Annotated in this window: 95 protein-coding genes and 6 tRNA genes (2 of these 101 running past the window's edge); 9 read left to right on the top strand and 92 right to left on the bottom strand. The window is 59.9% G+C overall.

The window, feature by feature from the left end; all coding sequences use genetic code 11:
• Positions 1–713 carry the 3' portion of a hypothetical protein gene (locus DSM100238_RS03590; RefSeq protein ID WP_152355340.1) on the top strand. It extends 103 nt beyond the left edge of the window, so the window shows 713 of its 816 coding nt (coding positions 104–816); the start codon falls outside the window, past its left edge; its stop codon occupies positions 711–713.
• A 256-nt stretch (positions 714–969) separates the two neighbouring features.
• Here the strand turns inward: DSM100238_RS03590 and DSM100238_RS03585 are convergent.
• The 31 genes from DSM100238_RS03585 to rpsJ form a co-directional block, all read right to left on the bottom strand.
• Positions 970–1055, bottom strand: a tRNA-Ser gene (locus DSM100238_RS03585).
• Between the two features lie 163 nt (positions 1056–1218).
• Entirely contained in the window at positions 1219–2121 is a 903-nt protein-coding gene (gene truA, locus DSM100238_RS03580) for a tRNA pseudouridine(38-40) synthase TruA (protein WP_152355339.1), read from the bottom strand.
• A 177-nt stretch (positions 2122–2298) separates the two neighbouring features.
• Positions 2299–2946, bottom strand: a complete 648-nt coding sequence (rplQ, locus tag DSM100238_RS03575) for a 50S ribosomal protein L17 (protein ID WP_152355338.1) — start codon at positions 2944–2946, stop codon at positions 2299–2301.
• 76 nt (positions 2947–3022) lie between these two features.
• A complete protein-coding gene (locus DSM100238_RS03570) occupies positions 3023–4021 on the bottom strand; it encodes a DNA-directed RNA polymerase subunit alpha (RefSeq protein ID WP_152355337.1) in 999 nt (332 codons plus the stop codon).
• 79 nt (positions 4022–4100) lie between these two features.
• A complete protein-coding gene (rpsK, locus tag DSM100238_RS03565) occupies positions 4101–4499 on the bottom strand; it encodes a 30S ribosomal protein S11 (protein WP_015450949.1) in 399 nt (132 codons plus the stop codon).
• A gap of 77 nt (positions 4500–4576) precedes the next feature.
• The gene (rpsM, locus tag DSM100238_RS03560) at positions 4577–4954 is read right to left on the bottom strand and encodes a 30S ribosomal protein S13 (RefSeq protein WP_015450950.1); all 378 of its coding nucleotides are present in this window, start codon (positions 4952–4954) and stop codon (positions 4577–4579) included.
• Between the two features lie 124 nt (positions 4955–5078).
• Entirely contained in the window at positions 5079–5192 is a 114-nt protein-coding gene (gene rpmJ, locus DSM100238_RS03555; protein WP_003814578.1) for a 50S ribosomal protein L36, read from the bottom strand.
• Positions 5193–5212: 20 nt separating this feature from the next.
• The gene (infA, locus tag DSM100238_RS03550; RefSeq protein WP_015450951.1) at positions 5213–5431 is read right to left on the bottom strand and encodes a translation initiation factor IF-1; all 219 of its coding nucleotides are present in this window, start codon (positions 5429–5431) and stop codon (positions 5213–5215) included.
• Between the two features lie 136 nt (positions 5432–5567).
• On the bottom strand, positions 5568–6128 hold the full coding sequence (locus tag DSM100238_RS03545) for an adenylate kinase (protein ID WP_152355336.1): 561 nt from the start codon (positions 6126–6128) through the stop codon (positions 5568–5570).
• A 184-nt stretch (positions 6129–6312) separates the two neighbouring features.
• A complete protein-coding gene (secY, locus tag DSM100238_RS03540) occupies positions 6313–7650 on the bottom strand; it encodes a preprotein translocase subunit SecY (protein WP_152355335.1) in 1338 nt (445 codons plus the stop codon).
• 234 nt (positions 7651–7884) lie between these two features.
• On the bottom strand, positions 7885–8343 hold the full coding sequence (gene rplO / locus DSM100238_RS03535) for a 50S ribosomal protein L15 (protein ID WP_152355334.1): 459 nt from the start codon (positions 8341–8343) through the stop codon (positions 7885–7887).
• Between the two features lie 2 nt (positions 8344–8345).
• Complete coding sequence (rpmD, locus tag DSM100238_RS03530) at positions 8346–8528, bottom strand: 50S ribosomal protein L30 (RefSeq protein WP_015450955.1); 183 nt, start codon at positions 8526–8528, stop codon at positions 8346–8348.
• A complete protein-coding gene (gene rpsE / locus DSM100238_RS03525; RefSeq protein WP_015450956.1) occupies positions 8528–9256 on the bottom strand; it encodes a 30S ribosomal protein S5 in 729 nt (242 codons plus the stop codon). Before rpsE ends, rpmD begins: the two co-directional genes overlap by 1 nt.
• The gene (gene rplR, locus DSM100238_RS03520) at positions 9253–9624 is read right to left on the bottom strand and encodes a 50S ribosomal protein L18 (protein WP_152355333.1); all 372 of its coding nucleotides are present in this window, start codon (positions 9622–9624) and stop codon (positions 9253–9255) included. Before rplR ends, rpsE begins: the two co-directional genes overlap by 4 nt.
• A 1-nt stretch (position 9625) precedes the next feature.
• Positions 9626–10165 carry a 50S ribosomal protein L6 gene (rplF, locus tag DSM100238_RS03515; RefSeq protein ID WP_152355332.1) on the bottom strand — a complete coding sequence of 180 codons (540 nt, stop codon included), beginning with the start codon at positions 10163–10165 and terminating at the stop codon, positions 9626–9628.
• Positions 10166–10182: 17 nt separating this feature from the next.
• Entirely contained in the window at positions 10183–10581 is a 399-nt protein-coding gene (gene rpsH, locus DSM100238_RS03510; RefSeq protein WP_015450959.1) for a 30S ribosomal protein S8, read from the bottom strand.
• A gap of 88 nt (positions 10582–10669) precedes the next feature.
• On the bottom strand, positions 10670–10855 hold the full coding sequence (locus DSM100238_RS03505) for a type Z 30S ribosomal protein S14 (RefSeq protein ID WP_003808046.1): 186 nt from the start codon (positions 10853–10855) through the stop codon (positions 10670–10672).
• Between the two features lies 1 nt (position 10856).
• Positions 10857–11429 (bottom strand): 50S ribosomal protein L5, encoded by a 573-nt coding sequence (rplE, locus tag DSM100238_RS03500; protein ID WP_015450960.1) that lies wholly within the window; start codon positions 11427–11429, stop codon positions 10857–10859.
• Complete coding sequence (rplX, locus tag DSM100238_RS03495; protein ID WP_152355331.1) at positions 11426–11761, bottom strand: 50S ribosomal protein L24; 336 nt, start codon at positions 11759–11761, stop codon at positions 11426–11428. The genes rplE and rplX overlap by 4 nt, the downstream gene beginning before the upstream one ends.
• Complete coding sequence (rplN, locus tag DSM100238_RS03490; RefSeq protein ID WP_015450962.1) at positions 11762–12130, bottom strand: 50S ribosomal protein L14; 369 nt, start codon at positions 12128–12130, stop codon at positions 11762–11764.
• Between the two features lie 70 nt (positions 12131–12200).
• A complete protein-coding gene (gene rpsQ, locus DSM100238_RS03485) occupies positions 12201–12467 on the bottom strand; it encodes a 30S ribosomal protein S17 (RefSeq protein WP_152355330.1) in 267 nt (88 codons plus the stop codon).
• A 2-nt stretch (positions 12468–12469) separates the two neighbouring features.
• On the bottom strand, positions 12470–12727 hold the full coding sequence (gene rpmC / locus DSM100238_RS03480) for a 50S ribosomal protein L29 (RefSeq protein ID WP_152355329.1): 258 nt from the start codon (positions 12725–12727) through the stop codon (positions 12470–12472).
• Positions 12727–13146 carry a 50S ribosomal protein L16 gene (rplP, locus tag DSM100238_RS03475; protein ID WP_015450965.1) on the bottom strand — a complete coding sequence of 140 codons (420 nt, stop codon included), beginning with the start codon at positions 13144–13146 and terminating at the stop codon, positions 12727–12729. Before rplP ends, rpmC begins: the two co-directional genes overlap by 1 nt.
• Positions 13147–13152: 6 nt before the next feature.
• Complete coding sequence (rpsC, locus tag DSM100238_RS03470; protein WP_152355328.1) at positions 13153–13971, bottom strand: 30S ribosomal protein S3; 819 nt, start codon at positions 13969–13971, stop codon at positions 13153–13155.
• A 2-nt stretch (positions 13972–13973) separates the two neighbouring features.
• Positions 13974–14333 carry a 50S ribosomal protein L22 gene (rplV, locus tag DSM100238_RS03465; RefSeq protein WP_152355327.1) on the bottom strand — a complete coding sequence of 120 codons (360 nt, stop codon included), beginning with the start codon at positions 14331–14333 and terminating at the stop codon, positions 13974–13976.
• A gap of 16 nt (positions 14334–14349) precedes the next feature.
• Complete coding sequence (rpsS, locus tag DSM100238_RS03460) at positions 14350–14628, bottom strand: 30S ribosomal protein S19 (protein WP_015450968.1); 279 nt, start codon at positions 14626–14628, stop codon at positions 14350–14352.
• 15 nt (positions 14629–14643) lie between these two features.
• On the bottom strand, positions 14644–15474 hold the full coding sequence (gene rplB / locus DSM100238_RS03455; protein ID WP_152355326.1) for a 50S ribosomal protein L2: 831 nt from the start codon (positions 15472–15474) through the stop codon (positions 14644–14646).
• 35 nt (positions 15475–15509) lie between these two features.
• Positions 15510–15806, bottom strand: coding sequence for a 50S ribosomal protein L23 (gene rplW, locus DSM100238_RS03450; RefSeq protein WP_026502402.1), 297 nt, complete (start codon positions 15804–15806; stop codon positions 15510–15512).
• 5 nt (positions 15807–15811) lie between these two features.
• A complete protein-coding gene (rplD, locus tag DSM100238_RS03445) occupies positions 15812–16477 on the bottom strand; it encodes a 50S ribosomal protein L4 (protein ID WP_026502403.1) in 666 nt (221 codons plus the stop codon).
• Between the two features lie 4 nt (positions 16478–16481).
• Complete coding sequence (gene rplC, locus DSM100238_RS03440) at positions 16482–17132, bottom strand: 50S ribosomal protein L3 (RefSeq protein ID WP_026502404.1); 651 nt, start codon at positions 17130–17132, stop codon at positions 16482–16484.
• Between the two features lie 17 nt (positions 17133–17149).
• Positions 17150–17458: a 30S ribosomal protein S10 gene (rpsJ, locus tag DSM100238_RS03435; protein WP_003827292.1), complete on the bottom strand. Its 309-nt coding sequence runs from the start codon at positions 17456–17458 to the stop codon at positions 17150–17152.
• A 430-nt stretch (positions 17459–17888) separates the two neighbouring features.
• On the opposite strand from rpsJ, the gene DSM100238_RS03430 reads away from it, so the two are divergent.
• Positions 17889–18947: an alpha/beta hydrolase gene (locus tag DSM100238_RS03430; protein WP_152355325.1), complete on the top strand. Its 1059-nt coding sequence runs from the start codon at positions 17889–17891 to the stop codon at positions 18945–18947.
• A gap of 85 nt (positions 18948–19032) precedes the next feature.
• Here DSM100238_RS03430 and DSM100238_RS03425 read toward each other — a convergent pair whose 3' ends face one another.
• Positions 19033–19698, bottom strand: a complete 666-nt coding sequence (locus DSM100238_RS03425) for a TetR/AcrR family transcriptional regulator (protein ID WP_167511013.1) — start codon at positions 19696–19698, stop codon at positions 19033–19035.
• 174 nt (positions 19699–19872) lie between these two features.
• Between DSM100238_RS03425 and DSM100238_RS03420 the strand changes: the two genes are divergently transcribed.
• Positions 19873–20760 carry a YwiC-like family protein gene (locus tag DSM100238_RS03420; RefSeq protein WP_152355323.1) on the top strand — a complete coding sequence of 296 codons (888 nt, stop codon included), beginning with the start codon at positions 19873–19875 and terminating at the stop codon, positions 20758–20760.
• 171 nt (positions 20761–20931) lie between these two features.
• Here DSM100238_RS03420 and adhE read toward each other — a convergent pair whose 3' ends face one another.
• A complete protein-coding gene (gene adhE, locus DSM100238_RS03415) occupies positions 20932–23664 on the bottom strand; it encodes a bifunctional acetaldehyde-CoA/alcohol dehydrogenase (RefSeq protein WP_152355322.1) in 2733 nt (910 codons plus the stop codon).
• Positions 23665–23947: 283 nt separating this feature from the next.
• Here adhE and glgX point away from each other — a divergent pair, with 283 nt between their 5' ends.
• Complete coding sequence (gene glgX / locus DSM100238_RS03410) at positions 23948–26536, top strand: glycogen debranching protein GlgX (protein ID WP_152355321.1); 2589 nt, start codon at positions 23948–23950, stop codon at positions 26534–26536.
• A 191-nt stretch (positions 26537–26727) separates the two neighbouring features.
• On the opposite strand, the gene rpsI is transcribed toward glgX, so the two are convergent.
• The 6 genes from rpsI to DSM100238_RS03380 form a co-directional block, all read right to left on the bottom strand.
• Positions 26728–27219: a 30S ribosomal protein S9 gene (gene rpsI / locus DSM100238_RS03405; RefSeq protein WP_152355320.1), complete on the bottom strand. Its 492-nt coding sequence runs from the start codon at positions 27217–27219 to the stop codon at positions 26728–26730.
• A gap of 21 nt (positions 27220–27240) precedes the next feature.
• Positions 27241–27690, bottom strand: a complete 450-nt coding sequence (gene rplM / locus DSM100238_RS03400) for a 50S ribosomal protein L13 (protein ID WP_152355319.1) — start codon at positions 27688–27690, stop codon at positions 27241–27243.
• A 254-nt stretch (positions 27691–27944) separates the two neighbouring features.
• Positions 27945–30110 carry a 4-alpha-glucanotransferase gene (malQ, locus tag DSM100238_RS03395; protein WP_152355318.1) on the bottom strand — a complete coding sequence of 722 codons (2166 nt, stop codon included), beginning with the start codon at positions 30108–30110 and terminating at the stop codon, positions 27945–27947.
• Between the two features lie 73 nt (positions 30111–30183).
• A complete protein-coding gene (locus DSM100238_RS03390; RefSeq protein ID WP_205730675.1) occupies positions 30184–30954 on the bottom strand; it encodes an AbrB family transcriptional regulator in 771 nt (256 codons plus the stop codon).
• A 4-nt stretch (positions 30955–30958) separates the two neighbouring features.
• On the bottom strand, positions 30959–31600 hold the full coding sequence (locus DSM100238_RS03385) for an IMPACT family protein (protein ID WP_152355316.1): 642 nt from the start codon (positions 31598–31600) through the stop codon (positions 30959–30961).
• A 626-nt stretch (positions 31601–32226) separates the two neighbouring features.
• Positions 32227–32314 (bottom strand) — tRNA-Ser (locus tag DSM100238_RS03380).
• A 119-nt stretch (positions 32315–32433) separates the two neighbouring features.
• On the opposite strand from DSM100238_RS03380, the gene dinB reads away from it, so the two are divergent.
• Positions 32434–33786 (top strand): DNA polymerase IV, encoded by a 1353-nt coding sequence (gene dinB, locus DSM100238_RS03375; RefSeq protein ID WP_152355315.1) that lies wholly within the window; start codon positions 32434–32436, stop codon positions 33784–33786.
• A 35-nt stretch (positions 33787–33821) separates the two neighbouring features.
• Here dinB and dapC read toward each other — a convergent pair whose 3' ends face one another.
• The 14 genes from dapC to DSM100238_RS03305 form a co-directional block, all read right to left on the bottom strand.
• A complete protein-coding gene (dapC, locus tag DSM100238_RS03370; protein ID WP_152355314.1) occupies positions 33822–35000 on the bottom strand; it encodes a succinyldiaminopimelate transaminase in 1179 nt (392 codons plus the stop codon).
• 156 nt (positions 35001–35156) lie between these two features.
• The gene (gene fdxA, locus DSM100238_RS03365; RefSeq protein WP_015450985.1) at positions 35157–35483 is read right to left on the bottom strand and encodes a ferredoxin; all 327 of its coding nucleotides are present in this window, start codon (positions 35481–35483) and stop codon (positions 35157–35159) included.
• A gap of 10 nt (positions 35484–35493) precedes the next feature.
• A complete protein-coding gene (locus DSM100238_RS03360) occupies positions 35494–37065 on the bottom strand; it encodes an amino acid permease (protein WP_167511024.1) in 1572 nt (523 codons plus the stop codon).
• Between the two features lie 178 nt (positions 37066–37243).
• Positions 37244–38443, bottom strand: coding sequence for a UDP-N-acetylmuramate dehydrogenase (locus tag DSM100238_RS03355; protein ID WP_152355313.1), 1200 nt, complete (start codon positions 38441–38443; stop codon positions 37244–37246).
• Positions 38444–38867: 424 nt separating this feature from the next.
• The gene (rpmG, locus tag DSM100238_RS03350) at positions 38868–39038 is read right to left on the bottom strand and encodes a 50S ribosomal protein L33 (protein ID WP_003814458.1); all 171 of its coding nucleotides are present in this window, start codon (positions 39036–39038) and stop codon (positions 38868–38870) included.
• A gap of 51 nt (positions 39039–39089) precedes the next feature.
• Positions 39090–39163, bottom strand: a tRNA-Met gene (locus DSM100238_RS03345).
• Positions 39164–39168: 5 nt separating this feature from the next.
• A tRNA-Thr gene (locus DSM100238_RS03340) sits at positions 39169–39240 on the bottom strand.
• A gap of 1 nt (position 39241) precedes the next feature.
• Positions 39242–39323, bottom strand: a tRNA-Tyr gene (locus tag DSM100238_RS03335).
• Between the two features lie 171 nt (positions 39324–39494).
• Complete coding sequence (gene hisC / locus DSM100238_RS03330) at positions 39495–40574, bottom strand: histidinol-phosphate transaminase (RefSeq protein WP_152355312.1); 1080 nt, start codon at positions 40572–40574, stop codon at positions 39495–39497.
• A gap of 110 nt (positions 40575–40684) precedes the next feature.
• Complete coding sequence (locus DSM100238_RS03325; protein ID WP_167511012.1) at positions 40685–44839, bottom strand: transglutaminaseTgpA domain-containing protein; 4155 nt, start codon at positions 44837–44839, stop codon at positions 40685–40687.
• A gap of 122 nt (positions 44840–44961) precedes the next feature.
• On the bottom strand, positions 44962–45933 hold the full coding sequence (locus DSM100238_RS03320; RefSeq protein WP_152355310.1) for an AAA family ATPase: 972 nt from the start codon (positions 45931–45933) through the stop codon (positions 44962–44964).
• A 162-nt stretch (positions 45934–46095) separates the two neighbouring features.
• Positions 46096–46389, bottom strand: coding sequence for a co-chaperone GroES (gene groES / locus DSM100238_RS03315; protein WP_015450992.1), 294 nt, complete (start codon positions 46387–46389; stop codon positions 46096–46098).
• Positions 46390–46575: 186 nt separating this feature from the next.
• Positions 46576–47913: a 6TM ABC transporter family protein gene (locus DSM100238_RS03310; RefSeq protein ID WP_152355309.1), complete on the bottom strand. Its 1338-nt coding sequence runs from the start codon at positions 47911–47913 to the stop codon at positions 46576–46578.
• Positions 47914–48079: 166 nt separating this feature from the next.
• Positions 48080–48769 carry a GNAT family N-acetyltransferase gene (locus DSM100238_RS03305; protein WP_152355308.1) on the bottom strand — a complete coding sequence of 230 codons (690 nt, stop codon included), beginning with the start codon at positions 48767–48769 and terminating at the stop codon, positions 48080–48082.
• Between the two features lie 67 nt (positions 48770–48836).
• On the opposite strand from DSM100238_RS03305, the gene DSM100238_RS03300 reads away from it, so the two are divergent.
• From DSM100238_RS03300 to DSM100238_RS03290, 3 genes are all read left to right on the top strand, one after another.
• Positions 48837–49493 (top strand): 5-formyltetrahydrofolate cyclo-ligase, encoded by a 657-nt coding sequence (locus DSM100238_RS03300; protein ID WP_152355307.1) that lies wholly within the window; start codon positions 48837–48839, stop codon positions 49491–49493.
• A 116-nt stretch (positions 49494–49609) separates the two neighbouring features.
• Positions 49610–49801 (top strand): FmdB family zinc ribbon protein, encoded by a 192-nt coding sequence (locus DSM100238_RS03295; protein WP_152355306.1) that lies wholly within the window; start codon positions 49610–49612, stop codon positions 49799–49801.
• A 434-nt stretch (positions 49802–50235) separates the two neighbouring features.
• A complete protein-coding gene (locus DSM100238_RS03290) occupies positions 50236–51102 on the top strand; it encodes an SAF domain-containing protein (protein WP_167511010.1) in 867 nt (288 codons plus the stop codon).
• 45 nt (positions 51103–51147) lie between these two features.
• Here the strand turns inward: DSM100238_RS03290 and DSM100238_RS03285 are convergent, their stop codons facing one another.
• From DSM100238_RS03285 to DSM100238_RS03235, 11 genes are all read right to left on the bottom strand, one after another.
• Positions 51148–51351, bottom strand: a complete 204-nt coding sequence (locus DSM100238_RS03285; RefSeq protein ID WP_152355304.1) for a hypothetical protein — start codon at positions 51349–51351, stop codon at positions 51148–51150.
• A gap of 2 nt (positions 51352–51353) precedes the next feature.
• On the bottom strand, positions 51354–54968 hold the full coding sequence (locus DSM100238_RS03280; protein WP_167511009.1) for a helicase: 3615 nt from the start codon (positions 54966–54968) through the stop codon (positions 51354–51356).
• Positions 54969–54975: 7 nt separating this feature from the next.
• Positions 54976–56880 (bottom strand): variant leucine-rich repeat-containing protein, encoded by a 1905-nt coding sequence (locus tag DSM100238_RS03275; RefSeq protein ID WP_152355303.1) that lies wholly within the window; start codon positions 56878–56880, stop codon positions 54976–54978.
• 489 nt (positions 56881–57369) lie between these two features.
• Complete coding sequence (gene rplL, locus DSM100238_RS03270; RefSeq protein ID WP_152355302.1) at positions 57370–57753, bottom strand: 50S ribosomal protein L7/L12; 384 nt, start codon at positions 57751–57753, stop codon at positions 57370–57372.
• Positions 57754–57865: 112 nt separating this feature from the next.
• Positions 57866–58387, bottom strand: a complete 522-nt coding sequence (gene rplJ, locus DSM100238_RS03265; protein ID WP_152355301.1) for a 50S ribosomal protein L10 — start codon at positions 58385–58387, stop codon at positions 57866–57868.
• A 298-nt stretch (positions 58388–58685) separates the two neighbouring features.
• Positions 58686–59339: a retron system putative HNH endonuclease gene (locus DSM100238_RS03260; RefSeq protein ID WP_167511008.1), complete on the bottom strand. Its 654-nt coding sequence runs from the start codon at positions 59337–59339 to the stop codon at positions 58686–58688.
• A 62-nt stretch (positions 59340–59401) separates the two neighbouring features.
• Positions 59402–60739: an AAA family ATPase gene (locus DSM100238_RS03255; protein WP_152355299.1), complete on the bottom strand. Its 1338-nt coding sequence runs from the start codon at positions 60737–60739 to the stop codon at positions 59402–59404.
• 188 nt (positions 60740–60927) lie between these two features.
• Positions 60928–62001, bottom strand: a complete 1074-nt coding sequence (locus DSM100238_RS03250) for a class C sortase (RefSeq protein ID WP_240812314.1) — start codon at positions 61999–62001, stop codon at positions 60928–60930.
• Between the two features lie 176 nt (positions 62002–62177).
• Positions 62178–64061 carry a SpaA isopeptide-forming pilin-related protein gene (locus DSM100238_RS03245; protein WP_152355297.1) on the bottom strand — a complete coding sequence of 628 codons (1884 nt, stop codon included), beginning with the start codon at positions 64059–64061 and terminating at the stop codon, positions 62178–62180.
• A gap of 213 nt (positions 64062–64274) precedes the next feature.
• A complete protein-coding gene (locus DSM100238_RS03240) occupies positions 64275–68738 on the bottom strand; it encodes a prealbumin-like fold domain-containing protein (RefSeq protein WP_167511007.1) in 4464 nt (1487 codons plus the stop codon).
• Positions 68739–69386: 648 nt separating this feature from the next.
• Complete coding sequence (locus DSM100238_RS03235) at positions 69387–70781, bottom strand: NCS2 family permease (protein ID WP_152355295.1); 1395 nt, start codon at positions 70779–70781, stop codon at positions 69387–69389.
• A gap of 312 nt (positions 70782–71093) precedes the next feature.
• Between DSM100238_RS03235 and DSM100238_RS03230 the strand changes: the two genes are divergently transcribed.
• A complete protein-coding gene (locus DSM100238_RS03230) occupies positions 71094–72077 on the top strand; it encodes a hypothetical protein (RefSeq protein WP_152355294.1) in 984 nt (327 codons plus the stop codon).
• A gap of 1440 nt (positions 72078–73517) precedes the next feature.
• Here DSM100238_RS03230 and pstB read toward each other — a convergent pair.
• The 28 genes from pstB to DSM100238_RS03090 all read right to left on the bottom strand — a co-directional run.
• Positions 73518–74297 carry a phosphate ABC transporter ATP-binding protein PstB gene (pstB, locus tag DSM100238_RS03225; RefSeq protein ID WP_033506015.1) on the bottom strand — a complete coding sequence of 260 codons (780 nt, stop codon included), beginning with the start codon at positions 74295–74297 and terminating at the stop codon, positions 73518–73520.
• 51 nt (positions 74298–74348) lie between these two features.
• The gene (gene pstA, locus DSM100238_RS03220; protein ID WP_376831054.1) at positions 74349–75359 is read right to left on the bottom strand and encodes a phosphate ABC transporter permease PstA; all 1011 of its coding nucleotides are present in this window, start codon (positions 75357–75359) and stop codon (positions 74349–74351) included.
• Entirely contained in the window at positions 75359–76312 is a 954-nt protein-coding gene (gene pstC, locus DSM100238_RS03215; protein WP_152355293.1) for a phosphate ABC transporter permease subunit PstC, read from the bottom strand. The genes pstA and pstC overlap by 1 nt, the downstream gene beginning before the upstream one ends.
• Before the next feature lie 197 nt (positions 76313–76509).
• Positions 76510–77643 carry a phosphate ABC transporter substrate-binding protein PstS gene (gene pstS / locus DSM100238_RS03210; RefSeq protein WP_152355292.1) on the bottom strand — a complete coding sequence of 378 codons (1134 nt, stop codon included), beginning with the start codon at positions 77641–77643 and terminating at the stop codon, positions 76510–76512.
• 447 nt (positions 77644–78090) lie between these two features.
• Positions 78091–78795, bottom strand: coding sequence for a response regulator transcription factor (locus tag DSM100238_RS03205; protein WP_152355291.1), 705 nt, complete (start codon positions 78793–78795; stop codon positions 78091–78093).
• Positions 78796–78849: 54 nt separating this feature from the next.
• Positions 78850–80304, bottom strand: coding sequence for a sensor histidine kinase (locus tag DSM100238_RS03200; RefSeq protein ID WP_152355290.1), 1455 nt, complete (start codon positions 80302–80304; stop codon positions 78850–78852).
• 214 nt (positions 80305–80518) lie between these two features.
• A complete protein-coding gene (gene mtnN / locus DSM100238_RS03195; RefSeq protein WP_152355289.1) occupies positions 80519–81214 on the bottom strand; it encodes a 5'-methylthioadenosine/S-adenosylhomocysteine nucleosidase in 696 nt (231 codons plus the stop codon).
• Between the two features lie 144 nt (positions 81215–81358).
• Positions 81359–82666, bottom strand: a complete 1308-nt coding sequence (locus tag DSM100238_RS03190) for a 3-deoxy-7-phosphoheptulonate synthase (protein ID WP_240812313.1) — start codon at positions 82664–82666, stop codon at positions 81359–81361.
• A 195-nt stretch (positions 82667–82861) separates the two neighbouring features.
• On the bottom strand, positions 82862–84016 hold the full coding sequence (locus DSM100238_RS03185; protein WP_152355288.1) for a 3-deoxy-7-phosphoheptulonate synthase: 1155 nt from the start codon (positions 84014–84016) through the stop codon (positions 82862–82864).
• Between the two features lie 517 nt (positions 84017–84533).
• On the bottom strand, positions 84534–85871 hold the full coding sequence (locus DSM100238_RS03180) for a C1 family peptidase (protein WP_152355287.1): 1338 nt from the start codon (positions 85869–85871) through the stop codon (positions 84534–84536).
• Positions 85872–86073: 202 nt separating this feature from the next.
• A complete protein-coding gene (locus DSM100238_RS03175) occupies positions 86074–87486 on the bottom strand; it encodes a cell division protein (RefSeq protein ID WP_152355286.1) in 1413 nt (470 codons plus the stop codon).
• A 144-nt stretch (positions 87487–87630) separates the two neighbouring features.
• On the bottom strand, positions 87631–88308 hold the full coding sequence (locus tag DSM100238_RS03170; RefSeq protein ID WP_152355285.1) for a pyroglutamyl-peptidase I: 678 nt from the start codon (positions 88306–88308) through the stop codon (positions 87631–87633).
• A gap of 111 nt (positions 88309–88419) precedes the next feature.
• Positions 88420–89379 carry an IspD/TarI family cytidylyltransferase gene (locus DSM100238_RS03165; RefSeq protein ID WP_376831052.1) on the bottom strand — a complete coding sequence of 320 codons (960 nt, stop codon included), beginning with the start codon at positions 89377–89379 and terminating at the stop codon, positions 88420–88422.
• A gap of 187 nt (positions 89380–89566) precedes the next feature.
• A complete protein-coding gene (locus tag DSM100238_RS03160) occupies positions 89567–90604 on the bottom strand; it encodes a purine nucleoside phosphorylase YfiH/LACC1 family protein (RefSeq protein ID WP_152355284.1) in 1038 nt (345 codons plus the stop codon).
• A gap of 564 nt (positions 90605–91168) precedes the next feature.
• A complete protein-coding gene (locus DSM100238_RS03155) occupies positions 91169–92563 on the bottom strand; it encodes a peptidase U32 family protein (protein WP_152355392.1) in 1395 nt (464 codons plus the stop codon).
• A 302-nt stretch (positions 92564–92865) separates the two neighbouring features.
• Positions 92866–93729: an aldo/keto reductase gene (locus DSM100238_RS03150; protein ID WP_152355283.1), complete on the bottom strand. Its 864-nt coding sequence runs from the start codon at positions 93727–93729 to the stop codon at positions 92866–92868.
• 175 nt (positions 93730–93904) lie between these two features.
• Positions 93905–94609 carry a VanZ family protein gene (locus tag DSM100238_RS03145; protein ID WP_152355282.1) on the bottom strand — a complete coding sequence of 235 codons (705 nt, stop codon included), beginning with the start codon at positions 94607–94609 and terminating at the stop codon, positions 93905–93907.
• Positions 94610–95189: 580 nt separating this feature from the next.
• A complete protein-coding gene (locus tag DSM100238_RS03140; RefSeq protein ID WP_152355281.1) occupies positions 95190–96704 on the bottom strand; it encodes a DUF2207 family protein in 1515 nt (504 codons plus the stop codon).
• Between the two features lie 30 nt (positions 96705–96734).
• Positions 96735–98918 (bottom strand): DUF2207 domain-containing protein, encoded by a 2184-nt coding sequence (locus tag DSM100238_RS03135; RefSeq protein WP_152355280.1) that lies wholly within the window; start codon positions 98916–98918, stop codon positions 96735–96737.
• A gap of 53 nt (positions 98919–98971) precedes the next feature.
• Positions 98972–99535: a LemA family protein gene (locus DSM100238_RS03130; RefSeq protein WP_152355279.1), complete on the bottom strand. Its 564-nt coding sequence runs from the start codon at positions 99533–99535 to the stop codon at positions 98972–98974.
• A gap of 349 nt (positions 99536–99884) precedes the next feature.
• On the bottom strand, positions 99885–102605 hold the full coding sequence (locus DSM100238_RS03125; RefSeq protein WP_152355278.1) for a polyribonucleotide nucleotidyltransferase: 2721 nt from the start codon (positions 102603–102605) through the stop codon (positions 99885–99887).
• A gap of 320 nt (positions 102606–102925) precedes the next feature.
• Positions 102926–103195, bottom strand: a complete 270-nt coding sequence (gene rpsO / locus DSM100238_RS03120) for a 30S ribosomal protein S15 (protein ID WP_152355277.1) — start codon at positions 103193–103195, stop codon at positions 102926–102928.
• 153 nt (positions 103196–103348) lie between these two features.
• Complete coding sequence (locus DSM100238_RS03115) at positions 103349–104053, bottom strand: hypothetical protein (RefSeq protein ID WP_167511021.1); 705 nt, start codon at positions 104051–104053, stop codon at positions 103349–103351.
• Between the two features lie 1108 nt (positions 104054–105161).
• A tRNA-Gly gene (locus DSM100238_RS03110) sits at positions 105162–105235 on the bottom strand.
• Positions 105236–105470: 235 nt separating this feature from the next.
• Positions 105471–107282, bottom strand: a complete 1812-nt coding sequence (locus DSM100238_RS03105; RefSeq protein ID WP_152355275.1) for an amylosucrase — start codon at positions 107280–107282, stop codon at positions 105471–105473.
• A 142-nt stretch (positions 107283–107424) separates the two neighbouring features.
• The gene (locus tag DSM100238_RS03100) at positions 107425–107976 is read right to left on the bottom strand and encodes a holo-ACP synthase (protein ID WP_240812323.1); all 552 of its coding nucleotides are present in this window, start codon (positions 107974–107976) and stop codon (positions 107425–107427) included.
• 41 nt (positions 107977–108017) lie between these two features.
• Positions 108018–109559 (bottom strand): CPBP family intramembrane glutamic endopeptidase, encoded by a 1542-nt coding sequence (locus tag DSM100238_RS03095; RefSeq protein ID WP_152355274.1) that lies wholly within the window; start codon positions 109557–109559, stop codon positions 108018–108020.
• 215 nt (positions 109560–109774) lie between these two features.
• Positions 109775–115343: the 3' portion of a type I polyketide synthase gene (locus DSM100238_RS03090; protein WP_152355273.1), read on the bottom strand. It continues 3863 nt past the right edge of the window; 5569 of the gene's 9432 nt are visible here — the last part of the coding sequence; its start codon lies beyond the right edge, outside the window — the gene reads right to left on this strand; it ends in the stop codon at positions 109775–109777.

The following is a 115343-nucleotide window of genomic DNA, read 5'->3' as shown; positions in this document are numbered from 1 at the left end:
ACAATTCGCGCGCGCAGTCCGGACCAATCATCGTCAGATATCTGTCAGCATCACAATCTGCTCAAGATTGGCAGACCGTCGCGGCGGCATGCCCCCAACGCGTGTCCGAAGGGGTCATCCGCAGCGCACAAGCCCAGTGGCTCGCCAAGAACCTCGCTGACAACATCTCGCAAACATACACGGCAAGCGCTACCGACGGCAATGCCCTGCGCAGACAGCGTCTCGACGGATTGACGGCGCTGCCGCTAAGCAAGGCGACCATCCGCAAACTCGCCCTTGCAGAAGACCGGGCAGGCTCCGCTCTTCAACTGCTTGCCGCCAAAGGCGCAGCCGGCGCAACCCTCACGGCAAGCGACAACCATCACGCAGCCGGGTCGCAGTTGATGTCCTTCGCCGGCAATACCGGAGATTTGCGTCAAAAGGAATATGACATCAGCAATCTGCTCGCCAATACGAACACCGCAACCGATCAATCGACCGGATTGCAATCCTCAACGGTATCCATCGTAGAGATTGATTGCGCGTTGGAGGAGCTGGCGGCGCTGGCATCTCCTGACAATACCGTGTCAGCCACAGACGATGCCGCCACCAGCACCCGTACCGAGCAGATGCTCGTGCTGGTGCGGCTGATCACAGGACATTGTTACGAGGCGTTCGCACAAGGCTATCCGAGCGCGGATTTCGCGGTTTTCGCCGACAGCAGCCAACAATGACGATGGCGTCGGCGTGCCGCCTGCATCGTCCCTGTATTACTCCTTGACTGCCTTTACCGGTGCTAAGCATGTTCGCCTGCAACCCGCAACCTGCCTTCCTGTCTCCCGTTATGTCCCCTGTTACGGTCGATTTTCACCATCAACACCGTTGATGAACCGGTTTGAGACCTCATCTTGACACACCATGAAACCGTTAAATATCACGGTTTTCGGCTTGATAACAAGAAACCCCGCGGAATGCTCCACGGGGTGGTTGCGGATGAGGCGAGATTCGAACTCGCGGAGGGTTTCGCCCTCACACGCTTTCGAGGCGTGCTCCTTCGACCGCTCGGACACTCATCCATGTCACTGTCACTATGAACGCCACAGAAACAGCAACCTCATCATTATAGGACAGTTTCACGTGGAAGGATTCCGCGTGTCGTGATTCAGCACCATCAGTTCACACCATACACAATGTCGTTCGCGCCCCAACCCGTACCCGGGCAAAGACACATGTCCGACATCATGATTCCAAAGTGCGCTTCGCCCTGATTGCCTGTGCCCGCGCAGCCAGCTCACCATCTGGCGGATACGCGACATGTTCAAGGGTCAACCCCCGCGCATCGATTGGACCGGTCGAGCCTTCACGCACGGGTTCAGCCATCTTTCGCGCGAACCAATCAAGGTTTTTCTTGCCGTTGCCCACTTGCACACACGCATTGACCAAGGAGCGCACCATATTGTGCGCGAATGCGTCAGCGACGATGGTGAAACAGACAAGTCCCGACTCCAAGGCCGGTACCCGGTACCCAGCAGGGTCACCGGTCTCCTGCACAAGCGAGGAGTCCGGGATTCTGGTCCAACGGGCGCGCTTGACTTCCCTGATGGTCGTGCCGCCCGGATTCGGGGTCGCGAACGAACCGAAATCGTGCAAGCCCACGGTCAATGCGGCCGCCTCATTCATCGCATCCACATCAAGCAACTGCGGGATGGCAAGAACGAATCCGCGCATTCTGGGGTCGACCGCCTTGCCGGCATCACAGATGCGGTAAACGTATGTCCGCTCAAGCGCAGAGAATCGGGCGTCAAAACCTTCCGGCGCCGAGCTGATGGATCGTATCACAATGTCAGCCGGCAGCACATGCTTGAGCCGTCGTTCCAATGCCTCGATGCCGTTCGTGGGCATATGCCCAATGCACGAGTCGAGAATCTCCGGCAGGACATCGACATGGCAAACCTGTCCCAGCGCATGCACGCCGGTATCGGTTCTGCCGGCGACCGTGACATGCAGTGCCTGATCGTCGGGAAGCCTGAGGATGGTTGCCAAAGCGTGTTCGAGTTCACCTTGTACCGTCCGCAGCCCAGGTTGCCGTGCCCAGCCGTGGAACTGGCCGCCATCGTAGGAACAATCAATTCTCAGTCTCATCGGCTTTAGTATACGACCCATGCGTTGAAATCGCGTGCGAGACCATGACGGCCAGCGTGCGCAGAATGCCACTCATGCGGATGAAACCGCCCCAACATACAGTGATGGGGGCTGGATCCATAGGACCCAACCCCCATCATTAGCAGTTGCGAAAAGTCACTGGACGTGACTCCTCACTCACTTCTCGTCGGCAGCCTTCTCGGCTTCGTCGGCCACATCGGCTTCCTCTGCCTGCTCGGCAGCTTCAGCGTCGGCAGCATCCGCGGTCTTGTCGAGATCGACGGCAGCAGCGTCAGCAGCAGCAACATCGTCGCCGGACTCGTTCGCAGCTACGGCCTGATCGACGGCGTCCTTAGCGGCGCCATCAGCGATTGCGGCATCTGCGGCGGCGGCGACAGCTTCACTGTCTTCCTTCGCAGCGGTCTTCGCAGCGGCTTCAGCTTCCTTCACCACAGCCTTCTTGGCGACCGGCTCGGTAACGAGCTCGATAATGGCCTGAGGAGCGGAATCACCACGGCGCGGAGCGATCTTGACGATACGGGTGTAGCCGCCCTCGCGCTGTTCCATCTGCTCAGCGATCTCGGTGAAGAGCTTGTGCACGATGGACTTGTCGCGGATGACACGCATCACACGACGACGGGAGTGCAGATCACCACGCTTGGCGAAGGTAATCAGACGCTCTGCCAGCGGACGCAGACGCTTTGCCTTCGGCAGGGTGGTCTTGATGCGGCCGTTGCGGAACAGGCTAGTCGCCATATTCGCGAGCATCAGACGCTCATGTGCCGGGCTCGACGCCAGACGTGGGCCTTTCTTCGGTTTTGGCATGTTTACTCCTTATTGTTCCCGATCAGGTGGGCAGATGCCCGAACATCCGGTCAGGAACGGTTGGTCAAAAGCGGGTTCACTCATCTTCCGGTGAGAAGAACGTGCCGCCTTCGAGGTTGTTGGCATCAAATCCGCCGAGTGGCGAAGGCTTGAGCGACAGGCCGAAACCTTTCAGCTTCTCCTTGACTTCGTCGATGGACTTCATGCCGAAATTGCGGATATCGAGCAAATCCTGCTCGGTGTGGGACACCAGCTCGCCGATGGTGTGGATCCCCTCGCGCTTGAGGCAGTTATAGCTGCGCTGCGTGAGGTTGAGATCCTCGATCGGGATGGACATCTCAGGATTGGTCTCTTCGGCAACCGGTGCCGGACCAACCTCGACGCCCTCGGCCTGGGCATTGAGCTCACGGCACAAGCCGAAAAGCTCAACCAAGGTCGAGCCAGCCGAAGCCACCGCATCACGCGGCGAAATGGCGGGCTTGGTCTCCACGTCCAGAATGAGCTTGTCGAAGTCCGTGCGCTGTTCCACACGGGTCGCCTCGACCTTGTAGCTCACCTTGAGAACCGGGGAGTAGATCGAATCAACCGGGATACGGCCGATTTCGTCATTATCCTGCTTGTTCATCTGAGCAGGCACATAACCGCGACCGCGTTCGACGGTGAACTCGATTTCGAGTTCGCCATCGTCCTCGAGCGTGGCGATGTGCAGATCCGGATTAGCGATGGTGACGCCGGCCGGCGGCGTGATGTCTCCCGCCGTCGCCTCGCCCTTACCGCTTTTGCGCAGATACATGACCACTGGCTCGTCGTATTCGCTGGTCAGCACGATGCCCTTGATATTGAGCAGGATCTCGGTGACATCCTCAACCACGCCGGGCAGAGTAGTGAACTCATGCAGGGCGCCGGAGATGCGGACCGAAGTCACCGCCGCCCCAGGAATGGAGCTGAGCAGCGTGCGGCGCAGAGAGTTGCCGAGCGTATAGCCGAAGCCAGGCTCGAGCGGCTCGATCACGAAACGTGAGCGCTGTGGATTGAGAGATTCCTCGGTAAGTGTCGGACGCTGTGCGATAAGCACTGTGGTTATCCTTTCAGCTTCTGATCGGTGGTGCACTCACCGGCCATAAGCGGGTTGGATGGGTGGATTGTATAAGTGCTCAGACGCGACGACGCTTCGGAGGACGAACGCCGTTATGCGCTTGTGGGGTGACGTCGGTGATGGAACCGACTTCGAGTCCGGCGGACTGCAGGGAACGGATGGCGGTTTCACGACCGGAACCCGGGCCCTTCACGAATACGTCGACCTTCTTGACGCCGTGTTCCATTGCCTTGCGGGCAGCGGATTCAGCGGCCATGCCAGCGGCGTACGGCGTGGACTTACGGGAGCCCTTGAAACCGACATCGCCACCGGACGCCCAAGAGACAACTGCTCCGGACGGGTCCGTAATCGAGATGATGGTGTTGTTGAAAGTGGACTTGATGTGCGCCTGCCCGACCGGCACCGACTTGCGGTCCCGGCGACGCGGCTTGCGCGCGGCTTGCTTATTAGCTGCCATTGACCCTCGTTTCCTAGTAACGAACTTGAATGCCCGGGCGATGAGTTAGTCCGACTCGTGACCCGGGGCACGCCACCTTACTTGGTGGCCTTCTTCTTTCCGGCGACCGTACGCTTCGGGCCCTTGCGGGTGCGGGCGTTGGTCTTGGTGCGCTGACCGCGCACAGGAAGTCCCCTACGGTGACGCTGGCCTTGGTAGCAGTTGATCTGGATCTTACGACGGATGTCCGCGTCGATCTCACGACGCAAATCGCCTTCGATCTTGTAGTTGGCTTCAAGATAGTCGCGCAGCGTAATAAGCTGCTCATCCGTAAGATCCTTGACGCGGGTATCCGGATTGATTCCGGTCGCGGCAAGCGTTTCCTTCGCACGAGTACGACCAACACCAAAGATATAGGTGAGGGCGATCTCGATACGCTTCTCATTTGGGATGTCGACTCCGGCAAGACGTGCCATTGCGATTCCTTTGTTTTGCGCAGGTCTCACACCGAATCGTCCGGTTTCCCGGCCCGGGCCTGCGTACCCGGGGTTCAGCTTACGCTGTGATTCAGTGTCTGTTCATATGCCGCTGGAAATCTGCTCAGCCCTGACGCTGCTTGTGGCGCGGGTTCGTGCAGATCACCATGACGCGGCCGTGACGACGGATCACGCGGCAGTTTTCGCAGATCCTCTTCACACTAGGGCTGACCTTCATGGTTTTCCTTTGCTTGTACCTTACTTGTAACGGTACGTAATACGTCCGCGGTTGAGATCGTAGGGGCTCATCTCCAGCACGACCCGGTCCTGCGGAAGAATACGAATGTAGTTCTTGCGCATCTTTCCGGAAATCGTAGCCAGCACGATGTGCTTGTTCTCAAGTTCAACGCGAAACATCGCGTTCGGCAGTGCTTCCACCACCTTGCCTTCGACTTCAATCACACCGTCTTTTGCCATAAGCCTCGTTCCGTTCCTCAGACGAATTACACTGGGTGCCCGAAGACACACCAAATTGCAATAATACACGAAAAGCTGATGGCACAACACTCGGCGTGTTGCACCATCAGCTGCATGAACGTTCGGTTGATCAGATTCAGCCGAGCTTGGCGATGATCTCCTTGTTGATGGTCTCGATCTCGCCGACACCATTGACGCTGACCAGCTTGCCGCGATTGCGGTAGATGTCAAGCAACGGCGCCGTTTCCTTCGCGTAGGTCTCAAGTCGCTTCGCGATGGCTTCCGGCGTATCATCAGAACGGCCTTCTTCAGCTGCGCGCTTCTTCATGCGCTCCAGCAGGACATCCTGCGCCGCGTCGAGCGCAACCGCATAATCCAAAGGAGTTCCGAGTTCCTCAAGCATCTTGTCAAGCGCTTCGACCTGGGCGGCGTTACGCGGATATCCATCAAGAATCCATCCGTTACGGGTGTCGTCCTTCGCAAGACGATCCTTGACGATGGAGTTCGTCAGTTCGTCAGGCACCAGTTCGCCCTTGTCGATATAGGCTTGGGCCTGTTTGCCGAGCTCGGTCTGGTTCTTCAGGTTGTAGCGGAAGATATCCCCCGTGGAGATCGCCGGGATGTTGTAATGCTTGCTCAGCAGAGCGGCCTGTGTTCCCTTGCCGACGCCCTGGGGTCCCATGATCAGCAGACGCATGTTGTTCCTTTCCTGTGGTAGCTGGCTGAATGAGCCATTAAATTCGCGGTCGCGCGCTGAAGAGCCTACTCACTCGAGCGAAACCGCGACATGTGCGCAATTGGTTTGGCATCTGAAACCCGTATTGCCCGAGCTTGGATACCAGTTCGGGTACAGCCCCGCAGAGCTGTAACCCGATGGTTCATCACTTGCCTTCGACGTGCTCGGTGTTCTCGAACAGGAATCCAGTGTACTGGAACTGCTCGGTCTGAGCCTTCGCCTGACGCAGCGTATCAAGGCCGACTCCAGCAATGATCAGGATTGTGGTGCCGCCGAACGGAAGGCGGTTGTTCAGCTGCATCGACATGATGAGCACAGTCGGGATGAGTGCGACGAACAGCAGGTAAATCGCGCCGACGGTGTCAAGGCGATTCATGACATAGCCGAGATAACGGCTGGTCGCGCTGCCTGCTCGGATGCCGGGGATGAATCCGCCGTAATCCTTCATGTTGTCGGCGACTTCGTCCGGATCGAAGGTGATGGACGTGTAGAAGAACGTGAAGAACACAATCTGGATGGCGTACAGCACGATGTACCACACGGTGGTGGTGCTCGCCAAATTGGTGTTGATCCACTTGACCCAGCTCTGCTCGCTGTTGCCGAACTGCGCGATCAGCGTCGGGATGGACAGAATCGAGGATGCAAAGATCGGCGGGATGACACCGCTCATGTTGATCTTCAGCGGCAGGTACGTGGACGAGCCGCCATACATCTTGCGGCCGATCATGCGGCGCGTGTACTGCACAGGAATCCGGCGCTGTGCCAACTCCACGTATACGACGAAGATCATGATGACGAGCAGGACGCCGACTACAATGCCGAACTTCGTCCAGTTGCCGTCCTTGCCGTTGGTGCCCCAGCCGATCTCCCACAGCTGCGGCAGGAAGCCGGAGCAGATGGACATGAAGATAAGGATGGACATGCCTTGGCCGATACCCTTATCGGTGATGAGCTCAGCCATCCACATGATGAAGCCGGTGCCGCCGGTCATGATCAGCACCATGACGACCAGATTCCACACGGAATCGTTGGGAATCACCTGGGAGCACTGGTAATTGAACAAGGCGCCGGAACGGGCCGTCACGAGAATGGTGGTGGACTGCAGCACCGCCAAGCCGATGGTCAGATAACGCGTGTACTGGGTGAGCTTGGCTTCACCTGATTGGCCTTCCTTATGCAGCATCTCGAAGCGAGGAATGACCACACGCAGCAGCTGGATGACGATGGACGCCGTGATATAGGGCATGACGCCCAGCGCGAAGATCGACAGCTGAAGCATGGCGCCGCCGGAGAAGAGATTGACCAGACCGATAAAGTTCTCGGATACCGTGTTCATCTTGCCGACGCATTGCTGGACGACCTTCACGTCGACACCCGGTGTCGGGATGAATGAGCCGATACGGTAGATGATGATCATACCAAGGACAAAGAGGATCTTATTCCTCAATTCCTTGGTCTTGAAGGCCTGGATTAACGTCCTCACCTGGGGTTCCTTCCCTTGTGTCATGCGCGAGGAAACCACGCGAACGTGCAATTACACACTCTAAGTTCCACAGTCTACCCTACGCCGTCTACCTGACGTGCCCCCATGCGCGACAGGCGTGTGCGATGCGGAAGGCTGAGTCTATACTGATTGATGATTCTGAATACGATGTGACCCTCCCCTGGTACAGGAGAGGGTCACATCCGCTTGTCAACTAGGCAAGCGTCACCGAGTTCAGTCCTCGGAGATGGAGCCGCCTGCGGCTTCGATCTTGGCCTTGGCGGAGGCGGAAGCCTTCACGCCCTTGATGGTGAACGCCAGCTTGGTGTCGCCATCACCCAGGATCTTGACCGGGCTGCCAGCACGCACGGCGTGCTTCTTGACCAGATCGGCCACGGTGACTTCGCCGCCCTCAGGGAACAGCTCATTCAGCGTAGCGATGTTGACGACCTGGTTGACCTGCTTGAACGGGCTCTTGAAACCACGAAGCTTCGGAAGACGCATGTACAGCGGCAGCTGTCCGCCTTCAAAACCAGGACGAACCTGATAACGCTTCTTGGTGCCCTTGGCTCCACGGCCCGAGGTCTTGCCCTTCGAACCTTCACCGCGGCCTACGCGGATACGGTCCTTCTTGGCTCCCGGAGCCGGGTGCAGATCATGCATTTGCAGGATGTCTGCTTCTTCGTTTGCCATAATCAGTCAGCCTCCTCGACGGTGACCAGGTGGCGCACAGCGTTGACCAGGCCACGGTTTGCGGCGGTGTCCTCACGGACGACGCTCTGGCCGATCTTGTGCAGGCCCAGGGTCTGCACCGTAGCACGCTGGCGTGGAGTGGTGTTTACCACACCGTGGATCAGGGTGATCTTCAGATTGGCCATCACTCACCATCCTTCGTTTCAGCGGCTGCCTTGGCCTGAGCTTCCTCACGGGCCTTGCGGGCCTCGGCGATACCCTCTGCACGGGCGCGCAGCAGCGCGTCAGGAGCAACCTCTTCGAGCGAGAGACCACGGCGTGCCGCGATCTCTTCCGGCTCTTCAAGCTGCTTGAGGGCAGCCACGGTCGCACGAACCACGTTCACCGCAGTCGCGGAGCCCATGGACTTGGTGAGGATGTCGGAGATGCCGGCGCACTCCATGACGGCGCGCACTGCACCGCCGGCGATAACACCGGTTCCAGGGGCTGCCGGGCGAAGCATCACGGTGCCTGCAGCGTCATGGCCAATCACCGGATGGGTGATGGTGCCCTTGACACGCGGAACAGTGAACATGTGCTTCTTGGCGTCCAGCTGACCCTTGGCGATAGCCGCCGGGACCTCACGGGACTTGCCGTAGCCGACGCCCACAGTGCCCTTGCCGTCGCCGACAACCACGAGGGCGGCGAAGCTGAAGGTACGACCACCCTTGTGGGTCTTGGACACGCGGTTGATGGTCACCACGCGATCGAGCAGTTCATCACCGTGATTCTCTTCACGACGGTTGCGACGCTCACCACGACGGCCTTCACCGCGCTGGCCACGACGGGATTTGCGCTCGTCATTGTTCTCTGCAGCAGCCTGAGTGTTCTGAGTTTCTTCAGCCACTTGGGTTTCCTTCTCGTTGTCGCTCACAGTGCCAGACCTCCCTCGCGGGCGCCATCAGCAACAGCTGCGACGCGACCATGGTACTTGTAGCCGCCGCGGTCAAACACGACCTGAGTGATGCCGGCATCCTTGGCGCGCTGGGCGACAAGTTCGCCGACCTTCTTGGCCGCTTCTACCTTGGTGCCTTCGAACCCATCGAAATCGTGGGAGATGGTGGAAGCGCTCACCAGGGTGATGCCCTTGGTGTCGTCCACAATCTGGGCGACCATATGGCGGTTGGAACGGGTGACCACCAGGCGCGGACGCTCCGGAGTGCCGGAAATGCGCTTGCGCAGGCGGGCGTGACGACGAAGACGGGAGACCTTCTTGCCCTTGCCGAAAATCTTGACGCTCATATCACTTACCAGCCTTTCCAGCCTTGCGCAGGATGTGCTCGTCGCTGTACTTGATGCCCTTGCCCTTGTAGGGTTCCGGAGCACGAAGCTTGCGGATGTTCGCGGCAGCCTGCCCAACGGCCTGCTTGTCGGTACCCTTGACGATCACCTGGTTGGCGTTCGGCAGTTCGAACTCGATGCCTTCCGGCGGGTTGACGGTGATGGTGTGCGAGTAGCCGAGGGAGAACTCAATGCTCTTGCCCTTGAGCTGCGCACGGTAACCGGTGCCAACGATATCGAGGGTCTTGGTGTAGCCCTCGTGCACACCCTTGACCATGGAAGCGATGATCGAGCGGGCCAGACCGTGCTTGGCACGGGTCGGACGCAGATCGTCAGCCGGGGTCAGGATGATCTCGTTGTCTTCGACCTTCGCGGTGATGCCCTCAGGAATCACGAAGGAATCAGAGCCCTTCGGGCCCTTGGTGGAGAAGGTCTGACCTTCAATCTTGACCTCCACGCCAGCCGGGATGGTGACGGGGAGCTTACCAATATGCGATGCCATGTTTCAGCTCTCCTTTCTCACCAAACGTAAGCGACGATTTCGCCGCCGATGCCCCGGTCGAGGCATTCCTTCTGGGTCAGCAATCCCGAGCTCGTCGAGATGATGGCGACACCGAGGCCACCGAGCGGCATCGGCAGGGAGTCGGACTTCGCATAGCGACGCATGCCCGGCTTCGAAATACGCTTGATGCCCTGGATGGAACGCTCACCGTGAGGACCATACTTCAGCGTGATTTCGAGGGTCTGGCCGACCTTGGCTTCCTTCGCCGTGAAATCGGCGATGTAGCCTTCGCGCTTGAGGATCTCAGCGATGTTCGCCTTGAACTTGGAGTACGGCATATCCACGGTCTGGTGCTTTGCCGCGCTCGCATTACGCAGACGCGTGAGCATGTCTGCGATCGGATCTGTCATTGTCATGTGGGCTAACGCCCTTTCTCGCCGTGGTTTCCGCCGCCCTCACGGGTGCTGAGCACCCGATTGGGCCGCGGACCTTCAGCGTCGATGTTTACCAACTGGACTTCGTAACTCCGGGCAGCTCGCCACGGTGAGCCTTCTCGCGAAGGCAGATGCGGCACAGGCCGAACTTGCGGTACACGGAGTGGGGACGACCACAAACCTGGCAACGCGTGTAGGCGCGCACCTTGAACTTCGGCTTAGCGGCCGCCTTGTTCTTCAGAGCGGTTTTTGCCATTTCAGTTCTCCTTGAAGGGGAAACCGAGGTGCTTGAGCAGCACGCGGGCTTCCTTGTCGTCCTTGGTGTTCGTCACCACGGTGATGTCCATACCACGGACGTGGTCAATGGAATCAGGATCGATCTCATGGAACATGGACTGCTCGGTGAGACCGAAGTTGTAGTTGCCCTGGCCGTCGAACTGGTTGCCGTCGATACCGCGGAAATCGCGGATACGCGGCAGGGCCAGCGTCAGAAGACGGTCGAGGAACTCCCACATGCGATCGCCGCGGAGCGTGACGTACGCGCCGATGGCCTGGCCTTCACGCAGATGGAACTGCGCGACGGACTTCTTCGCATGGGTGATCTTCGGCTTCTGACCGGTGATGGCCGTCAGGTCCTTCACAGCACCTTCGATGAGCTTGGAGTCGCGGGCAGCGGCGCCGACGCCCATGGAGACGACGACCTTCTGGAGACGAGCCACCTGCATCGGGTTGGAATACTTGAATTCCTTCTCGAGCTCAGGCACGATCTGGTCGAAGTACTTCTGCTTCAAGCGCGGAGTTGCCGGCGCTTCGACTGTGGTATCGGTCATGCCAGCTCCTTTCCGGACTTCTTGGCGACGCGCACGCGCACGGTCTTCACCTTGCCGTCACGAGCCTCCTGCTTAACGATCACGCCAACGCGGGTCGGCTGCTTGGTCTCCGGGTCAATCAGCATCACGTTGGAGCGATGGATCGGCGCTTCGACCGGGACGATGCCGGACTGCTGGCCCTGCTGGGTGGCGCGGACATGCTTCTTGACGATCTGCACGCCTTCGACGATCAGTCGATCGTTCGGCAGCACGCGCAAGACTTTGCCTTCCTTGCCGCGATCCTTGCCACGGATGACCTTGACCTGGTCGCCGCTCTTGATCTTGGCTACCATTCAGATCACCTCCGGAGCGAGGGACACGATCTTCATGAAGCGCTTGTCGCGCAGTTCACGACCGACCGGTCCGAAGATACGAGTGCCCTTGGGTTCCTGGCCAGAGCCGAGGAGCACAGCGGCGTTCTCGTCGAACTTGATGTAGGAACCATCCGCACGGCGGTGTTCCTTGACGGTGCGGACGACAACGGCCTTGACCACGTCGCCCTTCTTGACCGACCCGCCAGGAATGGCGTCCTTGACGGTGGCGACGATCACGTCGCCGATGCCGGCATAGCGTCGCTTCGATCCGCCGAGCACTCGGATGGCCAAGATCTCCTTGGCACCCGTGTTGTCGGCGACATGAAGCCGCGTTTCCTGCTGAATCATTGATTCTCCTTAGCCGAGCTGGTTCTCCCCGAGCACCCTTGCGGGTGATCGCGGAGCCTTGCCGAACTTGTTACTTGGCGCGCTCGATAATGGTATCGAGACGCCAACGCTTGGTCTTGCTCAGAGGCCGAGTCTCCATAATACTCACGAGGTCGCCAACGTGGGCTTCGTTGTGTTCATCATGGGCCTTGACCTTACGGGTGGAGCGAACAACCTTGCCATACAGGGGGTGGGTCGAACGCTGCTCGAGCTCGACGGTAATCGTCTTGTCCATAGCTTCGGACACGACATAACCGCGACGAACCTTGCGGAAGTTACGCTCTTGCTTTTCAGCCATGCTTACTTCTCCTCAGCTTTCGTATCCGCAGCCTCAGGCTCCTCGGTGATACCGAGTTCGCGTTCACGCAGGACGGTGTACATCCGGGCGATGTCGCGCTTGACAGCCTTGAGACGGGCGGTGTTTTCGAGCTGGCCGGTTGCGTGCTGGAAGCGCAGGTTGAACAGCTCTTCCTTGGACTTCTTCAGGAAGCCTTCGATTTCCGCATTGGTCTTCTCGTTGAGATTCTTGATGGAATAGTCTGCAGTTCCGACTGACATCAGATGTCACCGCCTTCACGCGCGATAATACGGCACTTCATGGGGAGCTTGTCGATTGCGCGGCGCAGAGCCTCGTGAGCGACATCCTCCGAGACACCACCGATCTCGAACATAACGCGACCGGGGTGGATATCGGCGATCCAGAACTCAGGCGCGCCCTTACCGGAACCCATTCGGGCGCCGAGCGGGTGCTTGGTCAGCGGGCGATCCGGGAAGATCGTGATCCACACACGACCACCACGCTTGATGTAGCGGGTCATCGCGATACGTGCGGCTTCGATCTGACGGTTCGTCACGTATGCCGGTGCAAGCGCCTGGATGCCGTAATCGCCGAAAGCGATCTCGTTGCCGCCCTTGGACATGCCATGGCGGTCCGGGCGATGCTGCTTGCGGTATTTAACTCTCTTTGGGATAAGCATTCCAGCTCACTCCTTCGTTTCCGTTGCGGCAGGAGCCTCAGCTTCGGCTGCAGCCGGTGCCGCCTGGGCGGCTTCGGTCGCGGGCTTCTGCTGGGCGGAACGCTGACCGCCACGACGCGGGCGGCGATCGCCGCGACGACCCGGACGGCTGTTGTTCTGCTGAGCCTGCTGCTCTTCGAACTGAGTCTCAGTCATATCGCCCTTGTAGATCCACACCTTCACGCCGATACGGCCGTAGGTGGTGCGAGCTTCGAAGAAGCCGTAATCAATGAGGGCACGGAGAGTCTGCAGCGGAACGCGACCCTCGCGATAGAACTCGGAACGGCTCATTTCCGCACCGCCAAGACGGCCGGAGAGCTTGATACGGATACCCTTGGCGCCAGCACGCATCGCGTCCTGCTCCGCCTTGCGCATGGCACGACGGAAGGTCACGCGGTTGGTCAGCTGCTCAGCGATGCTCTGGGCAACCAGCTGGGCGTCGAGCGCTGCGTTCTTCACTTCGAAGATGTTGAGCTGAACCTGCTTGCCGGTGAGCTTCTCGAGCTTCGCGCGAACGCGCTCAGCTTCAGCACCACGGCGGCCGATCACGATACCCGGGCGTGCAGTGTGGATATCCACGCGCACACGGTCACGGGTACGCTCGATAACGATGCGGGACACGCCCGCACGCTCGAGATCCTTGCTCAGCGTCTTGCGGATCTTGTCATCCTCAAGCACGAAATCACGGTAACGCTCGCCAACCTTGTTGGAATCGGAGAACCACTTGGAACGATGGTTCTCAGTGATACCCAGGCGATAGCCAAAGGGATTGATCTTCTGACCCATCTTTAGCGGGCTCCTTCCTTGCTAGCGACAACGACCGTGATGTGGCTGGTGCGCTTGTTGATACGAGCGGCACGGCCCTGGGCACGGGCGCGGAAACGCTTGAGCGTCACGCCTTCGTCCACATAGGTCTCCTTGATGAACAGATCGTTCTCGCGGAACGGCTCGCCGGCCTTGTCGGCCTTCACGCGAGCGTTGGCGATAGCGCTCTCCAGAGTCTTGCGCACCGGAAGTGCTGCGGACTGAGGAGCGAACTTGAGAACGGTGATGGCATCGGTCGCACGCTTGCCTCGGATGAGGTCGACCATGCGGCGAGCCTTGCGCGGCGTCACGCGGACGTGACGAGCGATTGCTTTAGCTTCCATGTGTCTTGTCTCCTCTTTAGCGGCGTGCCTTCTTGTCGTCCTTCACATGACCCTTGAAGGTCTTGGTCGGGGCGAACTCGCCGAGCTTGTGGCCAACCATTGCCTCGGTGACGAACACCGGCACATGCTTGCGGCCGTCATGGACGGCGAAGGTGTGGCCGATGAAGTCCGGGGTGATCATCGAACGGCGCGACCACGTCTTGATGACGTTGTGCGTGCCCTTCTCGTTCTGCTCGTCGACTTTCTTCTGCAAGTGGGCGTCGACGAATGGGCCCTTCTTGATGCTACGAGTCATCTACTCGACACTCCCTTACTTGCGGTTCTTACCATTCGGACGACGACGAACAATCATCTTGTTCGAAGCCTTCTTCGGACGGCGAGTACGAACTTCGCCCTTGCCCCACGGAGACACTGGCGGCTTGCCACCACGAGTACGACCGCCGTGCGGGTGGTCGACCGGGTTCATGGACTCACCACGGGTGATCGGGCGCTTGCCCATCCAACGTGCACGACCTGCCTTGCCGAGCTGGACGTTGGCGTGATCGGCGTTGCCGACCTCACCGACGGTCGCGCGGCAGCGAGCGTCGACGTTGCGGATTTCGCCGGACGGCATACGCAGCTGGGCGTAGGCGCCATCCTTGGCGACGAGCTGGACGGCGGCACCAGCGGAACGCGCGATCTTCGCACCGCCCAGCGGGCGAAGTTCGATGGCGTGGACGATGGTACCAGTCGGGATGTTGCGCAGCGGCAGGTTGTTGCCGGGCTTGATATCGGCCTGCTCGCCGGTCTCAATGATGTCGCCCTGCTTGATGCCTTCCGGAGCGATGATGTAGCGCTTCTCACCATCTGCATAGTGCAGCAGCGCAATACGTGCGGAACGGTTCGGGTCGTACTCGATATGAGCGACCTTTGCCGGCACGCCGTCCTTGTCCCAACGCTTGAAGTCGATGAGACGGTACTGGCGCTTGTGACCGCCGCCGCGATGGCGGGAGGTCATGCGGCCATAAGAGTTACGACCGCCGGTCTTGGTGAGCTTGCGAACCAGCGACTTTTCAGGCGTGTTGCGCGTGAGATCGGAGAAATCCGACACGGACGCGTTGCGACGGCCTGCAGTCGTCGGCTTATAAACGCGGATAGCCATAATGTAGTTCTTCCTTTGACTTTCTCGGCTAGCCTTCAGTTACCGAAGATGTCGATCGTCTGGCCCTCGGCCACGGTCACGATCGCACGCTTCTGATTGACGCGCTGACCGAAACCGGTGCGGGTGCGCTTACGCTTGCCCGCGCGGTTGAGGGTGTTGACATTCGTCACCTTGACATTGAAGATCTCTTCGATGGCCTGCTTGATCTGCACCTTGTTCGCGCTCGGCGCCACAACGAAGGTGTAGCGGCCGCGATCGGACTCGGCGTAGCTCTTCTCAGAGACAACAGGCTTGAGGATGATGTCGTGTGCTGGCTTGTGAATTGCGACCATGTGGATCAGGCCTCCTTCGTGGCCGACTTCGTCTTCGCTGCAACGAAGGCGTCGAAGCCTTCCTTCGAGAAGACGACATACTGAGCGGTGACCACATCGTACGTGTTGAGCTGATCCGCGAAGATCGGGTGCACGGTCGGGATGTTACGCACCGACAGCCACTCATTGATGTTGTCGCGAGAGAACACCACGGTGGTGAACTGGTTGGAGCTCACGGCGTTCAGCGCGGTAACAGCGGTCTTCGTGGACGGGGTCTCGATACCACCGAAATCGATGACACCGATGTGACCGGCGTTGGCGCGATCGGAGAGGATGTAACGCAGAGCTGCGGCCTTCATCTTCTTCGGGGTGCGCTGGCTGTAGTCACGCGGAACCGGTCCGTGGACAACGCCGCCGTGGTACCACTGCGGAGCGCGGATGGAGCCCTGGCGTGCACGGCCGGTGCCCTTCTGCTTCCACGGCTTCTTGCCGCCGCCGGAGACCTTCGCACGGTTCTTCACCGCGTGGGTGCCCTGACGGGCCGCGGCGAGCTGTGCGATGACCACCTGGTGGATCAGCGGGATGTGGGCATGGACGTCTTCAGCGGAAATGCCGAAGATCTCAGCCGGCGCCTCAACGGTGCCAGCGGCCTGTCCCTTGACGTCAGTGACGTTCAGAGTAACGTTTGCCATGGTTTCAGGCTCCCTTCACTGCCGAACGGACGAGAACGATACCGCCCTTAGGCCCCGGAATGGCGCCCTTGATGGCGAGGATGCCGTTCTCGACATCCGAGGAGACGACGGTAAGGCTCAGCACGGTGTTGGTCTCATGACCCATACGACCGGCCATGCGCTTGCCCTTGAGAATACGGCTCGGAGTTGCGCATGCACCGACTGAACCGGGGCGACGCTCGTTCTTGTGAGAGCCGTGGGTACGGCGATAGGACTTGAAGCCCCAACGCTTGATGGTGCCGGCGAAGCCCTTGCCCTTGGTGGTGCCGGTGACGTCCACCAGCGTGCCTTCGGAGAAGACCTCAGCGGTCAGTTCCTGACCGGGCTTGTACTCCTCGGCGTTGTCCGTGCGCACCTCTGCGAGGTGGCGGCGCGGGGTGACACCAGCCTTGGCGAAATGACCAGCGAGCGGCTTGGTCACCTTCGTCGGGTCGATCTGGCCGTAGCCGAGCTGGACAGCCTTGTAGCCGTCGGTTTCCTCGGTCTTGACTGCGGTGACCACGTTGGTGGACACGTCAACCAAAGTGACGGGAACGAAGAAGCCGTTCTCATCCCAGACCTGCGACATGCCGAGCTTACGGCCGAGCAGTGCAGTGCGATTCTTGTTCTGTGACATAGCGGTTCCCTCCTCCCTTACAGCTTGATCTCGATGTTGACATCCGCAGGCAGATCAATATGCATCAGGGAGTCCACGGCCTTCGGGGTCGGGTCCACGATGTCGATGAGACGCTTATGTGTGCGCATCTCGAAATGCTCGCGAGAATCCTTGTACTTATGAGGAGAACGGATAACACAGAATACGTTCTTCTCGGTCGGCAGAGGAACCGGGCCCACCACAGTGGCACCCGCGTTCGTCACCGTCTCGACGATTTTCTTCGCCGATTGGTCGATGACCTCATGGTCATAGGACTTAAGCCTGATGCGGATTTTCTGTCCCGCCATTGCCGTCCGCCCTTTCTAGCGATTCGTTTACTGTTTACCAACCTGTCGCAGGGCACCGGCGAGCCCGACCCAAGGCATAACACCCCGGTCATAACCACATCAGTGCGCAGCCAGACAACGACCCACTCGGGACCGTCGACGCCACGCTCGCTTTTTTGATTCCAATATGCGAGCCTTAAACAGGCAACTTGATTATTAAACCACGTGCCATGTATAAGATTTCCGCGGCGTGTCGAACCTTGGACCACCAAAGCACGGCACATCACGCCCCCATCCATGGCATGAGGCCCAACTGAGTATAGGGCATCCTCCCCTTCATCGCCACACCGGTGTGGCGGAACACCGCATATCACTCATTCCCCAGTTCGCACAGCTAAACTGGGGCTATCCTCTTGGTGATGACACTGGCGTTGAAGAATGGAGGCACATCATGGTACAGCTTCGCTATGAACCGGTGTTGGGCGATACACCCCAGTTCGATTTTGGCAATCCGCGTTCCGCCACCTGGACGGAATTCGACGCCGACCTCACCAATTGCGCCTATCCCGCGCATGCCGTCCAGATCATCCGCGATACGCGTCTGGCATTCGCGAACAGCGATATGCCCCGCTCCCGCTATTGGTCCGTCCCCGACGACATCGATATGGTCACCGATATCCCCTATCTCGACGACGACGTGCGCGGGCACCGGCTCGATCTGTATCTGCCGCATGATGCCGTAGTCAGAGGCGGCCATGCACTCCCCGTCTATGTGGATATCCACGGCGGCGGATTCGTCTACGGATATAAGGAACTCAACCGCAATTTCAATGTCACGCTCGCCCAGCACGGGTTCGCGGTCTTCTCCCTCAACTACCGGCCTGCGCCGCAGACTGATTTCATCGGGCAATTGCAAGACATCGCAGCCGGCCTGACATGGATCGCGCAACACGGCGACGCGTACCCCATCGACCTGAGGCATTGCTTCATCACCGGCGACTCCGCCGGCGGCACGCTCGCATTCTACCAAGCCGTACTGCAGAACAATCCGTGGGCGGCGCGCGCATACGACATCACGCCATCGGGACTGTCCATCAACGGCATCGCCACAATCTCAGGTCTTTTCGACATTTCCCCATTCACCCCTGGAGTACCGCACCCGCACTACGGCGATGAGCGGCCGGACGATGTGGTATCGGTGATCGGCCCGCAATTCTTCAAGCGTCTGGCCGGCATCGACCCGGATGTCAGATTCAGCACCGACCTCATCCGCAATTGCGCCATCCCGCCTGCATATCTGGTGACCAGCAGCGACGATTTCATCGAAGCCGAAACCCTGGCGTTGGCTACATCACTGTCCCATGCGCACAAGGATTTCGAGCTTCATGATGTCAAGGCGCAGCCGGGCGCCAGCCTGGGACACGTGTACAGCGTGTGCATGTCATGGCTTGACGAAAGCAAAGAAGTCTTCCGCCAAATACATGATTTCTCCTACCGTCTGATCCGGTAGCAAACCGCATGTCGGAGCCGACCGTTCACACCTGCGGACCCACCGGCAGACCACCGGCTGGCATCATGTATCCGTCAGCTTCGCGCTATATACCAAGCTTTGTATCGGCGAACTGTTTGATGAAATCCTGCCAGTTCTTGCACATCAGATGGCGCACTCCATTGAGAAACACATCACGGATGGCGTCAGGCTCGACTTGCGAGGAATCGTCAAGCAGGTACCACTGGACCAAACCGTGCCACAACGCGAGAATCTGCAAGGCGGTCTGTCGCGAATCGAGAGCTGGATGCATCTCCCCCTGCCGTTGCAAGCGGGAGCACAACCGGGTCCAATGCTCGACGGTCTCGCGGTCTTTGCGCATCAGATAGGCGTTCGCAGGATTCTGCGGTTGCATAGCCAAACCACGCAGATAGGTCAGCAAACGCAAACGGTTGCATCGCCGGAGTCTGGCATCGATGAGATCGGTCAGTGCGCTGGCGTTGAATTCAGGCCACGCGGTCTCCAGATCGTACTGTTCGCGTTCCCTTGCATCAGCGAGTTCCATCGCCCCCACCAAAAGATGATCTTTCGTCGGGAAATGGTACAGCACACTGGACTGCGGTATGCCCGTCGCCTCGGAGATCCGCACGACAGTCACATCGTCGTACCCGGATTGATCGACGAGGTCCAACACCGTCGAACAGATCAGTTCACGCCGCACCCTGCTGGGGGCGTACTTGCCCCGTGGCGCGCGATGCTGCGGTCTAGTCAATTCCTCTGTTTCATGCACAACGGGAATGATAGCATCTCGGCTTTTACCCGTCCTAACCTCTGCGACGAACGCATGGTGCCGCCGCATTCGGAACCCGTGCCGCCCCGTGGCGGCCCCGCCCTGGCATACCCGTCCCTTTTGGCGCGTCACCAAAATCTCCCGTAGGATGCACATATGGCATCACGAGCGTTCCCGCATCACATCCCCCGGCAGGCGTCACTGGCACGATGGGTACCCCGGCAACCCGGCAGCTGGGCGATGGTGCTGGCTCCGGCGATGGTCGGAACCGTGTCGGCCGGACTGTCCGGCCGCCCATTCGCCCATACCATCGCGATGGCATTGCTGATCAGCTGGGATTGGGCGTTGTGCTACTGCACCCAATATGCCCTCAGCCGGTGGATGTTCTCCCCCGCCGGACGCCGATCCGCCGCCGCATGGCTCGGCTGGACGCTTGCAACGGCCATATGCGGGTGCGCAACGCTTGCCGCCGCCCCCGGACTCCTTCGTTGGGCTCCGATATTCGCCGTCCTGTGCGCCGCCAGCCTGTTGGATATCGCGGTTCGTCACAGCGCCAGCGGCATGGTATCGCAGACGGCGGGCATCATCGCCTCATGCCTGGTCCCCGCAGTGTTGCCATCAGCCGTGGATTCCGCCGCGGCGGTATTGCCCGATGATTTGGCATGGTGGAACGCCTTCGGATGGTGGCCGCCACAGGCCTTCGACGCACGCCTGCTCTCCGTCGCCGCCATGATGTTCGCCTATGAATTCGGTTCGCTGTTGTTTGTACGCAGCATGATCCGCCGGTTCGGCGACCACCGGTATCGGCAGGCTGCGATCCTGTGGCATGTCGGCATACTGCTTGCAGCCATGATGGCGGCGTATCTGGGGGTGTTCACCCGGCCATGGGCCGCGATTCTTGCCGCACTGGTGTTGACCGCGCGTGTCGGGGTATGGGACGCGGCGAATACACGGCAGCGGCCGCCGATATCCCGTCTCGCCTTGACTGAGTGTGTGTCGGTGGCGCTGACAAGCATCTGCACGGTCATCGCGTGCATGCCTTGACCGAACCGCGGAGCATCAGGCGTCGGCCCCTGCGCGTGACGCCATCCGCAGGCGGGAGAGGCAGAGCACCGACTCTTGACAGTCCGACTGATAGAACGACGTTGCGCCGCCATACCCGAAGGCATGGCGGCGCAACGTCGTTCACCGCTTACGAGACTGGGCTCGTATGCGTCACTTCACGCGCTGGGAGGCTTCCTCAGTGGCGGCGACGCCGAGACGATCGACGCGCAGCTTGTGCCCTTCAGCCTGGGAGACACCGTAATATGCCGCGATGGCGATGTCCTCCATGTCTTCGATGAGCGGGATGCGCGGGTTCGCCGGCGTGCACTGATCCTCGTAGGCGCGCATGCCGATACGATCGATCAGCGACCAGTACGTATCTTCATCGACACCGCAAGCCTTGAAGCTGGCGTCCATACCGAGCTTGTTGTCGCGGTAGTCCTCGATGGCACGGGCGAGATTCTCCACACCTTCCTCAGGGGTCTTGCCCGGGTCGATGCCGATCAGGCGAGCGATGTCCTGATACCGCTGCGGAGCCACATACTTGTTGTACTTCGGCCAGCTGGTCGGTTCGGACGGGACCTGGCCGTTGTATCGAATGACGTACGGCAGCAGAATGGCGTTCGTGTGCCCGTGGACCACGTGGCACAGCGCGCCGATGGTGTGCGCCATGCTGTGGCACATGCCCAGGAAGCCGGAGCCGAATGCCATGCCGGCCATGGTGGCTGCATTATGCATATGCTCCTGCGCGGCGGTCTTCTCGAGGCCGGCCTCACCGTTGACGGACTCGGACAGGTTGTCCCAGATGATCTTGATGGCGTGCAATGCCATCGCGTCGGTGAAATCGTTCGAGTAGACGGACACGTATGCCTCGATCGCGTGGGTCAGGGCGTCCATGCCGGAATCGCAAGCCAAGCGGCGCGGCTGGGTGCGGGCGAGCACCGGATCGACGATGGCCACCGACGGGGTCAGCGCGTAATCGGTGATCGGGTACTTGTAGCCGGTCTTGTGGTCGGTGATCACGGCGTACGGGGTGACTTCCGAGCCAGTGCCGGAAGACGTCGGGATGCACACGAGCTTGGCCTTCTCGCCCAGCGGCGGGATCTTGAACGCGCGCTTGCGGATATCGAAGAACTTCTCGCGCACATCGGAGAAGGCGATTTCCGGGTGCTCGTACATGAGCCACATGACCTTCGCGGCGTCCATCGCAGAGCCACCGCCGACGGCGATGATGGTGTCGGGCTTGAACTCGTCGCGCATCATGGACGCGCCACGCTCGACGGTCTCAACCGACGGCTCCGGCTCAACATAGTCGATGATACGGAAGGTGACGCGGTTCTGACGGGCACGCAGCTGGTCGATGATCTTGTCGACCACGCCAAGTTGTTCCATGACCTTGTCGCATACGATAACCGCACGGTTAAGGTTGTACATGTCGCGCAGATACCGGATGGCGTTCGGCTCGAAATAGGTCTTCGACGGCACCTTGAACCACTGCATGTTGTTGTTCCTCCGTGCGATGCGCTTGATGTTGATGAGATTGACGGCCTGGACGTTGCCGGACACCGAGTTGCCGCCGTAGGAGCCGCAGCCGAGCGTCAGGGACGGGGCGATGGAATTGTAGATATCGCCGATGCCGCCGAGCGAGCTCGGGGAGTTCCAGATGATACGGCAGGCGTGCATACGCAGGCCGAACTCACGGGCCAGGTCCTGATTGTTGGTATGGATGGCGGCGGTGTGGCCGGCGCCATGCTTGAGCATCTCTTCACACATCTCGAAGGCCTGCTCCTTGCTGTCGGCCTTGAGCACGGCGTGAACGGGGCAAAGCTTCTCAAGGGTGAGCGGTTCCATCTCACCAACTTCCTTGCATTCAGCAGCGAGGATGGTCACGTCGGCGGGGACTTCGAAGCCCGCCTCATGCGCGATGTATTGCGGGGATTTGCCCGGCACGATGGAGTTGAGCTTGGGAGAGCCGCCGGAATACGCGGTGCAACCGAACATGTACTGTTCGAGCTTGGCCTTTTCGTCGGCGTTCACGAAGTATGCCTTGCGACGCTTGAGTTCCTTGACCAGCGGGTCGTAGATGTCCTTGTGGGCGATGATCGCCTGTTCGGTGGCGCAGATCATGCCATAGTCGAAGTGCTTGGACAGAATGAGGTCGTTGGCTGCACGTTCGATATCGACATCGGAATCCACGTATGCGGGGGCATTGCCTGGGCCCACGCCAAGAGCCGGCTTGCCGGAGGTGTAGGCGGCTTTGACCATGCCCGGCCCACCGGTCGCAAGAATCGTGGCGACACCGTCGTGCCGCATGAGCGCGCCGGTCGCCTCGATGGACGGGTGCTCAATCCACTGGATACAGTTCTCAGGTGCGCCCGCGGCAATGGCGGCGTCACGCACGATCTTGGCGGCGGCGACGGAGCACTTCTGCGCGAACGGATGGAAGCCGAAGACGATCGGGCAACGGGTCTTCAGTGCGATCAGGGACTTGAAGATGGCGGTGGAGGTCGGGTTGGTGACCGGGGTGACACCAGCGACGACACCGACCGGTTCAGCGATTTCATCGATGCCGAGGACGTCGTCGGAGCGGATGATGCCGACGGTCTTCTGCCCTGCCAGATAATGGGTGACATGCTCGCAAGCGAAGATGTTCTTGGTCGCCTTGTCTTCGACGAGGCCACGACCGGTTTCGTCCACGGCCATCTTCGCCAGCTGCAGATGCTTGTTCAGCGCCGCGACAGACGCCTTCGCGACGATGTGGTCAACCTGCTTTTGATCCAGCTTCTCGAATTCCTTCAGGGCAACCTGGGCCTTCTTGACCAGCTCGTCAACCTCGGCCTGAGCCGCGATCAGCTTTTCTTCGGGGCTTGGCTTGGTAGCCTCTGTTTTCTTTGCTTCTGCCAATTGGTCCTCCTCGAGCCTGTAGTGCATAAGAGGTCACCGCCGGTCGGCGGCTCGTCACCGAAATGTGTGACCTTCATCACAATGTAGCGGATAACCGGTACGTTCTCGTACTTGCGTGGTGTTGAGCGTTTCATGGAACTCGCCGAGCATCTCATGCGCGATATTGAACGTATTTTGTTTGCTTCTGTTACCTTCGTTGCACAACTAGGCAAATACCCTAACAACTGACCATATTGTGTGCGATGTTTACGCAAACAGCAATCGCAGACCTTACAATGGCACCATGAAAAATCCGCCATTGCACCGCTACGCTACACGGCCGGGCTTCTACTTCACCGAAGACGGCGGGGCGGATGCCGTTGTCAGGTCAGAAACAGCAGACCACATCTGGCTGTGCGTCTACGAGCCACTCGACCGGCCATCCGCGTTCTACAACGAAGCAGTACGCCTGTTCAAGGGGTCGCCGATCCCATGGACGCAAGAAGTGCGATCGTTCCCGATCTGCTCAAGAATCATCGAATCCATGTACGTGCGAGAGACCCTGTTCGCCATGAGCGGCCCAAACTACGGTCTGTGGTACGTCCATCTGCCAAAAGCGTGGGATGGCATGCGCTACGCCTATCGGGTGGACGGACAGTGGAATCCGAAGCACGACGTACGCTTCAACCCATACAAAATCCTGCTCGACCCCTACGGCAAAGGCATCGACGGGACAATGAAACTCGACCCCTCCGCATTCTCCTATGAGTGCGGCATCGACAACGGCGTCGTCCACGGCTCCCCCGACGGCAAGATGAGCACCCTCGACTCTTTGGGCAGCATGCCAGTATCGGTGGCCATCGACGACAGGGACACCACCAAGCACGAAGGCGAACCTTCCCACCCCCACGTGCCATGGAGCAAAACCGTCATCTACGAACTCCATGTCAAAGGCTTCACCGCGAACGCGCCATGGCTGCCACAGGAACTGCGCGGCACCTACGCGGGACTCGCCCACCCCACCACCCTGTCCTACCTGCAAACCCTTGGGGTCACCTCCATCGAATTGCTGCCGATCCAAGCCAAACAGGACGAACTGTTCCTCCAGCAACGAGGCCGACACAACTACTGGGGATACTCGACACTCGGATACTTTGCCCCGGAACCGTCTTACGCCACCCAGGCCGCACAACGTTCAGGCCCCCGCGCCGTCAGGCAGGAGGTCATCGATATGGTCCGCGCACTGCATGAGGCCGGATTCGAAGTCATCATGGACGTGGTGTACAACCACACGTGCGAAGGCGGAACAGACGGCCCGACCGTATGCTGGCGTGGATTGGACGAACTGTCCTACTACCGTCACCAGCGCAACAACCCCGGCCGTCTCGAAGACACCACCGGCTGCGGCAACACGCTTGACTTCACCAACACCCATGTCGTCACCTTCGCCATCGACAGTCTGCGATATTGGGCGAAACGCATCGGCGTTGACGGCTTCCGCTTCGACCTTGCCGCCTCGCTGGCGCGTCTCGACGGCAACTTCACCAAACACCACCCATTCCTGTACGCCCTGCGCAGCGACATGCTGCTCGGCAATCTCAAGCTCATCATGGAACCATGGGATGTCGGCTACCAAGGATGGCGCACCGGACAGTTCGGCATGCCCTTCGGCGAATGGAACGACGCCTTCCGCAACGCGGTCAGGCAATTCTGGCTGACCGATCCGGTCGAACGGCCCGGCAACAGTGAAACCGGCATGCAGGAGATGGCCACCCGCTTGTGCGGTTCCGCAGACCTCTTCGCCACCGAGCCCGGGCGCGGCGCACCGTCATCCATCAACTTCATCTCTTGCCACGACGGCTTCACCACCGCCGACCTCACCACATACGCGCGCAAGCACAACGAAGACAACGGCGAGGACAACAACGACGGATCGAATGTCAACTATTCGGTCAATTTCGGCCACGAAGGGCCGTCCGACGATCCCGCAATCAACAAACGCCGCGAACGGGCAGCCCTCAATATGCTCGGCACACTGCTGCTGTCGTTGGGAACGCCGATGCTTCAGGCAGGCGACGAATTCGGCAATAGCCAGCAGGGCAACAACAACGCTTACTGCCAAGACAATGACATCACATGGCTGCAATGGGATTGGATGAACTCGACCGGCAAAAACCGGCAATTGAAGATCTTCGAATCCGTGTCAAGACTGATTTCGGCACGCAAATCCCTGTCACTGTTCCATACGGAGGATTTCTATACCCGTCTTACGCAAATCGGATTGTTCAAACAGTCCAACCGCGTACAGTGGTTCCTGCCCGACGGCAATGCCCCGGTCAACACTGACTGGTCGAACAAGATGACCCGCCGCTTCACCATGCGCCTCATCGCCCGCAATGCCGCCGACCTGCTCATCGTCATCAATGGCGATGCCGGCGATTGCAGCTTCCGGCTGCCCGCCGACAGTTCATGGCAGACCGTGTGGAGCTCGGCGCAAGCAGAGGGCATCGAGCCCGCGCCCGGCGCGAAAGTCACCGTTGCCCAGCATTCGCCTGACACCAACTGGATGGCAATGCATCTGGCACAATACGCCCTCAGCGACGTGATCGCCCATGCCCAAAACACGGCACATGACTCCACCTCGGCGATGACCCCCCAAGTCCCAAGCATCATCAATCAGGCAGACGCGTTCGAACCGTTGCATCATGCAGATCGCGCAATCGCAGACGAGGATGTGCCGGCAGCCACGACGCCGATGGAAGATGCCGCGGGCAACCCTGCCATGCGCGCGGCGCAACATCGCACCGCCACCCCGCCACAAGACACCTGGATGGTCCCCGAATACAGCATCACGCTGATGCAACAGATCAAGCCGACTGACCAATCCGACTGATATCGACGGTGATCGTTACACGATCATCCCCGTCCCCGGCAAGGCCTACAGCGAGAACACCGGAAGGCCTTGCCCCAGCCGTTGCTGCTCGTCGAGCATGCTGATGGCCTAGGCAAACGACAAATGCCGGCACCCTTTCGGGATACCGGCATTGTGCATTGCGGTGCGTGAAAGCACACGCACAAGCGAACTTAACGCTTCGAGAACTGCGGAGCGCGACGTGCCTTGTGCAGACCAGCCTTCTTGCGCTCGACGACACGGGAGTCGCGAGTCAGGAAGCCAGCCTTCTTCAGCGTGATGCGGTTCGCTTCACGGTCGACCGCGTTCAGCGCGCGAGCGACACCAAGACGGATGGCACCAGCCTGACCGGTGGTGCCGCCGCCGTCCACGAGGACGATGGCGTCGAACTTGCCCTCGAGCTTAAGCAGCACGATCGGGGAATTCACCTCACGCTGCAGCAGCTTGGACGGGAAATACTCCTCAAGCGTGTGGCCGTTGATCGTCCACTTGCCGGTGCCCGGAACCAGACGAACACGGGCGACAGCTTCCTTGCGGCGGCCGGTGCCGTAGCAAGGGGCAATCTGGGACGTACCGGTGCCAGCGCCAGCGTTGGTTTCGGTGGTGTACGAGGTGAGCTCCTCTTCGGTCTCGAGAACCGCGGAGTCGTTGGTGTTTTCAGCCATGTTTCTTTATCTCCCTTCGGTTCACTTGGCCTGCTGAGAAACCTGCGTGATCTCGAAGACCTGCGGCTTCTGCGGGGTGTGCGGATGCTCTTCGCCGGCGAAAACGTGCAGACGGTTGAGCTGCACCTTCGCAAGACGGTTCTTCGGCAGCATGCCACGGACAGCGGCGGTGATGATACGCTCCGGCTTACGCTCGAGCAGGTCGGCGTACTTGTCGCGACGCAGGCCGCCAGGACGGCCGGAGTGCGAGTACAGCTCCTTGTCGAGCTTGTTGCCGGTCAGCGCCACCTTCGCGGCGTTGATGACGATGACATGATTGCCGGAATCGGCGTGCGGCGCGTACGTCGGCTTGTTCTTGCCGCGCAGCAGGATGGCGACCTGCGTCGCGAGACGGCCGAGCACCACGTCAGTGGCGTCGACGACGTACCACTCATGAGTCAGATCATCTGGCTTCGGTGTGAAAGTCTTCACGGTTGTACCTTTTCTCATATTGTGTTCCAAACCAAGCTGTCCGTAACCACGAAACCGCCCGGTTTTCTTATCGTGGGCTCCCTGAAAGTCCTCGATGGCGAGTGGGAAAGCGCTTTGAAGGACCCCTTGGGAACACAACAGTCGATAAGTATATCGTTCCCCCTACCCAAACGCAACACGCCACCGCGCCGTATACAACAACGGTGGCCTGCCGGCACAAAACCGACAGGCCACCGATATCAGCCCGACGACAATCAGGAATTCATGATCTTCGTCAGTGATTGGAGCCGCTCGTTGTCGAAGAGCTTCTCCAGCGGGACGGCATTGCCGTCATAATCCGCAAGCGGAATACGCCAGTTCGGGTATTCGTTGTTCGTGCCCGGCTGGTTCTGCGCGCGCTTCTCGCCCACGGCATCGGTGATGGACGCCGCGATGAGTTTGCTCGGCGCGTCCTTGAGCCCGCGGTACAGCGCTTCGACGATCTGCTGCTCATTGGCCTTCTCGTCCTTAAGCAGTTCCGCATCAAGATAGCCATTGTCAACCAGCATCTTGAGCATCGCGTTGTGCTCCTTGGTGGCAGAAGCCTGGAACTCCTCGACCGGGCTGTCAAGCAGGTTGAGCTTCTCGCGGATCTTCACCTGCTCATACTCAAGATAGCCGTAGGACGGCGGCATATCGTGGGTGTTGACCGAGGCGAGCGCGTACTCGCGCCACGTCTTCGGAGCCTTGAACTTGCCATCCATCTGTTCGAACCATTCGACGGCGCAACCAAGCACGCCATGGCGTCCGAGCGACTTCGTCACGAAATCGGGGACCACGCCGAGATCCTCGCCGACGACCACGCCGTTGGCGCGCGCCGCCTCGATGGCGAGAATGCCGAGCATGACCTCGGAATCGTAGTACACGTAAGCGCCATGCTTCGCGCCCTTGCCCTGCGGAATCCACCACAGGCGGAACAGGCCGAGGATATGGTCGATACGGACGGCACCGGCACGAGCGAACATGCCGTGCACCATCTCGCGATACACCTGATATCCGGTGCGCTCAAGCTGAATCGGGTTGAGCGGAGGCTGGCTCCAATCCTGCCCCTGCTGGTTGAAGTAATCCGGCGGCGCGCCGACCGTGGCTCCCTTGGCGAAGCGCTCGGGGTTCCACCACACATCAGACCCGGCAGGATGGACGCCCACGGCCATATCAGCCATCAAGCCGATCTTCATGCCGGCATCCTTCGCAGCACGCTGCGCGGATTCCAGCTGCTCGCCGGCAATCCATTCAAGCCAGCGGTAGAACTCCAAGGTGTCGGGGAACTGCTTGCGCAGCGCGGCGACCTGTGCAGAATCCTTCGCGTACTTACGCTCCCAGTTATCCGGAGTGTCCTCGGGCTTGCCCCACTTGTCGTAGCACAGGCACCACGTGGCATAGGACTCGAGCTCAGCGCCCTGTTCCTTCTTGTACACGTCGAATTCAGCCTGGCGACCGGCAGGACGACCCGCCTTGAACACCAGCCACAATGCGCGCATCTTCATACGCCACATGGTGTCGCGGTCAATGAGCTGGGCGTCGCCGTTGAGCGGCTCGACCTGGGAGTGAAGCTCCTCGATCTGCTTGCGGGCGGCGTCGTCAAGCTGACGATACTCCGGGATCGATTCCGGACGGATATACGTGAAGTTCACAAAGCGGCGGCTGATCGGCAAGTACGGAGACGGGGTCAGCGGAGCAACCGGTTCGCTGCCATGCACCGGGTTGATCAGCATGAAATCGGCGCCGGTCTTGCGCTTGGCTTCCACCAGCAGGGTCTTGAGATCCTCGAAATCACCCACACCCCAGGAACCGTTGGAACGAATGGAATACAGCTGCGCCATCCAGCCCCATAGCTGGTTGTTCTTCATCGGGTCGATCAGCTCGATTTTTTCAGGCGCGCTGATCAGCGTGGCATCCTGCTTGCGGTCGCCCACACGCACATGCAGCGTGTGATAGCCAATCGGAAGATCCTTCGGGAGGGTCAGCGAGGCGGTCGCGATGAACGTGCCGTTCAGCGAATACGCTTGGGAACCGTCGCCTGCTCCGGCGACGATCTCGCCGTCATACTGCTGGCCGTTCTCAAGGGTGATGGTCGCCGACGGAATCTCCAGAATGCCGGTATTCACCAGCACGGAGTCCTCTTTGCCGACCGTATGCAGGACGGTCGGGGCGACCAGACGCGCGTGGCGCTCGTCGAGAATGGTATGGATGGAACGTTCGATGGCCTCATCGTTCGACGCATCCACGCCAAGCGCAGCCAACACCGCCACGAGGACGTCATCCTCGATTTCGTGGTAGTCGTTGCTTTGTCCGACATAGCTGGTGCCGATGCCGACGAGCTTGGCAAGACGAATCAGAGGACGAGCGAGGCGCTCATCGTTTTCGGTCTTCTCTGTCATACGTTCAAGTGTAAGCCCAAAAAGCGACCGGAAGAATACGAAATCTCGGATTCACCGATAGTTTTTCGGCATTTCAGTTCGATTCGACCGTCGAATCGGTCTCAAGCCTGTGTTTCGCGCATTGCGCCACAGACGCAGAGGCATCGGAACTTAAGCGTTGCAAGGTCTCTCGCGAGGCTCGCGGATTGAGCGCGACCGCACGGCGCACCATACCTGCAAGCACGACCGGAGCGCCGGGTTCGCACGACACGCCAAGCGTGGAGAGAAAATCCAGCGTGTCCGCATCGACTTCGGGGTTCTGCGCCCCCTCAAGACGCATCTTCCACGATGTACGGGGATTGCGTAAGGCGGCATCGCGCACGGACGGGTCGGGATCCTTGGTCAGGCGCCCCACCAGCCAATTCTTGTCATCCTGATTCGCGGCGACCGCACGACGCACCTGAGGCTCAGAATCTTCCGACAGTTTGACCAGAATATTCGGGAACGGCATCTCGGTGGCGAGAAACACACGATCCTCAAGCGGCGTGTGCTGGTTGCCGGCAACCGCCTCAAGCAATGCGGTCGCCCGGGAGAACGCCGCCTGCAGCGAACGGTCCGGCAACGGACGGCGCGCGAATCCGTGCAGTTCTTCGACATCATCGGTATGGCGCAGACGCTCATACGTGACCGTCAACGGCTCGAACGCCGGCGCCGCGCTGGCTGAGGTCTGGCTGTCCGCCTGGGCATCCTGACTGTCGACGGGCTGCCCGCCCTGAGGCTGCTGGTCTCGAGTCTGCACGTCCTGCGAAGCCGCCGACGCCTCTTCGTGTTGTGATGCTGTCATCTCACTCATGCCGTCACTCATACCCTCACTGTATCGCCCGGTGTTCGACACCGACCTGTTCGGCATGCACCGACCCGCGAAAAGCCTCAATGACACGAGTGTGGAATGCCGACGCCTTCGATTGCTCGATCAGGGCGTCAAGGGTAACGACATCGGTGTACTGTTCGTTGTCCTGCACGCCGCCGGATTGCGCAATCACATGCGTGAGCGTGTCGAGCTGCGGATAGGTGACAGTCATCCGCAATCGTACACAGGTGACGATTCTCGCGGTATTCGCCGCCTTGACCGCCAGGGCTGCAGCAGAAGAGTACGCGCGCGTCAATCCGCCTGACCCCAGAAGGATGCCGCCGAAATATCGGGTGACCGTCACCGCGCAATCGGTCAGATGATTGGCGCGCAGCACATCGAGAATCGGCTTGCCGGCGGTGCCTGAAGGTTCGCCGTCATCGCTCATGCGCTCGGCGAGACGCCCCTCGTCGCCGCATATCGCGGCATAGGCGACATGACGGGCTTTCGGATGATGCTGACGGATCGACTCCACGAAAGACATCGCTTGTGCCAGTTCGTCGACATGGCAGATGTCGGCGATGAACTCGGACTTCTTTTCCGTCAGCGACCCTTGTGCGGGAGCGGATGCGGGATCAAGCACTGTGAATGATTCAGCCATAGCAGATTCCACGATAGCGCATGGATAGCGATCGGCAGCATATCGATGGCACACGTGCGGACCTGCGCGGCACGGCGCACGGTGACACGCCGAGACACGCCGAGATACGAATGTGGGGCACACAATGTGAACATATGCATCAACGCAAAAAATGTTAACGCAAAACCGAAATAGTTATGCGGAAAATCAGGATGACAACGAATGCAGATTTCCATTGCTACCGACCATCGACGATTAGAAAATGCTGAAATTCCGCCATTGTGAAGATACAATGAAATTACGGAGACGGCGGACAAAGGCGTACCTCCGGCTCCGCACTACGTTTCGGCGGACGGCGCGGTCCACCACATTGCGGTATCGGCACGCGCAGCATCTCAACATCTCACCGGATCAACGATTACATACGAGAGATCGAGACGTACACCCGCCTGGAAGAGCCGCCGATGCAGACGGATCGGGACGTCGTGCACTCGGAAACGCAACAGCGAGTCCAGTGTCACCGGATTGAGGACATGCACAAACCAGCTACGCACAAGCCCCCTCCAACGTCAACAGTTTGAGAGTGCCAAATTCCGCAGTCTTGCACGTATGAAAAGGGCTTCCGGGATTGTCCGGAAGCCCATGGGCGGAGTCAGAGGGATTCGAACCCTCGAGCCGCTAAATGCGACTAACACCTTAGCAGGGTGCCCCTATCGGCCACTCAGGCATGACTCCATGTTGCACTGCTGAGCACAACATCACATTACCATACCACCTTTCGCCGACGAACGCACATCACGCCACGCCCATCGCCTTCCGCAGCCGAATGCGCGCACACGGCTTAGGATGGATGCATGAGCACCGCACCACGACTTCAAGCCGCCAAACGAGACTGGGGGCATGACGAAACCGGTTGCACGGTGCTGCATATCGACATGGACGCCTTCTACGCATCATTGGAAATCGCGCGCAACCCACAGCTCAAAGGCAAACCGGTGATCATCGGCACCGGTACGCGATCGGTCGTATCGGCAGCCAGTTACGAAGCCCGCGCATACGGCGTGAACTCGGCAATGGCGACCGCCCGCGCCCAGCAATTATGCCCGAACGGCGTATTCCTGCCTGTCGACATGCACTATTACCGCATGATGTCCCGTCGCATCTTCGACGAGGTATTCAGCCAAATCACCGACCAGATCGAACAGGTGTCCGTCGACGAAGGCTACATGGACGTGTCCGGCGCGCTGCGGCAATGGGAAAAACCGAGCCGAATCGGCGCATGGATTCGCGCTCAAGTCGCGCAACGTTACCACATCACCTGCTCAGTGGGCATCGCAGCCAACAAGCTCGTCGCAAAAATGGCATCAACCAACGCCAAGCCGGACGGCATGCTGCTCATCCCGGTCAACCGTCAAGCGCAATTCGTGCAAATGATGCCGTTACGCGGCATTCCCGGCATCGGACCGTCGTTGGAACGCAAACTCAACAGCTGGGGCATCACCAACGTCGCCGACCTCGCCACAACCAGCGAAACCGCGCTCGCCCAAGCCACCGGATCAACCATCGCCGCGCACCACCTGCACATGGCGGCATGGGGGCTGGACGACCGCACCGTCACACCGCACACGCCCGAAAAATCCATCGGTTCAGAAAGCACCTTCGACAAGGACACCCATAATGCGCGCCAAGTGCGCGGCCTGCTGCGACGCTGCTGCGACGAAGTCGCACGCTCGCTGCGCGCCCGCGGACTGATGGCCCGCACCATCACCGTGAAACTGCGGTATGCCGACTTGTCGTACACGACACGCGCAACAACCATGGATCATGCCACCGATGCGGCAAGCACCTTGTATCCGCAGGCAGTGGCATTGCTCAACACCACGCTGGGGCTCGCCCCCGACACGCCGGATACCGTGCCGCTGCCCAAGGAAATCCGGCTGGCCGGCATCAGCGCCAGCGCCCTGATTCCGACGCAAGGCGCAGTCATCCAGCCAACACTCCAAGACATGCTGGAAGAGCATGAATCATCAAGCGGCGAATCACGCTCGGATCGTCTCCGCGACGCCGAGCAGGCGATGGATGCCGTCCGGCAACGCTATGGGCTGGGCGCGGTCAGCCTCGGCATCGGCGAAGGACAGGACACCAGGCATCGCGCAGTATCCAACTCGCGTACCGCGCCAGCCCCACACCAACGTCACCAGGATTAACCGCCATCGCCCGTCCAACCGGGCTCATGGCAGTGTCAAGCGGCGTGTCGCAACGCCGAGCACGCCAGTTCGATGGTCTCATCATCTGCCGTGGACGACAAGCGCAACGAATCCGGCGCACCATAGAACTCACCGGGACTCGGGACGATGCCCAAATCGGCGAGCGCCGCCATATCCTGCCAACAGTCGCCGCTGAGCGCCTTGACCCACACGTACAGCCCGCCCTGCGGCATATGCGCGTCATATCCGTAATCGCGCAGCGCGGCGACGAGGGATTCGAGCCGATACCGGTAGCGCTTCCACTGGTTGTGCACGGATTCGACATCGCGTAATCCCGCCGCCATGGCCGCCTGCACCGGGCCGGGAATGATCAGTCCCAGCTGTTTGCGATACGCTGACATGCGCTTGAGGAGATCCGCGTCGCCGGCGACGAACGCGGTACGGTAGCCCGCCATATTTGACTGTTTACTCAGCGAATACAGCATCAGGATGTTCTTGGCGGTGCTGTCGCATACGGCAGGCGACAGCACGCATGGCGTGGAGGACAGCGAGAAGGAGTTCGCGGCCTGCGCCTCATTGGAATCATCATGGGTGGAGGCGGTGCGCCAGTCCATCATCGCGTAGCATTCATCAGACAGGACGACGGCATTGATGTCTCGCGCCGCTGCGACGATGCCGGCGAGCTGGTCGGAGGACAGCACCTTCCCTGTCGGGTTCGACGGGGAGTTTATCCAGATGGCCTTGACTCCGGGCGTGTTCCGCCAGGAATCCGTATCCGCGACATCATCGACCTTGACGACGGTCGCTCCTGCGATCTGCGTACCGATTTCGTACGTCGGATACGACACGCTCGGCTGTACGACGACATCACCCGGGCCAAGACCGAGCAACGAAGCCATCAACGCCACCGCTTCCTTCGATCCGACGGTGGGAACGGCACCGGCACCGATGGCGTCCATGTCGACGCCACGGCATACGCGCATCCAGTGGGCGATGGCTCCGCGCAAGTCGTCCGTGCCGATGGTTTTCGGGTATCCGAAAGCATTGCGTTCGTTTGCTGCGGCAGCCAGCGCACGCTGCACTGATTGCGGGACCGGATCAACCGGCGAGCCGACAGACAGATCAATTTGCCCGTTCGGCGTGTGCATGGCAGTCTGCCGGAATGTGGCAAGCTTGGACCAATCGTAAGTGTTATCGAATGCAGCGAATCCCATGACGTGAACTCCTCTCCGCTCCAGTGCAGGATGTGCCTGGGCTCCCCTCGCACAGCCGGTATTCGGCTGAACCGTGCCGGACGGGTATATGACGAAATATGCGAGGACGGCCGTCACACGACACGTGCGGCGACCGTCCAACACGGCTGAACCTGTTCAGGACTCCTGATTCTGCGGCGGCAGAGCGGCCACCTGCGCAGGATCCTTGCCGATCGGGCCGGCGGCGGATGCACCGCCCAAATCGCCGACCTCGTCGAAGAAACTCACCGCGGCGTCTTTATACCAAGCCCACTCCTCGGGAAGATCGTCCTCGTAGAAGATGGCTTCGGTCGGGCACACCGGTTCGCAGGCACCGCAATCCACGCATTCGTTGGGGTTGATGTACAGCGAACGCGAACCCTCGTAGATGCAATCCACCGGGCATTCGTCAACGCAGGCTTTGTCCTTGACGTCGACGCACGGCTGGGCAATGACATAGGCCATGGCTACCTCCTCATTCGCCTTCCACACTACCCACGGTCGGGGACGTGGCAGACGATGGTGCTGAGGCACCGGCATCCTGCGCTCCTTGCGGCAGATGATCGACCAGCTCGCCGTTGCCGAGCCTTGAATGCCGGTACGAGTAGCCAAAATAGATCAGGAAGCCGATGGCAAGCCACACCAGGAACCGCAGCCAAGTCAGCACGCTGAGATTAAGCATCAGCCAGAAGTTCGCAAGTGCGATGAGCACCGGCACCCACGGGTTGCCGGGCATACGGAAGGCACGCGGCAGATCGGGACGTTTGCGTCGCATGATCGGGATGCCAAGCGCCACCAGTGTGAATGCAGACAGGGTGCCAATATTGACCATATCCGCCAGAATATCGATATTGAAGCAGGAAGCGACCAGTGCGACGACCAGACCGACCGCGATCTGCAAGCGAGCCGGAGTGCCATGCTTGCCAACTTTCGACAGGCCACGCGGCAGCAGCCCGTCACGGCTCATCGCGAACACGACACGCGTCAAGCCGAGCAGCAGCACCATCACGACCGTGGTCAGGCCGATGACAATGCCCAGCGAAATGATTTTCGCCGCCCATGTCGCGCCCACCAGTTCGAAACCGGTCGCCAAGGACGGGCTGTCGGCTTTCGCAAGCTGCTTATAGGAAACCATGCCGGTGGTGACCACGGCGACCAGCATGTACAGCACCGTCACCAGCGTCATACCCAAGCCGATACCAAGCGGCACGTTACGCCCGGGATTCTTCGTCTCCTCAGAAGCGGTGGCGACCACATCAAAGCCGAGGAACGCGAAGAACACCAACGCCGCACCCGACAGAATGCCCGGAACGCCGTACACCGTGGGCTTCATGCCGGTCATCCACTGCCATAGCGGCTGCATCATCGCCCCGCTCGCCGAAGCGCCACGAACGCTGGAAGCCGGCTGCTCAGGCGGGATGAACGGCGTGAAATTACTCGCCTTGACGTAGAAGAACCCGACGATGACCACGAACAGGACGATGCCGATTTTAAGAACGGTCAGCGCGCCATCGACACGCGTGGACAGCCGGGTGCCCAGCACCAGCAGCACCGTGAAGAACGCGACGATCACCAGGGGCGCGAAGTCAATGGACAATCCGCCGACACTGACTTGCGTGGAGGTGTTCCAGCCGATCAGATGCAAGAAGTCGTTGAGATAGACACCCCAGTATTTCGCGATAACCGAACCAGCCATAAGCATCTCGAGGATCAGATCCCAGCCGATCACCCAGGCGACCAGCTCCCCCATTGTCGTGTAGGTGAAGGTGTACGCGGATCCGGCGACCGGGATCATCGACGCGAACTCCGCGTAGCACATCACCGCAGCACCGCATACGATGCCCGCAATCAGGAAGCTCAGTATCGCCGCGGGACCCGCATGATATGCAATCGCTTGGGCGCCCACGGAGAAAATGCCGGCGCCGACGGCGACCGCGACACCCATCATCGCCAGATCCCACACGCCCAACGTGCGGACCAGCTTGCGTTCGTTGTCCCCGGTCTCGACGAGTGTCTGCTCAACCGATTTGGTTCTGAAAAGATGCATACGGCAGTCAGGTCCTCTCATATGTGTGATTGTGCGATGCATGCGGTCGCCACGCCATGACGGCATCGTTCGTATGGCACGTGATTCTAATGCCGCCTGCGGTTGCGGACGCTGATGATGGCCGCGATGCGGTTATCGGCTGTGGGATGCGAGGAAAGCCCCCGGCGGCGTGATGGGTTTACCATGTGATGCCTACGAGCACAGGCTCAGGAACGAGGCGCACGCCGAACGCACGCTCGACGCCGTCACGGACGGTACGGGCAAGCAGCGCGATATCCGCGGCACGTGCTGAGCCACGATTGGTCAATGCGAGCGTATGCAGTGTGGACAGACTCGCCGGAGCGCCATCGGCGACGGCATACCCCTTATGGAATCCGGCATGGTCGATCAGCCAGGCCGCGGACGTCTTGGTACCGGGCGCGCCGGACGGCAATACGGCGGGGAACCGTGGAGCATCCTCAGGCAGCATCGTGGCTTGCGTGTCGTCAAGAATCGGGTTCATGAAGAAACTGCCGCAGCTATGACGGTTGAAATCCGGACCGTCCGATCCGGTCGTCTCACGCTGCGCTTGCAAGGCGGCCTTGACCGTATCCGCACGTTTGGCCCCCGCCATGGCTGCGATTTCGTACCGATGCGCGTCTTCAAGCATGCCTTTTGCGGCCCGAACATGAAGCACGGCCTCACGGATCGCCGCCACAGGCATGCGATCGCCGACCTCAACGCCGAGCGCCTTGCCCAGCTGGCCGTAGCCGACGGTACCCTCCGCTCCGCGATGCATACGGAACGTGACCGACAGCACGACGAACCGCGGGGTTGGGAACAGTCGGGAGGACGGCCGCGCCGGGGCATCGTACATGCTGGCTTTCAGCGCGGACATGCGGTAGCCGAATCGCAGTTGCTGTGTTTCGAGGACGACCGCACTCGACGTTTCGCGATCCCACGCCTCGACCTTGGTGACGCTGGAGGCGACTTCCTGACCGTATGCGCCGATGTTCTGTACGACTGATGCGCCGACCGTGCCGGGGATGCCGGACAGTCCTTCGACGCCTTCAAGACCCTGGGCGACGCTCGTGGCGACGAAATCATCCCAGTTGCAGCCGGCATCTGCGGTGACGGACACCGTGCCGTCCGCCTGCGGTGAACCGAACCGGATGTCGTGCCGGGCGTCACGCACAACGATGCCGTCGAACGGATCGTCTGCGACAAGAAGATTCGAGCCGCCGCCGATCACGCTGAGAGGCAGTCCGGCGGCATCGGCCTGCCGCACGGCGTCGATGATCCCGGCGCGGGTGTCAGGGGTCAGGAAGGTACGAATCGGCCCGCCCACGCCGATAGTGGTCAAATCGGCGAAGGTCGTGGTGCTGTGCTCTGTGGTCATACCCGCCATACTAGCCGCAGGCTTGCCGAGCCTGCGAGCCGCCTGCCGGCATGACGGACTGCCCCATATCCCAGTCTCCAGTCATGCCCCACCGACACGACGGACTCCCAGATATTCTGCTTCGTCGTGACGAACTCGCCACCCTTCAACACCTTGCCTCCACTGGCACATCGGGCTTCCCAATATTCTGCTTCTGCCGACGCTGACACCCCTCTCAGTGTCGGTAGAAGGCTGAGACGCCATGCGCCGCCTGCATCCGACCGCGTTCGTCTTGACACTCCCTCAGCTGCGCGGCAGAAGGGGTGAGACGGATACGCTCGCGACGGACCTGACGACCGGCGAACACATCTGAACGATGCGGATAACAAAAAAGCCTGACCGAAGTCAGGCTCTCTCGTAAGCGTGATGCCACGCTCGAACAGATTCAGCGGGTTTCGCGGTGAACCGTCTGCTTGCCGCAACGCGGGCAGAACTTCTTCAGCTCAAGACGGTCAGGAGTGTTACGACGATTCTTGGTCGTGATGTAGTTACGCTCCTTGCACTCCGTGCATGCCAGCGTGATACCCGGACGGATGTCGGCGCTCTTGCTTGCCATGTTGGTTCACCTCTGTGATCGATTGCTTACCGGCGTGTCCGCCGGCCTTTGTAGCGAGGAAGAGACTCGAACTCTTGACCTTACGATTATGAGTCGTACGCTCTAGCCAGCTGAGCTACCCCGCCATGAGAGCCTCGAGTGAGAATTGGACTCACGACCTCTTCCTTACCAAGGAAGTGCTCTACCACTGAGCTATCGAGGCGTGGCTGGTAATGGATTCGAACCATTGAAGCACGAAGCGCCTGATTTACAGTCAGGTCCCTTTGACCGCTTGGGAAACCAGCCCTTGCCGCCAGCGACCTAGCCGCAACCGGCAACTTGGCTATAATGGCATTTTTGCCGGACAAATGCAAATCAGGCGTGTCGCCACTACGGAACCGCAGCTCCAAATCCGCGGAATTCCAAGCGACACGCCGCGGCTACACACCCCGTGCATAGCCGCGGCGTGGCTGTGAATCAGAATCCAAGACGCTTGAGGTCGGCGCACACGCTGATCACCCGGTCGTTCGCCTCGCGCTCACCCACCGAGATACGGATGCCCTCGCCGCTGAACACGCGCACGGACAACGCCGCCTTCACGAAATGTTCTGCAGCTTCGTCAGTCCGCTCTCCGATCGGCAGCCAGAAGAAGTTCGCATACGGCTCGGGGAACTCCCACCCTTGCTCACGCAGCGCCGCGACCACTCGCGCACGCTCGGCGACCAACGCCTTGACACGCTCGTCCAGCTCATCGTAGGCATCCATGGACGCCAACGCCGCGGTCTGGGCGATTTCCGTCACACCGAAGGGAATGGCGACCTTGCGCATGCCATCGATCACATCCGCAGGCGCGATGCCATACCCGATGCGCAGGCCGGCGAGTCCATACGCCTTGGAGAAGGTCTGTGCGACCACGACATTCGGATATTCGCGGAACAGATCCATCGCGACATTCGTGTTTTCGGCGGTGTTGAACTGGATATATGCCTCGTCGAACAGAACCAGCACATCCTTGGGCACAGCGGCCATCAGCTTGCGCGCGTCCGCGTCAGACAACGACGTGGACGTCGGGTTGTTCGGATTGTTGACGATGACCAGGCGCGTACGCTCGTTGATAGCGGCGATCATGGCGTCGATGTCGTGGCTGCCGTCGGGACGATTCGGCACTTTCACACTGGCCGCGCCGGCATTCGCGACGATAATCGGATACGCTTCGAAGCTGCGCCACGGATAGACGACTTCATCCCCCGGACCGGCGACGAGATTGACCAGCTGGGTGATCACCTCGGTGGACCCGCAGCCGAGGATGACGTTCTCCGGCTCAACGCCGAACTGGTCGGCCAGCCGCTCGACGACCGCCGTCCCGCGCATATCCGGGTACCGGTTCATGCGGCCCACAGCCTTGTCGACGATGGCCTGTTTGACGCTGGCAAGCGGTTCGTACGGATTCTCGTTGCTGGAAATCTTGTACGCGGTCAGGCCCGGCGTCTTCGGTGCAGGCTTGCCTTGCTTGTAGCTGGGAATAGTATCGATGATTGCACGATGTAGGTATGCCATGGCTCAATCCTATACACAGCGATGTCAATCACCCCGTAACACACCCGTCGGAAGGCCACGATACGGACATCCGCCATCCGGCGTGTCGCCGAGAACGCGTCTGAGCGCACTCAGCGGCGTCGGAACAACGACATGGGCATGAATCGACGACGATGCTCCACAGCCGCACGCACCGCAGCGGCATCCTGGGGCGACGGCGCCGGCACATCGTCCCCGCCGAATACACAGGCGAGCGCATCATCGGCTACCCGTCCCGCCGCATCGCAGGCCAGCGTCCGCCTGACGATATCGACGATATCCCGATCCGTAGCGGTGGCCGGCCATCGCGCCCCGCAATCCCAAGCGGTGTCTTGCAGCTCGCGCCAAGCGCTGATCCATGCGGAACGCACCAGCGAATCCTGGACTGGCCGTGCCCCACCCGCCGCGCAATCGAGCGTCCGCAAGCGCCGCCGCCTCCTGTGTGTGCGCACACCCATCGGAGCGCAACACAACGCGCCCAAGCCCACGACCACCGTAAGCAGAATCAGCCATTGGCGAATCGACCTGCCGGTGAGCGACGTCTGCTGCTGATCTTGCCCACCAGAGGCTTGACCACCGGATGCGCTTGACGATGCCGACGAGGAAGCAGAAGCCGACGGCGAGGCAGACGGCGAGGCAGATGCGGAAGACGACGCGGAAGGCTCCGATGACGGCGTAGATGAAGCAGCCTTCTGCCCCTCGCCGGACGATTCCTCAGGAGCGGCCGGGGTCACATCGAACGGAACCCAGCCGACCCCCGACAGATAGGCTTCATCCCAAGCATGGAGCTGTTTCGCGCTGACACTGTATGACCCGTTCTCATCCACCACACCGCTGGTGCTGTAGCCGAGCACCATACGCGTCGGCACGCCGAGCGCCCGAGCGAGAATGGCGAAAGCGCTCGCATAATGCGCGCAGTAGCCGCTCTTGCGCTTGAGGAAACTGCCGACCATGGCGATATTGCTGTCGTCGCCGGTTGCATCGCCCGGCACATCAAGAGCGTACGTGAATCCGTTCGACGAGAAATACCTGACCAGATATTGCAACGCCTGTTCCTGCTCGCTGAATGTGGATCCCGTGGACGGTACGCCTTCCGCCTTCGCCTGGGAGACCACCGCCCTGACGCTGGATGGCAGCTTCGCCGGAAGCGACCGGTAGCGGGCGCGCACGGCCTTGTCCAGAGCATCGATGCGTGCGAACGGGTCGGAACCGTCGACCAATCCGCTTTCCAGCGCTACGGATATCATCGACGACAACGTCATCCCCGCCTTGTTGAACACCGCGGTGACGGTATCAGCGTCCGAAAAATCGGCGGCGCCCACGGTGGCGGGAATCGCGAGCATCCAGCTTCCGCTGTCCGCATCGCGCACGAGTACAGCACTGTCTTTATTCGGGTTGAAACCGATGGCATTGGCGAATGATGTGCTCAGCGTATACATGCTGGCGCTTCCCAGATCGTCGGAATCGGCATTGCCGCTATGCCCGTCCCGTGACCATTCGTAGGCGAGGGCACCGTCAAAGATGTCGGAATTCGCAACGGTCAGGATGCCGTCGCTGCTGACGACGGGGACGAGCATCACATCGCCGGCGAGCCGGGCGGCGCCGGAAGACACCCACCGGGCGCGTTCCGCATTCGCCGTGGCCGCAGGCGGCACAGTCAGGTGACCGGTGTCGCGCAACGCCGTCACCGCTGTTTCGATGGTGTCGATCTGTTGGAAACCGAGAGATGAAGTGATCGGATCGAGATAGATGCCCATGGTCGAATAGGATTGCCCCCGCTTCGTGACGGCGGTTCGTGATGTAATGCCGCCGGAGGAATTGTCAGTCCAGTCACCGCTGACACCGGAGTAGTCGAGCAGCAGACCGCCGACCGGCAAGAGGCGCGTGCTCAGCCTGTCAATGGTGATGTCGGTGGTGGCCACCTTGATACCCAACCAGTTGTTCGAAGCGTCAGCGGAACTGATGGATCCTCTGCCGTATGTCAGATACGTGGTAAAAGGCTCTGCCGCCGAGGAATACCCTCCCGATGACGCTGCAAGCTTGGACGCAGCCTGGTCAACGTCCGACTGCAGATTGACTGATGATGCGGATGTACTGCGACGATACAGATTTGCGCTCGCCGACAGCGTGTCGTCAAAGTTCCACGTTTCGCCATCGAAATCGTCGAGCGTCGCCATGCGCAGATATCGCGCCCTGTTGGACTGGTACGTCAGGGCGGTGGCGGACGAGCCCGTGGTCAAGGAACGTTTGAGATCGATCATCGGATTGATGGTCGTGGAACTGAACATCCCGCTTCCCGCATCGATGGCAAGCGGAACGGATTTCGCGAGGGTGAGCCCGGCAGACGTGCAGCATATCACCAGCACCACCGCCATCATCGACGCGACGCACGGCATGACAGGTGAAGCGTCATGCGGCCGGACAGCCCACCAAGCCAAAGCGAGCGACGCTGCAAGGAACAGGATTCCAATCCAGGGTACTTCCTGCAACATTGATACATTCGCGACCGTCCCGACGATGACGGGAACGATACCCAGCCACGGAACCGCCCCCGGGATGCCGGCAAGCAGCCGGGCAACCAGGATGACGCCGACGACGGCGATGATCATGGCGGCATCCGACGCGGCACCCATGTTCAGCGGAGGCACCTGCTCATACAACTGCCGGAATCCTGCTGCGATGACGTCGGCGAAGCGTTCCCAGGCTTGAATGACCGGTACACGCACGATGCTGCGCTCACCGGCCGCGGATATACGCGTATACACCGGGTGCCACGGCAGGAATCCGATGGTGTCGCGCAAGCGCAGGCCGGTGGTGATGATGCCCGCCATCAAGACGGCGAGCATGAATACTACCGCACGTATGACCGCCGCTGCATGCCTGCGCCTGACGCGTCTAAGGGTCGGGATTTGCGATGTGACAGCGAGTACGGCGACGCCGATCCGCGCGAACGCCGGCCACCACAGGTGCTCGCCTTGCACCAGCATCGTCGTCCATTGCACGGTCAGTTCCAAGGTCAGCGCCACGACCGCCGCCCGCAGCACCAGCGCTACGGCTTGTGTCGCAATCCATCCGGGCCGGTGGGATGGCTCTTCCAGTCCATGGGGCCGATTCGGCTTGCGCGCCCGAAGTCCTTGGCCAATCCGCCATGCTTGTCGGCGCCTTGCCGTTTGACCGCCCGCAGACCCATGGGCTTCGGCGGCATCATCCTGGTTGTCGTCCATCTCATGCGTGCGCATTCGGTACGGCGCCCGCTCGCCTCTGATGGTCACTGTCTGTATATTCGGCAGCCCCGCGGCGCGCAGACTTGCGACAAGACGGCCGTCCTTGGCTTCGGCTGTGATGACGACCACGCTGACCGGCATATGCTGGGCGGCTGCGGCACTGCACACGGTTGCCGCCATCTGATCGGCATCCCCGCCGGCCTGCAGCGAGGCGATCAGCCGCATGGCCTGGCCATAGCCTGTGGCAACGGCACGGCCGTCGGTGACGATCAGCTTGCCGCCGTGCCGTTCCAGCGTGTCACGCAGACCGGCGTACCGGCTCATCGCAGCATACGCGACGGCATCGGCTTGGGCAAGCGTCGCGCACGATGCCATATCGCATACGAGCATGACCGCATGCACCATACTGCGCGGGGCGCGTTTGACCACGAGACGCCCGGCACGTGCGCTGTGTTTCCACGCGATGCTGCGAACGGAATCGCCCGGCTCGTATTCACGCAAACCGGCGAATCCGAAGGCCGTCCGGCCTCCTCCGCGTGCGCTTGAGGCGGTTTCGCCGGCTGTCACGTGTACCGGTCCGGGTTCGGGGAGAATCACCAGTTCCGTGTCATCGGGAATGACGGTGCGCACGAAGAACAGACCGAGCGGTTCATGCCATGATGTGACGATGCCGACCCGCCGGTACCATCCTCGCTTGACCGGGTCGGCGCCGACATACTCCCGCGGATTCAACCGGATATACGCGTCAACGGTGTGGGTGCGTCGGGGCAGCATCATCGCCCGGCACATCCGGCGCCATCGTGGAACCCTGACCGTATCCGATGCGGCATCTGAAACCGTGCCTGTGTGCATCTGCCGTTCGGATCGGATATGCCGTACCGCAAACGATTGCATAAGCGCGCAGCATCCTGCCATGATCCACACCGCCGTCCACGCAATGGCGGCAGCGACCAGCACACGAATATCATAGGCAAACGCGGCAAGCCATAACGCCGCCGCCGCGACCCCGGCAAGCACCCCCATCACTCCTGGGCGGACACACCCGTGACGCATACGCCACGGCACTCCCGCCCGACGCAACCGGGCCTGGCCGGATATGCGCCGAGGCTGTCCGCCACCGGCTGACGATGCGGCGGTCATGCGGTTCACCTGTCGTCCACACGCGGAACCGGCGTGCGATCAATCAACGTGTCGATCAGCTGACGCGCCAAACCGGTCGGGGCGGTCCCGTACCCGGCATCCTCAAGCACCAACCGATGCGGCAACGCAAAAGGCGCCGCCCAACGCACGTCGTCGGGAAGCACAAAATCCCTGCCCTCATACAGCGCCTTCGCACGGGACAAGGCGGCGAGCTGCAGGCTGCCACGCGGCGACACGCCAAAGGCGACGCCTTCCATGGACCGGGTGGCGGCGGTCAACGACACCAGATACCGCGCCACCGGTTGTGCCACCCGTACCGCGGCGCACGTCTCACGTATCGCCTGCATCTGGTCGACATCCGCAACCCGGTGGAGTCCTTCCAGCGGCCGGGACGCATGGTCCGACATCACCATCCGCTCTTCCGTATCGGCTGCAGGATATCCGAATCCCATGCGGATCATGAACCGGTCAAGCTGCGCTTCCGGCAACGGATACGTCCCCTCAAGCTCAATCGGGTTTTGCGTCGCGATGACGATAAACGGCTGCTCAAGATGATGGGTCTGCCCATCGACGCTGACCTGCCCCTCGCCCATCGCCTCCAATAACGCGGATTGCACCTTCGGATCAGCTCGGTTGATTTCGTCGGCGATGATGATATTGGCGAAAATAGGCCCCGGATGAAACGCGAAGGACTCTGTGGCCCGCGAATACACATTCATGCCCAGCAAGTCGCCCGGCAGCAAGTCCGGAGTGAACTGGATGCGCCGCACCGACCCGCCGATCACCGTAGCGAGAGCCCGCGCCAACGTGGTTTTGCCGACCCCGGGAACATCTTCGAGCAGGACATGGCCGCCGGCTGCGAAGGTCAGCACCGTCGTCTCCACCGTCTCGCGCGGACATGCAAGCACGGTGTTCAAGGTATCGGTAACGGCATGCAAGATGTCTCGCGCCTGTGGGGTTTCCATCGAAGTGACCATATGCCGTCCCCCGCCTCGTAGCAGATGTCGTGTCGGAGCGCACGACCACGGTTATTTTACCGCCTGGACGGTCTCATGGCGAGCCGGATTGCCATGACATCACGGAAGTCAAGACAACAAAAAGGCCCCGGCACCAGCCGAGGCCTTCAATGACGCGGAACGTCAGTTCAGGATTGCGAGCACGTCGCGGGCGGAGACGATCAGATAGTCCTCACCCTGATAGTGCACTTCGGTGCCGCCGTACTTGGAATACAGCACCTTATCGCCAACCTTGACATCCATCGGGATGCGCTCGCCCTTGTCGTCGCGACGACCGGGGCCGACAGCCAGCACTTCACCCTGCTGCGGCTTCTCCTTGGCGTTGTCCGGGATGAACAGGCCTGAAGCGGTCTTGGTTTCGGCTTCCGCCTGCTTGACAATGATCTTGTCTTCCAACGGTGTGAGTGAGATCGACACTGTGGACCTCCTCTTTCTAAGAGAAATCGATACTTCCCGCGCCAGGACATCGCTTTCAAGAGGCTGACGATCACTATCGGCGCCGTCCCTTTGCGCTACACCTCATCGTAGCGCGTTGTTAGCACTCTGCCAACTCGAGTGCTAACGCTGAGAGTGAAACACTTGGAACCACAACGATTACGGGACTCACGAGGAACGCCGTGCGAGGACGGCACGCAAATCATGCCCCAAAGAATCCGTCGTTTCCTCAGGCACTTCCACATGGGCGGTGGACTCGGCATGATGGAAGGATTCCGCATTGTTCAACGGGGCATCATCGCGATGTTCCGACTTCGGCTCCTGCGCATGATCCTCAGCTGGAACCGCTTTGGCAACCTGACGGGTGGACTTGATTTCCAGACTTTCCGGAGCTTCAGTCTTCGCAGGTTCTTCGACATTGCGCGGCGTTCCCCAAGAGAACGAGATGAGGTCCTGATGCCGCCCAGCAGCCATGTCGAACACGTCCAGCGATGATGCGGGGTTCACTTGACTGAGTTCGAGCGTTTGATCGGAAGGCTCGGTAGATTCGGTCGATTCGGTCGATTGAGCCTGCTCGGCCGGCTCACCAGACTCCGCAGATTCGGTCGATTCCGCTTCCGCAATCCCCTCATCCGCCACGTCACGCACGGATGCGCTTGCACGCTCGCCGTCATGACGGATATCCCCAGCCGACTCGGCGTCAACCTGTACCTGCTGTCGCTGCTCGGCGACATGATCACGATCGGCAGCATCAGCTGGCGCAGCGGTCTTACCGGTTTCAACCGGGCGGGAAGCCTTGAGCGCCAACTTCCGATCACGTTCCGCCATACCCTGTTCGACGGCACGATGAATCTCCTGCTGCTCCATCAATGATGTTTCCACGGCATCAGCTTGAGTTGCGGGCGCCTGCTCTGCCTGTCTGCGTGCGACTGCATCGGCAGGATCATCGGCCGCCGCGGTTGTTTCGACACCAGCTACAGCTTCCGGCTGCCGCCCCTTGAAGCTCGCTTGCGCCCTGCGCTCGTGCGCCAACAACGCGGACACCTTGCGCTCCCACGCACGTGCATGCCGGCTCGCCCGCGCCCCCAGAGCAACCGTCAATACCAATAATCCGGCTGGAATCAGCACGAACAACGGAGAGAAACGCAACACATAGGACAGCACGCCGACAACAGCACAGGCAAGCAACAATACGCACACGATGACACGACGACGGCGTATTGACGCCCTGCGCAGACGACGAACCTCAGCGATATGCTCCCGGGACACCCGCGTCCCTTGTGCCTGTGCTGGCCGCATCACAGCCCCTTTCGTCACCGGCGAATGACCGTCCGAAAACCTCGTTCCGCTGTGCTCATCAATCAGATGCAGCGACGGCGAATATTTGTCCTGACGACGCCTGACCACCCGCTTCATGCTGTCGACTGTCCTTGTGGGCAGCCACCCGATGATGAAGATCATCAGCACCGCAAGCACAACAATAGCGCTGATACCCTCATAATCCATAATTTCTTACAATAGGTGACCAAGCTGAAAATAGCAGCAGAACCCCCGGGCGTGTCGTATATCCATGACATGTGATCGCCCGCCGGATGACACCATCATCGTGGTGCGCTCCCGCTCCATGCCGGTGCGCCCGTGCAGGGTCGCATCACGCGGAACAGCCCAGTCATCAAGCGGCAGCGCGCGGCACTTGCCCATGTGCAGCCAATGCCGCGGCAAGCCCGCCCGCCGGACGGTCCTGCGCGAACAGCACATACGATTCATGATCGCGCCAGCGGCCGTTGACATGCATGTACTGCCGCCGCAACCCTTCATCAATGGCGCCCAGCTTCTGCGCCACCCGTCGCGAACGATAATTGTCGGGGATGATGGCGATCTCAATGCGATGCAAACGAGGACCATCCGGGCAATCGAACGCCCAATCCGCCAGCATGGCGACCGCAAGGGGCGCGATACCCCGCCCCGCAACCGCCTCATCAACCCAGTACCCGGCAAGACCGGAGCGCATCGCGCCATAGGTGATGGCGCCCAACGACACCTGTCCGACGATCCGCCCGTGTTCTACAATCACAAACAGCGCGCCCGACCCCTCGCGCTCCCTTCTGCGCAGATCGCACACCCACTGGTTGAATGTCAACCCCGGACCGCCCAGCGGATCGTCGGAATCCCATGGGGAGAGCCATGCCTGATTGCGCCAGCGCAAGGCTTGCAACTCATCCTCATCGTCAAGTGTGCAGGGCCGCAGTCCAATCGGCGTGGCACCGGACGGGGCGGTCAAAGTCTTAGGCATCACGAATTCGCGCGGCCGCCTGTCATGCATGATGCCGCGTAATGATTGCAAAACAGACATCGCTTTCATTGTGCCACATCTGCGATGCGATGCAAGGCGGGGCACCGTTTCCAAGCATCGTGGTATCCGTTGGGGTATGAGCACCTCAGATTCCGACAATCCCACACCGGCCGCAGCCGTCGCCGCCGGCCGTGCGCAAGCGAAACGCGTTGCACGCCATCGCGCCCTGCAACGCCGCGCGACGCTCACCGAACAGGACTTCACCGATGCGCGACCAGCCCTCGTCTCCAATGCAGAACCACTGATTGCGGCGCTCCCTCGCGCAGCGACCGTCGCAGCCTATGTGTCCATGGGTACGGAACCGCCGCTTGCCGGAATACTCGAACGCCTCATCGACCGGGGCATCCGCGTGCTGGTTCCCCGGCTTGGATCAGGCCGGGAACTAGTATGCGCCTGGAGCGAGTTGGAGAGCCTGGATCGGCTTCATGACATGCCTCGCAGCGCGTCCGGAGGATTGCGCCCGCGCGAACCGTCTGGTCCGACTCTTTCCGCAGACAGCCTTGGGCAAGCAAGCCTGATCCTTGTCCCGGCGTTCGCCATCGACCCGCACGGATTTAGATTGGGGCGCGGCGCGGGATGGTACGATCGTGCCCTCTTGCACGCCTCACCCGCCGCCACGATCATCGGCGTGTGCTGGCCTTGGGAGGCGAGCGTCGATGATCTGCCGCATGACCCGCATGACGTGCCGGTCGGCGGCATCCTCACCACCGAACACCTGGACATCTTCGACTGATCTGCGGCACTCGTCCCGGTTCGCAATACGAGAACACCACGAGTGTCACTGAATCGACTAGGATATGTACGGATTACGAAACGTACCGACCTGTCGATTCTCGTGGAGGAAATACCGTGCCGACTTATCATTACCGTTGCAAGAACTGTGGTTATGATTTCACCGAACAGCAGTCGTTCAGCGACGACCCGATCACCGTATGCCCGCAGTGCGGACAGGAGCGCGTGCACAAGGTCTATGCCGCGCCGTCCATTGAATTCAAGGGCAGCGGCTTCTATCGCACCGACAGCGGCAGCTCCTCGAAGTAGCCGGCAATCTTGCGTCTGACCTGAACTGAGCTGAACGCAGCTGAACTCAAGTCCAGACGACATCAATCATGCGACGCCTCCGCGGGCTGTTCTGCGGAGGCGTCGTCGTATTCGGATGTGCTAGGCAACGCAATGTACGCGGGTCTTGGCCGCCACCCAGCGTCGGCACAACCTTCTGCCGACGCTCACACACCACTCAGCGTCGGCACAACCTTCTGCCGACACTCACACACCACCCAGCGTCGGCAGAAGCAGAACCACAACCCACAACCGACGCTCACACTCGCCCCCACCCCAACGTCGGCACAAGCGGAGACACGGCGAGGCCGGGAATTGAAGCGCCGTCCACGGGGATTGTGGATCGGCACGTAACCTTTGACCACATTCCCCGGCAGGGGTTGCGCAGCCGCGTTCCAGCGTGGTCGGATGATGGTATGGAATCATCACAGAGCACTTTCACAACCGCGTCCAGCAAGAGCGGAACCATCACCAAACGCAACCACCGATGCGCAATGAGTCTTGCCCGCCGACGGCTCGTCGCCCGGATACGCCGGCTGGCGAGCGTACTGCTCGTAGGGTTGGCGGTGTTCAGCGCGCTTCAATGCGTCATGGCGACGGTGCGCACCCAGCCCATGCTCGTCACGACAACACACGTCTCACGTGGCGAACGCCTCCGAGCCGCGCATCTGTCCACCATCAGTGTGCCCGTGCATCCCTCATTCGACCAAGCTCCGGCGACACCGGAAGACGTCGAATCGGCTATCGCGCTCGTGGATATGCCAGCCGGAACCCTCATTCTGGCATCACATATCCGCGGCCGTCCTGTGCCGCCGGATGGTTCGACCGTCATTGAGACTCTGCTTGCCAGTCATCCCGACGGCATGGATGCGGGCGACACGATTGACGTGATTGTAGGCCAATCCTGTCCGGCAATCGGATATGCGAATGCAGAACCGGCTGAAGCCAATGACCGTGAAGCTCCATACCCGTCCGACGAAACAGGCACGCAGCCTTCCGCAAGCCAGCCAGCGCAGTCTTCAGCTCCGCCAGACAGTACGCTCGACCAGCAGTGCGTAATCGCCAGCCAGGCTACGGTCATCACCGTACCGTCAAACGACGCCCCGCCCGGCGTCGACAGCAAGACATCCATCGCCATGCGTCCGGAAGAAGCGCTCGCGCTGATGCGGTTGCCGGACGGCCTTCCGGTCATCGCAGCACGCTCCCAAACGCCATCGACCCCCTCAACCGTCACCGGTTCCTCAAACGCGCCAACCCTCGTAGGCACGGAACGACAACGCTGAGCGATGCCTGCTCAACAGCATCCGGTGACCGCCCGATGGGAATACCTACCGTCCGCGCTCGTTGAACACCGCCCAGTGAGGTGGCAATTCACTGAGGATGCGTCGGTCGTCATCGGCATCACGCTGTTCGCGGGTCTGCACGTCGGAAGGCTCCAGCTTGACGCCGTCCGCATCGAAACGCTCAGTCCCCTTCATGGTGACACGATGATGACGGCGAGGCGTACGGCGGTGCGCGTCATATGCCGTCATCGTCACGCCTCCCGGTACAGCGTACCGATACGGGCGACCATACGATCGACTTCCTTATCGGGATTGACAAAGGCTGCGACGCTCCACACCGTCATCACCGACCATCCGAGCTGAGCCAGCTCCTGCGGAAGCAGTCGGTGCCGGGTACGCGTGGACTGGATGCCCATGAACTGCGCATCATCGGTAAGCACCGCCAACGCAAACGGCTTGCCTTTGACGCCGATGACCAGCGGGATGCGCATACCGTCGGAGAAGCCGTAGTCCACAGCAACGTCGAGTCCACGTGCTCGAATCCTGTCAGCCAAATCGTTGAACAGGACATTGTCAGCCGCAGACGCGGGCTGCGGACGCAACAATCCGGAATCCAACGTTTCCGCCCATTGCAGCAACCGCTTGAGCAGCTGCGGCCCCGGCTGGTGAAGGCGCTCATCATCCAAATCCTCCGGACCGAAGGAGGAAACGATATCGAGGTTGCGGTCGGCGAGCGCAAGCGCGTCAAGCAGCATTCCCTTGCCGCCGTCGCCCTCGAGCGGACCGAACTGCTGCAACAGCCTGCCATGCGTGGTTTTCGCGTAGCACATCGACACAATGGCGTCGGTGGTCTGCGCCCCGGCGACTTCGTCGATGCCGATCAACCGGACATGCCTCAGGAAGCGTCCCATCGCCTTGTCTTTGGTCGCCAAGGACTTCAATTCCGCGCCGAGACGCGAACGGAACGCTTCGGTAAGCGTCACAACGGTCAGCATGTAATCGACAGGGACCACGGTGAACGCTCCGGCACGATCACAAATCAGTTTGGTGACTGCCGCAATCTCCTGCTGGCTGCTTTCCACAAGCCCGGAAGAAATCACCGGCACACCAGTGCCGTCGATCAGGTGCAGCCGAACCGTGCCCTGCATACCCTCCGTGGGCGCGGCATGGCGAATCTCACCGTACCCTTCCTTGCGCAGGAATACCGACAGCTGCGGGGAGCGCCGTGTGAGCCGGGAACGTACCGACACATGCGGAAGAACGCCGATCAAAGCTTTCACACTCGGGGACGTCACCGTCGCACAATGCGCAATCAGCACCACCTGACGGGCGCGGCAGACGATTGTCAGCAATTCGATCGCCGGCAGATGGGCAGCCGCGTCGATAATCACCACATCCGCAAGCGGACTGGGGTCGGTCAACGCCGCCAAAGTGGACGGCGTCGCCATCAGCACCGGCTTGGCAAGCGCCATGATATGCGGATGGTCATGCAGTACACGGTTGAACGGGGTGTTGTGCCCGCCTGCAAGCACCGTGTGCAGCTGGTTTGCCTCCTGCGTTTTCGAAAACAGCAAATCACACAGTTTCCGAATGGATTCCTGATGGATCATCGGGCCGATTGAACGCACATGTTCCGTATCGACCTGGGCGAACCGGTCGGCTGCCGTCTGCAAGGCGGATCCGTCCTGATTCGAGATGATGGCGGATTCCTTGACGATGTCTTCGAAGATGGTCGTCCACCAAGACAGCTGAAGCTCACCTTCGACCGCCTCCACCGGAACGCGCCGCGCACGCAGGTCATCGACCAGCTCATCCAAACCGACGGACCGGAAATCCTGTTCGAGGCGGCACCTGCCGGGCAACGTGTCCAAAGCCATGTGGTCGTTGTACAACGCCTTGAGTCGTTCCTCAAGGGTGTTGAAATCAAGCGATTCCAGGTTGCCTCCCTTGGGCGTGGTGGCGAGCACCGCGTCAAGGGATGTGATGTCGCGCATGAGCGCGTCCTGGGTTTCCAAAATCGTGTCCAGCTTCGGGGGCAGTACGGGCCAGCCGCCGTGCGGCACGAACAGATGCCACTGTTCGGATTGTTTGGCTACGACAACAAGGGCGTCATGCAGATTCTCGACTTGCGCGCCGACACGCAGCAAGCTCTTCGCTTCCTTGACAAGCCGGCGACGCTCCCAGAAGCCCAGATCTGAGCCTTCCTTCTTACGCTGCTGCTTGGATTTGCTCGCCTCGATCATCGCATCGATGTCACGTTCGAAAATCTCAGGCTGGAACACGTCAAGCACCCGGCGCAGATTCTTCAGCACCGTCACCTGGCGTCCCCACTCCTGTGCGGTCGTGGGCACGGGGAAACCACACGTCTGCACGGTGGTCGCCACCTGTTCCCTGGTGGCGGGCAGAAGCTTCTGCATGACATCGACAACACGCTGATACGCGTCGACCGCTTGGTCTTCAGTCGTCAAGGATGCCTGATACCAAGCGGTATCATCGGGCCCGATCGTGAATTCGCCGAGCTCGGCAGCAGTGGTGAGCTTGCGCGCCCACTCGTCCATATGCCCATTGAGCGTGCGGGCGGCGGATTGGCTCAACCTCACGTGGGTCGCCGGATGGGTCGGCAGTGTCGCGATACTCGCAAGGTTCTGGATCGTTTGGTACGCCGACACGCCCCAACGCTCGCTGACACCGTGCAAATCGCCTAGATACCGAGTCAAGCGCGAACGCACGCCGACCAGCTCGTCAGAGAGTTGGTCAAAACGACTTGCCGCATTGCCGGCACGGTATCCTACTGCTGCGATCAGCTGTTTGTCGACAGCGGTGTTCCCCTGCTCATCGGCGATATCAAGAACCAGGTCGCCCATGCTGTTGGCGCCCATGATCCGGGTGAAGCGGCGTTTCTGTTCGGCAACGCACGGCACATACAGGACGGATCGGCCGTTCATGACACAACGAGACGCAATGGCTGCGGCTTGTGCAGCGGTACCACTGCCGACTTCGCTGTCTACGATGATGGAGTGGCCTGCTGCGGCGAGATTAGCCGCATAACGCACGGTGTTGTCCACATCGCCGATTTCGTATTCCGCATGAGGATCGCCGTCAAAAGGACTGAATTCAGGGATTTTGTCGGCTTCGAGATCGTGGAGCGCCTGAGACCCGCCGGCGAGCGCGTCAAGGATGGTGTTGCCGCTGGCCCCATGGCGCAAGGTGTCAATGATCTGCTGGCTTTCCAGCAGAATCTGCGCGCTTGGGTCCATGAAACAACCGACGATGATGTACCGGTCGATGTTGAAATCGGTGAACGCTGTGCGCGCCTGCCGTTCGATCGCGGCGAAGACCGCGGAGGTTTCCGGGGTGCCGTTCGCATAGTTGGAGCCGTCGAACAGCTCGTCTTCATCAAGGTTGACGCCCTGATCATGCAATGCGGTCACGAATGACGGGTTGAGTCTGCCCCGACCGGTGAAGCTGATGGTCGCGTCGGTTTCGCCACCGCCCGGCTTACGCGTCACATCGACCGGATACAGCAGAACCGGAACGGATTTGCCGGACCATGTCGCCACACCTACGACCATGGACAATTCCGCGACGCCGCTGAGCCGGCTTTTTGTGGTCTGGTCTTCGTAGACACGTTCCAGACGCCGTCCGGCGGCGCGAAGCATGCCTGGGTCGCGGAACAGGGAATCAAGGGGAGCCTTGCCGCTGGCGAACAGCTGGGCGATGCCCGAAGGATGTGCGTGCGTCAAATCAAGCTGCGCCGACAGCTGGCTGATATCTTCAAGCGGAGACGGCGCCAAGGCATTGCGATAGTCGTCACGCCAATGACGCATACGCCTGAGCGCTTCCTCAGACTGGATGGTTTCACTCACCTTCGACTCACTTCCCTACCGCTTTGCGGTATTCCTGATAGCCCTGGTTGCGCGAAAGCGCTGCATCGACATCGGCGTTGCCCTGCGCCGCAAGCCACGTGTACAGGTCATCGTACAGCGAGGGGTTCATCGCAAGGAACGGCAGCAACTGGGCATGTCGTGCAATCTGGAACTGGATGGTGTAATCGCTTGTGGTTTTCGCCTGCTGCGAGGTGTATCCGCCGGCCTCGACCATCTGCTCCTGCTGGTCGAAATCGCCGCGGGAGACACGCTCGAATACCGACCCCGGTTCGAACACCGGTTTGAAATCCTGCTGCGCATCGCGAGACACCTGCTGGGCGCCGGACTGCTGCACGGCTGGACGAGCGAAACGACTGTAGTCTTCTGCCGACGATGACGGTGTTGCCTGCTGCGACGGGCTGTGCCCGCTGTTGCCGGTCGAAGTCGACTGGCTTGGTGCACTGGTCTGGGCAGTCCGAGCGAACTTGCTGTGCGCGTCCGCAACGGCTTGCGCAGCGGGAGCATCCATCGGCGTAAACGTCACACGCGCCGCCGAATCCGCCGGCTGACTTGCCGCCTGCGGAGTTTGCGCATTGCGTTCGGCAGGTGTGTGTCCGGCGTTTTCCGGGGATTCCTCAGTCTGCGGGCGATCATGTTCTGATTGGTCGGACGCCTCGCGCTCATCGGCCGCCCGCGCCATCTGCACTTCGCGGATGCGCTCGGCGCTGAATAAATCATGGACCGACACCACACCCGGTTTCGCCGTGCTGGATGCAGGAGCCTCATGGCGGTCAGCCTCTGTTGCGCTGTCGGCGGTGGCAGGGGACGCATGCCCGTCACGATTGTCCTGAGCTGCTACCCCGGCAGCCGCCTGATCCGGCGCCGACGAGGCGTTCTCCGGTTGTGTTGACTGCTGTTCGGCTTGTTCCTTCTGCTCGCTGTGTTGGGCGGCGTCAGCGAACAAATCACGCGGACCTGGCTTGTCCAAACCTCCAGGCTGCACGGTCAATGGCAATTCTTCCAGCGGATGCTGTTCGGCGAACTGGCGCTGTTGGGTGACCGTGACCACAGGGTCGGGAAGGATGGGTTGCGCGCCGAGAGCACGCGGCTGCGGAGCCACGCGTTGTGAGGAATGCTCCGTATGCGGCTGCGCAAGTCGCGCGTCCGCTCCGGAAGCACTGGCGCCGGCATTGGCAGGGTTGTGTATGCCGGCATCCGCGCCGGATGCTGCACGTTGGGATTGCGACTGCCCTTCCTGGGCCGCCGCAGCTTGGTCCGACTTGGCCTGCTGGTTCTTGTCAGATGCGGCTTGATGATCTTCAGCGTCATCTGGCTCGGTGCCGACGAGTTTCGGCACATGCAGCGAAGCGTCACGCAACTCGCGCAGACGATCGGCGACATTCTGCGAGCTGAATATCGCGGTCGGTTCGCCGGCGCGCAAGTTGAGAATGTCGTCAACCGACATGTCTGACGGGTCTGGTTCCTGCTTCGCGTTATCGGGAGCGTAGGAGAATAGGTCCGTCACCTTGGGCTCGGAGTGTTCCTGTGCTTCCACGCGAATGAAATCCACGGGAATATCACCGAATTGCAGGCGGATCGGCGAATATTTCAGTTGGCATTCGACGCCCGGCTGCAATCGTGTCAATTCGCCGTTCTCGCGAATCATGTACGAGCCATTCGTGGAGTTGAGATCGCGCACATCCGCGGAGCCGTCCTCATGCACCGTGAACAGGGCGTGACGCTTCGACATGGATCGTTCGCTGTCGGGGACTTCAAGTCTTCTATTGCCGTCATCGGCTAGTGGACGCAACGGTTTACGGCCGATTTCGATGCTTTCCCCCGGTTTCACATCCGTCTGTTCGGCGCCATTGACCTTGATGATCCACTGCTGCCCGGATCGCTGCTCAGTCACCTTGCGGCCTTCCTTTCGCCTGGTACGCGCAATTGCACACTACCTGCCATTGTGCCATGTTCTCCCTATTATCGCTCATAGCCTTGGAAGGTATTGACAAGTTCCACGCAATGACGTGTCGTTTCCGGACGCCATCAGGCTGCGGTCACCCACAAACTATCTACGCTGACAACCCACCCAACATAACCAATTTGGACAACCACACAAACTATCTACGCAAACACAACCCCCAACGTAAACAGTTTGGACAACCACACAAACTATCTACGCAAACACAGCCCTCAACGTATACAGTTTGTGAGGGGTGAACGGGGCCGTTCGGTGTGATACCGCCGGATGCGAGACCGCCGGATGCGAGACCGCCGGATGCGAGACCGCCGGATGCAACGCCCTGACACAACAGAACAACCCCGGCCGTCCGCTGGGGACGATCCGGGGTCGTTACGCTGAAGAAACTCAAGCGATATGAAGCGGCTCAAGCCGCAATCATTACTTGAGCTCGACGGTTGCGCCAGCGTCTTCGAGCTGCTTCTTGGCCTTCTCGGCGTCTTCCTTCTTAGCCTTCTCGAGAACCGGCTTCGGAGCCTCGTCCACGAGCTTCTTGGCATCAGCCAGGCCGAGGTTGGTGATGGCCTTGACAGCCTTGATGACCTGGATCTTCTTGTCGCCAGCGGAGGTCAGGACGACGTCGAACTCGGTCTTCTCTTCCTCAGCGGAATCGCCAGCGGCCGGAGCGGCAGCGACGACGGCGGCGGCCGGAGCGGCAGCCTTGACGTCGAACTCATCTTCGAAGGCCTTCACGAACTCAGAGAGCTCGACGAGGGTCATTTCCTTGAACGCATCCAGGAGCTCTTCATTGCTGAGCTTAGCCATAATGGCTTCCTTTCAATCATGGCAGCGGGTTGGTTTGGGGTTGATGTCCCGCGGCCTACATGTTCTATTGTTGTTGAGATACCGATATCGTAACGGGCGAGCCCGCGCGAAATCAGGCAGCCTTTTCCTGCTTTTCGCGCAGAGCGTCGATAGTACGCACGGCCTTGGTCGGCAGTGCGGTGAACAGGTACGCAGCCTTGGACATGGTGCCCTTGATTGCGCCGGCCATCTCGGAAAGCAGTTCCGGACGAGACTTGAGATCTGCCAGCTGCTTTGCGCCCTCGGCGTCGTACACGGTTCCGTCGTAGAAACCGCCCTTGACGATGAGAGCCTTGTTCTTCTTGGCGAAGTCACGCAGGATCTTCGCACCGGCAATGGCATCGCCATTCACGAAGGTGATGGCGGTCGGGCCGGCGAGCAGCTCATCGAGCCCCTCGATACCGGCTTCCTTTGCAGCAATGCGAGCCAGCGTGTTCTTAGCCACAGCGTAGGAAGTATCGCGGCCTAGCTTTTCACGCAAATCAGAAATCTGCGGAACGGTAAGCCCGCGGTACTCGGTCAGGTAAATTGCGTCAGCATTACGGAACTTATCCGTAAGCTCGGCAATCACCGCTTCCTTTTCGGGCCTCTTCATGGCGTTCCTTCCTAAGTCAACCGTTGACTGCCGAAATCGTCCCGCCGAACCGAGCTCATGCGGTTATGAACGCAATAAAAAAGCTCTGCACGCAGGCAGAGCACACACGCCGCCGAAGCGGCCCTCTCAACCTGCGCTGGCTTGGCATGCCAATTTCGGTGACCTTGCGGTCACACCAACGGTCTGTGGTTTACGAATGGTTAGTGTATGCGATGATGCGGACCAGCGGGACACCGGCGTGTCGTACCGTCTTGGACCCAGGAAAACCGGCATAATCAACTTCTCGCTTCATGCTTGACTATCCACCATATTGTCTGAGCCTCTTATCAATCATCGCAAGGATGATTCCCCCGTATTCCGGCCACTGCCGCAACGCCAGAATACGCTGTTTCTCCTTTTCGAGCTCGTTCCGGGTCTTTGCCGATCCGCCACTGCACCGGGCGAACAATCTTCGCAAATACTCACTGATATAGCTCTTCCTGTTGGCGACGAGCTGTCGCTCATTGAGATTCAACACCGTGATATCCGCCTCAGCACCATCGTCGCTATCGGCGCCGCGCATATGCCCGGAGCCCGGACAGTAGGAAATCCGCCGCCTGCATTCTTCTTCCGCAGGGTCGACGTGCAACTCGATATTCTTCCGCTTCTTGTCGCAACATTGCTCGCCGTCACCGGTAGCACCGTCACAGCATGCGAACATATTGCGGTATTCAATCGACAGCTTGTCATCTTCCTTGGCGGCCTGCGAATCATGTTTCCCTCGTTCGCTATGGCGAGGATGCCAATGCTCAATATGAGCCCGGGAACCGCTTCCGTTTTCCCGGGCGTGGATTCTGCGCTCGCAATACACACACAACCCGTGCTGTTTCTCGGTCAAATCCTCAAGTAGAGGGGGCTTGATTTCAGGTGGCAAGTGGTCATAGTCCTGCGGGGTGTCAGGAGTCACTTTCATTATTCCGACGGCTTCCACGTATATGTTTGGCGCCCCGCCCGTTTTATCCACATACAGCATGATTATTCGCCACCAAGCGTCATGAAGTCATACGCTGCCCGTTCCCGAGCCAGTTCAGCGTCATCCGGGCCGATCAGCGATTCAAGCCCGTCCAACAGCGTCTTGGCCTGATCATATGCCGAATCGTCAAGCGCTTGTTCCAACCGCTTGAACATATCCCTGACCTCGCCGGGACGATCGTGGGCGCCCATGACATGGGTGAGGACGTCGTTCGAGCTGCTGCCTGCCACACGCCCCTGATATGGCCGTCCGCCTGTCTCGTCGATGATCCGCAGGCAGGACGAGTCCTTCACCGAGGAAAGCACCAAGGGCGCATGACTTGTGACGATGAACTGCACTTTCGGGAAGGTTCCTGTCAGCACTTCTAGAATGTGTTCCTGCCATCTCGGGTGCAGGTGAAGATCGACCTCGTCGATGAGCACGACACCGGAGGTGTGGGACACCACCTGCACACCTAACGCCGGATTCAGCATCGCCATGCGGAAGGCGATATCGCCGACCATGCTCATGACGCTACGGTAGCCGTCACTCAACATGCCGATCGGCAACACAGTGACATCGTCATCATGACGATAGGTCACGATGATCTGCCCCAGGTCAACCGAATACTCGACATCGATTGCCGACGCGTCTTCCTTCTGCAGGTGAGCGACACAACTTGCCATCGCCTTACGGACCGCGGTATACAGTGGGCTTTCCTTCTTGCGGGTTGCGCTTTGCAACGCCATACGCATGAACCAGTACCTCATGAGGTTGTCATTCGTGTATGCGTCCAGGCAGTCGATATACCCGTTCAGTCTTGATACGCCGCCGCTGAAATCACGGTCGTATACGTACGTGCTGGTTTTCTTGTGTGTCCAGACGCGCCCAGTCCCGTAATATCCGAGCACCGGCAGAATCAGGCTCTCATCATGCGCTTGGACGCGTTGCTGGCATTCATCCGCATACGCGTTGATTTCCTTGCAATCGCCTTTGCCAGCGTGCCCTGTTGAAAGGATTTGTCTCGCCCACATCATCTCGGGCGCCTGGTCATGTGGCAAGTCATCGCGATAGCCGTGAGCGGTGACGCGGACGGGATATTGCCGCTCAGTCTGGATCTGATCGCCTTGCCGGAAAGATACTCTGCGGACATCGGTGTCCTTGTTGAACTTGCGTGAGTGGTTCTTGCCTTTGGAGTCCGGCAGCCTAATGAGGAACGCCCCAAGCGCGATGGCCGCGGCATCCAGAATCGCCGATTTTCCTGCACCATTATTGCCGATGAGCACGGTCATGCTGGGGTCAAAAGCGATGTGAGCATCTTCGAAGGACCGAAAGTTCTGTAGTTCAAGCGAGCTTAGCATGCCATCTCCTTGTGACAGATACCGAGGTCTTGCGTCGCCTCATGGTCCGAACCGTATGCCGCCGGGGTCACCCGAAAGCAACTTGCTGGCATACCAATCGACCAGGAAAGGCCGGTGTTATGGATAATGCTACTATGAACCGCCTCCGCGCCCAACCGGCGTCCGATGGGCACCGTCGGCGTGGCGCATCAGAAGCCATGGCGGTCGGCCGCATGACGCATGAGCATCCACCGGAACCGACGGTGCAGCACCGTCCATCCAGCCAACGTAACAACGAGTGCCACGAATCCGATGATGACAGCAAGCATACGAGCGTCCCCGCGCGCATCCTGCGGATACGGCGCCGGCACCGGCATACTCACACGATGGCCGGAAACCAGGAGACGATGCGTGTTGACACCATACGGCGTACAGGTCATCAAGGTGACCCGGTCCTCACCCGGTTGAATCCGCAGATACCGGTTGCCTTCAGTCGGCAAAATCACCGTGATGGAATCAATCTGGTAGGCGAGCGTCTCCCCCATCACCTTGATGTAGAAGTCGTCGCCCTCTTTGAGCTCATCGATGCGTGTGAACATGAGCGCGTTGACCATGCCGCGATGACCGGTAAGTACGGCATGGGTGTTGCTGCCGCCTACAGGTAGCGACGTGCCGTAGAGGTGTCCCGACCCTTGGGCGAGTGCGCTGGCGCTGGTGCCGTGATAGATCGGCAGGTCAACCGATATTTGCGGAATGACAATCGACCCCATGATCCCATCGTTCGAAGCGTTGAGCAGCCCCATATAGGTGGCATCCCTTGCGGAGGCGGAATCATTGTCATCGTTCGTGGTGGACTGGCCGGCATTCGAGGTAAAAGGATCCACGCGCTCACCGATATCTCCCTGCCCGCCTTCGGCAAGCTGCTTGTTGTACGCGCGTGCGGCCGCAAGGGCTTCCTTGGCTTTCGGATACGGCCATCCGTCCACTTGGTTGACGACTTCGGCCGCAAGTTGCGCCTGACGCTGATGATCGATGAACTGCAGAGCGTACGGGTATCCGATGATGGCACACCCGGCAATCGCGCAAATGATGGCCAGCGCAGTGAACACCCGCGCCTGGCGTTGCGCCGAACGGGCTTTTCGTATTCGTTGCGCATCCTCAGGCCCGAATATCTCAGGCATGGTGGAAGCATTGGCGACAAACCCATGGGCGTGCGAGTGCCGTTCCGGTCGCTCACGCTGCACAGTATCCCCCGTGTGCCTGGGCTTGAGCCGATGGACCATGGAACCTCCTCGCTGATCGGCAAACAACGGCAACCGTCAGCCACAGCATGCCTGCCGGTCATAATAGACCCCGCGCCCGGGAACCATCCGATTGGACTGTTCCAAGGCACGGGGTCTGTCAAATCACCTGCGCTGATGGCAGGACCTCACACGTTGCACGGTGTGATGCCTACCATTCAGACGCGTTGCGCCGCCTTGCGCGCCCGCACGGCGAACAGTGCGGCAACCGCGACCACCGCCACGCCGATGACGGTGAACATCGCAATACCCGCGGCACCGGTCTTCGGCAGCTGGGTGATGGACGTCACGTTCTTGACGTACACCGTGTCGCCGGTCGGCACGTTCGTGTTGTCCGCGCCTGCGGTAACCAGCTTGTAGTCGTCCTGAGTGTAGTCATACTGCAGCTCGGTCAGCCAGTCATCGCCAGCTTGGGTGGCGGTATCCGACGCCCTGGCGGGGTTGCTCTTGTCATTCTCGAACTTGTCCTTCAGCGTGACCTCATAGGTTGGCGCCACTGACTGGAGATACCCACCGTCTGGCACCTTGGTCTCCTTGACCGTGTATGTCACGCCTTCGGCGCTGGCCTTCACACCCTTGACCACGATCTTGCCGTTGCCGTCGGTAACCAAATCAGATGTCGCGTTCTTATCATCATTATTGACCACGTAGGCGCCATCGGCATCCTTCGTGAACTTGAGCGTAGTGGAACCAGTTGAGACCTGGAAGGTCGCACCGGACAATTCGCTACCGTCAGCCTTGATCTTGTTGATGGTGAACTGGTGGGTGTACACGTTCACAATCGGCCCTTGAACCGTGGTCTTCGAGGAGGTAACGGCCGGATTGTTCGAATACTCGAGTTTCACGGTGTTGTTGTTTCCCAAGACATCAGCACCGGTACCGGCTGTGGAACCTTTGGTGGTGGTCGTCGCTGCAGTGGACAGCTTACCGGAGATAATCACGCTGATGGTGTCGCCGCTGTTCCAATCCTTCCAGGCCGAATCCGCCTTGTTGACCAGCTTCTGGAAATTGATGGTCACCACGTTGTTCGCAGTCGAACCGGTGCCGGAGCTGAGGTCCACATCGAAATCGGTGTTGAGCGTCAACTCTTTCTCCCCATCATACACGGATACAACCTGCGGATCGGTGAACTTGCCGGCTTCGAAGGTATCGACAATGCTGAACTGACGCGTAGTGTTCGTCTTAAGCGTCGGGTCAGAAGCATAGCCGTCGTAGTTGGGGATCTTCGTGGTCAGCTTGAAATACACGGTGTCCGTGGTGTTGTAGGACGGATCGTTGTCCGTGGTGAAGGAGGACGGATCGTTGTCCTGAGCCGTACTGTTTTTGGTCACGACCTCCTTGGTGATGGGGGCTGTCGTGTCCTTGAGCGTCACCGTGCCGACGTTCCCGGGATCAGTGATTTTGGTATTGGCGAAAGTCGTGCCGACGATCATGGGAACCGACTGGGTGCTGTTCGCTGAATTCTCACCTGACGTGTATGTGTCAAGAATCAGATACAGGCCTTCGGGCAGCGTCGCAGTGAACGTTTTGGTATCTTTATCAGCTGTCATTAGCAAGCTAGACGGTGTCCACGTGCTGGGCGTGCTCGATATCAGTGAAGCCAACTCGTCGGCGAATTTGCGCTCGTCTGATGTTTTGGTATCCGTACCCTCCAAGTAGCCGTATGTAGCCGGCGACGAATCCACGGACAGCTGCTTGAGCCCTTCTTCTGCTTTGGTGAGCGTGCCGGATGCGGTCGCCTTAATGCTGGTGGCGTCGAGGGCGGTATCGATGGCGATCTCATCACTTTTGTCGACAATGTACTTGAACGTTGAGGTGTCCAGCTTGCCGTCTGATGTCGCGTCATACTCTCCGCTGTTATACGCGGCGATTTTGTATGCAGTCAATGTATGGCCGTCAGTGCCGTTGCTCGCAGTGACCGTGATCGTACCTGGATATTCGATTGTCTCCGCCTGGACGCTACCTACTCCAAGCGCCAATCCGCTCAGCGCGATGGCCGCTGCGGCCACGCCTGAGAGGAATCTGCGTATTGAACTCTTCATGATTCTCCTTGCTTGTGATTGTTTGCACGGGCGCTGCCGCCCGTCCCCTTCCAGCCGCACACCCTCCGCAGCTGGAGAACATATTCAATTATGGTAGCGGTACCACTACTGATTGTGTCCGCAACGGCTCAGCTCACGCCAAGGCACTGCACCCACCACCGGCAGGCGCGTGAAGGGGCGTTGCCTGCCGGAATCGATAGCGTAAAACCGCCATTATTCGCGCCTGCGCCGCTTTGCGATGCCGTACGACACCGCTGCGAGCACGAGCGCCGATATTCCGATCAATGCCACATTCCGTGGAGTCCACTCACCTCCCGTCATTGGCAGTGATGTGATGGAAATCTCATTTTCGATGGACCCGACGTCGTGGGCGAGCTGGTTCGCATCGATTGGATTGGTCGCTGTGGACCGCACAATGATGAATGTGTGTGGCGTCGTATCCGCAACATACCCGTTGGGCGCCTTCTGCTCGACCAGGGTGTATGTACCCCACGGCAGGTTGGCGAGTTTGAAGCCTCCCGCCGCCGGATTCGTGTCGCAGGCCCACGTGGCGGAGCACTCGGTGTGTGTGGTGGACCCGTCAGTCGGTGCCCAGTCCGTGATGGTGACGGGCTCGTCACAGCTGTTCGGCGAGCTGTCCGGGCAGAACGTGACCTTCCAAGTCGACCCGCCAAGCGCAATGCCGGCGATATCGGTTTTCTTCCACGTGGCGGAACCGGTCGTTCTGGTGTCACCAATGGTGTTCATGGATGTCCCGGATGCATCGGTCAACATCGTGGTGTCGCCTTTGACGTCCGTGATGTCCGAAGTCACGCCGTCCGCAGAAATCGTGAAGGTGTACCACGTGTCTGCCGCGTCCGGCAGCTCATGCAACACCGGTGCCACGGTCTCCACCAACTTGTAGGTGCCGGCGGGAAGTCCTTTCACGCTGATGACCCCTTCGGCCGCATCGCTATCGGTGTATGTCTCCGCGTTTCCGGTGCACCGGGTCGTGTCGATGGTCTGGTTGTTGTCGGCGATGCAGTATGAGCTATCCGTCTCACCGCCTTGGGAATCCAACGCTGTGATCTTCCATTGAGACCCTGGCAACGTTGCAAGCGTTCCTCCCGCCTGCATGGTATCGCCGTCGACTTTTCGCCATTCCACTTGTGTCGGGGTGTTGACGACGGTCAAGGACCCATCGGCGCCCGGACTGCCTGAAGTCCACTTCAGCACACCATTGGTCACAGTGAAGCTGTAAGCGGTGGTACTTTTCGCGTATCCTTCCGGAGCAACGTTTTCCGTGAGCTGGTAGGTGCCGTCGGCCAGATCGGTCAGCGTGAAGACACCGACCGCCGGATTCGTATCGGCAAGCGTAGCAGTTGTGCTTGCCGCGCCCTGTGTTCCCGAACCCGAGGACGACCCGGTATCCGACGAGGATCCCGATGCGGGCGTTGAGCCGGACACCGCGGTGGTCTCGGATGTCGTGGTGGTCGTTCCCACGGTGATGGTGGCGCTTGAGCCTGCAAGCGTCTTATCCGCCGCCACAGGACATCCGGATGGCGCCCCATCGGTGGCTTTACCGCCGGACACCGTAATCGCCGTGCCACCGGTGAAGACGAAATTCGTGTTCTTGCTTGGTTGGTACCAGTCACCCTTATCAGTGGTGTTGCTGGTTGTGAAGAGGAATCCCTTGCCTGACTGTGCGCGGTCGATGACCGCAGCCACATAGTCATTGTTGCAGCTGGTCGATTTCATGGGGGTGTAGTTGCCTACCGTCGGCCACGTGCCGTCATTGGCCTCGTATTTGAGGTAAACGTCGCCGGTCCAGCCGTTTTCGGTGTGGTGGAAGTAGACGACGGTCTTCGTCTCGTCCGTATCTTGGACAGTGACGCGGAATCGAATCGACTTGTTTCCGGCTTGGACGATCACCATGGTCGTACCGTTCGCTACAGCGGTGATCAGTCCTGTATCCGATACCGTGGCGACATTCGTATCATTCGAAGACCACACTGGCTGGACTGTACTTGGTGTAGCGTTAGCATCCAAATCCACAGTAGTGCCGTTGAACATGGTGATCGTCGCATCCGTTTCGACGGTGCTGTCGAGGGATCCGGACGCCGTGGCGACCGTTTTGCCGCCGCGCGTGACCATCAGCGATGTGGCGTCGGCGGACTCGACTGTGACCGTGACACTACCGCACACCGTGGCATCCGATATCGTGCATGCCTTGATGACAGTCTGACCAACGGCGACACCGGTGACCACACCGCCCGACACCACGGCGACACCGCTGTCACTGCTGCTCCATGTCACCTGCTGGTTGGCCCCATCAGGCGTAACTGTCGCAGCGAGAACGATATTGCGATATTCCTGAACCTTTGCCGAGCCTGAAGTCACATCATTGCCGTCCAAGGCGAGAGTGACACCGGTCGGTGCGATGGTGTTGTCCGTTACCGTATAGTCAACCGTGCCACCGGACGATGGCGTGTAGGAAAGCTTCCACTGCGATCCCGCCAAAGGCTGCCCGGACTCGTCTTCCTTGCGCCACGTGACGCTCGCGCCGCTTTTCACATCGCCGATCGCGTAATAGCTGGAGTCAGAACCGGAATTCGAATCGGTCATCGAATGCAGCCGGTTGTCGGTGGTGTCCGAAGTGCCGATCTGCGTTCCTGATGCCGTATACACCCGTCCTGTCAGATGGTTCTCGCCGGAATACCCTGAACTCTTGGTCTGCGCCGTGTAGATATTCGTATTGAGCTGGTATCCGCTGGGAGCGGCCACCTCACGGATGTAATAGTTGGCGTTCGCCGTCAGCCCCTGGACCGTGATGACACCGGCGGCCGCATTCGTATCGTTCCTCCCGTTGTCAACGACGGTGACGAGCGAATGCTTGCGATTCTCGGCGTCACTGATCGAACCGTAGACCGCCCACGTTGAGCCCGGCTTCAGCGTGGCGTCGGAATCGTCGACCTTGGCAAAGGTAATAGAAGCGGCATCAGACGTGAACCATGGCAGGTTATGCCGCTCCTGGTCCATATCAATCACCGAAGTGCTGCTGCCGTTCTCGAAATTCGTAAACGGGGTACCGTCACTGTACGATACGACTGCCGTAGCCGGGTTATCCATCTCGAAATCACCGCCGACATAGACGCGGCCGTTCGTGGAAACATGCGACTGGAAACTGCCCTTGGGCACGTAGATGCTGCCCATCCAGCTCGCCGCCGGGTCGTCAGTGGTGCGCATGGCCTTGGCGGTTCCCTCGGAACCGGTCGATCCGCTTTTGACGGTTTGCATGCCGGAACCTTGGCCGCCTTTGATGGTCAACTGCGACGTATACGGGAAGTTCCACAACAGTTGCTGCACCCTGGTAGCAAAGACCTCGGTCTCGTCCTCGGACGTGGAGGATACCCCCACACCGTCGGTCTTCGCGCCACGCGCATACCATCCGGCGATTTCGTTGACATCGCTGTCTGTGATCTTGGAATCCTTCGTTCCACCCCACCACAGGCGCCAGCCATTGTTGAACGCCACCGTATTCGAGGCCGTGCCGTCATCATCGTTCACGACGTTGATGATCACCGAAGCGGTGTCCGGAATGTTGCACAACCAGAAATCAATGCCGGTGTAGCCGGTGGAATCGAGCGCGGACACAGGCAGATCGAATACCTGGAAGCTGGACGTGCCGTCGCCCGTCAACGTGATCAGTTTCTCTGTGACGCTGCTCGACGAGAACACGAATTTATAGCTATCGACCGATTGTGTGTTGTAGATTTCGCGCTTGAAATAATCGTACTTGTAGCGGGTGAAGTCCTCCGATGGCGCCACACCCACCTCATAGGTCCCGTTGGCGCGCAAGGCGACAAGCTTTTTGGAATCAGACTGCACCTGTGACAGATAGCCGGAATAGTCCGTGCCGTTGACCGTGAACGATGACGCATCGGCGAACGTGCTCCAGGAGCCTGCCTTGCGTTTACCGTCGGTGCTGCTCACACTCGCAAGAGATGCATAGGACGAATCGGTGCCGTGCCCCCATTCGTTCGCGATGGACGAAGACCCGGAGACGGTCGCCGTATAGGAGAAATCGCGCGTCGCACCATACGAGGAGCCGATCCAGCCACCACCATAGTTGACGGTGCTGCCGGTGCTGGTCACCGGCCACGCGGCGATATCGACGGAAGGCGAGTTCATCAGCGTCGTGACACCGGATTGGTCGCTTCCCCTGACCGCTAGGACACTGGCGTGATGGGTACCGCTGCTGTCGGTATACGTTTCCTTGGGGCGATACTGCGAACCGAAGCCCACCACACCGAAACGGAAACCAAGGCCGCCCCAGCTGTTCTTCAACTGGCGCATCGCCAGACGCCCATTGACCAGCGTCAAGCCTTCAGCTTCAGCGGCATACGATCCGGTAATGCCGTTTGCACCGTTGAGGTTTGATTGCACCGTGGCCGAATCCGAGCCGATTTTCTCGCCAACGTACATATTGCCGCCCACATACGTGGCGACACCCGTATCAGGGTTGCTTTCGCCATCAACGTTATCGCCCATCTTCAGCGGCACGGACGTGTGAATCGAACCCGCGGCGGTGATTGCCGAATCGAAGCCGTCGGATGCGCCCGCAGCTCCAGCCGGAGAGAAAGCCACCAGATATGTCGCAACAATCGCTGCGACCACGCTCACTGTGATGAACGGCACCACGACATGGGCATGGGCCTTCGAAATAACACGGCTCAGATTATGGCTGGGGGTTGCCCCCCCCCCGCACCGGAACCACGCAACAGACCGTTTCCGGGATGAATGCATACGGCGTGAGGGGGTCAAACGCTTGCGATTCGTCATCAACGTTTCCTTTCCCCTCGTTATGACGGTTGCCAACACTGGCCAACCATCAAACATTCTGCGCTCAGCGAATGATGACGTGCTTCACCACCGTCGCCCACATCCGCTTACTGCAATCGTTACTCTTCAATGTAGCAGAAACGGCCGGAAGCGCAAAACGCGGAATTCTAAGCTTCAACGGTGAATCTCTGTGTATGCGGTCGGAATCGTGCAACGCATCGGCGTGTTATTGCGCACAGTCAACGATTGCGAACGTAATCATCCATTTCGCCGACAGCGCACCCCATATCGCGATCTGCCAGCCCCCTCATCATCCCCCCATGCAACGGCATGCCTTCAGCGAGTGTGCCGAACATGAACGTGGGGCATCCTCCCCCTCACGCATGGGCACGCCCGTCCGGCAATCCCCGTCACCATACGACAGCGGGGCCGCCGCAGAAACGACGACCCCGCTAGCTACACATTCACACCAAGCGAACGGACAACAATCCGTTCACCGGGAACTCACAGCACCGCCATGCAGACGAAATCAAGGATGAACAGCGCAGAGACCACCCAAATCACCGGATGAACCTCCTTGGCCTTACCCTTGCAGGTCTTCACGATGCAGTACGTGATGAAACCGCCGGCGATACCATACGAAATCGAATAGGAGAACGCCATGAACACGGCGGCAAACAGCGCCGGAATCGCATCCTCAATATTATCCCACGCGATTTCCTTCAGGCTTGCCGCCATCATGCAGCCGACAATCACCAGCACGCCAGCCGTCGCAGCGGACGGGACAGCGGAAATCACCGGAGACAGGAACGCGGACAACGCGAAGCAGATCGCCACCACAACGGAAGTCAAACCCGTACGACCGCCGGCACCAATACCCGCCGCGGATTCCACATACGTCGTCGTGTTCGACGTGCCGAAAATCGCACCGATCGACGTGGCGATCGAATCAGCGAACAACGCGCGATCCATCTTCGAGCTGAACCCGGAGCCGTTCTCCAAAGCCTTCTCATCTTCAGCGGAGAAAATGCCGCTACGACGACCAGTACCGATGAACGTGCCAAGCGTGTCGAAGGTATCAGACATCGAGAACGCGAAAATCGTCACCAACACCAGCGGAATACGCGCCGGGTCAGAGAACAGGGCGGGGAAGCCCTTCGCACTGAAAATCGCGCCGAACGTGGTCGGCAGCTGGGAGAAGGTCTCACCGATCGACACAGAATTCGACATCGTCGTCAGGCCCATCGGAATGCCGATAATCGTAGTGATGATAATCGTCAGCAGCAAACCGGCCTTCACCTTCGTCACCGTGAACACAATAGCCAGCAGCAAACCAATCAGGAACAGCCACAGCGTCGGGTTGTTCAGCGTCGCAAGGCCCGGAGTAGCAGCAGTGGCAAGCCCCTTGCCGGCGGCCTTCGTGTCCTTCGGAGTGAACGTGATGAATCCGACATTGAGCATGCCCACATACGCGACGAACAAGCCGATGCCGCCGCCGATCGCATGCTGAAGGACCTCAGGAATCGCCTGGATGATCATCTTACGAATCTTGGTGACCGTGATGATGATGTTGATCAAGCCGCACAGGAACACCATGCACAAGGTCTCCTGCCAAGTGAACTTCAGACCGAAGCACACCGTATACGTGAAGAACGCGTTGAGCCCCATGCCTGCAGCCTGCGCGTACGGGACATTGGCGAACAGGCCCATGACCAGCGTGCCGATAATCGCCGCGATAATCGTGGCAAGGAACACGCCGCCCCACGGCATACCCGTCTGGCTCAAAATCTGCGGGTTGACGACGATGATATACGACATCGCGAAGAAGGTGGTCAAACCGGCGGTGATCTCGGTGGATACCGTGGTGCCGTTCTCCTTGAGATGGAAGAACTTCTCCATAAGTTCTGCTCTCTCCTTGATTCTTGGTTTGCGCGCGACGGATGAGCGCCACGCTGAGGTTACTGCGACTCGCCCAGTCGCCGGCGCGGACGGCCGGTGGCAAGGTTCACGTGGTGGGCGGGCAGCGCCTTGACGCCGTGCCGACCCATCGGACATGCTCACGATAGCATGTGGAGAAGTCATGAAGACGCGGGGGGCATCTTCCGACCACATTTGCCCGGCGTGGTGGACCCACCGGCAGCGCATTCGTAATATGCACATGTATTGCATCAGAAAGAATCCGGGAACGAACATCACAACAGGAACATCATCATGAATATTACCCAGCGATCCCCGAACCCCACTCCGAAAACACAAGGCTTCCACGAGCAACTGCAGGCGCGAAGTATCGCCGCACAACAACAATGTCTGTCACTACCGAACAACGCCGGCGCGCAACTCATCTTCGCAGCGGCGACATCTCTGGAACTTCAATGCATCCCAGTACTTCGACATCCCGACGAAACGCTGAATCTCCTCGACGCGACCAGTCTGCCCGGTATGCCGCGCGCACGATGCATGGGAATCAGAGAACACCGATGGCACATCGGGACTCAGGAATCAGTAATCCGGCACCGTAGCGGGCTGCTCACGCTTGATCTGCTCCACTCGTGGGCGCAACTGGCCACACAGCGCACGCTTGAAGAACTCATCATCATCGGTGATGCAGTAGCCACAACCCTGGCAAAGAACAATACTCCCCTCAGCAAGGAGTTGACGCAGCAACTGCGCGCCACACAAGCGGAGCTACAATCACAGACTGCACAACATCAGATTCCAGTTCAATCCGCAGTAGTCGAGACCATCCGTAGATTCGTCAGTCGCACGGAACGGTACCACGGGAAAAAAGCATGCATCCGAGCCGCGCAATATATCGCTTGCGGATCGATGTCCATGCAGGAGACACGAGTACGGCTTGCGTTGATCCAACATGGGTTGCCTCGACCCGATTGTAATCTTGTAGTCAATCATCTGACCTTCAATTCAGGAGTGCCGTACACGCTAGATCTTGCATGGTCTGAGGCAAAAGTCGGCATCGAATATGACGGAGACCACCACCGCACCGATCGAAGGCAATGGCGCAACGACCACGAAAAACGCAATCGTTTGCAACAGAACGGATGGCACATTTTCACCATTGACGCGGATACCATCAACACCGTTGATGCCCGGGCGCACTTTGCGCTCAATGTAGCGCGGGTGCTCAGCCAGCGCGGTGTCATGTCAGGATTCCGACCCATTGCGAAGCCGTTGTGAAGGAGAAGCGATCAAGCGCAGGGCAGAATCCGCAATAGATGCGAATGTCGCGGTTGCGCGGCAACAATGGCTGCACGGGGGGAGAAAATTCAAAGAGACGCAGGCAGTCGAGCGAAGACAGTGGCAGACACTGGAGCGGGACTCCCGGGTGGATTCGCCAAAACTAGTGCCGAGCTCCCGGGAGTTCTTGCAGATTCGCACAATGGTGGCTGAACTCCCGGGAATTTAGGAGCGAGGACGCGTCTTGCCACTCATGCGACAAAGAAAACGTTGGAATACCAACACGTCCTCAATGAGGGCAGTGGGAGTTTATGGCGAATCCGTGGAAGAGCGACTAAACTCCCGGGAGTTTGATTGTCAAGACGAAATTCGGCACAGATGTGACAAGAGAACACCTTGGAACACGACACGAGCGGAACAAGCGTTGCAGTAGGGCCAGAGACTGAACTGCAAATCTGTCACACCCATTACGGCACGGGGATAATGCCCGTACTGTGATGTAGCAGGATTTCCAAGAATGGAAACGCCATCGGTCTTTTTGCTGGTTGCACGTGTTCAAACAATGCAAAGGAGGGGCCGAGGGCTCGTATCAATATTCCTTCCTCGCGCTGCTGAATGCCGGCGCGCATGACGGCGACAGCGTGGACGGCAACACGGACTTGACGCGGCGAGGCGCAGACGGACGCGGGCGGACGTGTTTCGCCAAATCCACGGAAGGGTGACAGAACTCCCGGGAGTTTATGCATAAGAACCGAATCTGGCACAGATGTGACAAGAAGAACGTTGAAATACCAACACGAGAATAATTACGCCAATGGGAGTTTACGCTCCCAATCACAAATCAAGCGAGAAGTCCCACGCCGATGCGGGAGAACAGGGTGGAAAATAGAAGAACACTCATAAACTCCCGGCGGAGGGATTCCAGCTACGGGAGTGTAAGGCAGACCGACCGTGAAAGCGATAAACTCCCGTGCATCAGCGGATGACACGGATGACCCGTCCTGCAATCAGATGGCTCCCCGCCGAGATTCCGACCGTCCCCAGCCGGCTTGGGGCAGCCATGGGCAGATGATGCGAGACAGATGGGGAAACCGCCGAAACATGCGATCAAGGAGCCCCATGCACGGCAACACGAGATACCATTTCCAGCGACTGAACCCAGCCAGCCACAGACCACCGAGCCATCGCTTCGCGTTTCAATCGACCCGATCAGCCACCATCCATCCAATACATAAGCCTCGCGCTTTCGTGCGGGGCAACATTTCCCTGCCGGCCGAAGCCGGCTTGCGACAGCCACTGGGCTGTCGGGACGTTTTGACTGATGGAATCAGCCTCACGTGCAATTATTGAGCCCCGCGCTTTCGCGCGGGGCAGAGTTTCTGGCCGACTGAAGCCGGCTTGCGACAGCCACTGGGCTGTCGCTACGTTTTGGCTGATGAATCAGCCAAAACGTCCAGATACATAGCGTTCGGCTTCTTCGTTCTGCGGGTTGTTGAACATCGTGGTCGTATCGGCGAAATACTCCAGATGACCAGGCTGGCCAACCGCCTTCAAGTTGAAGAATGCCGTGAAATCAGCGATACGCGCTGCTTGCTGCATGTTGTGGGTCACAATCACAATCGTGTAGTCATTCTTCAGCTCGTTGATCAGATCCTCCACGGCCAGCGTGGAAATCGGGTCAAGCGCAGAACACGGCTCATCCATCAGCAACACCTGCGGGTGCACAGCCACGGCGCGCGCGATGCACAGGCGCTGCTGCTGGCCGCCCGACAGGCCGATACCCGGATTGTCAAGACGATCCTTGACCTCATTCCACAGGTTCGCGCCGCGCAACGCCCATTCCACCAAGTCATCAGCATCAGACTTGCTCAAATGCTTGTTGTTCAGCTTCACGCCAGCAAGCACATTCTCGCGAATCGACATCGTCGGGAACGGGTTAGGACGCTGGAAGACCATGCCAACATCGCGGCGAACAGCCACCGGATCCACATCCTTGTCATACAGGTTACGGCCCTCGAGCAGCACTTCGCCCTTCACATGTGCGCCCGGGATGATCTCATGCATACGATCGAGCGTGCGCAACACCGTCGACTTGCCGCAGCCGGACGGCCCGATGAACGCGGTCACCTTATTCGGCTCGATGTTGATGTTCACATCCTCCACAGCGAGGAAATCGCCGTAGTAGATGTTCAGATTCTTGACATCAATACGTTGTCCCATTGTTTTCCTTCAGTTAATTCCGGATTTGCGAATACGGATACGCCATAGCGTTCAGCGTTCGGACTTCACCGCGAACACGCGGGCGACCAGACGACCGATCAAGTTGAGGATCAACACGACAATGATCAGCACCAGAGCGGCTGCCCAAGCACGCTGCATCGGGATGTCGGTGACACAGGCAGAACTTGCGGATGCCGGGCAGGCGACTTTCAGCTTGCTGTACTCCTGATAGACATACACCGGAAGCGTGGTCATCTGGCCGCTGAACAGGTTCACATTGGTCGTAACGATGTATCCAGCGGTCATCAGCAGCGGTGCGGTCTCACCGACGACACGCGCGATGGCCAGAATCACACCCGACACGATACCCGGAAGCGCTGTACGCAACACGATTTTCGTGATGGTCCGCTGTTTGGTGACACCCAAAGCATACGAGGCTTCACGCAGATCGTTCGGCACAATCTTGAGCATCTCCTCGCTTGACTTGATCACCGTCGGCAGCATGAGCAGCGACAGAGCCACGGATCCTTCAAAACCGTTGAACGTTCCCGGCCCGACCAGGATGGTAAACATCGAGAACGCGAACAGACCGGCGACAATCGAAGGCACGCCGCTCATCACGTCAACCAGCAGACCGATGGCTTTCGCGAATTTGCTGCCACGCGAATACTCGATGAGATACACCGAGCACATGATGCCGATTGGCACAGAAATCAGCAGAGCGCCAAGCGTGATTTCCAGCGTGCCGATAATCGCATGCTGGATACCGCCATAGCCGCCAGACGCGGTTGGCTGACCGCCAATCACGCCGGACATGTTATAGGACAGGAAATTGAGATTCAGCCGCTTGACACCGTTGACAATCGTGGTCCACAGCACCGAAAACAGCGGGATCAGCGCGACGATGAACGCGACTGAAATCAGCCCGCCCATCGCCACATCCTTGCGCTTGCGGCGTGCGATCATCGAACGGGTCGGCTTGAATTTGTCGAAATCAATGACAGGAGCGCCCTTCATCGGCGACTCGCCCGCAGCTTGTGCATATTCTTCTGAAGCCGTCATCATGCGCTCACTTTCTGCGTGATCTTACGGGCGATGAAGTTCACCACGAAGGTGATGAGGAACAGCACCAAACCCGTGCCGATCAGTGTGGAGACGCCCAGCGAATTCGCTTCAGGATACTGGGCTGCGATATTGGCCGCAATCGTCTGGTTCTGCGATGCCTGCAAAATCTTGAACGAGTAATGCATGCCAGGAGACAAGATCATGAGCACGGCCATCGTTTCGCCAAGGGCACGGCCAAGACCAAGCATGGATGCGGATACGACACCGGACTTGCCGAACGGCAAAACGGCGAGCTTGATCATTTCCCACTTCGTGGCGCCGAGGGCAAGTGCTGCCTCCTGTTGCAGGCGCGGGGTTTGCAGATAGACATCACGGGCCATAGACGTGATGATCGGCAGAATCATCACCGCCAGCACGACCGAAACCGTAGCTACCGTGCGCGCCGGATTCGCTGCGGGACCCGCAAACAACGGAATCCAGCCAAGATACTTGGCCACCCAATTCCAGAAGGGATAGATTGCCGGCACCAACACGATACCGCCCCACAAGCCGTAAATAACCGAAGGAATAGCGGCGAGCAGGTCGACAATCGTGCTCAGCGCGGTTGCCAACCCCTTGGGAGCATACTGCGAAATGAACAGTGCGATGCCGACTGATACGAAGAAGGCGATCAGCAAGGCCAGGGCGGCGACAAGAATCGTGCCGAACGCCAACGGCCCCACATATTGCCAGAAATTGTGTGCGCTGCCACCGGTGAACGACTCGATTGTCGCCTGGTTGGCTTTCTGGTCGCCGCCAATCAACGGCCATGCGCGGAAGAAGAGGAAGAGAAAGACCGCGGCGAGTACAACAAGAATCAGCGCACCGCACCCATATGCGACGCCTTTGAATATCTTGTCCGCGGATTTGCCGCCGGCCGGTTGGTCGAGCGTGGATTTCTCGGAACTCACAGGTTCTCCTTCAGGGCTTTCGCCCGTAAATCGGACACATGGTGGAATCGGCTTCAGGCCGTGCCCGGCTTCAAAGCTGGGCCGCGGCCTGAAATCGTTTCATCATTCCATTATCGATGATACCGTCTGACGGGCGCTGCATCGGTCACACCGGCTGCGATGAGCTTGTGATGCCGCGGACCGATGGAGTCCCCACGTCACTTGGTCTTGATGGCTTCGATCGACTTGGTGACCTTCGCGCGCAGCGTGTCGCTCATCGGGGCGGAGCCGGCGTTGTCGGCAGCGACCTTCTGACCATCTTCGCTAACCACGTAGGTGAGCCAAGACTTGACGAACTTCGCGGTGTTGGCGTCCTTGTACGCCGGGCACACGATGTCGTAGGAAACCAGGACGACCGGGTAGGCGCCATCTGCGGTGGTCGTGTGGTCGAGCTTGACGACCACACGGTTGTCGCCCTTGGCGGAATCGTCAAGCGGGGACGCGTCCACAACCTTGGCTGCTGCTTCTGCGGAGTAAGAAACGTACTTGTCGCCGACCTTCACCGCGACAGTGCCCAGATCGCCGGCCTTGGAGGCGTCGGCGTAACCGATCGTGCCATCGGCCTGGCTGACGGTGTTGATCACGCCATCAGTGCCCTTGGCGCCCTGACCGACTTCATTCGGCCAGTTTTCGCCGAGGTCATAGGTCCAGGCATCCGGAGCGACATCCTTGACGTAGCTCAGGAAGTTCTTGGTGGTGCCGGACTTGTCGGAACGGTGGACCACGGTGATCGCGGTGTCAGGCAGGTCGACCTTCGGGTTCTGCTGCTTGATCGCGTCGTCGTTCCACTTCGTGATCTTGCCGTCGAAGATCTTGGCGATGGTCTCGCCATCAAGGTTCAGGTGCTTGTCCTTGCCGGAGATGCCCTTGAGGTTGAACACGATGGCGATCGGGGAGATGTACACTGGCACGTCGAAAGCAGTGCCGTCGGCGCACACGCTCTTGGACTGGGAGACCTCGTCATCGCTCAGCGAGGCGTCGGAACCCGCCCAAGCGGTCGCACCGGTGAGGAAGGTGCTCACGCCTGCGCCCGAACCACTCGGGTTGTAGGAGATCTTCGCATCCGGATTCTGCGACTGGTAGCTGGCGATCCATGCTTCGACAGCAGCCTGCTGCGAGGAAGCGCCGGCACCCTGGAACTCGCCGGAGATCTTCTCAGCAGAAGTCGTGGACTTGCTGGCAGCCGAGCTGCCGGAAGAAGCAGGCTCGTTGTTTCCGCAGGCGCCAAGTGCCGCAATCATAGCGACACCGGAAACAGCGGCGATGGAACGTACAAGCAAATTCTTACGCATGTCTTCTTATCCCTCTGAATATCACAACGGGCGGGAATTCCACCCTGTGCCTCGGGGCCGTGACCCCGCATCATAAACATGGCACCTTTCCATTCATGACACTTCAAGCCTATGGGACGTAGCCCATGCTGCGCGCCAAATCAGGTGAACGGAAGATGAACTCTTGTCGATATCACAGAGGCGACTGACGCAGCCATATCCATATCACGCGCGAATCACATCACGAAAAGCACACCACGAATCACATCATGAATCACACGGGCTAGGCAAGACCGCCGCAACAACGCATCGCCATGTGCTTCTAGCGACGCCGACCGCCGGCCCAGCGTCGGCACAACCCTCCACCGACGCTGACACCCACCTCACCGTCGGCAGAAACAGGAGTATCCGTTCACCGGCGCCATATGGTCATGCGGTCATCGGCGCGGAAACACTGGGCCGAGGAAACTACTTGGTCGGGTCGTCGATTTTGTAGCCCAGACCGCGCACGGTCGTCAAATACTGGGGATGAGACGGGTCGGTCTCGATTTTTGAGCGCACACGTTTGACATGCACATCCAACGTCTTGGTATCGCCGACATAATTCGACCCCCAAATACGGTCGATGAGCTGATGCCGGGTCATCACACGGCCCTTGTTCTGCATCAGATACTCCAGCAGCTCAAACTCCTTGAGCGGGAAGAACACGTCCTGGCCGCGCACCGTGACCTGATGCTCGCCCACATGCATAGTGATATCGCCGCACACGAGCGCGACATCGTCGTCTTGGGATCCGGAGGACTGCTCCCCCGCCTGATTGCGACGCAACACCGCACGGATACGCGCCAACAATTCGCGGAAGGAATACGGCTTGGTCACATAATCGTCGGCGCCGATTTCAAGACCGACGACTTTGTCAATCTCCGCGCTCTTCGCAGTAAGCATGATAATCGGCACACGGCTCTGTTCACGGATACGCCGGCACAGCGCAATCCCATCAATGCCGGGAAGCATCAGGTCGAGCAATACCAGATCCGCACCGCCGCGCGTGAACAGCTCCAAGCCCTCTTCGCCGGTTTCAGCGGCCTCGACGTCATACCCCTCGCGGGTCAGTTGATAGACCAAAGGCTCACGATAAGATTCCTCGTCTTCGACGATCAGAATGCGTGTCATGCTGCTCTTCCTACTCCTTGTTGTGTCTGGTTGTCGATCTGGCGTTCTGGGGCATCACTCTTGGGATGCCTTGGATGATTCGGGCATTTGGTGCGCCGGCGTCGTGCCCGCGTCCGTGTCCGTTACCGTGGCCGCGTCCGCATGTGTACCGTTGGCGTCATCATGCGCGCCGACATCACCGCCACCGTCACCGTTGCGCTCGCCGCCATCGCCATCGCTCGCGGCCAACGGAAGTTCGATTGTGAAGGTTGAGCCGCTCCCCTCATGCGACCACGCCGAAATCGTGCCGCCGCATTCCTCGACGCAATGCTTCGTAATCGCCAACCCCAGTCCGGTGCCGCCGGTATCGCGCGACCTGGCGGGATCCACCCGATAGAACCGCTCGAAAACACGATCCAGTGATTGCTCAGGAATGCCTATCCCCTGGTCAATCACCCGGATCGTCACCGTTGCCTCAGCATCATGCCGAGCGATATCCGCAGTGACCGTCGTACCTTCGGGCGAATAGTGAATCGCGTTCTCAATCAGGTTTTTGACCGCCGTAGTCAACGCACGGGGATCGACCATGATCCACGCCTGCCCGCCGGTATGCGTCACACGAATCTCGATATGCTTATGCTCAGCCTGCACTTCGTTCTGTTTGGCGGCGTCCTCAACCACATCCAAAGCGTCGACACGCCGCGCGGCAGCGATGCCAGCCGTGCTTTCCGCACGCTGAAGCTCGATCAGTCGCTGGACAAGATTGGTCAAACGCTCAGATTCCTTGGAAATCCGTTGAGAGAAATATCGCACGGCATCGGGATCATCAGCGGCATCAGTGATGGTCTCGGCAAGCAGGGAAATCGCCCCGGCTGGCGTTTTCAGCTCGTGCGACACATTCGTCACGAAATCGCGACGCATCATCTCGAACCGACGGCGTTCGCTGATATCGCGGATGAACACCGCCACACGATGCTCGTCAATCGGCCCCGCATGAATCAGCACATGGCGTGTATGCGTGGGACTGGCGGTTCCCGCTTTGACGCCCCTGCCAGGGTGATCGCCCTCGCCAAGCAACTGCCGGCTTTCCATGGTGATTTCACGATCCCGGGTCTGTCCATCTGCGGCGACCATGGACACGACCTGCGTCATGTCATCGCTGACGAACTGACCGTCTTTGACGACGCCGAGCGCATTGGCCGCAGGACTGACATACCGGATATGCCCCTCCCCGTCCGCAATGACCAGCATGTCAGGCATGATCTTGATGAACTGCTCCTCCGCCTGACGCACTGTTCCACGGCCGAACACGCTTTGCTGCCGGGTGAAGCCGCCGGCATCGTTCGCAGCTTTGGCTGGATTGCCGTTCGTGCCAGCATCCGATCCGGTGGCATCATGCCGGGTTCCGTCGGCGGCATCATCCCAGACCCGGTCGCTCGCACGGCGTCCCCAACGGTATCCGAGCAGCACAGCGAGCACTGCCACCACGATCACAATGATCACGGCGATGGCCAATTGACGTGCGTCCATCGTTCCTCCCTGTGCCGCAGTCGCGGCGACTCCAAGTCAAGCGTAACCTCACGGACGCTTTGCCGTACCCGAGTTTGACTGAAGTTCGTCTGCTGTTCACTTTGCTCGACTTCGCTCGATTGGCTCGACGATGATGCGCTCCGGTCGGCAGACATTGCTGCCGACTGCTGGCGTACCGCGGCAAAGTCACAGCCAATGCCGCCGTTGCGCGGATTTACAACCGACGCACGATATCTACGGCAAGTGCAGCGGCGGTATCCGCATATTCGGAAATGTCGAACTCCTTGAACACCTCATAATCGGTGTCGGCGTTGTCGCTCAATGCGCGAATCACCAAAGCCGGCACGTCGTTGCGAGCGGCGACGTGCGCGACCGCAGCCCCCTCCATCTCGACTGCATCGGCACCGGTGAGCTCCCGGACTTCCTTGACTTTCTCAGGTGAATCGACAAAGTAATTCCCGGAAGCGATCGTGCCGATGACATGCTTGATGCCAGCCGCATCCAGTGCCGCCGATGCGATGTCCAACAGGTGGGCGTCGGAATGGAATTCCTCGGTATTCGGCTTCCACTGGCCGACAAGACGCATATCGGTGTCCAGGTAGCGCAAGGTGCCGCCGAGGACGACATCATTGATATGCAAGTCCCGGTTGAGATTGCCTGCGATGCCGGAGAAGATCACGGCCTGCGGATGATAGGTGTCGATGAGGTACTGGGTGGTGGCCGCGGCATTGACCAGGCCCATGCCGCCGACGGTCGCGGCGACTTCGACCTGCTGACCGGCGTTGGTGGTCAGGGTGCCGTGTGCGACATCGAGGCTCGCCTGCGCGCGATGATCCACATGTTCCAGCGAATTCGCGATCAGTTTGACTTCCTCATCCAATGCCCCGATGATGGCGATGGTTGCGGTCATTGATATTCCTTTACTGTTGATTCTGATGGTTTTGGTGAGTTGAGCGAGTTTGGTGAGTTTGGTGGGATGTACGATTCTGGTGAGTTTGGCGACTTTGGCGCTGACATGATCTTGCGATTACCGCACGGCTTGACGCCACGAGGCTCACTCGTTCCAGCGGCGTTGCGCTACGGCTTGCGCCAATTCGCGCAACAATTGTTCAGTGTCGGGCCACGACAGACAACGGTCGGTGATGGACTGGCCGTAGACCAACTGGTCGAGCGGCGCGGGTTTCTGATTGCCGCCTTCAAGGAAGCTTTCCATCATCACACCGGTGATGCCGCGCTCGCCTTGGGCGATCCGTGCGGCGATATCGCGCACCACTTGCGCCTGACGATGCTCGTCCTTGCCGGAATTGCCATGCGAACAATCAACGATCAGCCCGTGCGCCGCCGCGGAATCCGCGGGCAGCATCGCGCGGATATCCGCCATCGCCCGAGCTACGGATTGCGCATCGTAATTCGGTCCATGGCTCGAACCGCGCAACACCACATGGCAGTCAGGATTGCCCAGCGTTTCGACGGCGCTTGCCCGGCCCAAATGGTCGATGCCGAAGAACGTGTGCTGCTGGGCGGCGGCAAAACAGCCATTGACCGCCGCCTTGACAGACCCGTCGGTGGCATTCTTGAAGCCGACCGGCATGGACAGGCCGCTCGCCAGCTGCCGATGGATCTGGCTTTCCGTGTTGCGCGCGCCGATCGCCCCCCAGCTGATCGCATCGGCGATATATTGCGGGGACGTCGGTTCCAGGAATTCAGTCGCGGCGGCAAGCCCGGTATCCAGCACACTGAGCAGCACGCGACGGGCGAGCAACAGACCTTTGCGAATCTGATGGCTGCCGTCGATATCAGGATCGTTGATCAGGCCTTTCCAGCCGATTGTCGTGCGCGGCTTCTCGAAATACACGCGCATGACGATCAGCAGTTGGCCATCGAGCTCGTCCTTCAGCTTGGACAGGCGACGCGCATAATCAAGTGCCGCTTTCGGGTCGTGGACTGAACATGGGCCGACGATGACCAGCAGACGGTCGTCCTGCCCATACAGGCACGCGCGGATTTCGTCGCGCGAATAGGCGACCAGATTCTCCGCCTGCTGTGACAAAGGCAGCGACGAGAGCACCTGTGCCGGCGTAGGCAGTGGTTCGAGCTCGAGCACCCGCCGGTTGATGATCCGGCTGACGCCGACCTGGTCCTCCCAGCGCGGCACATCCGTCGCCTCCAACGGATTCTTGCCTTCGCTGATCGCCTCGTGAATCGCACGCAGATCCTCCGGCGAATTCAATGGCTGTTGACCGACATGTAGAGGCCATGTGCCTTGCCCGGATGCCGTTGTTCCGGTGTCTGTCGGTCTGTCCTGCGGGTGATTGAGGTCAAGCGGTCCCGTCGACGCGTCCTTCCACTGCTCGTTCATCATGCCCTTTCGTCAATACTGACTCAAGCATAACGCCACCGCCCGGAACGCGGCATCGCTGGCATCGTCGTCAATGCGCCACACGCCGCAGTGGATCAGCGTTTCAACGCATGGCTGTGCGCAGCCGTCACGGCACGTCAAGCGTGTCCCGGCCACGGCCCATCAGGATGTCCCGATGCTGCACGGCGTGCGAAACCGCTATTCCCTTGTGTCCTCGCTTGCGCTCAACGCGCGGCGTGCGGTGACCGCATCCGCCAAAGTGTGCAACAGCTGTTCCGTGCGATCCCACGGCACACAGGCGTCCGTGACGGACTGTCCATACACCAGTTGGTCGAGTGGAGCGGGCTTCTGATGGCCGCCCTTCAGGAAACTTTCCATCATCACACCGAAAATACCCGGCTCACCTTGTGCGATGCGCCCGGCGATATTCTCGACCACGGCTGCTTCGCGAACCTCGTCCTTGCCGCAGTTGCCATGGGCGGCATCAATGACTACGCCCGCCTCGCTTACGCCGGTCGCCTTCGAAGCTTTCAACGCTTCCAGCGCCGCAGCGACCGACTCGGGATCGTAATTCGGGCCGTGGCTCGAACCGCGCAACACCACATGGCAGTCAGGATTGCCCTTCGTTTCAGCGGAAATCACACGACCATCAAGATTGATGGAAAGGAAATGATGCTCGAATCCAGCGGTGTAGCAGGAATCCGCGGCGGCTTTGATCGAACCGTCGGTGGAATTCTTGAAACCGACCGGCATGGACAGGCCGCTCGCCAACTCGCGATGCACTTGGCTTTCCGTGTTGCGCGCGCCGATCGCACCCCAACTGATCAGATCGCACAGGTACTGCGGGGTGATCGGGTCAAGCCATTCCGTGGCAGCCGGCAGGCCAAGGCTCAGCACATCAGTCAAGACTTTGCGCGCCAGCCACATGCCTTTGCGAATATTGAACCGCCCGTCCAGATCCGGATCATTGATCAGACCCTTCCAACCGATCGTCGTGCGCGGCTTCTCGAAATACACGCGCATGACAATCAGAAGGCGGTCATTCAACGTGCGGTTGACGGCGGCGAGCTTGGTCGCGTATTCGTGAGCGGCTTTGGGATCGTGGATAGAGCAAGGGCCGACCAACACCAGCAGACGGTCATCACGGCCATGCATGATATCGCGGATTTCCTGGCGTGAACGCAACACCAGGTCACGCGCAGCATCGGTGAGTGGCAGTTCGCGCAAGAACGCGCGCGGAGCCGGAATCGGGTCCAGCTGACGAATATTGATGTCTACGGTCTCGGGGAGGACGGCCGCATCGCCGAATCGGCGCTCATCCTCAGCACTATCAGGACCACGAAGACCAGCCATCACTCTCTCCTTTCGACATTCCGGACATGGACTATTTACCCTATCGCAAGGCGCGGAGCAAGCCCGCAGAGTGATTGCATGGTGAAACGCTGTGGTCTTCGTCGCCGCGCACCGCCCCAACCTTCTGCCGACGCTGAGAGACCCCTCAGCGTCGGCAGAAGCAGAGGAATTGACACAGTGTCGGCGTACGGGCACCGCAGCCCGCTCCCCACAAACTAGCGACGCTAACGAGCGCCCCAGCGTAAACAGTTTGGGAAAACACACAAACTAACGACGCAAACAAACGCCCCAACGTAAACAGTCTGGGAAAACACACAAACTAACGACGCAAACAAACGCCCCAACGTAAACAGTCTGGGAAAACACACAAACTAACGACGCAAACAAACGCCCCAGCGTAAACAGTCTGGGAAAACACACAAACTAACGACGCAAACAAACGCCCCAGCGTAAACAGTTTGGGAAAGTACACAAACTGGGGACGCTGGGGCGATGTTGCGTAGTCGGGTTAGGCGGGTCAGCGGGCGAGCGCACCCATCGGGTCCCAGGCGGGCAGCATAATCGCCGGTTCGTCCAACGCCGCCTGATATTCAGCCGGCAGCATCGTGCGCGGCACGGCCACCTCATACACGTACTCGGTGAACCAGTCGTCGCTCATGGTGAAATACCCCTTGTCGGCGATCTTCTCGCCCCACGAGTTCTCCACACGCCAGCGACGGGTCGTCTTGCCGTCATCAGCGACATCCACGCCGACAAACGCCATCGCGTGATTCATCGCGGAATCAGCGAAACGTACACGATCCTGCTTGTTCATGTCGAAATCCACGTTGTACACGCGGCCGTATTCGAACAGGTCGGTCGCCCACGCGCCCGACTCACGGTCCATCATCGGATGGCAATCCGCGCCGAACCACACCGGAATGCCCTGCTCGGTCAGAATCCGACGCACGCAATCCTTCATGAACTCATTCGGCACATTCAGGTATTCGGTCGGGTCTCCCCCGGCGACATTACCCAGATGCTCGATGCCGATTTTGCGCCCCTTCGGATGCTCGACACGCGGATCGTCCACGAGGCACACATAATCCTCCAGACCGGCGTTCACATACTTCTTCCAGAAGTCGACCGGCGTAATCTCACCGTCACGATGGAAGTTGCCGTCCGCATCGGTCCATTCCCAGTCAAAGCTCTTCGGCGGCTCACCAAGATGGATGGTGAGGATGCGATGGCCCGCATCAGTCGTACGCGCAATGATATCGTCGATCTTCGCCTTGTTCGCATACATATGCGCGACGGCGGTGTGGAGCAGGGCGCGCAGCTGCGTGTTCATCTCCACGGTGTTCTTCGAAGACGCGGTCTCCGGGAACAGATCCTTGGGGACGGCGCCGTACTTCTTGTACACGTTCATCGCCATCGTCCACTGGCCGCCGTCGCCCATCACGTCGTGCAGCAGATGCTGCATCAAGCGGGAATCCGACGGTTCACCGGCGCGGACAAGCGCGGCGACATCTTTGAGGAAATAATTGACGCGCTCGAGCTTGTCGTAGTACATCGCGTAATTCTGCGAGAACTCGAACTCCTTGAGCCCGAGGTTCTTCTTGGCGATGAAGCGGGCGACATTCAGTGAGCTGAACAGCCAGCACCGGCCGGAATGATCCTGGTGGGTGACGGTGCCGTTGTCAACGACCGTAGAGAAACGGCGCTGCAGTCGGCGCGCACGGTCATAGTTGCGGGCGACATTCTGGATGCCTGCAACGGTTACCGCGTTCATGGCGAGATGATTATGCTCATTCGCGTCGAATTCCTGACGCAGGTTATCCAACGCTTCGGCGCTCAGCGGCGTGATCTGATCCATTTCTACCCCTTGTCTTTCCAACGGTTGTCTCTTCCAGTGTTGCTTGCCTGTGCACATGGCTTATGAGGCATATACGGCAGGAGGAGCGCCGGAATCCGGACGCTCCTCCATGTTGTCAATGCCTCGACGTCATGGTCTGGCCGATGCCACACGCGATCGCATCAGCGGGCTTTTCCAAGGCACATCATATCAGGTTTGGCCATCAGTTGTTTGCGTTACCATCCGCATTCGCCGCAGATGCCGGCAACTGCGCCTGCTGTGAAGCCGGCAACTGCTGCCCCTGGGCTTCGGCCTTGGGCTTTGCGGCCTCGCCGTCAGCGACCACACCAGTCACCGCGACATCGTCGTTTTCAGCCTTCGGCGCACCGAAGTTGAAGCCGGAGAATGCGTTGGCGAACATCGAACGCAACTCGGTGACACGCTGCGTGATGTTGGCTTCACGCTGCTGCAGCTCAGCGATATGCTGCTGGAGACCATCAAGCTCGCTCTTGGCCGCCTGACGGCGCTCCTCGATCTGCTTGGCGGCGTCCTCCTGTGCCTGCTGGAGAATCTGAGCCGCCTGCTCGTCAGCCGCCTTACGCTTCTGATCAGCGTACACATCGGCCTCTTCGCGGGTCTTCTTCGCCTTGCCGATCAAATCGTTCGCTTCCTGCTTGGCAGCGGTACGACGCTCCTCAAGATTGTCAAGCAGCTCATTGACCTTCTTGGTCGCATCGTCCTGCTGGGCGGCGATATCGGCACGAATCTGCTCAGCCTCGGCGTCGACCTGGCTCATGGTCTTCGTACGATGCACTTCAGCCTGATCGGAAATCTCCTGAGCCTTGGCCTTTGCGGCATCGGTGATCTCGCCAGCCTTGCGCTGAGCCTCGGTCATCGTGCGGGACGCCTGCTCGCGCACATCGGCAAGCTTCTTGTTCGCCTCGGCGAGCGCCTTCTCGATCTGATCGTTGGCTTCGCTCTTGAGATGCGTGATCTCCTCGTTCGCAGCCTTGCGCTGAGCCGCGATCTTTTGTGTGGCGTCGGCCTTCATGTCGGAGATCTCACGGTTCTGCTTGGCCAAGTCGGAAGCCATGCGCTTCTTCTGCTCTTCGCGGGCGTTGCTCAGCTCGAGCTTGACGGTGTCGCGCTGCTCGGTGACGGCCTTGGCGGCCTCTGCACGCATCTGCGCGACTTCCTCTTTCGCAGTCGCGGTGATGGTCGCGGCTTCGGAATTCGCCTTGTCGAGCGTGGCCTTCGCCTTCGCGTTTGCTTCGTCGGTGATGTGCTTGGCGTCGAGCTTCGCGTTGTTCAGCAGAGTCTCAGCCTGCGCTTGGGCAGAGGCACGCGTCGAAGCGGCGTCCTGCTTGGCGCGGTTGAGCAGCTCCTGACTGGTCTGCTCCGCGGAGGCAAGCATCTGCTGGGCGTTAGCACCGAGGGATGCGAAGGAATTGCCCTTCGACGCCTTCTTGACGTTGTTTTTCTCTTCCTGCAACTGCGCTTGCAACTGCAGAATCGTGTCATCGCTGGACTTCACCTGCTCACGCAGACGATTCAGCGACTCCTGCGACGCATTGATGGCCTCGTCGACCTTCTCCTTGTCGTAACCGTGAAACACGATCGGGAACCGATCAACCATGAATATTCCTTTCGCCCACGGAGCGGCGCTCCGCAACACACAACCGATTGAACTCTACCCCAAAAATAGGACGTTCAGTGACGTCCATCACCACGTGTTCACAGTTGTGTCCACCGCCTGTCGGCATGGGCGCGCGAGAACCGGTTAAGCGAGCAGAATCTCCCCGGAAGAAGGCTGCACATAATACCGCACCGTCTCATGGACTACGTCCCGCGCCGCCGCAATCTGCTGGGCGAGCGGCAGACCATGCTGGGGGTGCGGTTGTTCGTTGACCGTGGGGAAATTCAGGAAACCGCCAATGACATGATCCTTCGTCGCAGCCCAGTTCAGCAGGTTATAGAACAGCGAGTTGCACACGTACGTCCCCGCGTCGGAACTCAATGTCGCAGGAATATGATGATCAGCGAAATCCTTAAGGATTGAGCGCAGCGGCAAACGCGTCCAATATGCGGCGGGCCCTTCAGGATCAATCGGCATGCGACGTGGACGACGATTGTCGGCATCGGGTTTGGCGGCATCCATCAGATTGGTCGCGCAACGCTCAAGCTGCATGCCTCGCGCAGCACGTTTGAGCCCCGTCGCGATGACGATATTCGGATGCGTGCGCTCGATGGTCTCCAGCAACATCGGCCATGCCTTGGCGAAACTGACCGGGAGCAGCACCGTGTGGATCGTCACATGGGTGTCAGCCAGCAGGCCGTCCTGCTCGGCGGCCCCCGCGATCCCGTCACGTTCCAACGCGGACAGCACCTCAAGACACGGGTTGACGTCGATACCCTCGTACGGCGTGAACCCTGATATCACCACATTGATCTGCTTCATACCTTCAAGTCTAGCCACAGACGCATGCCCCTCGCGAACGATGACCCGTGGCGCCGCTCGATTGTGCAGCAGTCGCAGCATACCGCCGCAATTCAGTCGCGCCCGGGCGAATCACGCCGCCGCGGAACCGTCGACTGACCCATCCGCCCCGATACCGGATCCGGACGGCGCCTCACCGGAACGAAGCATGCCGTGCACACGGTCGATGGCGCGTTTGCGGGTCGCTTCGAATGCGAATCGTTTGACCATCTCCAGATCGTCCTGCGTGGTGATTTTCATATTGCTCTCACTGCCCGCGACAATCGCGACACGCGTGCGCGGCAGATAATCCACGACCACTCGCGTATCGTCAGTCGGATGGAAATCCGGGTCTTGCGAGGCGAGCTCATAGGCATGGCGGATAGTCGAGAACCGGAACGCCTGTGGGGTCTGGGCGCGGAACATATTGCTGCGGTCAGGCACCGCATGCACCACCTTGCGATCGCCGAGATCCTCGGTCACCACAATCGTGTCCGTCGAAGCCACTGCAACCGTCGCCGCATCGAATTCATCCAAAGCGTCAATGCAACCGTCGATGGACGACCGCTCGACGAACGGACGCACCGAATCATGGATCAGCACCTTCGCATCTTGGGGAATGCCAAAATCAGCGAGCATCTGCAACGCGCTTTCCGTACTGTCCACACGTTCGGCGCCGCCCTCGATGATGGTTCGGACTTTCTGGTACCCGCCCTCATCCACAAGACGCTCAACCTCGTCACGCACCTGCGGGTTCACCACGACGACGATATCCGTGACCCGAGGATCAAATTCGAACGCTTCTATACTCCAGCACACCACCGGTTTATTGGCCACCGCGACCAACTGCTTGGGATTGCGGACATCAAAGCGGGTGCCGAATCCCGCCGCCAGCACCACGGCGACCACCGGCACATGACGGTCGGCCTCAGCAGTTGGACGGACCGCACTGGCAGCTGCGGATTCCCCAGACTGTCCAGACCGTGAGACCTGCGGCGTGTCAAGACGTTCATCGTTTGCCCTCGCCTGTGACGATTGATGGTTCTGGTCAATCCCCTTGCCATGTACCGATATCTGCGTGTCCGGCTGTTCCTGTCTGCGCTCTGACGTCTGCGCATTCTGAGATTCTGGACTCTCTTCACACATACGCCCCACCGTAAACGCAACCATGCCCCGATACCGTGGCGCATGCGGGTTTCTGCACCGAATCTTTATCGGAATGCGCCCGAACGCTCGGGAATCAGGCTTGACGCGAAATCAAGGCGAGCATACGGCCCTCATGGGGTTTCTTGGCGAGCGCGGCACGACGATGCGAATACCACAGCGGATTTTCCAAAGTGCACAGGCTGTGTTTAATGGCTCCGACCCGTTCGTCGAGTTCCGGATCGCCCTCATTGTCGATACGGCACAAGTCGCGCAATTCCTGGTCCTGCGCAAGGTATTGCGTTGCGGCGGCGACACGTGGACGCGAATCGATGATGCGATCAGCGCTGATGCCGGCCTTGTCCAGGCACTGGCGTGCGGCGGCGGCGATGTCGATGCCGGGACCGCCGAACCGGGTGAGCGTATAGGTGCCGGGGAATGTGGCGTCGAAGGCATCGGCGATATCCCCGCCCACTTCGTAGCAGTCGCCGCAGATGCACTGGCCGAGCGTGGCAACAATCCGGGAACGTTCAGCGCCTTTGGTGCACATCAGATCGATGGTGTGCGCGATGATATTGCGTTCCAAGCCGCGTCTGCCACAATGCGCTCCTGCGATGATGCCGGATGCCGGATCAGCCATGAGAACAGGCAGACAGTCCGCTGCGAAGATGCCGAGCGCAATGCCGGTGCGTGACGTCACCTGGCCGTCGGCGGCAACCACGGACGGCTTCTGATGCGTGCCAGTACCGTCCGCCTCACCATCAGTACCGGCTGCGGTATCATCGTCGCCACGGACCGTACCGGATACATCGAATCCGAAGGGCGTGTTGATGGCGAATGAACCGTCGACATCCACCGCATTCCCGGAGTGGACTTGGCTGATCAGCGATAAATCAGCGCCGACCGCCGCCCGCAAGGCCACCCGGTTGGCGAGCACACGCTCGGGATCATCGCCGGATTTGCCGCCCAGATTGCACGCCGCGTAATCGCCCTGGCTCACACCGCCCAGCCGGGTCGTATACGTCACGGTGATGCCGGGCGCAAGAATGACGGGGATGGTGACAGGGATTGGATTGCCGGATTCGTCAATCGGGGAGATGGCGTTGCTGTCTACGATGTTCGCAGGATCGTTCATACCGCCCATCCTAGCGGAATGCGGGGCAATCGCCACACGCGTCCGTATCGGCGGAGTCCTTCTGGCGGTTCAGGCGGGACTGACAGGTGCCGCCCCTACTCGCTACCGCCAAGTCCAGCCCGGATTCAGCCGGGTCATGCCCGATACCGCCCGATCCGGCCGGTTTCGTATGCCACGACACACACAATCGGCGACACCACGGGGAGAAACGGCACACCATCGCGAGACACAATCGGTTGCGCATACCGAGACACGCGCAACCCACCGAACCACAACAAGAAACCGGCGGACCATCACGAGACATGATGGATTGCGTATGCCGCAACATACGAAACCGGCCACGCCACAACAAAAACCGGCGAATTATCGCAACAATAGACGACTTGCGCATGTCCCGGCATACACAACCGGCCGAACCACAGCAAGAACTGGGAAATCATCACGAAATATGGCAGGTTGTGCATGCCTTGACACACGCAACCTGCCACACCACGCTTTCAGGACCCGCCACCCAGCGCTTTCGAAGAAGCACCACCCGAACGAGATTGCCGCTCCCCGTCCCGACTATTCGGCCTTCAGCGTCCGGTTACGAGCCCGGGTACGGATGGCGGCATTCCGCGTCACCGGCTCAGGGCAGGGCATGGAGAACACATGGGCGGGATTGTTGACCGACTCGACCCAATGCCCATCAGCATCAAGGAAACCACCCGCAGGCACGGTCATACGCAACGGTTCACGCCCTGGCATAAGGAACTCAATGTCTTGGCCGGCTTCGATTTTGTTGCGGCTCATCAACGTGACACGATGCGTCGAAGCATCATAGGAGATCACCTCGCCCACAACAATCCAATCACGGAAATACCCGCCCCTATCGGTATTCTGCCCGACCGGATGCTCCGGATAGTAGAAGCCCGTACTGTATTCGCGATGCGACACTTTATACGGCTCATCCAACACCCACTGCGGCAACTGGACATGCGGGGCGTCCCCGGGCAAACGAGCGGCATCGCCCAGCAACGCGGGCTCCCCCGCCGGCGTGCGACGAACCCGGTCAGTGAACGGCCGGAGCGCATTGCCGTGCTCGTCTTCGAATCCACGTTGGACCATATACGCGTCCACCGCAGTCTTATACGCATTCGTGACTGCGGCCACATAGTAAGCGCTTTTCGCACGACCCTCGATTTTCAAGCTCGTCGCACCCGCATCGATGAGATCGTCAAGATGGCCAAGCATGTTCATATCCTGCGAATTGAACAAGAAGGTTCCCTCGCTGTTTTCTTCGACCGGGAAGAAGCGGCCGGGACGCTTTTCTTCAACCACATGGTATTTCCAGCGGCACGGCTGGGCACAGTCACCGTGATTGCCACTGCGTCCGGTCAGATAATTCGACAGCAAGCATCGGCCGGAGAACGCCATGCACATCGAACCGTGCACGAAGCATTCGATGTCAAGATCCGGCGGCGTATTCGCACGGATGTCACGCACCGCGGCAAGATCCAACTCGCGGGCGAGCACCACACGTTTCGCGCCCAGCTCGTACAACGCGTTCGCCGCACCGTAATTGGTGACGCCGGCCTGCGTGGACACATGCAATTCGAGCTTCGGGGCGATGCGGCGGGCATCCAGCATGATGCCGATATCGGTGACGATCAGCGCATCGACACCGACTTCAGCGAGCTGGCCCAAATACTCACGCATGGCCGCGACCTCATCGTTATGCGGCAGAATATTGCAGGTCACATACACGCGCGCCCCACGCTCATGTGCGTACCGCGCGCCCTCCTCGAAATCGTCGAGCGTGAAATTCTTCGGCGCCGAACGCATACCGAACGCTTTGCCTCCGCAGTATACGGCATCCGCGCCGAAATCGACCGCGGTTTTCAAACTGCGCAGATTGCCGGCAGGCGCCAGCACCTCTGGACGTCGGCGGGTGTGGCGTGACGTCGTCGTGGTTGGCATCCGGTCGGCTTGCTCGGCCGCTTGGGATGATGCGGTCTGCGGGATGGTCTGCGGTATCGCCTGCGGGTTTGTCTGCGGGCTTGCGCACCCCTGTGTAGTCTGCTTGGTCGTCATCTGTTCATTCATCACCGCATAGCATAACAATCCCGCCACGATGACACGTCCTGCAACGTCCTGACACGTCCCGCAGCATCTTTCCCCAGAACCGCCTTCCCGCGGATCACTCCATTCCACAAACTGGTTACGCTGAGAAGCCCCTCAGCGTAACCAGTTTGTGGAAGACAACAGATGTTGGGACCGGCTCAGCCGAGATACGCGAGCTCGTCAGGGCTGAGTTCGAGCTCGTCGGCTTTGAGCGAATCGAGAATGGTTTCCGGACGATGCGCCCCCGGAATCACAAACATGTGATCCCCCTTGGCGAGCTCCCATGCAAGCACCACGCGCTGATAGCTGACACCATGCTTGGCGGCGATTTCGCGGAACGGGTCGAACAGATGCTCATCATAGGGGTGGCGATATCCACCGAGCGGGCTCCAGCACACGAACGCCAGACCGAGCTTCGCGCAGTACTCAAGCGTGTCCTGCGTTTCCAAGTGAATCGGGGAATACTGATTCTGCACGGCGACCAGCTTGTCGCCCAACACGCGGCGGGCGATATCCAACTGTTCGATGGTGACATTCGACACGCCCGCCCACTTGGCGACGCCTTGGTCGAGCAGCGCCTTGATGCCTTCGCAGGATTCCTCATACGGAACCTGAGGGTCATGGCGGTGCAGGTACAGCAGGTCGATCGCATCCACGCCGAGTGCCTGCGCCGACTGCTTGCCGTACTCGATGAGATGCTCCGGCTTGCCGTCGCGCGGCCAGATCGGCTTGTCGCCGTCCCATGCGCGACGCAAACCCACCTTGGTGGCGACCAGCACTTCATCACGCGGACCGTTCCACGTTTCCAGCGCCTCACGCACCAGTTTCTCGCCGGTCTGCTCCTCCTCGCCGGGCGTGTAGTACGCCCACGCGGTGTCGATATGACGACAGCCGGCATCAAGGGAAGCATGCAGCGTCTCGATGCCGACCGCATGTCCGCGGTTGTTCTCGATGGTCAGCGGCATTTCGCCATGCCCGATGGCGGTGGTGTGGAACGGTCCCAGATCGCGGTACAAGGTCATGATTCCTCCTTCGCAGCACCACGCACCTTCGCAGCACGCGGTATACCGGACAACATTTCGGCAGTCAACCAGCCTCGGTGCCGATCCGCCCTGCGCCGGTTGATGTAATCAGCTCCAGCCTACGGGCGGATATGGATTTCATAGCGATTTCGCAACGATTCCGCGGTGCAAACTGTCAGCGGGCTTGGGAATCATTCTGCGCAGTATGTGAAATGCGAACAATGCGGTATTGTCCACCCACTTGTTCCCAATGGTATTTTCGGAACAATTCATCCATGCACAAATACCCGATGCTAAAACCAATAAGGTTCATGCTGATATCAACAATATCGAAGATACCTAATGCGAATACATACTGGAGCAATTCCATACCGCAAATGATGATAACGATGGATATCCATGCACGTTTGGCATTATGCATGCCATACAACATCATGCCGACTGGAATATATACCATGATATTCAGCAGCACAATGGACGGCGATGCCGACAACTGGGTAATGAGATTCAACGGATTGATATTGAATCCGCGCACTCCGCGGCTTTTCAGCATGACAATTGCCAGCGCCAAAACAACGTACACGATACTGCTGGCCCGCAAGAACCTCACGCCGACAGCATTGCGAGCACACTGGAACGCGAACCAAGCGAACCAACCAGCCGCGATGCAGATAATCGTGCCGACCGGCAGCGGATTACACAACCGCTGATACCACGAGTATCCAAGCAATTGGGGAATCCACTGGTCACCAAGCCCAACGACCAGCAACCAGATGAATGGGCAAGACACGACAAACACAACGATTGCAATGAACGATGACCGCAATACACCGCGTGTCGCCGATCGCGCATCACCTTGATCTCGCCGCGATTCAGCCATGATGCAATCACTCCCATTTCAACATGTACTCATACACATATGTTGTATTGGGCGAACCTATTTATTGAAAGTACCCCAAACATGGAACGAGTAAGCCGTTGGATCAGAGATAAAGCGTAAACGATACGTTCCATCGGCACTGATTTTATGATATGACACTTTTCCCCTTGCGTCATTCTTATAGGACACTGATGCAACACTCTTCCAGCCATACCAGTATTTCTTCTCGATATGAACCGCCATCCATGCGTTGCCCTCATAATCCGGTGTCTGATTATGAACGATTTTTACCGTCTTTCCACTAGAAACATATGTCGCACCAAGAGACGGCCAATCACGAATTCCATAACCGTCATAACTAAAAGCAACGCTATATGCCTGGGCAGAGCTAATACCTAATACACTTGCAGTGAAAACGGAAAAAATAACAAGAATAATTCGACGTACAATATTTTTTTTTCATTGTTTTCTCACCTCTTCTATACTTATATCCCTAACATAGCGATGCCGTATTACGTCTTCTTTTCCGACGCATGTCAGGAATCAATAGTCATCGTCCGATTCCACTCGGATGCTCCCGTCAGTCGCCGAACAGCCAATTCAACAGGGTGATGGCATGGTCGACCCCCGCGTCCAACGCCATGCCGACAAAGGAGAACTGGTCTTCGAACTCCTGCTCGTCGATGACAATCGGAATCGTGTCCCGGCCCCGCCATAGCGCCTTATTCGCGATACCGAAGGCGGCTGCGAACACCAGATACCGGTTCCACAACTTCAAATCAGGAATGTCACGATCCTTGAACTCGCCGAAATCCTCAAGATAGGCGGCAAGACCGTTGACTTGGGTCGCATAGTAGCGGCCGGTATATGTGAAACCGTATCGATTCGTGCCCAGCAGCATGGTCAGGGCGAGGACCATCATCACCGATGGAAACAATGCGATCAACCCCTGGCTCATCAGCACGGCCAACGCGACGAACGAGACAGGAAACAGCACCAGCCCGCATACCAGCGCGAGCCGACCCACGCGATGGGTGGCATGCAAACCGCAAAATTCCAGTCGCATGCGGTCGGAAAAACCGGTGAGCGCCTGCGTGCCATCGCCCCAATTACGATACGTCTCACGCATCTGCGAAGTATCGAACATGGCGACGCCCTTGTGCTGCGCCACGCGTTCGAGAATATCGAGCGCAGCCATTTCGCTGTCATACAGGCCAAGTTGTGGGTCATGCGCTCCCGGGAGGATCACGATTGTGGTGACACTGCCCTCAGGGCCGGCAAAACCCAGCCAGCCGTCTGCCACGCGACGAATGGGGTCCGGCGTTGTCTTGCCGGGAAACGTCTCGGAATCGGCCGGATCATATGGTGACGGCGTGACGACGACAGCCGGCCCAGGAACCGCTGTTGCCGGTGTCTGCGGATCGGCCATTGCGGGCACGGAAGCCTGTACCGGCGTGAACGTTTGCCCCGACAGCGCACCAGCGACTTGTGCACCAGGCACATCCGCGAATGCGACCGAGGCACGCAGATTGCCGTAGGCACCGGCGATGACCCCGCCGGTACATCCACCCTGCTGGTTTCCGACCATTCCTGCGGCGACGTTACGAGCCACATTCCCCGGCAGCAACGCAATCGCGCCTTTGGAAGCCAGCGACAGCACCGACGCGGCCAGTGCACGGGGAAGCACGCTGGACCAATCTCGCCCGTTCATCATGCCACGGATCCAAGCAGCGCTCGCCGGGCTGATATCCGGTTCCTGACGCCAATATCCGATGCTTTTCACCACGCGCGCGCTCAGGGCGGCAGCGACCATGGACACAAGACCGGCCACCGCAAGTACGACACACAGCGCGAGCAGATTCAATTCGCCTGCCGACAAGATCGGCGGCGCCGCACTGCTCACGGCCCGCAACACGTCGGAACGGAACCGGGCGCCCATCATGTACAGCATCAACGCGATACTGAGCGCAAGCACGGTGATACCCGCGAGCACCCCGCGCAGCACACGATGATGCTCGAGCATATGCGGCAACGGCATAGCCGACAGCCAATCCAGCGTATGGTCTGATCTGCCGCTAGCGTCAACAGTATTCATCGTATATTGCCTCGATATGTTGCCTCGATGTCAGCGGCCGCCGAAACTGCCACCACCGGCTCCGCCGCCGCCACCGCCGAAGCCGCCACCGCCGAAACTGCCGCCCGACAAGCCGCCACCGGATGAATCCACAGGATGCAATACCGTTTCCACCGCATCCTGGACTTGAGCGAAGCCAGCGTCCAGTTGCGTGCCCAGATCCGCGAAGGTCGATGGCGTGAAGGATGTTCCGGCGACCGCGCCACCAAACGCCGCCGCGCTATTCGTACCGAAGCCTCTGTTCCAGTACGTCGGACGGTACATCCAGTAGAGCAGCGAATCGGACGCATTGGCATCGAGCCAAGCCGGGTCAGACAATTCAGGAACAGCTTGCGCCAACTGGCGCATCACCTGTGCGGACATGCCAAACGCCGCGGCATACACGAGATACCGATCCCATAAGGCCAAATCCAGCACACCACGATCTTTGAAATCACTGAAATCGTTGAGATACTGTTTCAGACCCTCCACTTGCATGGCCAAAACCCTGCCATTGTCGGTCAGTCCGACTCCCCGTCGCAGGCACATGCACACAGTCATGCAGAACACCACGGGCAGAATCAACGCGAATTGCATCGCCACATTGTCGACGAACAACTCCCGGCAGACCAATCCATAGATCACGGAACATATGGCGGCAACGATAGTGCTGATTCCGTTGGATGTCGTGGCGTTGAGCAATGCGAACTCGCTCTTGAACCGTTCGACCATCGACTCCTGTTTGCGTGCGCCGGACTCCCAATCGCCGATGGATTCACGAAGCCGGAACATATCGAATACCCGGCTGTTGAGACGATGCCCCACAGTTTGCAGGAAATCAAGCAGCGCGTCCTCGGAATCGCACAAGTTCAGCTGCTTACGCGTGTTGGGATCGTCACTTACCGGTTCGATCACAATGGTCACGTTGTCGCTTGTCCCGCTTGCCATGCCTTGCGTAACCGGGGATGCCACGATTGCAGTAGACAGCATACGAGCGTCAGGGTTGACGATGTTGATGCCGTCGTACGCCTCGCTGCTGCCTGGCAGGATGCGGATCGCATGTTTTGAAGCCAGCGACAGCATGGTCGCGGACAGTGCCCGCGCGTTCGTCTGCTCGTCCGACACGTCGTCGAGTACACCGTTGAGCCGCGCAGCATTATTCGGGCTCATATCCGGCGGCTCATGCCGGTAGACGACGTCTTTCGGGCAAGCCGCTTTGCGTCTGCTGAACACCGTGGATATGACCAGCCACGCCACCAAGGCGATGGCGATCAGCACGGCAGCCGTCACTTTGACCACCAGCACTGCAGCCTGAGCGCTTTGGCGTTCCTTCCATGCTTTCTCTTTTTGGTTCTCGCTCGTGATCAGGGTGTTTTTATATGTGCCTTCCCGCTGCCGGGCGACTCCCGACGTTTTCGTCACGTCAAACATGGCCACAAGATCGAGATAGTCGCCGGATTGCACGTTGTACGCGGTGAACTTGAGCGATCCGTCACTGCCGCGCGATGTGGTCGATGAGCCTTCATAGTGCAGCCATGCCCACGAGTTCTTCGCGGTTATCCCCCTGGGGAAGGTGACCGTGCCGGTGAGTTTGCCGATTGGCACCTGATTGGTCGTGCCGACCGGTTCCCATTGGAACGCGGCGACATCATCGTAAGCGGTACTGACGCCTTGGAAGGTCATGGTGATATCGAAACCGAGACTGTCGGCTTGGCTGATGGCGGGGATATTCCAGCCGAGCTCGACAGTGCCGGATGACGGCGTTTCGGACGCGTCATAGGATTGCAGATCATCACCGTTGACCCGTGCGATATACCAGTGGTTCGCATACGTGGAATCCCAAACGCCGTTGGTGTCCTCCCCGGGCATAACCGGGTCGGTCTGGGTGTACGTGATGCCGCTGGTCGTGTTGCGCACGCTGATATCAGCAATGCCGGTGAGCTGGTCGGGGTCGATCTTGTACCGCTGGTAGAGCTGACGCCACGGCTTGTCACGATCGTCGAGTTTGACGTCGATATGCTCAGTGATTTTCAAATCGCCATTGGGCAGCACATCGACATGGTAGTCCGCACTACGATATGACAGATCCGGGGAGGCGCCGGCCCGCGAAAACAAGACAATCGCAAGCACACATACCAAGGTCACGAAAATCCCGGCGACAATCGCCTTCGCCCATACACCGGTCCGATGTTTCACAGCTACTCCCCTACGACGAACAGCACGGACGATACCGTGCGATACGGCGGATGTCAGAACTTCACTTGCGGAGCTTGCCTGGAGACATCATCGACTTGGAAGAAGTCCGCCTGCTCGAAGTGGAACAGACCGGCGACAATGTTGCTGGGGAACATCTCGATCGCGTTGTTGAGCTTCAGCACAACATCGTTGTAGAACTGGCGAGCGTAGGCGATCTTCTGCTCGAGTTCCTGCAGTTGGCGTTGCAGATCCATGAAGTTCTGATTCGCTTGAAGCTGCGGATACGCTTCGGCGGTCGCCTGCAGGTTGAACAGCGCACGGGTCAGGTCGTTCTCTGCGGCGATACGTTCCGCAGTGCCAGCCTGCTTGTCGGCGGCTACCGCCACGGCCTTCGCACGAGCCTCGGTGACTTGCGTGAACACTTGGGATTCATGGGTGGCATACCCTTTGACGGTTTCCACCAGATTCGGCACCAAATCCGCTCGCTGCTTGAGCTGGACATCGATCTGGGCCCAGCTGTTCTTCACCCGGTTACGCAGAGCGACCAGATTGTTGTAGGCGCCGACCATCCACAAGATAATCAGCAGCACGATGACGGCAATGATAATCCACACCATCGTTACTCTCTCCTTCGAAATTCCGGGAATCGCTATGAACCCGGCAGGACTGTCCCGCTGTTCAATTATTACAGAAGCCTTGTACCAACGGACACATCGTTGGATTCTTGGGGCTGCCCATCGAGGACTTAGAGTCTACCCATTGAGAACATGGTACTTCCCAAACTGGTGACGCTAAACCGCCTGTCAGCGTAGACAGTTTGTGAAAGTGAGTGCCACGGTTGCGGCGGCACAGGGCGTTGGGGACAACAGGACATCCCATACAAAAAGGCCGCCGGGACATCCCGACGGCCCAATCAGTTCAGCGGAACCGGGCGGTCATGCCATGCACAACCTGCCCGGCGTGCGATCAGTCCTCCTCGAACGGATCGAAATCGCGGCGCACACGGCGACGCGGACGCTCATGACGCTCCTCGCGGTCAGCGCGATATTCGTCATAGTGGTCATCCGCCGCATATCGCGGGTTGCGGTCGTCACGACGACCACCACGATAGCCGCGGCCGCCACGTTCGCCACGGTCATCGCGATCGGAACGACGACCACGACGTGGACGATCATCATACTCATCATCACGATCGTCACGATCATCGCGAGAACGACGGGCAGGACGCTCGTCATCATAGCGGTCTTCACGGTTACGACGGGATGGGCGGCGATCGTCGTCATAGCGGTCTTCACGCTCGTCACGATCTTCACGATCGGAACGACGACCACGACGCGGACGATCATCATACTCATCATCACGCTCATCACGGGAACGACGGCCGCCACGGTACCCGCGGTCCTCGCCCTCGTCACGACGGCCACGGCCGCCGCCACGACGCTCGTCACGTCCACGACCGGCAGAACGCGGTGCCGAAGACTCCTGATCCTCAAAGCCCGGAATCGCAAGGGAGATCTTGCCGCGGTCGTCAACGCCTTGCACGACGACCTCGACGGTGTCGCCTTCCTTCAGAACATCTTCAACAGCGTCGATACGCTCGCCGTTGGCAAGATTACGCACCTGAGAGATGTGCAGCAGGCCGTCGGTGCCCGGAGTCAGGTTCACGAACGCGCCGAAGCTCGTGGTCTTCACGACTTTGCCGTTGTACACCTCACCCGGTTCAGGGACATGCGGATTGGCGATCGAATCGATGATGCCCTTCGCCTTCTCGGCAGCCGCGCCACCCTCGGAGGAGATGTACACAGTACCGTCGTCCTCGATGGTGATTTCAGCGCCGGTGTCTTCCTGGATCTGGTTGATCATCTTGCCCTTCGGGCCAATGACCTCACCGATCTTCTCGACAGGCACCTTGGTGGTGATGATACGCGGAGCGAACGGGCTCATCTCGGCCGGGCCGTCGATGCACTCGTTGATCAGGTCGAGAATCGTGGCGCGGGCTTCCTTCGCCTGCTGCAGAGCGGCGGCAAGCACATCGGCAGGAATGCCGTCAAGCTTGGTGTCCAGCTGCAACGCGGTGATGAACTCGGACGTGCCGGCCACCTTGAAGTCCATATCGCCGAACGCGTCTTCGGCACCCAGAATATCGGTCAGCGTCTTGTAAATGTGCTGGCCGTCGACATCACCGGAGACCAAACCCATCGCGATGCCTGCCACCGGAGCCTTCAGCGGCACGCCAGCGGACAGCAGCGACAGCGTGGACGCGCACACAGAGCCCATGGAGGTGGAACCGTTGGAACCGATAGCTTCGGAAACCTGACGGATCGCGTACGGGAACTCCTCGCGACTCGGCAGCACCGGCACAAGCGCCTTCTCAGCGAGAGCGCCATGGCCGATTTCGCGGCGCTTCGGAGAACCGACACGCCCGGTTTCGCCAGTCGAATACGGCGGCATCTCATAGTTGTGCATGTAGCGCTTGGACTGCGGGCCGCTCAGTGCGTCAATCTGCTGCTCCATCTTGAGCATGCCAAGCGTGGTGACACCGAGAATCTGGGTCTCGCCGCGCTGGAAGAGCGCAGAACCGTGGACGCGCGGCACAATGTCCACTTCAGCGGACAACGTACGGATATCGCGCAGACCACGGCCGTCAATGCGGTAATCCTGGGTCAGGATGCGGCGACGCACAATCTGGCGCTGCAGCTCCTTGAACGCGTTGCCGAGTTCCTTCTCTTTCTCGGCGTCGTCCATATCGGTGAACTCATTGGCCAGCTGCTCACGCACCTGCTCCTTGATTTCGTGGATACGCTCCTGACGAGGCAGCTTCTCCGCGATGGACAGGGCTTCGTCGAGCTGGGCGTGGGCGATTTCGTCGATGCGGTTATACAGATCCTCAGTATACTCCGGGAACAGCTGGAACTCCTTGGCCGGCTTCGGAGCCTTGGCCTTGAGCTCGTTCTGGGCTTCGCAAATCGTCTTGATGAACGGCTTGGCCGCCTCAAGACCGCCGGCGACGACTTCCTCGTCCGGCTTGGTCTGGCCCTCGTCATAAATAAGATGCCAAGCGTTCTTGCCGGCACCGGCTTCGATCATAGCGATGGCGACATCGCCGTTTTCGACCACACGACCGGCGACGACGATTTCGAACACCGCACGCTCGCGTTCGCTCCAACGCGGGAAAGCGACCCACTGGCCGTCGATCAAGGCGAGACGCACACCCGAAACCGGACCTTCGAACGGCAGACCGGAAATCATGGTGGACGCGGACGCAGCGTTCAGTGCGAGCACATCGTAAGCGTCGTCAGGATTGACGGCAAGCACGGTCTCCACGACCTGCACTTCGTTGCGCAGCGTGTGCGGGAACAGCGGACGCAGCGGGCGGTCGATGATACGGCAGGCGAGAATCGCCTCTGAGCTCGGACGGCCTTCACGGCGGAAGAAGGAGCCCGGAATCTTGCCCGCGGCATACATCTTCTCTTCCACGTCAACGGTCAGCGGGAAGAAGTCGTAGTTCTCCTTCGGGCTGGAACCGGCCGTGGTGGTGGACAGCACCATCGAATCATCGTCAAGATAGGCGGCAACAGCCCCATCCGCCTGCTGGGCGAGACGACCCGTCTCGAAGCGCAACGTGCGCTTGCCAAATGAACCATTATCGATAACAGCCTCTACGGCCTTGATTTCGGGACCCTCCAAGGGTTCCTCCTTTGTTTGATTATCTATCTACCTGAACCAATACTGACCTGACGCAGGCCTTGCGTGTCACGCGGCATACCTGGCCGCGAATCCTTCGTTTTCCTCGTGTCAGAACGTCAGTTCCATTATTCACTTATTCTTTGACTTTTCGCTTGCGGCATCGCATCCCGTGCATGCCCTGCCGACCCTCGGCATACCCATCCTGTCTCGGCGGCGGCAGGCGCTGCCATGCTGCCCGCCACCGTCGACACCGATCCGCCCCTTGGGCGAGACCCTTATGATATACAAGCGCCCGCGCACAAGGCACGGGCGGAAGTCTTCTATCGACGCAGGCCGAGACGGTCGATCAAGGAACGGTAACGATTGATGTCCTCACGCTTGAGATAGTCAAGCAGACGACGACGGTCGCCGACCATGAGCAACAGGCCACGGCGCGAATGATGATCGTGCTTGTGGGTCTTGAGGTGCTCGGTCAAATCAGCGATGCGCTTGGTAAGCAGCGCAACCTGGACCTCCGGGGAACCGGTGTCGCCTTCGTGCGTCGCGTACTTGCTGATGATTTCCTGCTTGTCCTGAGCCGTAAGTGCCACGGCTTCCTCCTTGGGTTCTAGCTGCGCGGTGCCACCGGCCCAATGCCGGAGCGCTCTCTATCCGCGGGCGAAACACGCCAAAACACAATTGTAAACCAAGGTGCGGAAAATCTTCAGCACGGCATGGCGACCTCAGCGCGACACCTCAGACGTTCACACCGATTCGAGCAAACCGCCGAACATCGTGATGCACAACGCGACAACCTCAATCACAAAGAACATCGTGAACGAAGCCCAGCTGTGCGTAAGCACGTTGAGCGGAGAATCCTTGCGGATGACCACCAACAGCCCCACGAATACCACCGCATACACCGCCACTGCGACGCCTGCGGTCATAATGCCAAGATTCGCCGCATTCGCCAACGGTGCCGCAGAGCCGTATACGACATACGTCGAATACCAGAAATTGAACCGCAACAGGCACATGCCCGCAACCAACTGCTCAGCGATGACACCGACCACGAACACCACACGCCACAACCAGCGACGCGTATCGACGATCAGCATGCCAAGTCCCGTGAACATCAGCACGGTGACCAGCCACGAGACGAACGTCACCCCCTGCACGGACAGAGCGCTGACCGCTGCGACCAAATCAGCGGTGTTATGGACGGCGATATCACGCCCGATGCCATAGGGCACAATAATCGCCAGCAGCAACAGGATTGCGAATACCGCCCATTGCACCGGATGCGACTTGCTGCGTTCGATATCCGCCAAAGACAAATCACTGTCGGGGATTGTGGGCTCGGGATGCTTCGACACGTCCACATGCTCGACCTTCCCGCGCACGATTTCGGTTGCGGTGTTCACTTCGCCGGCGACAGAGGCGGAATCTGCGTCTTCCGCAGCGGACACGCCAGTGGGCTGGACCTCAGCCGTTCCGGCCGCATCTGCAGCGGACACGCCGGCAGTGTGCGCCTCAGCCGTTCTCGCCGCTGCCGTATCAATCACGTCAGCAGCCTTCTCCCCGCTCATGTCCGCGCTGTTGTGTGGGCTCGTTTGTGCCATGCATCGCCTCGCTTGTCCGAACATGCGGCGCGACGGCCACACGCATGATTTCGCTATCCACTCTAGTATGCCGCAGTCGGATCGGATTCGCACGAAAGACGGGCTGAATCGGCATCCAAATGCGAGATCGTGAGACTTGCGCCGACTTGCGGTGAGGCTCCGCCGTCGCATCTGACCGGGAATCATACAAACCGGCGATGCAAGCAGCACTTGTGCGACCGATCGAAGAGGATAAGGCTTTGGCCTATCTGCGTGTCCGGAATCAGCTGCGATGGATCTGCAGCGTCGCGCATCGCGCATGGCACGGCATACGTCACGCACCCGATAGCATGCGTTTCGTCCGATCCAAGAGCCGTAATGCCCGGTAACGCATGCGCTGGCATACGCAAACCGCCGGATACTGCCCTGTGCCGCGGCTTTCCGACGAGATTTGGACAGTCGCGCATGTCGCTGCATACGCAATGTGCGGGGAACACCTGGGCGGATGGCGTTGTCTCCGGCATCCCCACCACCGGACACACATGCCGACCAATCACCCTGCTTCTACCGACGCTCACAGTACGCCCAGCGTCAGCAGAAGGTATGCATCACTGCCGGAGTCACATGTTGGCCTATAACTCCTGGTTTGTGCGGTGATACAAACTGTTGACGCCAACCAGGCATTCAGCGTAACCAGTTTGTGCAGTGGTACAAACCGTTGACGCCAACCGGGCATCCCGCGCAACTGGTTTGTGTGGTGGTACAAACCGTCGACGCTAGCCGGGCATTCAGCGTAACCAGTTTGTGCAGTGATACAAACTGTTGACGCTAACCGGCCATTCAGCGTAACCAGTTTGTATGGTGGCGCAAACCGTCGACGCCAACCGGGCATTCAGCGTAACCAGTTTGTATGGTGATGCAAACCGTCGACGCCAGCCGGGTGAGCAACGAAAAAGCCCCGGGGTTCCGGGGCTTGTGGAGCGGATGACGGGAATCGAACCCGCGTAATCAGTTTGGAAGACTGAGGCTCTACCATTGAGCTACATCCGCGCATCGCACCAGATGCAAGCATTCGGCGCAACTCGTGCCATTATACACGAATCCATGACGACGCGCCGCGAATCAGGGAGACACCAGCGCACCAACCTGCCAGCACATCAGCATGCCAGCACATGTCAACATCTCCGGCACACCGACACACCAACCAGCAAGTCACCGCACCGGCATACCGCCGCATCCTGCATCCAAGGAAGGAGCGGCGGCACACCGGTAACCGAATCGACCGTCAGCACACCTCGATCTTCCACTCGTACGGTTTGAGCGCCACCGTGCGCGGCAGGCTGACCCCTTCGATGCTGTCGAGCGTCGCCGTCGCGTCACGATTCGCGAAATTGAACACGCCGAGCACCGTGCGCCCTTCGGCTTGCCGAACCATCGCGAGAACGCCATCATCATGCGCATCCCACGTCGTGACCCACGCGTCAGGGGCGAAGCACGGATCCGAACGCATCTGGCGCACATCCGCCATACCCTCCCACAACCGGTTGGGCAAGGTTCCGGGAACATCGCGCTGTGCCACGTTCTTCCAGTTGAAGCGGCTGCGGTGCAGATTGCGGCTGTCGGCGACACGATCGGGATCTTCCTTGTAATCCCAGCCGTTGAGCTGGCCGATTTCATCGCCGCAGTTGAGCATCGGGAACCCGCGAAGGAAGCCCATCGCATGATGCATCAGCAGGTCACGCTGGATCGAACGCTCGTAGAGAGGCCGGTCGTGGGTGATGATGGCGCGTTCGATGCCGCACAGGCTCGCCGTGGTGCCGCAGCTGCGCGCGTCGCCGGACGCCGGGTCGTAGTTGTACAGTTCGCCCATCGACCAGCTGCCGGGCACCATGCCCTCGTAGAAGTGGTACAGGAATTCCTTGTGTTTGAGCGGGTCGATGCCCAGCTGGCGTTCGACATCCTCATCCAAACCCCAGCCGATATCGTCATGGCAGCGTAGGTAGTTGACGAACCAGCAGTTGTCGGGCAGCGCGTCAAGCTTGTCGATCTGGGTTTTAAGCAGCCGGGTATCGCCGTTGGCGAGCGCGCTCCACAGGTTGACCATGACGGACACGTTGTACAGCATGTGGCATTCGGGCTTGTCGGGGGTGCCGAAGTAGGCGGCGAGCTCCTTGGGGGCCATGACGACCTCGCCTTTGAACACGACGGCAGGGCAGACGATTTCGGACATGATGCGCATCATGCGCACGATGGTGTGCACTTGCGGCAGGTTGCGGCAGTTGGTGCCGAGCTGCTTCCAGATATACGGCACGGCGTCGATGCGGAAGACTTCGACACCGAGATTGGCCAGATGCAGCAGGCTGGACATCATGGCGACGAAGACTTTCGGGTTGCGGTAGTTGAGATCCCATTGGAATGGGTAGAACTGGGTCATGACCCATTTGCCCATCTGTTCGTTCCAGGTGAAGTTGCCGGGCGCCGCGGTCGGGAAAACCTGCGGGACGACGGCATCATACTGGTCGGGGATGGTGCGGTCGTCGTAGCAGAAGTAATAATCCTGGTATTCGGGGTCGCCCGCCTGCGCCGCTTTCGCCCACCGGTGGGTCGAGGCGGTGTGGTTCATGACGAAATCAAGGCATAGGCTGATGCCGGCTTTGCGCAGTTTCGCGGTAAGGTCGGCGAGATCCTGATTGGTGCCGATGGATGGGTCGACGGTGTCGAAATCCTCGATGGCGTAGCCGCCGTCGTTGTCCGGATGCGGCATGGTCAGCAGCGGCATGAGGTGCAGATAGGTCAGATGCTGTTCTTTGAGATAGTCGATGTGTTTGGCCAGGTCGGTCAATTTGCCGGCGAACAGATCGGTGTACATGGTCATGCCGAACATGTCGCCACGCCGATACCACTGCGGGTCGCGCTCACGAGCGGTGTCGAGACGTTTGAGATCGGCGGGCCGGTCGGCGTGCGCTTTGGCCATAACGCGCTCGAAGTGCGCCAATTCCGGCGAATCGCCATACAATGAGCGGAACAGCTCCTCTAGTTCGGCGCGGCGAGGCGCGAGGCGCTCAGCGAATACGGTATCGATATGCTTGGCAGCCATCTGAAACTCCTATGTCTCTGATCCCAGCGACCAGTACCTTCGGGTCGGGGTGCCCAACAGTATATCAAACCGGTTCGAGTCAGGCAATGCAACACTCCGAGTCAGCAAGCATTCATCTGAACCCACGATTCCTTTCATCGATTCAACCGCACACGGCAAGGATCACGACCGCAGAAGCGACCGGCCCGTCATGGCTCAGCGAGATATGCCACAGCCAGCGCGGCGCATCCCCCTGAGGTTGTGCGCCGGCATCGGTCGCAGCGGACACGCCACGATGAGCACCACGATGGACACCAGGCAAAGCGTCGGACAACGCCAGCGCGACATCGTCGGCAAGCACCACATGCGGCACCCCGCGCGCATCATCGAGAATCTCAATCCCCGACCACGGGACGGTGTCCACGGTATACGGAAGCGGGCCGGACTCCCCCAGCGCCTCGCACCACGCTTTGATCACCGCTTCCTTGCCGGCCCACCGTGCGGCAAGATGCACAGCCTCGCCATCGGCCTTGAGCCGGCCACGCAAGGCGCTTTGCCGCAGCTCGCGCGGCGAGAACAGCCTACGCATACCACTGCCGGGCGATTCGAGTTGCTCGGCGAACGCATCCAGCGCCACGACATCATGGCCGAGACCGAAGATACGGTCCGCGAACCTCTGCCGATCCGCCACTATTCTCACCGCCGTTGACGCCATCGGCGGCACTGATTCCGCCGTTCCATCCGCATCCAGCATCATCACGCCGAAGTGAATCCGGTCGCACAGGCGACGAGGAACGACAGCACAAGGAACACCAGGAACCATGGGGAGCTCCAGCATGCCGCGACCGTGCCCTGCGGGCTGCGATGGGCTTTCATATACTCGCGGATCCGGTTGAAACGCAGGATGAGGTACAGCAGGGAACCCACACCGACGGCGATGGTGAACCCGTAGCCGACGATGTTCTGCGCGTCCTGCGGCATCACGGCCAACAGGCGCGAAAGCAGGTCAGAGAAGACGAAATTATTCGTGATATGCAGCACGATCGACCATACCAGCCCGTATTCGGTGGCGATATAGCCCAACACCAGACCGACAAGGATCGCGTACGCGCCTTGCAGCAAATCCGTGTGGAAGAAGCCGAACATCACCGCGCTGGTGACGATCGAGAACACTTTGCCGTACTTGGCGAGCGCAGGCATCACCAGACCGCGGAACAACAGCTCCTCCATGATCGGGCCGAAGAAGCCGGCGTACAGGACCATCGCCAGCGTGCCCATCGAGGCGTCGATGCTGTCCATCGCTGTGTCGGGTTTCGCCCCGAACAGTCCGGACACCCAGTCAAGCGCCGGCTCGAGGATGAAAGTGTAGACGCTGGAAGCGCCGAGAATCAGCATGATGGCAACTAGGAAGACGACGGGTGTCATCGTGCGGTGGGCGCGTTGCCCGTGCCCGGTGATTTCCAGGCGCAGTTCGTGCGGCAGACCTTTCCATAACGGATCGTGCGGCCGTCTGAACCCCAAGTAGACCGCGCAACCGACCAAAGCGACCAGACTGACGACACCGGACATCCGGTTTTGGAGTGCATCGCTGTAGATTTCGGTTGTGGGCATGCCTTTCAGGGTCAAGATGGCGATGATGGTCATACTGGCCACCAGCGCGATCGCCGTCATCACCACGCAATAGAACAGCACAAGTCTGGCTTCGCGGTCGACTGCGCGGCGGACTTGTTGGGCGTAGGTCAGGACGCGTTGGGGGATCCATGCGGGTTGCTGGGTCTGGGCGAACGGCTGCGGCGGATACGGCTGATACGGTGGCGCCGGCTGGTAGGGCGGGACTTGCTGGTAGGGCGGGACTTGCTGATACGGCGGCACAGGCTGCGGCGAGTAGGGGTATTGCCCGGACGGGTACGGCTGGTAGGGATACGGCGTTCCCTGCAGCTGGGCCGGATAGACGGGATAGACAGGATTCTGGTATGCCGCCGTCGTGGGCGCCTGTTGCGGGAATTGCGCATTGGCCTGCGTCTGGGGAACCTGCTGATACGGCTGATACGGCTGATACGGCTGGTATTGCGAGTATGACTGCTGCGGCTGAGGCGGTCGGGCAGGCGGATCGACCGGTTGTCCAGCGGTGTGGGAGGAGGACTGATCCGCAGGCTGATCCGCAGCATACCCCTGCTGCGAGGTCTGCTGCGGCTGCGGGGTCAGCTGCGGCTGCGCCATCGGCGGCTCGCCGATTGGTCCGACATGTTCCGGCTGGCCGGCAGAAGTCCTGTCCGTATCATCAATCTGGTCGCCCATGCGTCCCCTTTCCTGCTGTGCCCGCACCTGCGAAGCAGGCACATGCTGTCGTCATCGTCGTATTGTCATCATCGCAGCCGCGGCTGACCGTTTCATGGGATGCCAAACGCGTGCTGCGCCCGTCGACGCCGGGAGTCTCTCAGTGTCGGCGGACGCAGCATCATCAGCGCTACGGATCATCCGGCCAATCCAGACAATCCGGCGTCACACGGAAGTCAGGCCTCGTAATACCCATCGGCGCCAAGACGCGCATTCGGATCGAGCAGCATGGCCTTCTCGACTTCGTGGGCGTTGTATCCGTGGCCGTCCTTGTGGAAGTGACGCTCATCGATTGGCTCGTACAGCGCGGCATGGCCCATCATGCCTTCTTCCAGACGACGGTGCCCCGCCGCCAGACGTCCGTTCGCGCGCTTGCGCCACGCCTCCAACGCCCCATCGCCCGCAGTGTGCGCCACCGCAGCCTCGAAGGCGCCAGGGCTGACAATCGCCACAAAACCGCCGACATGACCGAACCCGAGGGATGTCGCCAACCCCGCCTTGACCGGACCGACCTTGATCGGGCTGGTCGGCCACACCATGAAGTCGTCCCGCTTGAGCTTCGGATCGACGCAGTCGAGCGACGCATTCGCCGGGACGATACCCGTGCGGAACAGCTGGGTCAGGCCATTAATCTGGAACACACAGGCGCCGCCCTTCGCATGACCAGTCAAGCTCTTCTGGGAGATGACCAGCAGCGGGTTGCCTTCAGTGCGGCCGATGGCATGCGCAAGCGTGTTGTGCAGCTCGGACTCATTCGGATCGTTCGCGTTCGTGGACGTGTCGTGCTTGGAAACCACGGCGATATCGTCCGGGGTGACACCAAGCCGCGCCAAATCATGCACCAGCTTGGAATCGCGGCCGCCCATGCCGGCGGCGAGCGCCCCCAGACCCGGAGCCGGAATCGAGGTGTGCGCTCCATCCGCGTAGGAGTGGATGAATCCGACAACACCGGCGACCGGCAAGCCAAGCTTGAGCGCAATATCGCCGCGAGTCAGCAGAATCGTGCCGCCGCCCTGCGATTCGACGAAACCGCCGCGACGACGGTCGTTCGCACGGGAGAAGAAGCGCGCGTCAATACCCTTGGCGTACATCTCTTGGGCGTTCGCGGTGGCGTTCATATTGCCGAACCCGATGACGGACTCGACACCGATGTCGTCGATGGCGCCGGCGACCACAAAATCAGCCTTGCCGAGCGCGATCTTGTCGGCGCCTTCCTCAACGGAGACCGCAGCAGTCGCGCAAGCGGAAACCGGCTGGATGATATTGCCGTACCCGCCGATGTACGACTGCATCACATGGGCGGCGACCACATTCGGCAGCGCCTCCTGGAGGATGTCGGTCGGAATCTCATGGTTGAGGAAGCGATCGAGATACAGCTTGCGCATCGACTGCATACCGCCGAAACCAGTGCCTTGCGTGCTTGCAACCATGGAGGGGTGTACGGCCTGCAGGATCTCCGTTGGCGTGAAGCCTGCGGACAGGTAGGCGTCCACCGCAGTGACGATGTTCCACAGGGCGATCGGGTCGACCGCACCGACCATCGAAGCGGGGATGCCCCACTTGAGCGGGTCGAAGCCCTTGGGGAACTGGCCGCCGACCGTTCGGGTCATGGTTGCGCGGCGCGGCACGCGGATCATCGAGCCGGCATGGCGGGTGACCACCCATTCGCCTGCTTCGGCATCCTCGCGGATGCTGGTGTGTGCTTCGTCAAGCTTGACGTATTCACGGGCCATATCCTCGGTGGGTACGGAGAATTCGACATCATGGTCGAGGAAGATTTCAGCCTCTTCCTCGTCATTGCCGCCTTGCTCGCCGTCACGCAGGTAGTCGGAGCCCATGCCGTCTTCGAACGGTCGGACACCGCTGCGCGCCACGACCTCGTCATGATACCGTTCAGCGATATCCTCTTCGGGCACCAAGTTGCCATCGGTGTCATACCAGCCGGCTTTCGGACTGTCTTGCCAAGTGAGCAAGCCCATATTCCACGCGAGTTCGAGCACAGCGCCTGCGGACAGGTCAACGCTGCCGTCGGAGTGGATGCCGAGCTCCGCTTGGGCACGGGTGCGACCGGAACCCCACGGGCCGAGTTCGCCGACGGAGACGATGACGATTTCGTCTTCTGGCCGCGCGGTGACATTGCTCCAGTCGTCGAGATTGATGTCAGGCTGGCGGGGTACGCGCGGTGTTGGCAGGGCCTTGATGGTGGCCGTGGCGGTGGCTGCCGCGTTCTGGCCGTTGTCGGAGGCTTGCGATTCGGCGCGTGTTGCGTCTTCCATGGCCTCACGGCGCAAAGCGCTGATATCGATGGGCTCACCGCCCAGTCCTCCGGTCAGGTCCACGTCCAGCGGTGCGGTCTTGGCTTGTTCGCGTGCTTCCTTCGTGGACAGTTCGAGGAGCTTGACGGCAATCTGCGCGGTCGAATAGGTCTTCAAACCGTGGCGTTCGACCACTTCGACAAGCGGGTCGTTGCCGCCCATCAAACCGGTTCCCCGCACCCAGCCGATCTTCGGATGGGCGAAGGTGACGCGGCCGGACCACACGCGTTCGGCGTGGGCGCGGTTGACGATCGCGTCGAATGCGCTCTTGACTTCGCCGTAGGCGCCGTCGCCGCCGAAAATGCCGCGGTTCGGCGAACCGGGCAGAATCACGTGAAGCCGATGCTGCACGTCAGTATCCGAGCCGATGGCCGCGAAGCCGGTGATCGCGCGTTCCACGCCCCACAGCATGAGGCGCGCCTGCGATTCGAACAGTTCGCCAGAATCGGCCATGGTGCCGTGGACCGGAGGTGCGGCGAACGGGAAGAACAAGGTGGGCTCATACGCCGGCTTGATCACCGTGGTCGTAGCACCGGATGTCTTCTTCTGCTCATGGCCGACCCAATCGACCAGCGCATCGACATCACGGTAGCTAGACAGGTTCGCAGGGACAAGCCACAGGCGGGCGCCCGCAGCGGCATGCGTACGGTATGCCTGCTTCGCCCACTGCTTGACGGACGGCTTGAAGCTGTGCGAGGTGGCGACGACAGTCGCGCCTCCGGCCAGCAGACCGCACACGACTTGGGCTGCGATGGAACGCGGGGCGACACCGGTGACGACGGCGATATCGCCGGCGAACCGGGACGCCGCCGGATCGGCCTTCGGATCGGCGAGCGCCTGCGTGGCGATGGTGTCGTATATCGCGGCGAGATCGCGGTTGTCCTCGCGTTCGGCCTTGGCTGCGAACCACTTGGCCTGCTTGCATACCGCATCACCGGCGCCGGTGAAGTCCAGTCCGGCGACCGAACGGTCATCGTTGTAATACAGACGGGCGAGATCCTCACGCGCGCTGGCCCAGCGGTCATCGAATTCGATGGCCTTGCGGGCGTCGAAGCGCGGTTCGACCTGCTTGGGCCAGTCGGCTCCGAGTTCCGCGGCGACAGTCTGGACGACGGCCGCATCATCGTCGGCTTCAGGCTGTGCCGCAGGAGCGTTCAGCCCGAGGCGATCGAGCACATAGCGGGCGGTGGATGCGAGCACGCCGGTAGACCCGGTGACCTGCTGCGCGAAGGCGTCAAGAGCGGCGGAATCAACCACTGCGCCTGATGCGGAACCGGAAGCGGAGGGCAGCGCAACTGTGATGCTGCGGCTGGCGGCCACTTGTTGAACGGCGGCATCGATCAGGGCATTGGCGCCGGCTTGGTTCTGGGCGGTCTCGGTGCCGAGCGTCGCCAGATCCCCGCCACGCGAGGATGCGCCGTCGCGCGTGCCGAGCACAAGCGCAACGAGTACGTGGGAGGCCCAGCCTTCACCAAGCTGCCACGTATTGGTCACCCGCTGCTCGACCTGCGCCTGCTTGATACCGGCGGCACCGAACAGGTGACGGATGCGATCGCGCACGATATCGGCGAGCACTTGGCCGAACGGCTTGTAATTCGGGGCGACCTTGTCGACCAGCTTGTTCAGTGCGGAGACCGGAGCTTCGGCGGCGCCATCGACGCTTGCCACGCCCAGCTCGGAGCTGATATCCATCAGCAGCTGGTTGCGCCTGGAGGATACGCCGTTGGTCAGCGTGTCCGTCGTGTCGTTGTCGCCGATCTGATCGGGGCGGATCTTGCCCGCATATGCGAGCAGCGCCGCGATGGCATCGGAGGCATGGAACGGGATGTCCGCCGGCCGTTCGCCGGATGCGGCTGCGGGAGCAGCCGGGGCGGCAGGAGCAGGGGCCGCAGAGTCAGCAGCCGGAGCGGTCTGCGCAGCAGCGACGGCGGGAGCCGCGGACGACGCAGAAGCAGCAGCCGGAGCGGCAGACGCGGCGGCGCTATCCTCCTCGTCCTCAACCTCAACGAGCGGATCGGTATCGGTCATGTACATCCGGCCCTCATCGCGACCCACGTTGTATACGGTCACATGACGGCCGGTGTACTGCGGCAGACGCAAGGTCTTCGTACCGAGATTCGCCAGTGTCGGGGCGTTGCCCAGACCGACCTCGACATATTCCTCCACGCCAAGCCCGTCGTGTGCGGTCGCGCGGAACATGAGGTCCTGCGTTTCGATCCATCGCACCGGGCTGGCGAACTGCCAAGACAGCAGTTCGGTCAGCAGCAGGCGGCCGAGTTTCTGCTCGTCGGCGGCATAGGAATCCCACACCTGCGGGTCGTCGAGCGCGGCCTTGATGCGTTCGGATGGCACGACGTCGAGGATCTTGCGCGCGAAATCGCGTGTCATTTCGAACGGCACGGCCACAAGGTTCGGAATGTACCGTCCGACCAGACGCTGGTAGTCGATGTACTGCGGCAGCAGCGCGTCAAGCTTGTCGCGGAATTCGGGCACGCCCTTGCGCAACAGCCTCGAGTGGAACGGCACATCGATGCCGGGAACGAGCATGAAGGCCGGCTTGCCGCCGTATTCCGCCACACGGCGGGCGGCATCCGCCTTCAGCGCCTTGAGCCCGGCGATGGTGCCGGCGATCGCGTACTGCTGGCCTGCAAGGTTGTAGTTGACGATTTGCAGGAATTCGCCGGACTGCTTGGCGATGCTTTCGACGTACTCTTCGACGCCGTCATCGCCGACGCCGAACTGGTTCGGCCGCAGCGCGCCCATGCGATAGTTGGAGCGTCCCTGTTCGTCGCGCTCGATGAGATGGTGCATCGTGGAACCACGGTGGAACACGAGCTCGAGCACGGTTTCCAACGGAATGATGCCCGCGAAGGAGCTCAAGGCGTTGTATTCGCCAAGCGAATGGCCGGCGAAGTAAGACGGCCACAAGTCGCAACCGGCTTCGCGCAGACGGGCGGTCTGGGCGAATGCGACCGTGGCGAGCGCGACCTGGGTGAACTGGGTGAGGTTGAGCAGCCCGTCGGGATGCCGGTAGGTGACGCCGTTCGCGGTGAGTTCCTTGGGGTTGTCACGCACGACAGCAAGGATCGAGAAGCCGAGCTTGCTTCGGGTCAGGGCGTCGGCGCGCTCCCACACTTCGCGGGCGGCCGGGGATTTCGCACGCTCATCCAGAGCCATGCCCTGCTTCTGGATGCCCTGCCCCGGGTAGACGAAGGCGGACACGAGCGGGCGGGTGGCGGCGGTGCCGCGCGAAACCAGCTGGCCGTCGATGCGGCAGGTGACTTCGAGCAGCAGCCCGCCGTGACGGATATGGCCGACGCGCTCGACGGTGATTTCCACTTGATCGTCCAACTGGACCATGCCGTACATGTTGTAGGTCCAGCCGGCAATTTCGTAATGCATACCCTTGTCATCGCTCGCCTGCACAACA

The sequence above is a fragment of the Bifidobacterium apri genome (assembly GCF_009299485.1).
Classification (GTDB): domain Bacteria; phylum Actinomycetota; class Actinomycetes; order Actinomycetales; family Bifidobacteriaceae; genus Bifidobacterium; species Bifidobacterium apri.
The sequence above is the reverse complement of the archived record's forward strand: the minus strand, read 5'-3'. Positions and strand labels throughout refer to the sequence as shown.

Bases quoted from the DNA above. Each gene is read 5' to 3' on its own strand.
- truA (WP_152355339.1), bottom strand. From the start codon at position 2,121: ATGAGACTGAGAATTGATTGTTCCTACGATGGCGGCCAGTTCCACGGC.
- rplQ (WP_152355338.1), bottom strand. From the start codon at position 2,946: ATGCCAAAACCGAAGAAAGGCCCACGTCTGGCGTCGAGCCCGGCACAT.
- rpsK (WP_015450949.1), bottom strand. From the start codon at position 4,499: ATGGCAGCTAATAAGCAAGCCGCGCGCAAGCCGCGTCGCCGGGACCGC.
- rpsM (WP_015450950.1), bottom strand. From the start codon at position 4,954: ATGGCACGTCTTGCCGGAGTCGACATCCCAAATGAGAAGCGTATCGAG.
- rpmJ (WP_003814578.1), bottom strand. From the start codon at position 5,192: ATGAAGGTCAGCCCTAGTGTGAAGAGGATCTGCGAAAACTGCCGCGTG.
- infA (WP_015450951.1), bottom strand. From the start codon at position 5,431: ATGGCAAAAGACGGTGTGATTGAAGTCGAAGGCAAGGTGGTGGAAGCA.
- DSM100238_RS03545 (WP_152355336.1), bottom strand. From the start codon at position 6,128: ATGCGTCTGCTGATCATGGGACCCCAGGGCGTCGGCAAGGGAACACAG.
- rplO (WP_152355334.1), bottom strand. From the start codon at position 8,343: ATGGCAAACGAAGAAGCAGACATCCTGCAAATGCATGATCTGCACCCG.
- rpmD (WP_015450955.1), bottom strand. From the start codon at position 8,528: ATGGCCAATCTGAAGATCACCCTGATCCACGGTGTGGTAAACACCACT.
- rplR (WP_152355333.1), bottom strand. From the start codon at position 9,624: ATGAGCGTCAAGATTTTCGGCAAGGGCAAGAAGGTCTCCCGTCTTCGT.
- rplF (WP_152355332.1), bottom strand. From the start codon at position 10,165: ATGGCATCGCATATTGGTAAGCTCCCCGTCACCATCCCGGCTGGCGTG.
- rpsH (WP_015450959.1), bottom strand. From the start codon at position 10,581: ATGACAATGACAGATCCGATCGCAGACATGCTCACGCGTCTGCGTAAT.
- DSM100238_RS03505 (WP_003808046.1), bottom strand. From the start codon at position 10,855: ATGGCAAAAACCGCTCTGAAGAACAAGGCGGCCGCTAAGCCGAAGTTC.
- rplE (WP_015450960.1), bottom strand. From the start codon at position 11,429: ATGACCGATACCACAGTCGAAGCGCCGGCAACTCCGCGCTTGAAGCAG.
- rplX (WP_152355331.1), bottom strand. From the start codon at position 11,761: ATGGTAGCCAAGATCAAGAGCGGCGACCAGGTCAAGGTCATCCGTGGC.
- rplN (WP_015450962.1), bottom strand. From the start codon at position 12,130: ATGATTCAGCAGGAAACGCGGCTTCATGTCGCCGACAACACGGGTGCC.
- rpsQ (WP_152355330.1), bottom strand. From the start codon at position 12,467: ATGGCTGAAAAGCAAGAGCGTAACTTCCGCAAGGTTCGTCGCGGTTAT.
- rpmC (WP_152355329.1), bottom strand. From the start codon at position 12,727: ATGTCAGTCGGAACTGCAGACTATTCCATCAAGAATCTCAACGAGAAG.
- rplP (WP_015450965.1), bottom strand. From the start codon at position 13,146: ATGCTTATCCCAAAGAGAGTTAAATACCGCAAGCAGCATCGCCCGGAC.
- rpsC (WP_152355328.1), bottom strand. From the start codon at position 13,971: ATGGGTCAGAAGATCAATCCCTTTGGCTATCGCCTGGGTATCACTGAG.
- rplV (WP_152355327.1), bottom strand. From the start codon at position 14,333: ATGGAAGCTAAAGCAATCGCTCGTCACGTCCGCGTGACGCCGCGCAAG.
- rpsS (WP_015450968.1), bottom strand. From the start codon at position 14,628: ATGACTCGTAGCATCAAGAAGGGCCCATTCGTCGACGCCCACTTGCAG.
- rplB (WP_152355326.1), bottom strand. From the start codon at position 15,474: ATGGCTATCCGCGTTTATAAGCCGACGACTGCAGGCCGTCGCAACGCG.
- rplW (WP_026502402.1), bottom strand. From the start codon at position 15,806: ATGGTCGCAATTCACAAGCCAGCACACGACATCATCCTCAAGCCTGTT.
- rplD (WP_026502403.1), bottom strand. From the start codon at position 16,477: ATGGCAAACGTTACTCTGAACGTCACTGACGTCAAGGGACAGGCCGCT.
- rplC (WP_026502404.1), bottom strand. From the start codon at position 17,132: ATGTCACAGAACAAGAATCGCACTGCACTGCTCGGCCGTAAGCTCGGC.
- rpsJ (WP_003827292.1), bottom strand. From the start codon at position 17,458: ATGGCGGGACAGAAAATCCGCATCAGGCTTAAGTCCTATGACCATGAG.
- DSM100238_RS03430 (WP_152355325.1), top strand. From the start codon at position 17,889: ATGGTACAGCTTCGCTATGAACCGGTGTTGGGCGATACACCCCAGTTC.
- DSM100238_RS03420 (WP_152355323.1), top strand. From the start codon at position 19,873: ATGGCATCACGAGCGTTCCCGCATCACATCCCCCGGCAGGCGTCACTG.
- glgX (WP_152355321.1), top strand. From the start codon at position 23,948: ATGAAAAATCCGCCATTGCACCGCTACGCTACACGGCCGGGCTTCTAC.
- rpsI (WP_152355320.1), bottom strand. From the start codon at position 27,219: ATGGCTGAAAACACCAACGACTCCGCGGTTCTCGAGACCGAAGAGGAG.
- malQ (WP_152355318.1), bottom strand. From the start codon at position 30,110: ATGACAGAGAAGACCGAAAACGATGAGCGCCTCGCTCGTCCTCTGATT.
- DSM100238_RS03390 (WP_205730675.1), bottom strand. From the start codon at position 30,954: ATGAGTGACGGCATGAGTGAGATGACAGCATCACAACACGAAGAGGCG.
- DSM100238_RS03385 (WP_152355316.1), bottom strand. From the start codon at position 31,600: ATGGCTGAATCATTCACAGTGCTTGATCCCGCATCCGCTCCCGCACAA.
- dinB (WP_152355315.1), top strand. From the start codon at position 32,434: ATGAGCACCGCACCACGACTTCAAGCCGCCAAACGAGACTGGGGGCAT.
- dapC (WP_152355314.1), bottom strand. From the start codon at position 35,000: ATGGGATTCGCTGCATTCGATAACACTTACGATTGGTCCAAGCTTGCC.
- fdxA (WP_015450985.1), bottom strand. From the start codon at position 35,483: ATGGCCTATGTCATTGCCCAGCCGTGCGTCGACGTCAAGGACAAAGCC.
- DSM100238_RS03360 (WP_167511024.1), bottom strand. From the start codon at position 37,065: ATGCATCTTTTCAGAACCAAATCGGTTGAGCAGACACTCGTCGAGACC.
- DSM100238_RS03355 (WP_152355313.1), bottom strand. From the start codon at position 38,443: ATGACCACAGAGCACAGCACCACGACCTTCGCCGATTTGACCACTATC.
- rpmG (WP_003814458.1), bottom strand. From the start codon at position 39,038: ATGGCAAGCAAGAGCGCCGACATCCGTCCGGGTATCACGCTGGCATGC.
- hisC (WP_152355312.1), bottom strand. From the start codon at position 40,574: ATGGCATACCTACATCGTGCAATCATCGATACTATTCCCAGCTACAAG.
- DSM100238_RS03325 (WP_167511012.1), bottom strand. From the start codon at position 44,839: ATGGGGGTGCTTGCCGGGGTCGCGGCGGCGGCGTTATGGCTTGCCGCG.
- DSM100238_RS03320 (WP_152355310.1), bottom strand. From the start codon at position 45,933: ATGGTCACTTCGATGGAAACCCCACAGGCGCGAGACATCTTGCATGCC.
- DSM100238_RS03310 (WP_152355309.1), bottom strand. From the start codon at position 47,913: ATGGATTATGAGGGTATCAGCGCTATTGTTGTGCTTGCGGTGCTGATG.
- DSM100238_RS03305 (WP_152355308.1), bottom strand. From the start codon at position 48,769: ATGAAAGCGATGTCTGTTTTGCAATCATTACGCGGCATCATGCATGAC.
- DSM100238_RS03300 (WP_152355307.1), top strand. From the start codon at position 48,837: ATGAGCACCTCAGATTCCGACAATCCCACACCGGCCGCAGCCGTCGCC.
- DSM100238_RS03290 (WP_167511010.1), top strand. From the start codon at position 50,236: ATGGAATCATCACAGAGCACTTTCACAACCGCGTCCAGCAAGAGCGGA.
- DSM100238_RS03285 (WP_152355304.1), bottom strand. From the start codon at position 51,351: ATGACGGCATATGACGCGCACCGCCGTACGCCTCGCCGTCATCATCGT.
- rplL (WP_152355302.1), bottom strand. From the start codon at position 57,753: ATGGCTAAGCTCAGCAATGAAGAGCTCCTGGATGCGTTCAAGGAAATG.
- rplJ (WP_152355301.1), bottom strand. From the start codon at position 58,387: ATGAAGAGGCCCGAAAAGGAAGCGGTGATTGCCGAGCTTACGGATAAG.
- DSM100238_RS03260 (WP_167511008.1), bottom strand. From the start codon at position 59,339: ATGAAAGTGACTCCTGACACCCCGCAGGACTATGACCACTTGCCACCT.
- DSM100238_RS03255 (WP_152355299.1), bottom strand. From the start codon at position 60,739: ATGCTAAGCTCGCTTGAACTACAGAACTTTCGGTCCTTCGAAGATGCT.
- DSM100238_RS03250 (WP_240812314.1), bottom strand. From the start codon at position 62,001: ATGGTCCATCGGCTCAAGCCCAGGCACACGGGGGATACTGTGCAGCGT.
- DSM100238_RS03245 (WP_152355297.1), bottom strand. From the start codon at position 64,061: ATGAAGAGTTCAATACGCAGATTCCTCTCAGGCGTGGCCGCAGCGGCC.
- DSM100238_RS03235 (WP_152355295.1), bottom strand. From the start codon at position 70,781: ATGGAGAAGTTCTTCCATCTCAAGGAGAACGGCACCACGGTATCCACC.
- DSM100238_RS03230 (WP_152355294.1), top strand. From the start codon at position 71,094: ATGAATATTACCCAGCGATCCCCGAACCCCACTCCGAAAACACAAGGC.
- pstB (WP_033506015.1), bottom strand. From the start codon at position 74,297: ATGGGACAACGTATTGATGTCAAGAATCTGAACATCTACTACGGCGAT.
- pstA (WP_376831054.1), bottom strand. From the start codon at position 75,359: ATGACGGCTTCAGAAGAATATGCACAAGCTGCGGGCGAGTCGCCGATG.
- pstS (WP_152355292.1), bottom strand. From the start codon at position 77,643: ATGCGTAAGAATTTGCTTGTACGTTCCATCGCCGCTGTTTCCGGTGTC.
- DSM100238_RS03205 (WP_152355291.1), bottom strand. From the start codon at position 78,795: ATGACACGCATTCTGATCGTCGAAGACGAGGAATCTTATCGTGAGCCT.
- DSM100238_RS03200 (WP_152355290.1), bottom strand. From the start codon at position 80,304: ATGGACGCACGTCAATTGGCCATCGCCGTGATCATTGTGATCGTGGTG.
- mtnN (WP_152355289.1), bottom strand. From the start codon at position 81,214: ATGACCGCAACCATCGCCATCATCGGGGCATTGGATGAGGAAGTCAAA.
- DSM100238_RS03190 (WP_240812313.1), bottom strand. From the start codon at position 82,666: ATGATGAACGAGCAGTGGAAGGACGCGTCGACGGGACCGCTTGACCTC.
- DSM100238_RS03185 (WP_152355288.1), bottom strand. From the start codon at position 84,016: ATGGCTGGTCTTCGTGGTCCTGATAGTGCTGAGGATGAGCGCCGATTC.
- DSM100238_RS03180 (WP_152355287.1), bottom strand. From the start codon at position 85,871: ATGGATCAGATCACGCCGCTGAGCGCCGAAGCGTTGGATAACCTGCGT.
- DSM100238_RS03175 (WP_152355286.1), bottom strand. From the start codon at position 87,486: ATGGTTGATCGGTTCCCGATCGTGTTTCACGGTTACGACAAGGAGAAG.
- DSM100238_RS03170 (WP_152355285.1), bottom strand. From the start codon at position 88,308: ATGAAGCAGATCAATGTGGTGATATCAGGGTTCACGCCGTACGAGGGT.
- DSM100238_RS03160 (WP_152355284.1), bottom strand. From the start codon at position 90,604: ATGAACGATCCTGCGAACATCGTAGACAGCAACGCCATCTCCCCGATT.
- DSM100238_RS03155 (WP_152355392.1), bottom strand. From the start codon at position 92,563: ATGCCAACCACGACGACGTCACGCCACACCCGCCGACGTCCAGAGGTG.
- DSM100238_RS03150 (WP_152355283.1), bottom strand. From the start codon at position 93,729: ATGACCTTGTACCGCGATCTGGGACCGTTCCACACCACCGCCATCGGG.
- DSM100238_RS03145 (WP_152355282.1), bottom strand. From the start codon at position 94,609: ATGGCTGAATCGCGGCGAGATCAAGGTGATGCGCGATCGGCGACACGC.
- DSM100238_RS03140 (WP_152355281.1), bottom strand. From the start codon at position 96,704: ATGAATACTGTTGACGCTAGCGGCAGATCAGACCATACGCTGGATTGG.
- DSM100238_RS03130 (WP_152355279.1), bottom strand. From the start codon at position 99,535: ATGGTGTGGATTATCATTGCCGTCATCGTGCTGCTGATTATCTTGTGG.
- DSM100238_RS03105 (WP_152355275.1), bottom strand. From the start codon at position 107,282: ATGGCTGCCAAGCATATCGATACCGTATTCGCTGAGCGCCTCGCGCCT.
- DSM100238_RS03100 (WP_240812323.1), bottom strand. From the start codon at position 107,976: ATGGCGTCAACGGCGGTGAGAATAGTGGCGGATCGGCAGAGGTTCGCG.
- DSM100238_RS03095 (WP_152355274.1), bottom strand. From the start codon at position 109,559: ATGGGCGACCAGATTGATGATACGGACAGGACTTCTGCCGGCCAGCCG.